Raw genomic sequence first — 113,544 nt, forward strand, 5'->3', positions numbered from 1 at the left:
TCGTCGGCCAGCATGGCCACGATGGGGCCCAAATCGTCCGGGGTGGCGGGGCGAATCGCGAGGGTATCCATGATCAAGAGTCTAGAAGCCGGATTCGGTGCCAGCGGGTGGCCGTTTCACGTGAAACAGGCTTTCCCGGGAAACGGCCTGTTTCACGTGAAACGGATCGCGAGAGATGGGTGGGGCGAGTGCTTCAGCCCAGGTCCGGCGCATGGAGCGCCCGTACACCCTCGATATTGCCGTCCAGATAGTGCCGTAGCGACAGTGGTACGACCTCGACGGAAGCGAGCCCGACGCGGGTGAACGGGATCCGGACGATGTCGTACTCCCCGCTCGGCTCCTCGACCTCGGGGCCGTGCCGCCGTGAAGGATCCATCGACTCCAGTCGGCACAGAAAGAAGTGCTGCACCTTCACCCCGGCCGCGCCGTCTTCCGTGGTGTGCTCCACGGTGTCGACGAAAGCCGGGACCACGTCCGTGATTTTCGCCCCCAGTTCCTCGTCCACTTCCCGGTGGAGGGCGTCGACGACGGTGGCGTCCTCCGGTTCCACCCCACCGCCGGGTGTGATCCAGTACGGAGGACGGCCCGGCTTCGTCCGCTTGATCAGGATCATATGGTCGCCGTCGAGCAGGATGGCGCGGGCGGTGCGCTTGACCACCAACCGTTCGGTCATGGGGTTGATGTGGCCCAGCGCGGCCCATTCGAAACACCCGCGCCCCAGCGTGCTTTTCCGGGCTGTGGCAGCCTGCGGGCCGTAGGCGTGAGGCGGCCGGTCCGGGCGGCAACGCCCCCGTGGGCGGCAACAGGCGGCAGGCGGTGACACCCATGCCAACAGTTTGTGCTGTCAGGGTGATTGGACAATGACTTACCGTCAACTAGCCTTGTGGAAGCGGTTTCTCGCGCGCGGAACCGAGGACGGCTCGAACCATGAGGGGGGAGGTTCGAGCCGTCCGGCCGTCGCGGCCCGCCCGCAGGTCAGCCGGTGCCGCCCCGCGGCCCCTGGGCCGCCGGCCCTCCGGCTGCCGTGTCCAGGGCCCGCAGCACGTCGGCGAGCAGGTCCTCCGTGTCCTCGACGCCCACCGAGAAGCGGATGAAGCCCTCCGGCACGGCATCCCCGCCCCATCTTCCGCGTCGTTCGGCCGTGGAGCGTACGCCCCCGAAGCTCGTGGCCTCGTCCACCAGCCGCAGAGCGGCCAGGAACCGCTCCGCATGCGCCCGGTCGGGCAAGGTGAAGGAGACGACGCAGCCGAAGCGCCCCGCCCGCATCTGCGCCGCGGCGACCGGGTGCGCCGGATCGTCCGGCAGCCCGGGATGGCGCAGTCCGGTCACCTCGGGACGTTGCCGCAGCGCCTCGGCCAGCGCGAGGGCGGTGACCGCCTGCCGGTCCACCCGCAACTGGAGCGTGGCCAGCGAGCGGTGGGCGAGCCAGGCCTCCATGGGGCCTACGATCGCGCCCGCGGTCTTGCGCCACTTCCGCACGGTCGCGGCCCGCTCGGGATCGCGGCAGCAGACGTAGCCGAGCAGTACGTCGCCGTGCCCGGTCAGCGCCTTCGTGCCGCTGGCCACCGAGAAGTCGGCCCCCAGGTCCAGCGGGCGCTGACCGAGCGGCGTGGCCAGGGTGTTGTCGACGGCGACCAGCGCGCCCGCCGCGTGGGCCGCGCGGACCAGCCGCCGGATGTCGCAGACGTCCAGGCCCGGGTTGGACGGACTCTCGATCCACAGCAGCTTCGCGCCGTCGAGCACCCCGAGCTGCGCGTCACCCGCTGTCGGCGCGGTGCGGACCTCGACGCCGTAGTCCTCCAGTCGTTCCCGCACCAGCGGGAGTGCCTGGTAGCCGTCGCTGGGCAGCACCACGGCGTCCCCGGTCCGCACCTGGGACAGCAGCACGGCCGAGACGGCGCCCATCCCGGAGGGGAAGGCGACGGTCTCGGCCGCGGTGCCGGGGGATTCCAATGCGCCGATGGCCTCTTCGAGCCGGGTCCAGGTCGGATTCTCGTCGCGGCCGTAGGTATAGGGGCCGACCGGTTCGCCCGGCAGGTGGTAGTGGGCGGCGAACACCGGCCCGGGCAGCGAAGGCTCGTACGCCATCGGCTCGGGCAGCCCAGCCCGGACGGCGCGGGTTCCGTCTCCGGTCATCTCGATCATCCGTCCCTCATCCGTCCCTCGTCCGTCCCTTGTCTGTCAGCCGTCTCCGGTCCCGCTCAGCGGCCGTCGGGCAGGATCACGTTCACCGCCCAGGAGACGACGGAGATGATCAGGCCGCCGAGCACGGCGGTCCAGAAGCCCTCGACGTGGAAGGGGAGATCGACCAGGTCCGCGAGCCAGGAGGTCAGCATCAGCATCAGCGCGTTCACGACCAGGGTGAACAGCCCGAGGGTGAGGACGAAGAGGGGCAGCGACAACAGTTGCACCACCGGCTTCACCACGATGTTGACCACACCGAAGATCAGCGCGACCAGGAACAGCGCCAGCGCTTTGCCGCCCGTGCTCTCCCCGGTGAGCGTGATGTCCTTGAGCAGCCAGATGGCCACGGCCAGAGCCGCCGCGTTGGCGAGTGTCTTGACTACAAAGTTCGTCATGGTGTGATCGTCCCAGACGGAACGGGCAGAGCCGAGAGGTGGAGCGAGGGGTGGGCATGAAGGTCTTCCGGCTGGACGAACTGGACGCGGAGCGTGCCGCGAACGAGGGCGCGTACCTGCAGTTCCTGCGCGAGCGGAATATGTCGGCGGGGCTGTACGCGCTCGACGCGGGATCGGCCGATCCGCAGGAACCGCACCGGCAGGACGAGATCTACTTCGTCATCACCGGCCGGGGCTCGATCACGGTCGGCACCGAGACCACCACGGTGGCCCGCGGCAGTGTCGTGTACGTACCGGCCGGAGTGCCGCACAAGTTCCACCACATCAGCGAGGACCTCCGCGTCATGGTGGTCTTCTCTCCCCCGGAGAGCTGACCGCCGCGTCCGTGCCCCGTAGGGGGCGGGTCAGGGAAGGACGGGGGCAGCGGCCCCTCCGCCGCGCCTCCGCCGCGTCTAGCATCGGAAGCAGCCGGAGATCCCGGCTCCGCGATCGGGAAGCAGGGGAACGACAGTGGCGGTCAAGGAGATCTTCGAAGGTCTGCCGTGGTGGGTGAAGTGGGTCGCCGTTCCGGTCCTGGCGCTCATCGTGTTCGGCGGACTGATCGTGAATGTGGTCGGCTTCGTCATCGGACTGCTGTTCAAGGTTCTGGTGTTCGTCGCCCTGGTGGCCGGACTGGTCTACGTCGTCAGGAAGTTCGGTACCGCGTCACGGGACGGAGCCTCACGCGGCGACTGGTGAGCACGCGCGGGCGGCGCCGTGTCCGCCGGCCGCGCAGGCGTTCCGTGTCCCCACCCGGATCGAGCCCCGGCCCTCGTCGGCCGGGGCTCGACGCCGCCGTGGCCCTCTCGTCGTCTTTCTCGGCCTTTACGCCATGCCGGTCAGCAACTCCTTGCGCCGAAACGGCTACGCTGCGCACTGGGCGGACTTCTCTGTGGCCCCGCCCGCACCTGAACCACCCGAACCACCACTCCTAGCGGTCCCGCCCGAGCGTTGAGCACCATGGCGTCAGGAGGACCGAGGAGGCTCCAGGACAGGCCACCCGAGCGACACGGGGCAGTGGACCATGCGCGACACGATTCAGGCAGAGCTGATGATGAGCTTCCTCGTCTCCGAGGAGCTCTCCTTCCGCATTCCGGTGGAGCTGGAGTACGAACCGGCCGATCCCTTCGCCGTCCGCTTCACCTTCCATCTGCCCGGCGACGCACCGGTGACCTGGGCCTTCGCCCGCGATCTGCTGCTGGACGGGCTGAGCGCGCCCACCGGTGACGGCGATGTGCACATCGCCCCCGTCACCCCGGGTGTGCTCTCCGATGTCTTCATCCGGCTTCAGGTCGGCGAGGACCGGGCCACCTTCCGGGCGGGGGCGGCCCCGCTGGTGGCCTTCCTCGACCGCACCGACCGCATCGTCCCCATGGGACAGGAGCAGTCGGCCGGGGACTTCGACGACCGCCTGGCGGAGACCCTCGACCGCATCCTCTCCCAGGCCCGCAACGCGGGCTGAACGGCCCGGCCGGTCACGGCTTGCGGCGGCGCCCGCGCCCCCGTCCGCCGTCCGCGCGTCGCGGCTGCCCCGTCTCCGTACCGGATCCCGGTGCGGAGACGGCCGCCGCGGACCGGTCCGCCGAGACCACGAGCGCCGCGAGGCCGGTCGTCACGGGCACCGAGGCGATCAGCCCGATGCTGCCCACCAGCGTCCGGACGATCTCCTCGGCGACGACCTCGCTCAGCGCGACCGTGCTGACGCTGCTCCGCGCGATGGAGAACAGCAGGAGCAGGGGGAGGGCGGCGCCCGCGTAGGCCAGCACCAGCGTGTTGACCACCGACGCGATGTGATCGCGCCCGATCCGGATGCCGGCACGGTACAGCCGCCGCGCCGACATCGTCGGATCCGCCTGCTTCAGCTCCCACACCGCCGAGGTCTGGGTGACCGTCACATCGTCGAGCACACCCAGGGAACCGATGATGACGCCGGCCAGCAGAAGCCCGCTCATCTCGATGTCCGGGTAAAGACCGTGGATGAGTCCGGTCTCATCGGAGGTGTTGCCGGTGAGCCTCGCCCAGTCGATGAAGACGGAGCCCAGCACGCCGATCAGCAGCAGGGAGATCAGCGTGCCCAGGACCGCCACGGAGGTACGGGCCGTCAGCCCGTGGCAGAGGTAGAGCGCGGCCAGCATGATGGCGCTGCTGCCGATCACCGCGACCAGCAGGGGATTCTCCCCCTGCAGGATCGCCGGGAGGATGAACAGCGTCAGCACCCCGAAGCTCACGACCAGCGAGACCAGCGCGAACAGACCGCGCAGCCTGCCCACCGCCACCACGGCCAGCGCGAACAGCGCGGCGAGCAGCGAGATCGGGACCTCGCGGTCCACATCCGTCACCGAGTACTGCAACTCCCGGGGCGCGTCCGGCGCGTACGCCACGATCACGCCCTGGCCCTCGCTCAGCCGACGGGTGGAGTCCGGCTGGACGATCTCCGTGAACTCGCGTCCCTTGTCGTCGCCGGTGGTGACGCGCACGGTCGCCTTCTCGCAGATGTCGCCGCGCGCTTCCCCCGGTGTGCCGGGCGTCTCCGGCTGCTCCCCGCCGGGCGGCTGGCCGCCGCCGGCGTTCACGTCGGAGCACTTCACCTTCTGGACCGCGACGACCTCGCCCTGCTCCATCTGACGGTCCATGCCGACCCCGCTCGGCTCGTGCCCCGGCGCGCCGCCGGGCCAGAGCGCCAGCAGGCCCACGACGACGGCGGCGGCGAACGGAATCAGCACGGCGGTGATGATCTTGCGAAGTCGTCCGGAGACGGGGGCCGCGGGGCCGTGGGCGTGGGTGTGCGCGTGGCTTTCGGGAGTCGAGGTCACCGCCAGATCATCGCAAGAAGAGGGGCCCTCTGGTCATCAACACCGGAGCGGCGTTAGCGTGGGCATCGCCTTTGCACACGCGGGAGCTCGGAGCACCGGGCTGAGAGGGCGCTGACCTCCGTACACGGAGTGGCCGGGACCGGCCGTACCGTCGCGGAAGCCGCTGCGCCGACCGCCGAACCTGTTACCGGGTAATGCCGGCGTAGGGAGTAGGTCTCATGACCGTTCAGGATGCGCACACGTCTGCCCAGGAGCCGGGCGGGGACGGGAAGCGGCCCATCGGATGGCACAAGGACCATCTGACCGGCCCACGCCCGGACCTGCGGGTTCCGGTACGGCGGGTGCACCTCACCAACGGCCGCGACGTCACGCTGTACGACACGTCCGGCCCGTACACCGACCCCACCGTCGACACCGATGTCCGGCGCGGCCTGCCGCCGCTCCGGGAGGACTGGATCACCGGGCGCGGCGACACCGAGGAGTACGACGGGCGGCCGGCGCGCCCCGAGGACGACGGCCACAAGGACGCCGCGCCCGGCGGCGGCCTGCGCAATCTCGACGCGGTCTTCCCCGGCCGGCCGCGCCGCCCCCGCCGCAGCCGCGACGGCTCCCCCGTCACCCAGCTCTCCTACGCGCGACGCGGTGAGATCACCGCCGAGATGGAGTACGTCGCGCTCCGGGAGAACGTCTCCCCGGAGACCGTCCGCGAGGAGATCGCCGCGGGGCGTGCGGTGCTGCCGGCCAACGTCAACCATCCAGAGATCGAACCGATGATCATCGGCAAGCGGTTCCTGGTGAAGGTCAACGCCAACATCGGCAACTCGGCCGTCACCTCCTCCATCGAGGAGGAGGTCGAGAAGATGACCTGGGCCACCCGCTGGGGCGCGGACACGGTCATGGACCTGTCCACCGGCCGCAACATCCACACCACCCGCGAGTGGGTGCTGCGCAACTCCCCCGTCCCCATCGGCACCGTGCCGCTCTACCAGGCCCTGGAGAAGGTCGGCGGCCGCGCCGAGGAGCTGACCTGGGAGATCTACAAGGACACCGTCATCGAACAGGCCGAGCAGGGCGTGGACTACATGACGGTCCACGCCGGGGTCCTGCTCCGCTACGTCCCCCTGACGGCCCGGCGGAAGACCGGCATCGTCTCGCGCGGCGGCTCCATCATGGCCGCCTGGTGCCTGGCTCACCACAAGGAGAGCTTCCTCTACGAGAACTTCGAGGAGCTCTGCGAGATCCTGGCCGCCTACGACGTCACGTTCTCGCTCGGCGACGGGCTGCGCCCCGGCTCCGTCGCGGACGCCAACGACGAGGCGCAGTTCGCCGAACTGCGCACCCTGGGCGAGCTGAACACGGTCGCCAAGGCCCATGGGGTGCAGACGATGATCGAGGGCCCGGGCCATGTCCCGATGCACAAGATCAAGGAGAACATCGACCTCCAGCAGGAGATCTGCGAGGAGGCGCCGTTCTACACGCTGGGCCCGCTGACCACCGATGTGGCGCCCGGCTACGACCACATCACCTCGGGCATCGGCGCGGCCATGATCGCCTGGTGGGGAACGGCGATGCTCTGCTACGTCACACCCAAGGAACATCTGGGGCTGCCCGACCGTGACGATGTGAAGACCGGCGTCATCACGTACAAGATCGCGGCGCACGCGGCGGATCTGGCGAAGGGCCACCCGGGAGCCCAGGAGTGGGACGACGCGCTGTCCGACGCGCGCTTCGAGTTCCGCTGGGAGGACCAGTTCAACCTGGCGCTCGACCCGGACACGGCACGTGCCTTCCACGACGAGACCCTCCCGGCCGAACCGGCGAAGACGGCCCACTTCTGCTCGATGTGCGGTCCGAAGTTCTGCTCGATGAAGATCTCCCAGGACATCCGCCGGCGGCACGGCGGGGAGATGGACGAGATCGAGGCCGGTATGGCGGAGAAATCAAGGGAGTTCGCGGCCGCGGGCAACCGGGTCTACCTGCCGGTCGCCGACTGACCGGGCCGGGCGGGCCGGGGCGGGCTGTCCCGGCCCGGCCCGCCCCGCAACCCGGAGCGCACTCGCGCCCGGCGGCGGGCGGGCGGCAGGACGAGGCGGGGGACGGGCGGCGAAGCAGCGGCGGCTACTCCGGCTGGTGTTCCGGGCCGCCGTAGTCCGGGCTGGAGAAGCCGGGGCTGTCGAAGCGCGGCCGGGTGCTTCCGCCCCCCGGGCTGCCGTCCGTGGCCGGACTGCTGAACCCGGGCCTGCTGTAGCCCAGTTGGGGGGTGCGACTCTCCGCGACGCCCGCCGCGTCCGGAACACCGCCGTACGGGCTTCCCGTGGCCTGTCCGGCCGTCTGCGGCTCCGCCAGGGTTTCTTGCAGGAACGGCACGATGCCGCGGTCGAGCAGGGCCTGCCGCCAGGCCTCCCGGGCCCGGGCCAGCTCGCTCGTCGGGTCCTCCTCGGCCGAGGCCCGCAGGGAGCCGGCGCCGTCGCGCAGTGCGGTGAGGAGCAGACCGAGCATCGCGATGACGATGCCCGCGGCGGTCAGCGCCAGGAAAATCCAGCCGGCGTTGATGATCGGTTCCGCGAGCGGCTCGTCGGGGCTGAACAGATGGAGCAGGTAGCCGATCAGCAGGAAGATCGCCGCCGCGGCACCGGCCAGCACCGGTGCCAGGACCGCGAAGACCGCGAGGAGTCCGGCGCCGGAACTCTCGGCGGCCTCGCCGACGGCGGTGGCGAAGCCCACCCCGCTCCCGCCGCCGTCCTTCCCGTCGGCCGGCGCCTCGTCCGTACCGTCCTGCTGCCGCGGGACGCGCCGCGACTCGTCGCGCAGCTTGACGTAACTCCGGTACTCGGCTGCGGCGCGGGCCGCGATCGCCGGGGCCGCGTCCAGGGCTCTGGTGCGCAGCTGTTCGGCGTTGAGCCGCCGGCCGACGGCGTCCAGCTCCGGGCGCCGGTTCGCATGGCGCAGAACCTGGTCGAGGACCCTCGCGAAGTCGGGGCGGTCCTCGGGAAGCAGATGCGGTGCGCTGTTCATGTGCATCCCCCGATGCTCCGTAGGCCCTGGCTCGCCGATTCTCACCGGGCGCGCGGGCGGAAACGGAGGAGAGCCTGCTGCGGATAAGCCGATGGTAGAGCGCCCATGGTGCGCGATGACAGGGTGTTGCCGGAAATTGACACCACCGTGGACCTGACTACCTGCCCAGCCCGCGAAGCCCGTAATCCTCAGCCCGGCAGCGGCAGTTGGGCCACCAGCATCTTTCCGGCCATGGTGACGCCGCCGTCCATGGCGATGGCGAGCCCGTCGGCGTAGACGTGCGGTCCGTCGACGGCGGGCGCGCCGCTGTCCTCGCCGTCCTCGCTGCCCACCTGACCGGTGAGATACGGAATCGGGCTGTGGCCGTGGACGACGCGCTGTCCGCCGTAGGCCCCGAGCAGCTCGCGGACGGCCTCGGCGCCCCCCTGGTCGCGGAACGCGAAGCGCTTGGTGAGCTTGCGGAACAGATCCCAGCACTCCTCGGCGTCCGCGCGCTGCAGGGTTTCGGTCACCGCGTCGTTGACGGCCTCGATCGAATCGCCGTAGTCGAGGTAGGCCGTGGTGTCCGAGTGGACGAGCAGATGGCCGTCCTCCTCGGCCATCGCGTCGAGCCGGGACATCCACTGCAGATGGTGATCCTGCAGGCGGTCCATGTCGTTGCGCTGCCCGCCGTTGAGCAGCCAGGCGGCGTGGAACGAGGCGGTTCCCGCACCGGAGGACACCGGGGTGTCGCCGAAGCGCTTGGCACCGATGAGCAGCAGTTCGTGATTGCCCATCAGGGCCTTGCAGTAGCCGCCGGACGCGGCGGCCTCGGCGGAGAGCCGCATGACGAGGTCGATGACCCCGATGCCGTCGGGGCCGCGGTCGGTGAAGTCGCCGAGGAACCACAGGCGGGTGTTGCCCGCGGCCCAGCGGTCCTGGGCGTCGATCAGCCCCTGGGCGAGCAGGGCCGCACGCAGTTCGTCGAGGTAGCCGTGTACGTCGCCGACGACGTACAGCGGGCCGGGGCCGTCCGCGGGCGCGGCGCCGGGCCCGGGCTCGGGCACCGGGGTGAGGGAGACCGTCGGCACGTCCGGGGCCGGGGCGCGGCCGACCACCGGCAGATTTCGTTCGGTGGGGGTGTAGCCCTCGTCGGTCGCGTACGGCGGTACCGCAGCGTTCACGGGCACCACCGGCATGACCATCATGCCCCGCACCGCGGGTCCCTGACCGGCCCCCTGGATCATCGACCCCTCCACCATCGCGCCGCCGTGCACCGGTCGGACCTGCCTCCCCGCTGCGGGCGGAGGCACTCGCCCCACCTCAGGGTGGGGAGGCCCCTCGTGGTCAAGGGGTCCGCGGTGTCGTGCGCCCATCATAGGAATGCCGCTCGTGGGTTGTGACGCACCAGGGAGCCGGCAATCGCCGTGATGGCGGGAACGCCGGGATTTTGCACCGAATTGCCCGGGTGGTCGTGACAGTGGCGGCGGCAAGGGCAATGGCGGTGGCCGCGGTGGTCGTTCTCCCCGGTGTGCCGGACCAGGTCCTCCGTCAGCCGGGTTCGGCGGGCGGACGGGGCGGGCTGACGGTCGTACGCGAGGTCCGCGGCTGGGAGGAGGTGCGCACGATCAGCTCCGTCGGTATCACCTGCTCCACCCGCCGCCCGTCGTCCAGGCCCTCGATGGCGTCGATCAGCAACTGGACGACCGCGGTGCCGATCCGGCGCGGTTTGAGGGAAAGGGTGGTGACGGGCGGCTCGGTGCTGGCGTATACGGCGGACTCGCTGCAGCAGACCAGCAGCAGGTCGTCCGGGACCCGCAGGCCGTAGCGGCGGGCGGCGGCGAGAAGATCCGTGCCGTTGGGGTCGAAGAGGCCGTAGACGGCGTCCGGCCGGTCGGGGCGGGCGAGCAGCCGGTCGGCGGCCACCGCTCCGGCGCGCGGGTCGTGGGCCGGGTACTTCTCGTAGACCGGGTCCTGCCCGGCCCGTTCGCACCAGGAGAGATAGGCGCTGGTGGAGAGCCGGGTGTAGGTGTCCGTGGTGGTGCCGGTGAGCAGGCCGATCCGGCGGGCTCCGGCCTCGGCGAGATGGTCGAGCAGGCCGAGGACGGCGGCCTCGTGGTCGTTGTCGACCCAGGCGGTGACGGGTACGGAGCCGGCGGGCCGGCCATCGGATACGACAGGGATGCGCTGCCGGGCGAGCTCGGTGACGACCGGGTCGTGGTCGGAGGGGTCGATGACGACCGTGCCGTCGAGGGCGACGTTGGACCAGACGTCGTGCCGGGAGGTCGCGGGAAGAATGACGAGCGCGTAGCCGCGGGCCAGCGCGGCGGAGGTGGCGGCGCGGGCCATCTCGGCGAAGTAGGCGAACTCGGTGAAGGTGAAGGGTTCGTCCCCATAGGTCGTGACGGTCAGGCCGATCAGTCCTGACTTGCCGGTACGGAGGGTGCGGGCGGCGGCGGACGGACGGTACCCGAGCCGCTCGGCCACTTCCCGGACATGGCGTCGGGTGGCGTCGGGGAGCCGGCCCTTGCCGTTGAGGGCGTCGGAGACAGTCGTGATCGAGACACCGGCGGCGGCGGCCACGTCCCTGATGCCCGCCCGCCCCAGCCGACGGCCGGTCGACCGGCTCACCTGGTGCTTCTCTGCTGCTGTCATGGCCAGCCGATATTAGGGCGACTGGCCTCCGGTCAAGGGGGTCGGCGATGAACCGTCAACAGGCACGTTTCTGCAAGGCTGAGACGGTGAACTGCCTTGGAATCGGGTCCAGATGGCAGATCCATACGGCTTCTTCGCGGCCGGTAGGTGTTGTTGCCCAGTGAACTGTGTTTGTTTCGAAGAGGTCTCAAGTCACCTGGACGAGTGAAGCGCGCCAGGGCGCGAGCCACCGGCGTGCGGCCTGGGGAAGCGTGCGCCTCCCGGTTTGCCCGGGCCATTGCCCGGCGCCGTAATCCTCATAAGGTAAGCAGCATTGATGGCAGTGGCACGGTCGAGGAGGACGTCGATGCACACGGATCCACGGGGGGACTCCCCCGAGACCCCGGTGATGCCCAGGCTGCGCGGTGTGCTGGAGAGCATTCCGACCTACAAGCCGGGCAAGCCGGCCACGGCGGGGGACGGGCCGGTCACGTACAAGCTGTCCTCCAACGAGAACCCGTATCCCCCGCTGCCGGGGGTCATGGAGAGCGTCCTCGGCGCGGCGGGGAGTTTCAACCGTTACCCCGACATGGCCTGCAGCGGGCTGATGGCCGAGCTGGCCGAGCGCTTCGACGTGCCGGCCACGCATCTCGCGACCGGCACCGGCTCGGTGGGGGTCGCGCAGCAGCTGATCCAGGCCACGGCGGGTCCGGGGGACGAGGTGATGTACGCCTGGCGGTCCTTCGAGGCGTACCCGATCATCACGCAGGTCTCGGGCGCGGCCTCCGTGCAGGTGCCGCTGACCGGTGGCGAGGCACACGATCTGGACGCCATGGCGGACGCCGTGACCGACCGGACCCGGCTCGTCTTCGTGTGCAATCCGAACAATCCGACCGGCACGGTGGTCCGCCGGGCGGAGCTGGAGCGCTTCCTGGACCGGGTTCCGTCGGACGTCCTCGTCGTGCTGGACGAGGCATACCGGGAGTTCATCCGGGACGAGGACGTGCCGGACGGGATCGAGGTCTACCGGGACCGGCCGAACGTCTGCGTGCTGCGCACCTTCTCCAAGGCCTACGGGCTGGCGGGGCTGCGGGTCGGCTTCGCCGTGGCGCACGAGCCGGTCGCGGCGGCGCTGCGGAAGACCGCGGTGCCGTTCGGGGTGAGCCAGCTGGCGCAGGACGCGGCGGTGGCCTCGCTGCGCAGTGAGGACGCGCTGCTGGAGCGGGTGGAGGCGCTGGTGGGGGAGCGGGCGCGGGTGTCCGCCGCTCTGCGGGCGCAGGGGTGGACGGTTCCCGAGTCGCAGGCGAACTTCGTCTGGCTGCGGCTGGGAGAGCGGACGGCGGAGTTCGCGGCGGCGTGCGAGCGGGCCGGTGTGGTCGTCAGGCCGTTCCCCGGTGAGGGGGCCCGGATCACCATCGGGGAGACCGAGGCGAACGATCTTCTGCTGGCGGCGGCGGAGGCCTTCCGCAAGGAGCTTTAGCGACATCGCCCGGCCTGGTCAAGAGGCCTTCCGGGCATGAAATTCGCAGGTCGGGGGGTGTGCCCTAGGGCACACCCCCTGGTTGTGTGGTGGCGGAAACGGTGCGCCATACTGGTGTTTGTGAATGTGAACGCGTTCACAAGCACTCCTGTTTGCCCCCGTACGGGCGGAAGGCAGCAGGACATCTGTCGCATCGAATACGCGATGTGAAGGAGAGGGACCGTGGATATAGCCTTGGCGCCCGAGACGCTGGCGCGATGGCAGTTCGGCATCACTACCGTCTACCACTTTCTCTTCGTTCCGCTGACGATCTCCCTCGCCTCCCTGGTGGCGGGGCTCGAGACCGCCTGGGTACGGACGGGCAAGGAGAAGTACCTCCGGGCGACCAAGTTCTGGGGCAGGCTTTTCCTGATCAATATCGCCATGGGCGTCGTCACCGGCATCGTGCAGGAGTTCCAGTTCGGGATGAACTGGTCCGACTACTCCCGCTTCGTCGGTGACATCTTCGGGGCTCCGCTGGCCTTCGAGGCGCTGATCGCCTTCTTCTTCGAGTCGACCTTCATCGGCCTGTGGATCTTCGGCTGGGACAAGCTGCCCAAGAAGATCCACGCCGCCTGCATGTGGATGGTCGCGATCGGCACCGTTCTCTCCGCGTACTTCATCCTGGCCGCCAACTCCTGGATGCAGCACCCGGTCGGCTACCGGATCAATGAGGAGTCCGGGCGCGCCGAGCTCACCGATTTCCTGGCCGTGCTCACCCAGGAGACGACGATCGTGGTCGTCTTCCACACCCTCACCGCGGCCTTCCTGGCCGGCGGCGCCTTCATGGTGGGCATCGCCGCCGTCCACCTGCGCCGCGGCAAGCACCTCCCGGAGATGCGGACCTCGCTCCGGCTCGGTCTGGTCACCCTGGTGGTCGGCGGCCTGCTGACCGCCGTCAGCGGCGACCAGCTCAGCAAGGTGATGTACGAGCAGCAGCCGATGAAGATGGCCTCGGCCGAGGCGCTGTGGGACAGCGAGGCACCGGCGCCCTTCTCCGTCTTCGCCTACGGCGATGTCGACGAGGGCCACAACAAGGTGGCCATCGAGATCCCCGGACTGCTCTCCTTCCTCGCCCACGGCGACCTGGAGACCGAGGTCCCGGGCATCAACGATGTGAACGAGGACCTGCGCGAGAAGTACGGGCCCGGCGACTACCGGCCCAACATCCCGGTCGCCTACTGGGGCTTCCGCTGGATGATCGGTTTCGGCATGGTCTCCTTCGCCATCGGGGTCGTGGGCCTCTACCTCACCCGCAACAAGCTGTGGCTGGCTCCCCGGCTCCGCACCACCGAGGAGGAGCCGCCGCGCCTGGCTCTGACCCGGAACCGGGAACTCGGCGCCGCGCTCACCGCCTGGTACTGGAAGCTGGCCGTGCTCACCATCGGCTTCCCGCTGCTCGCCAGCTCCTGGGGATGGATCTTCACCGAGATGGCCCGGCAGCCGTGGGTGGTCTACGGCGTGCTGCGCACCGAGGACGCCGTCTCCCCCGGGGTGACCCAGGGCGAGGTGCTGCTGTCCATGAGCGTCTTCACCCTGCTCTACGCGATTCTCGCGGTGATCGAGGTCAAGCTTCTCGTGAAGTACGTCAAGGCCGGGCCGCCGGAGCTCACGGAGGCCGACCTCAACCCGCCCACCAAGATCGGTGGCCCCGGCCCCGGCGGCAACGACGCCGACGCCGACCGGCCCATGGCCTTCTCGTACTGAGAGTGAGGAGCTGGACATGGAACTGTACGACGTCTGGTTCATCCTGATCGCCGTCCTCTGGACCGGCTACTTCTTCCTGGAGGGCTTCGACTTCGGCGTCGGCGTGCTCACCAAGGTGCTGGCCCGCGACCGCAAGGAGCGCCGGGTACTGATCAACACGATCGGACCGGTCTGGGACGGCAACGAGGTGTGGCTGCTCACCGCGGGCGGGGCGACCTTCGCCGCCTTCCCCGAGTGGTACGCCACCCTCTTCTCCGGCTTCTACCTGCCTCTGCTGCTCATCCTGCTCGCCCTGATCGTGCGCGGTGTCGCCTTCGAGTACCGGCACAAGCGGGACGAGGACCGCTGGCAGACGAACTGGGAGCACGCGATCTTCTGGACCTCGCTGCTGCCGGCGTTCCTCTGGGGCGTGGCCTTCGGCAACATCGTCCGGGGGGTCGCCATCGACCAGGAGAAGGAGTACGTCGGAGGCTTCTTCGATCTGCTCAACCCGTACGCCCTGCTGGGCGGGCTGGTGACGCTCACCCTCTTCACCTTCCACGGTGCCGTCTTCGTCGCTCTCAAGACGGTGGGCGACATCCGGGTCCGGGCCAGGAAGCTGGCGACCGTGGTGGGTCTGGTGACGGCGGTGCTCGCGGTGCTGTGGCTGGGCTGGACGCAGCTCGACAAGGGCGATGCCGTGAGCCTTGTGGCGATGCTGACCGCTGCCGGTGCGCTGCTCGCAGCCATCGTCATGAACCAGCGGGGGCGGGAGGGCTGGGCCTTCCTGCTCTCCGGGGTCACCATCGTGGCCGCCGTGGCGATGCTCTTCCTGACGCTCTTCCCGAACGTCATGCCGTCCACGCTGAACGAGGAGTGGAGCCTGACGGTCAGCAACGCTTCCTCCACCCCGTACACACTGAAGATCATGACCTGGTGCGCCGCCATCGCGACCCCGTTGGTGCTGCTCTACCAGAGCTGGACCTACTGGGTCTTCCGCAAGCGCATCGGTACCCAGCACCTCGCCGACGCGCACTGAGAAGACGCGCGCCGCGATGACGCGCGCTGAGAAACCGAGGGACTGTTTCACGTGAAACCCGTCGACCCCCGCCTGCTCCGTTACGCCCGGGCCACCAGGACCTTCCTGCTGGCCGCCGTGGCCCTCGGGCTGGCGGGGGCCGGCCTCGTGGTGGCCCAGGCGGTGCTGCTCGCCGAACTGATCGTGGGTGCCTTCCAGCGGGGGATGGACGCCGACGGGCTGACCACGCCGCTGTTGCTGCTCGCGACCGTGTCCGCCGGACGGGCCCTGGTCTCCTGGCTGACCGAACTGGCCGCGCACCGGGCCGGCGCCTCCGTCAAGTCCGAGCTGCGGACCCGCCTGCTGGACCATGCCACACGGCTCGGCCCCGGCTGGCTGAGCTCGCAGCGCACCGGTGAGCTGACCGCGCTGGCCACCCGGGGAATCGACGCCCTGGACGGCTACTTCGCCCGCTACCTGCCGCAACTCGGGCTGGCTGTCGTGGTGCCGGCCGCCGTCCTGGCCCGGATCGTCACCGCGGACTGGGTGTCCGCGGCGATCATCGTGGTGACCTTGCCCCTGATCCCCCTCTTCATGGTGCTCATCGGCTGGGCCACCCAGGCGCGGATGGACCGGCAGTGGAAGCTGCTCGCCCGGCTGTCGGGGCACTTCCTCGACGTGGTCGCCGGCCTGCCGACCCTGAAGGTCTTCGGCCGTGCCAAGGCGCAGGCCGAGTCGATCCGTGCCATCACCGCCGACTACCGGCGGGCCACTCTGCGGACCCTGCGGATCGCCTTTCTCTCCTCCTTCGCCCTGGAACTCCTCTCCACCCTGTCGGTGGCGCTGGTCGCCGTCGGCATCGGCATGCGGCTCGTCCACGGGGACCTGGACCTGTACACCGGCTTGGTGGTGCTGATCCTCGCTCCCGAGGCCTATCTGCCGATCCGGCAGGTGGGGGCGCAGTACCACGCGGCGGCTGAAGGTCTCGCCGCCGCCGACCAGGTGTTCGCCGTCCTGGAAACGCCGCCGGGCTCCGCCGGCGGCACGGCTCCCGCACCCGACGCGCGGGTCTCCGGCCTGCGGGTGGACGGTCTGGTCGTCCGGCACCCCGGGCGCGCGGATCCCTCGCTGCCGCGCACCACCCTGACCCTCCGGCCCGGTGAGACGGTCGCGCTGACCGGCCCGAGCGGGTCGGGAAAGACCACCCTGCTCCACGCGGTCCTGGGCTTCGCCGAGGTGGCGGAGGGGCGGCTGCTACTCGGGGACGCGGACCTCTCCACCGTGGACCTCGACGGCTGGCGGCGGCAGATCGCCTGGCTTCCCCAGCACCCGTTCCTCTTCGCTGGAACGGTCGCCGAGAACGTACGGCTGGCCCGGCCCGGCGCGGACGACGCGGCCGTACGGGACGCGCTGCGCGACGCGGGCGCCCTGGACTTCGTCGCCGCCCTGCCGGAAGGGCTCGGCACCACTCTCGGGGAGGGCGGTGCCGGGCTCTCGGCCGGCCAGCGGCAGCGGATCGCGATCGCCCGCGCCTTTCTCGCCGACCGCCCCGTGCTGCTGCTGGACGAGCCGACGGCGAACCTGGACGGCGAGAGCGAGTCGGCCGTCGTGGCCGCGGTCGCCCGGCTGGCGGCGGGCCGCACCGTGCTGATGGCGGTGCACCGGCCGGCGCTGCTGGCGGTCGCCGACCGGGTGGTCGAGCTGCCCCGGCCGGCCGGGGCAGCGGTACCCGCCGCGGCCCCGGTGCCGGCTCCGGTGCCGTTGCCGCCGCCCGGAGCGTCGCCTCCGGCCGCGCCGGCGGAGGGGGGCGGGGCGCCGGCGCCCGCTTCGGTGCCGTCTCCGCGGACGGCGGCCGGGCCGGTGGACTCCGCGGATCCCCTGCGCTGGGTGCGGAGCCGGGCGCGGGCCCGGCGGGGCCGGTTCCTGCTGGCGCTGGTGCTCGGGAGCCTCGCGCTCGGCAGCGCGGTGGGACTCATGGGCGTATCCGGCTGGCTGATCTCTCGCGCCTCCGAACAGCCGCCCATCCTCCACCTGATGGTGGCGGTCACGGCCACCCGGGCCTTCGGCATCGGCCGTGCCGTCTTCCGCTACGCCGAGCGGCTCGTCGCCCACGACGCCGTCTTCCGGATGCTCGCCGATCTCCGCGTCGCCGTCTACCGGCGGCTCGAACGGCTGGCACCGGCCGGCCTCCGCGCCACCCGCCGCGGGGACCTCCTCTCCCGGCTCGTCGCCGACGTCGATTCCCTCCAGGACTACTTCCTGCGCCGGCTGCTGCCCGTTGGAGTGGCTCTGCTCGTCTCCGCGGGCTCCGTCGGCTTCACCGCGTGGCTGCTGCCGGAAGCGGGAGCCGTGCTGGCCCTGGGGCTGCTCGCCGCCGGGGCCGGGGTGCCGCTGCTCTCGGGGGCCGTGTCACGCCGGGCCGAACGCCGGCTGGCCCCGGCCCGCGGCGTGCTGGCCACCCGCGTTGTGGACCTGCTGTCCGGAACCGCCGAGCTGACGGTGGCCGGCGCGCTCCGGTCCCGTATGGAGGAGGCCCGGCGCGCGGACGCCGAGCTGACCGCACTCGCCGGCCGTTCGGCCGCCGCCGCTGGTGCCGGCGCCGGGCTCTCCGCGCTGGTGTGCGGGCTCACCGTGGCCGGCACGGCCTGGGCCGGGGTGCAGGCGGTGCACGAGGGAAGGCTCGCGGGGGTGGCGCTGGCGGTGGTCGTGCTGCTGCCGCTCGCGGCCTTCGAGGCGGTCAGCGACCTGCCGCTCGCCGTGCTCCACCAGCAGCGGGCCCGGCGCGCCGCCGGACGCGTCCGGGAGGTGCTGGACGCTCCCGAGGCGGTGCGCGAGCCGGCTGAGCCCGCCGTACCGCCCGCCACGCCGTTCCCTCTGGTGGTGCGGGATTTGACGGCCCGCTACGCCGGGCAGCGGCTGCCCGCCCTCGACGGGCTGGACCTCGACCTCGTACCGGGGCGCCGGATCGCCGTGGTGGGCCCGTCCGGTTCGGGCAAGACGACACTCGCCCAGGTGCTGCTGCGCTTCCTGGACCCCGAGTCCGGCCGCTACACCCTGGCCGGTGCCGACGCCACCGCGCTCGACGGCGACGCCGTACGGCGGCTGGTCGGGCTCTGCGCGCAGGACGCGCACATCTTCGACAGCTCGCTGCGGGAGAATCTGCGGCTCGCCCGCCCGTCCGCCGGGGAGCCCGAGCTGCGCGCCGCCCTGGCGCGCGCCCGGCTGCTCGACTGGGTGGACGGTCTGCCCGAGGGTCTGGACACCCTCGTCGGCGAGCACGGCGCCCGGATGTCCGGCGGTCAGCGCCGCCGGCTGGCTCTCGCCCGGGCCCTGCTCGCGGACTTTCCCGTACTGGTGCTCGACGAGCCCGCCGAGCACCTCGACCTGGCCACGGCGGACGCCCTCACGGCCGATCTGCTCGCGGCGACCGAGGGCCGGACGACCGTACTGATCACACACCGGCTGACGGGTCTGGAGGCCGTCGACGAGGTGGTCGTGCTGGACCGGGGGCGTGCGGTCCAGCGCGGGACGTACGAGGAGCTGGCGGCCGCCGAGGGGCCCTTCCGGCGGATGTGGGAGCGGGAGCGGGCGGCGGACACGGCCGGTGCCCGGCGGTCCCGGGAACTGCCGGAACCGGAGGCCGCTCCGGCCTCACGCTGAGAACGCCGTACGGAGCGGTCCGCGGCGGGCGCGGTGCAGGAGGACAGGGGCGCCGGCGACAGGCCGGCGTCCGGGGCGGTGCGGAGGACCGGATACGGGAGGACGACCGGGGCAGAGGCAGGTGGCTCGCGGGCAGGCGGCCGGCGAAGGGTGTGGGCGCCGCCGGGGCGGTGCTACGCCTGTTCCTCCAGGATGCGTTCGATGACGACCGCGACGCCGTCCTCGGTGTTGGCGGCCGTACGGGCCGAGGTGGCGGCCAGCACCGACGGATGGGCGTTGGCCATCGCGTAGGAGCGGCCCGCCCAGTTCAGCATCTCCAGGTCATTGGGCATGTCGCCGAAGGCCACCACCTCGCCCGGGGAGATCCCCCGCTCCGCGCAGCACTGCGCCAGCGTGGAGGCCTTGCTGACTCCCAGACCGCTGATCTCCAGCAGCGCGGTCGGACTGGACCGGGTGAACGAGGCGTGCGCGCCCGCCGTCTCCCGGGCCAGGGCGAGATAGTCGTCCGGAGGCATGCCCGGGTGGTGGGCCAGCAGTTTGAGCACGGGCGTTTCCGCGTGCCAGGCGTCCTCGGAGAGGAGCCGCTCGGCGGCGTCCACCGTGGACCCGGGGTCGGAGTGGAACGGCGGGTAGTCCGGCTCGTAGTGGAGCCCGGTGGTCAGTTCGACGGCGAACGAGGTGCCGGGCGCCGCGACGCGCAGCGCGCCGACCACGTCCATCGCGGCGAGGCGCCGCAGGGGACGGACCTCCACGACGAGACCGCCTTGGTGGAGGTCGACGACGGCCGCGCCGTTGGCGCAGATCGCCAGGCCGTGGCCGTGCACATGGTCACTGACGACATCCATCCAGCGCGCGGGCCGGCCGGTCACGAAGAAGACCTCGATGCCGGCCTTCTCGGCGGCCGCCAGGGCGGCGATCGTCCGGTCGGAGACCGTCTTGTCGTTCTGGAGCAGGGTGCCGTCGAGGTCGGTGGCGATCAGCCGTACGGGCCCGGTCGCGGAGGCCGGGTCACCGGCTCCGGCGGGGGCCGGGTGGTGCGGTTCGGGCCGCTCGGTAGCTGAGGTCACCCCTCCATCTTCGCGCATATGCGCGCACAGGCGTGCGACGGTACGCACAAGGGAGCGTCACAGGGGGCACAGAGCGCGCCGCCGTGCGACTCCTGTGGTCACTTGCGCACCCGATGTGCGGGGCCGTACGGCCGGGACCCGGTCGGGTTCCCCGCCTTCTCGGGCACACCCTTCTCGTGCACACCAGCAGTCACACCGCAGCCGCAGGCACCGCGCTCCCCGCCCGGCGATGGCGAACCTTTCCGCGCACGCTCCGGGCCCGGCACTCCCCGGAACGGCCACAGACCCCCGTCCCACCGGACTTCCGCGGGGTGCGGCGTGGTGCCGTCCGCGTCAGCCCAGCTGCGCGGGCGCCTCGGTGACGATCTTCTCGAAGACGGTGAGGTCGGCGGCGAAATCGGAGCCGGGGATCGGCCAGTGCACCACGATCTCGGTGAAGCCCAGCTCCTGGTGGCGCCCCGCGAAGTCCACGAAGGCGTCCAGGGACTCCAGCGGACGGGCCCGGTCCGGGGTGAAGCCGGTCAGCAGGACCTTGTCGAGCTCCGTCACGTCGCGGCCGAGCTCCGCGCACGCAGCGGCGAGTTTCCCGAGCTGGCCACGCAGGGCCTCGTCCGACTGCTCGGGCGTGCCGGTCTCGTAGAGCTTCGGGTCGCCCGTCGTCACCCACGCCTGTCCGTGCCGGGCGGCCAGCCGCATTCCTCGCGGGCCGGTCGCCGCGACGGCGAAGGGGAGCCGGGGCCGCTGGACGCAGCCGGGGAGGTTCCTCGCCTCCTCGGCTGCGTAGAACTCGCCCCGTTGCGAGACCGCGCCCTCGGTGAGCAGCCGGTCCAGCAGCGGCACGAACTCGCCGAAACGGTCCGCCCGCTCGCGCGGAGTCCACGGCCGCTGTCCCAGCGCCGTGGCGTCGAAGCCGCTGCCGCCCGCCCCGATGCCGAGGGTGATCCTCCCGCCCGAGATGTCGTCGAGCGAGATCAGCTCCTTGGCCAGCGTCACGGGGTGCCGGAAGTTCGGTGAGGTCACGAGGGTGCCCAGGCGGAGCCGGCCGGTCGCCGCGGCCGCGGCCGTGAGCGTGGGCACGGCGCCGAACCAGGGGCCGTCGCGGAAGGACCGCCAGGACAGGTGGTCGTAGGTGTACGCGGCGTGGAAGCCCAGCTCCTCGGCGCGCTGCCACTTCGCACGGCCGCCCTCGTTCCAGCGGTCGACGGGAAGGATCACGGTGCTCAGGCGGGGGCTCATGAGCCGAGCCTACGTCCGCTCCGGCCGCCCCCGGCCGCGCGGGTCCCGGCCGGGCTCGCCGGCCTTCCGGTGTCCCGCAGGGCAGCGGGCGCGACCCGCAGGGCCCCGAGCGCGAGGCCGGTCGGTGCCCGCCGGGGGCGGCGCCGCGGGGGCCGGTCCGGGTGGCGGCGCCTGCGGGCCCCGGCCCGCGAGGCTCCGCCGAGCCGTCCGCCTCCGCCGAGCCGTCTGCCTCAGCGGACCGACCGGCTCAGCCAGGGGGACAAGAGCGGCCCGGAGAGCACGAGTTCCCTGTAGTCGGGGCCTCCCGGCAGCGGGACGACGAGCCAGTAACCCGGCGGGAGGAAGCGTCCCTTCACGTAAGCCGCTCCCCCGTACACGGAGCGGAGGAAGCCGGGCACCACGTCGCGCGGGAGGTCGTGGAACTCGACACCGTCGACGGCGATCCTGGCGTCGCCCTCCGAGTACAGCTCGACCTCCACCCCGGGTGAGCCGGACAGCTCGACGAGGGCCTCGTGCGGCAGCGAGCCGTCCTCGTCAGTCACGGCGAACGCCCCGGCAGCGGTCCGCCGGGCCGAGCGGTCGGCCCCGATGTCGTCGGTGACCCGTACCGCCAGCTCAAACTCCCGCGCGATCTCCCGGATGGCGGTGACGGCGGCCTCGGTACTCGGCAGCTGAGAGGGCGGCTCCACGCTCCGAGTGTGTCAGCCGGCCGGCGGGTCCGTGGCCGGAGCGCCGGAGGAGGCACTGGTTTCCGAGGCGAACGCGGCGATCCAGTCCGCGATCCGTTCCGGCTGGGTCCGGATCACCCAGTGCCCCGCGTCCACGCGCCGGCGCACGAGCCGGGGCGCCCACCGGTCGAGGTCGTCGTAGAGGTGTTCGGAGAGAAAGACGTCTCCGGTGGGGACGACGAGCTGCACGGGCACGCGGGCGCGCGCGTCACCGCGCGGACGGCGGGTCCGGGAGCGGAAGTTGTCGCGGTAGAGCCACGCACCGTGGGCGGCGTCGCGGGCCAGGGACGGAGTCGGGTACCCGTCGGCGGGCAGCTTCTCCAGCCGGCGCAGGATGCCGGGCCACCGGCGGGCGAGCGGCCCGCGCCAGGCGAGCTCGGGGAGGACCGGCGTGTGCAGCGCGTTGACGTACCAGGAGCGCAGGCGCTGGCCGAGCAGTTCGCGGACGCCGCGCGCGCCGAGCGCCCCGCCGCGGCGCCGTGCGGCCCAGTGGCCGAAGTGGTCCAGCGAGGGGCCGGAGACCGAGGTGAAGGAGGCGATCCGGTCCGCGGCGGCCGTGGTGACGAACTCCCAGCCCTGCACCGAGCCCCAGTCGTGGCCGACGAGATGGACGGGCCGGCCGGGGCTCACCGCGTCCGCGACGGCGAGGAAGTCGGCGGTCAGCCTCTCCAGGGTGAAACCGCCGCGCAGCGGCCGGGGCGCGGAGGAACGCCCGCAGCCGCGCAGGTCGTAGCGGACGACGTGGAACCGGTCGGCCAGCCGCAGCGCGACCTCGGTCCAGACCTCCTTGCTGTCCGGATAGCCGTGCACCAGGATCACCACCGGCTGCCCGGGATCGCCCAGCCCGGACACGCACAGCCGTACGCCGTCCCCGCCCCGCACCCAGTGTTCGCGCATGTCACCGGTCATCCGGCACCGCCTTCCGGCCTCGCGGAGCCGTGCGTTTCCCGGATTCCCGGCTTCTCCGCACTCCGCGACGTTACCAATGGTAACAACTTAGGTGTACAGCCCTTACGGGTCCCTACACCTGGAGACGGACACGGAGACAGCCGTCAGGGCTGACGCCCGGTGTGGCCCGCACCACTACCGTCGTTGCCGTGACTGTGATCGTGACCGAAAGCCTCAGCAAGCGGTTCCCCAAGGTGACCGCGCTCGACCGGCTCTCCATGACCATCGGCCCGGGCGTGACCGGTCTGGTGGGTGCCAACGGGGCCGGTAAGTCGACTCTGATCAAGATCCTGCTCGGACTGTCCCCGGCGACCGAGGGGCGGGCTGCCGTCCTCGGGCACGACGTGGCCCGCGAGGGCAGTGCCATCCGGGAACGGGTCGGCTACATGCCCGAGCACGACTGCCTGCCGCCCGACGTGTCCGCGACCGAGTTCGTCGTGCACATGGCCCGGATATCGGGGCTGCCGCCCGCCGCGGCGCGCGAGCGCACCGCCGACACCCTGCGCCACGTCGGCCTCTACGAGGAGCGGTACCGGCCCATCGGCGGCTACTCGACCGGCATGAAGCAACGGGTCAAACTCGCCCAGGCGCTGGTCCACGACCCGAGGCTGGTCCTGCTGGACGAGCCGACGAACGGCCTCGACCCGGTCGGCCGCGACGAGATGCTGGCCCTGATCCGGCGGGTCCACACCGACTTCGGCATCTCCGTGCTGGTGACCTCCCACCTCCTCGGCGAGCTCGAACGCACCTGCGACCACGTCGTCGTCATCGACGGCGGCGCCCTGCTGCGCTCCAGCTCCACCAGCGACTTCACCCAGAAGACCGCGGTCATCGCGGTCGAGGTCACGGACACCGAACGGCACCCCGACGGCACGGCCGCGCTGACGGAGGCGCTCGCCCGCGCGGGCGTCCGCCACGCCGCGGGGGGACACGCGCCGGGCGCGGGCCGGGTGCTGCTCCTGGACGCGGAGGGCGACGCGACGTACGACACGGTCCGCGACACCGTCGCCGGACTGGGGCTCGGCCTGGTGCGCATGGAACAGCGCCGCCACCACATCGCGGAGGTCTTCCGTCCCGGGGAGCCGCCGGCGCCCACGGGGCCGGACCCCTCCGCCCAGCCGCACACCCGCAGCACGGACGGACGGAACGGAGGTGGCCGCGATGCCGCCTGAGAGCATGACGCCGACGGCGGCGGCCCCGTCCGCCGACCCGACCCGCATCCACAACATCGGCTACCGCCGCTACGACGGCCCGCGCCTCGGGCGCTCCTACGCCCGGCTCTCCCTCTTCTCCCAGAGCCTGCGCGGCGCGTACGGGCTCGGCCGGTCGGCGAAGTCCAAGGTCCTGCCGATGCTGCTGTTCGCGGTGATGTGCCTGCCGGCGGGCATCATCGTCGCGGTCGCCGTGGCGACCGACATGAAGGAACTGCCGCTCGAATACACGCGGTACGCGATCTACCTCCAGGCCGTCATCGGCCTCTATCTGGCCGCCCAGGCGCCGCAGTCCGTCTCCCGCGACCTGCGGTTCCGCACCGTGCCGCTCTACTTCTCCCGCCCGATCGAACGGGTGGACTATGTGCTCGCGAAGTACGCGGCGATGGCCTCGGCCCTCTTCCTGCTCACCGCGGCGCCGCTCGTCATCCTCTACGCGGGCGCGCTGCTGGCCGAGCTGGACTTCGCCGATCAGACCAAGGGCTTCGGCCAGGGACTGGCCTCGGTGGCCGTGCTGTCCGTGCTCTTCGCGGGCATCGGACTGGTGGTCGCGGCGCTGACCCCCCGCCGGGGCTTCGGCGTCGCCGCCGTCATCGCCGTGATGACCATCTCCTACGGCGCGGTCAGCACCGTCCAGGCGATCGCCTGGGACCAGGGCAGCGAGAACGCCATCGGCTGGCTCGGCCTGTTCTCGCCGGTCACCCTCGTCGACGGCGCGCAGTCGCTGTTCCTCGGCGCGGACTCCGCCTTCCCCGGCGGCGAGGGGCCGTCCGGCGCGCTCGCCGGAATCGTCTACCCGGCGGTGGTCCTCGGGCTGATCGCCGGTTCGTACGCGCTGCTGATGCGCCGTTACCGGAAGGCCGGGCTGTGACCACCCTCAAGATCGACCATGTGTCCCGCTGGTTCGGCAACGTGGTCGCCGTCAACGACATCACGATGGCCATCGGCCCCGGTGTGACCGGCCTGCTCGGGCCCAACGGCGCGGGGAAGTCCACCCTCATCAACATGATGGCCGGCTTCCTGGCCCCGTCGACCGGCGCCGTCACCCTCGACGGGGCGGCGGTCTGGCGCAACGAGGGGGTGTACCGGCGGATCGGCATCGTGCCCGAACGGGAGTCCATGTACGACTTCCTGACGGGCCGCGAGTTCGTGCTCGCCAATGCCGAACTGCACGGGCTGAAGGACCCTCGCGGGGCGGCCCGGCAGGCGCTCGCCACCGTCGAGATGGAGTACGCGGAGAACCGGAAGATCGCCACGTACAGCAAGGGCATGCGGCAGCGCGTGAAGATGGCCTCCGCGCTGGTCCACGAGCCGTCCGTCCTGCTGCTCGACGAGCCCTTCAACGGCATGGACCCGCGCCAGCGGATGCAGCTCATGGAGCTGCTCCGGCGGATGGGGGACGAGGGCCGCACCGTGCTGTTCTCCTCGCACATCCTGGAGGAGGTCGAGCAACTCGCCCAGCACATCGAGGTGATCGTCGCCGGCCGGCACGCGGCCTCGGGCGACTTCCGGAAGATCCGCCGCCTGATGACGGACCGCCCGCACCGCTACCTCATCCGGTCCAGCGACGACCGCTCCCTCGCCGCCGCGCTGATCGCGGACCCGTCCACGGCCGGGATCGAGATCGACCGGGCGGACGGGGCCCTGCACGTCCAGGCCGTCGACTTCCCCCGCTTCACCGAACTGCTGCCGCGGGTCGCCCGCGAGCACGGCATCCGGCTCCTCACGGTCTCGCCCTCCGACGAGTCCCTGGAGAGCGTCTTCTCCTACCTCGTAACGGCCTGAGCGGCCCAGCGGCTTGAAGGAGCCCGAACCGATGTACAACTCCACGGTCGCCCGGCTCACCTACCGGGGCCTGCTCGGCCGCCGCCGGGCGCTGATCCTCTTCCTCCTCCCCGCACTGCTGCTGCTCATCGCGGTGGCGGTGCGCCAACTGACCGGAGTCGACGACCAGATCGCCGCCGACGTGCTGGGCGGCTTCGCCCTCGCCACGATGGTCCCGCTGATCGGTGTCGTCGCCGGTACGGGGGCGATCGGTCCCGAGATCGACGACGGCTCGATCGTCTACCTGCTCGCCAAACCGGTGAAGCGGCCCACGATCATCTTCACCAAACTGCTGGTGGCGATCGGGGTGACGGTCGTCTTCTCGGCGGTGCCCACGCTGATCGCCGGCTTCGTCCTCAACGGCAACAGCCAGAACATCGCCGTCGCGTACGCGCTGGCCGCAGCGGTCGCCTCCGTCGCCTACAGCGCGCTCTTCCTGCTGCTCGGCACGGTCACCCGGCACGCCGTCGTCGCCGGACTCGTCTACGCGCTGGTGTGGGAATCGCTGTTCGGAAGCCTGATCGAGGGGGCCCGGACCCTCAGCGTGCAGCAGTGGGCGCTGGCCCTCGCGCAGAAGACCGCCGACGGCGGGCTGGTGACCTCCGACGTGGGTCCGGTCACGGCGGTGGTGCTCCTGGTCGTCGTCACGGGCACCGCCACCTGGTACGCGGGGCAGAAACTGCGCGTCCTGAAGCTGGCCGGGGAGGAGTGAGCCGAGGGATCCGGACGCGGACTCCGGACGTCGGCGACGGACGGGACTCGGGGACGCGGACAACGGGCACGGGAACGAGAGCCGGCGGGACCAGCACCGCGGGACGGCTGGGAACGGGACAGGCCGGGGCGCGCACCCGAGGGGTGTGCGCCCCGGCCCCGGCCGTGCCCGGACGGGGACGACCGGTCAGCGCCGACCGCCCCGCGGGCGCGGGCAGCCCGCCGTCTCCTGCTGGAGCTGCCGCAGCCGGATGTCCATGCCGGCCATGCGCTCGCTCATCGCGCAGACGACTTCGTTGGTGTTGTCCAGCCGCCGGTCCATGACGGCGATGCGGCGGTCCATCATGTCGAGCCGCTCGTCGATCCGGTCCAGCCGGTCGGAGGTCCGGCGCAGTACCGGACCGAGATCGCGCAGCGCAGCCCCGACATCGGCGAGGCAGGACTCGACGACGGTCACCCTGGCTTCGAGCGAGCGGTCCTGGGACGGATTCGTCCGGGTGCGCGGAGTGCCGTGGTTCTCCTCGACGTCGAGGAGGTACCGGCGGACCTCACGCGCGACAGGGCTGTCGCGCAGCAGCATCGCCACGTTGAGAACAGCACGGCGGGTGAAGATCCCCAGGTTCGACCTGGGCTGTGGATAACCTCCTCCTGGATGGCGTGACAGGATGTCCTGCTTAAATCGGCGCAGGTCAGCGCCTCGGAGCGTGGCCATGCCGTTGGATGACAGCTCGGTGCGGTGGCGCGCCACGAGTTGCCGGATCACGTCTTCGCCGACCTCGAAGTACCCGGCGACCATGCGCGTCGTGACGTGCAGGCCGTCCGGCAGCATCGACAGGACCTTGACCTTGCCGAGAACGTTCGTGCGCGCGGCGAGGCTGTCGCGGAGCGCGCGCGATTCGAGCAGTACGGATTCGGGTGGCATGAGAGTGCCTCCCCCTTCGTTCCGGAACGGATGAGGAACCTGCCCGTATCCAGGGGCCAGGAGCGAAGGCTGCTCACGTAACCACGTACTCGATGACCGGTTCTGCCGCCCGGCAATCCGCCACTTCACGCACTCTCGACGTCTCGAACTCCAGTTGCCTCCACGCACGGTGGCCAACGAGCCGCCGGTGCGGCGGTCACGCGCGGCCGGAGATCCGGCCGGAGGCGGAGACCGCGGAACCCGGAGTTCAGCCGAAGAGGCGTTCCACGACGACGGCGATGCCGTCCTCGTCATTGGAGGCGGTGATCTCGTCGGCTACGGACTTCAGTTCGGCGTGCGCGTTGGCCATGGCGACGCCGTAGCCGGCCCAGCCGAACATCGGGATGTCGTTGGGCATGTCGCCGAACGCGATGGTGTCCGCCGCCCGCAGCCCGAGCCGGCGGGCGGCCAGGGAGAGCCCCGTGGCCTTGCTGAGTCCCAGCGGCAGCAGCTCCACGATGCCGGCCCCGGACATCACCACGCCCACCAAGTGCCCGGCGACGGTGCGCGCGACCCGGGCGAGTGAGTCGTCGTCCAGCTCCGGGTGCTGGATGTAGAGCTTGTTGAGCGGCGCGGACCAGACCTCGTCCATGTCCTGGAAGGTGAGGTACGGCAGCGGCCCCTCGGCCCGGTAGCCCGGGCCGACCAGCACCTCCCCGTCCAGTCCGTCCCGGCTCGCGGCCAGGGCCAGCGGCCCGGTCTCCGCCTCGATCTTGGCGACCGCCAGCCCGGCGAGCTGCCGGTCGAGGGTGACGGAGGTCAGCAGCCGGTGCTCTCCCGCGTGGTAGACCTGCGCGCCCTGCCCGCACACCGCGAGCCCCCGGTAACCCAGGTCGTCGAGGACGTGCCGCGCCCAGGGCACCGCCCGGCCGGTGACGACGATGTGCGCGGCACCCGCGGCGGTGGCCGCGGCCAGCGCGTCCCGGGAGCGCGGCGAGATGGTGTCGTCGCCGCGCAGCAGGGTGCCGTCGAGATCGGTGGCGATCAGCCGGTACGGGAGGTGCCCGCCCGGGGTGTCCGGGCGGGCGGTGGCGGGGGCGCTCACGCGGTCACGGGCTCCAGGATCTCGCGGCCGCCCAGATAGGGGCGGAGCATCTCCGGGACGCGGACCGAGCCGTCCGGCCGCTGATGGTTCTCCAGCAGCGCGACGATCGTGCGGGGAACGGCGCAGAGCGTGCCGTTGAGCGTGGCCAGCGGGCGGACGTGCTTGCCGTCGCGCATCCGCACCGACAGCCGGCGCGCCTGGAACTCGGTGCAGTTGGAGGCGGAGGTGAGCTCGCGGTACTTGCCCTGCGCCGGAATCCAGGCCTCGCAGTCGAACTTGCGGGAGGCGGAGGCGCCCAGGTCACCGGTGGCCACGTCGATCACCCGGAAGGGCAGTTCCAGGCCGGTGAGCCACTGCTTCTCCCACTCCAGCAGCCGCCGGTGCTCGGCCTCGGAGTCCTCCGGGGCGACGTAGGAGAACATCTCCACCTTGTCGAACTGGTGGACGCGGAAGATGCCGCGGGTGTCCTTGCCGTAGGTGCCCGCCTCGCGGCGGAAGCAGGGCGAGAAGCCCGCATAGCGCAGCGGCAGCCGCTCCGCGTCGAGGATCTCGTCCATGTGGTAGGCGGCGAGCGGGACCTCGGAGGTGCCGACCAGGTAGAAGTCGTCCTTCTCCAGGTGGTAGACGTTCTCCGCGGCCTGGCCCAGGAAGCCGGTGCCCTCCATGGCACGCGGCTTGACCAGCGCCGGGGTCAGCATGGGGATGAAGCCGGCCTCGGTCGCCTGCGCGATGGCGGCGTTGACGAGCGCCAGCTCCAGCAGGGCGCCGACGCCCGTCAGGTAGTAGAAGCGGGAGCCGGAGACCTTGGCGCCGCGCTCGACGTCGATCGCACCGAGCAGTTGGCCGAGCTCCAGGTGGTCCTTCGGCGCGAAGCCCTCGGCCTCGAAATCGCGCGCCGTCCCGATGGTCTCCAGGACGGTGAAGTCGTCCTCGCCGCCGACGGGCACGTCGGGGTGGACGAGGTTGCCCAGGCCGCTCAGCAGGCGCTGGGTCTCCTCGGCGGCCTGGTTCTGCTCGGCGTCGGCGGCCTTGACGGCGGCGGAGAGCTCGCCGGCCTTCTTCAGCAGCTCCGCCTTCTCCTCACCGGAGGCCTTGGGGATCAGCTTGCCGAGCGCCTTCTGCTCGGAGCGGAGTTCGTCGTAGCGGACGCCGGACGACCTGCGCCGCTCATCGGCGGAGAGCAGGGCGTCGACGAGGCCGACGTCCTCTCCACGGGCGCGCTGGGACGCGCGGACACGGTCGGGGTCCTCACGGAGCAGGCGAAGGTCAATCACGGCTCCAGGCTACCGGTGCGGACCCCCGGTACTCGACTCCGATATCCCTTGGAGCGTTTTGTCCCTTTTCTTCCGAAAGGCGGAAATTCTCGAGCGGGGCTGGAATGGCGCCGGTGGTTGCCCGCGCTACGCGGTCCCGGGTGATTCGGCGGTGAACGCGGCCGGTCGGGGGCGGGGCCGGGGAGTCGGAGGCGGGCATTTCGCCCGGTGGGTTTTCCACAGGTGGGGGCGGGGGCGGGGACTTTATCCACAGGGTGTGCGCGAGAACTGTGGAAGTCGGAATTGATCATTCCGGCACCTTCCGTGCAGGCCGATGGATTCCCCTCTCAAACCTATTCCACACACTCTTTCGGGCGGTAATGCCTCACTCCAAAGAGTTCCCGCAAAGAATTGTGCTGACGAAAAGGGATCGAGGGTGCTGTGGGGTGATGTGGAGCCGATGGGGCTTTTTGTCGACTATGTCTGACCGTCGTGTCGACTTGTCCCCAGGCGGCGAGCCCGGCCTGTGGATAACTCGGCGAGCTGTGCACAGCCTGTTCACGGTGCCGACGTTCCCGACGCCCCGACGCCCCGGCGCCCTGACGACCCGGCCGCCTTCGCGCCGGGCTCAGTTCCGCCCGTCCAGGCAGCGCGCCAACCAGTCGGAGGCGGCGGAGAACGCCTCGTCCGTGGTGCCGTGCCGCAGCGGCGGCAACTCCTCCGGCCTCACACCGGCGCGCGGATAGGAGCCCAGGAAGCGCACCTTGGGGCAGATCCGCTTCAGACCCATCAGGGCCTCGCCCACCCGGCGGTCCGTGATGTGCCCCTCACAGTCCACCGAGAAGCAGTACCGGCCGATCCCCTCACCCGTCGGCCGCGACTCGATGCGCATCATGTTGACCCCGCGGGCCGCGAACTCCTGGAGCAGCTCCAGCAGCGCGCCCGGATGGTCGTCGCCCAGCCAGATCACCACGGACGTCTTGTCGGCCCCGGTCCGCGCCGCGGGCCGGGCGGGCCGGCCGGCGAGTACGAAGCGGGTCACCGCGTTCTGTGCGTCGTGGATATCGGTGACCAGCGGCTCCAGCCCGTACGTCGCGGCGGCGAACTCTCCCGCGAAGGCCGCGTCGTACCGGCCTTCCTGCACCAGCCGGGCCCCGTCGGCGTTGGAGGCGGCGGACTCCCACTGGGCGTCCGGGAGGTGCGCGGCCAGCCACTTGCGGACCTGCGGCTGCGCCACCGGGTGCCCGGTCACCGTCTTCACGCCGGTTAGCTCGGTCCCGGGCCGGACGAGCAGGGCGAAGGAGATCGGCAGCAGCACCTCGCGGTAGATCATCAGAGGCTTGCCGGTGGCCAGTTCGTCGAGCGTCGCGGTCACCCCGCCCTCGACCGAGTTCTCGATCGGCACCAGCGCGGCACCCGCCTCGCCGGACCGCACCGCGTCCAGCGCGGCCGGGACGGAGACCATGGGAACCAGTTCGCGCGTGGCCGCCTCCGGCAGGGTCCTGAGCGCGGCCTCCGTGAAGGTGCCCTCGGGGCCCAGGTACGTATAGCGGCTGACGGACATCGCTGCGGGGCTCCTTCTCACGGGGAGCCTCCCACCATACCGGCGGCAGGGGAGCCCGGCCCGCCGCCGGCGGCCGCTCCCGGCGAGGGCCCGTCCGGTGACCGCCGCTCCGGTGCGGGCTCATATGGACTCATGCGAACTCATCCCTCCAGCAACTCCCGGCCCACGTAGCCGCCCGGCTCGCAGCCGCCCGGCACCGCGAAGAGACCGCTCGCCTCGTGCCGGATGAACGGCGACAGCGCGTCCCCCCGGTCGAGCTTGCGCTGCACGGGGACGAAGCCCCGCAGCGGATCGGCCTGCCAGCAGATGAACAGCAGACCCGCGTCCGGGGCCCCCTTCTCGTCGTAACCGTCGTGGAAGGAGAAGGGGCGTCGCAGCATCGCCGCTCCGCCGTTCGTCTCCGGCATCGAGATCCGGGCGTGGGCGTTGGCGGGGACGACGGGCCTGCCGTCGGGACCGGTCTTCTCCAGGTCCAGCGGGGTGGTCTCGGTGCCGCCCGTGAGCGGGGCGCCGCTGTCCTTGCGGCGTCCGATCACCCGCTCCTGCTCCTCCCGGGACAGCTCCTCCCAGTCGTCCAGCAGCATCCGGATGCGCCGGACCACGGCGTACGAGCCGTGCGCCATCCATTCGGGGTCCTTCGCCCCGCCGCCCTCGGGCACGAAGACCCGCTGCTGGAAGTCCGCCTCCTCCGGGCGCGGATTCCTGGTCCCGTCGACCTGGCCCATCAGATTGCGGGTGGTCATGGGCCGGGCGGTCGCCCCGGCGGAGCGGTTGAAGCCGTTCATCTGCCAGCGCACCCGGGCCGTCTCCGCGGCGTCCTTCTGCAGGGTGCGCAGGGCGTTGAAGGCGACCAGTGCGTCGTCGGCGCCGATCTGCACCCACAGGTCGCCGTTGCTGCGCCGGGGGTCCAGAGCGTCGGAGGAGAACGCGGGCAGCGGGTCGAGCGCGGCGGGGCGGCGGTCCTCCAGCCCCGTGCGGCCGAAGAAGCTGTACCCGAAGCCGAACGTGATGGTGAGGGAGGACGGGCCGGCGTCCAGGGCGATACCGGTGTCGTCCGTCACCGCGCGGCCTGCGGTCAGCCGCTCGGCCGTCCGGGACCAGCGGCGCAGCAGCGCTGCGGCCCCCTTCCGGCCGGCGTCCGGCAAGAGGTCGAAGGCGGCCAGATGACCGCGTGCCTGCGGAGCGGTGGTGATGCCCGCCTGATGTTTCCCGTGAAACATCAGGCCGGTGGAGCCGACGGAGCTGAGCGGTGGGGTGTCGTCACCGGCGAGCGCGGTGCCCGCCACACCACCGGTCGCGCCGGCGACGAGTCCGGCGGCACCGGCCACGCCCGCGGTTCCGAGCAGTCGGCGCCTGGAGAGGGGAGGAGTGGTCATCAGTCGATCTTCACGTTCCGGGTCTCGGTGATCTGGTCGGTGTCGGAGGTGCGCACGGTGAGCGATGCCTTCCAGGTGCCTGCCAGGGGGAGCTGGAAGCCGGCGGCCGACCAATGGCCGGTGGCGAGCTCGGCCAGCCTGACCGGGAGCGGCCCCACGTCCTGGGCGGGGAGGGTGAAGGCGAGCTTCACCTCGGCTGCGTCCAGTGGCTCGCCGTCCGGGTCGTCAAGCCGGACGTGAAGGCTGTTACCGCAGGTGCTGGAGGGGTCGAAGAGGGTGATTCCGGCCGTACCGGCCCCCTTCTCGCCCCCGGTGTCGAAGGGGATGTCGAACATGACGGGCTGCCCGAAGGAGGCGGGGCCGGCGGCGGCCGCTCGGGCCGTCCGCTCCTCCGTACGGGCCGGTTCGGTGCCTGTCAGGGCGGTGGTGACGGCCAGGACGAGTGCGGCCACGCCCGCTTCGGCCAGCACCGAGCGGCGGAGCCGGGTCCGTTCCGGGTCGGCGTCGCGGGCACGGCGCTCGCGGGCCGCCGTCAGGGCGGCGCGCTGCCGGGCGAGCTGGACGGCCCGCTCGGGGCCCACCGGGGCGGTGACGGAGGAGGCACCGCAGGGGTCCGGGGCCGACCCGCCCTCCGCGGAGGGCTCCGGTACGGGCTGCTTGTCCCGCACCGTCTCCTCCGTCGGCCGCTCCGGCAGTACGGGCCGCTCCCGCAGCGTCGTCTCCGGCCCCCGCGCGGGAACAGCGGGTACGGCTTCGGGGACCGGGCCCGTCCCCGGCGCGGCGGAGGTCTCCTCCGAGCGCTCCCCGGCGGGAACCGGTGACCCGTCCGGCAGCAGGCCGGCGCGCTGCCGCGACCACCGGGCGAAGACCAGCATCAGGGCCACCAGCCCGGCCTTGGCCAGCAGCAGTCGCCCGAACGAAGTGGTGGTGAGGGCGTCCCAGGAGCCGACCTGCCGCCAGGACTGGTACAGCCCGGTCGCGGCCAGCAGCAGCACGCTGCCGAGGGCCGTCCGGGAGAACCGCCGCACCACCGGCCGTTCCGCCGCCGGCCCGTGGTGGAGCGTCACCAGGAGTGCGGCCAGGCCGCCCAGCCAGAGCGCCACGGCCAGCAGATGCAGGACGTCCATCGGCACGGCCAGCCACGGCTGGAGACCGGTGGACGCGTGTTCGGCGGCGGCCCAGGTGACCGCCAGAGCGGCGGCGACGACGGCCCCGCCGGCCGCCGCGAGCCAGAAGCGCGAATTCCGGTGCTCCCGGTGCTCCGGAGCCGTATCCCCACCGGCTTCCTCCCGGTGCCCGGCGGACCACCGGTCCGGGGAGAACAGGACTGTCACGCACAGCGCGGCCACCGCGAGCAGCAGCAGCCGGGAGACCAGCGCGGTTCCGGAGGGGGTCGCCACAACGTCCCGCAACGCACCCGGATCGAACATCTTGGTGAGTCCGCCGCCCTCCGTGTACGGCCCGCGGAGCAGGAGCAGCGCGAAGGTGGCTGCGGAAAGCAGGGCCCAGCCCCGCACCACCAGCCGCCGCAAGGCCGGCACGGAGGCCGCGGACGGCCGGCAGCCCAGGACGAACGCGCCGCCGCCCACGAGCAGCACGAAGCCCGCGTAGGCGGCGTAGCGCGCGATGGCGTGGAGGAGGCCGGTGAGTCCGCCGCCCGGCTGGTCGTCCGGCAGCGCCGCGCTGGTCGCCGACGGGGCGCCCACGGAGAAGGTGAAAGCGCCCGAGACGGGATGGCCGTCGGCCGAGACGGCCCGCCAGGCGACGGTGTAGGTGCCGTCCGGCAGCCCCGGCCGCAGGGCGACACCGTGCCGGACGGTGCCGTCGGTGCCGAGGTCACGCGGTGCACCGGTGTCGGCCCGTGAGCCGTTTGGTCCGAGGACCCGGATCGCGTCGCGGGAGAGAGTGACGCTCCCGGAGAAGGTGAGCACCACCTCCTCGGGCGCCCGCTCGGCCACCGCGCCCTGCCGCGGAACGCTCCCGGTCAGCGCGGCGTGCGCCGAGGCCGGGGCGGCACCGGCGAGCAGTACGCCGAGCACGCCCAGTACGGCCGCGGCGCCGAGCAGCAGCACGGCGGCGGTACGGGCGGCGGCCGGGCGGTCCCGGCAGGGTGCGGAGGCCATGCCCGTCAGTGCTTCTTCATCGACGGGTTGTGGGTGGCGGCCTTCACCGGGAGGGTCACCTCAAGAGGGCCCGACTCGGCGAAGTGAAGGGTCACGGAGACTTCCTCGCCCACGGCCGGCTTGTGCTTGAGCTCCTTGAACATGATGTGGTTCGCCCCGCGCTTCAGGACGAGCTCGCCGTTCGCCGGCACCTCGAAGGACTTGACCTGCTGCATCTTGCCGTCCTTGGTGCGGTGCAGCTCCACGTCGTCGGAGATGTCGCTGGTGGCGTGGGTGAGCCGGTCGGCGGTGTCACCGGTGTTGGTCACCGTGAGGAACCCGCCGGCCATGTCGGGCATGACGGGCTCGGGGACGTAACCGCCGCTCGTCGCCAGTTCCGGCCCGGTGGCACAGCCGGTGAGGGAGAGCGTGGCACCGAGCACGAGTGCGGCGCTGAGGGCGGTGGCGGTGGTGGCGCGGCGGTTCACGGGGTCTCTCCCTCGAGGAGCTTGGGCAGGTCGTTGGTGTAGTCGTCGACGGTGGTGTCCTCGCCGTAGAGGACGTGGGCCTTGTCGTCCTCCGGGGAGAAGGCGAGCACTTGGGCGCCATGGGTGGAGACGATGTCGCCGTTCTCGTCCTCGGTCGGCGGGGCGATGCCGATGCCGACACTGCGCGCGGCGGCCTGGATGGCGTCGAAGTCGCCCGTGAGACCGATGAAGTCGGGGTCCTGGCCGCGCAGCCACGCGCCGAGCCGCTTCGGGGTGTCCCGTTCCGGGTCGGAGGTGACGAAGACGACGCGCAGGTCCTTCCGCTGGTCCTCGGACAGTGCCTTGGCGGCCACGGCGATGTTGCTCATCGTCAGCGGGCAGACGTCGGGGCAGTGGGTGTAGCCGAAGTAGAGGAGTGTTGGGTGTCCCTTGGTCTCTTCGACCAAGTCGTACTCCTGACCGGACGTGTCCGTGAGGACCAGCTCCGGCTTCTCGAACGGATTGTCGAGAACGGTCGCGGCCTGGGCGGGCTCCGCGGAGACCTCCGCGGCGGTCCCGGCACTGCCGTCGCCGCCACCGCCGCACGCGGTGAGGGCGAGCGCGGCTGCGACGGCGAGCACGCTGCCGCGCCACAGGGGTGTCCGCCTCGCACCGCGTGGGCGGGTGAGGCGTCGGGGGGTTCTCATAAGGGCTTCCTGGTGTAGGTCGTGTTGCGTGGTACGCCGCCGCGGGCCGGCCGGCGGACCCGGACCGGTACGGCCGCAGGGAGGAAGCGGCGGCCGACGAGGACGCCGGAGGTCACGGCGGCGGCCCGGTGAGGACACAGCGACGCGGCGGACGCGGAGGGGCGGGGCGGCACCGGGGCGCGCTGTGCCCGTCTCCGCCCACCGGACGCGTCGGGGCGTGAAGGAGGCGCGCGAGGAGAGACCCGCCGACGACGGGGACGGCGAGTGGCTCACACGCGCGTGCGGCGGCGCGCGCGGATGCCCGGCACCTGCCGGTGGAACCGCCGCGTCAGGCCGCCAGGCGGAAGTCCGGCGGACCTCTCCGGCTGACGGAGTGCTCGAGGTACAGCGGGCGCGGCCGCCCCGGTCCGTACGGGCGTGCGCGGCGCGCGCGCAGGCGCGGGCCGCCGGCCCCGGGGAGCCCCGCGAGCAGCGCCCGGGCCAGCCCGACGGCGGTGCGCAGCGACCGTACGAGCGCCCTTTCGGCCAGCCCCTGTACGGACAGCCGTACGAGACGGAACAGCGCGGCCTCCCCCCGCCGCAGCAGCAGCCCGAGCAGGACCGCCGCCAGCAGGTGGGCCAGCAGCATCTGCGGCGACGGCAGCAGCGACGCCGGGAGGACCCCGTGCGGGCCGGCCCCGCCACCGGCCGAGGCGGTCGCGGCGGCGGCCGCGTGCGCGCCCGGGTCGATGCCCGCGGCGGTCACCACGCGGTGCGCCTCGGCGGCCGACAGCGGACGCCCGCCCTCACCGCACAGGAGCCGCGCGGCGAGCGCCGTCACGGTGTCGGACGAACCGCCGCCCGGCGGAGCGGCCGCCGGTCCGGCGAGATGCTGGGCGTATCCGAAGAGGGTGTGCAGAAGCACCTGCCCGGCTGCCAGTGCCGCGGCGATGCCGGGCAGGGAACGCTCCCGGCCCGCGAGCCCCGCGGCGACCGCGAGGACGGCGAGGAAGCCCCCGCCCAGTGCCCACAGCGGGATCACGGCGCGGGCGGCGAGCACATGGCCGGTCGCGGACAGCACGACGCAGACCGCGGCGAACACCGCGGCCCTCGTCAGGCGCAGGCCCGTGCCGGCGCGTGCTGGGAAACCAGACATGGCGGACTCATCATCGCACCGCGCCCCCGTGCCCCCTCCGCCAGGGTGGGTGGTGCGGAGGCATCCGCGGGCCGGGCCGGCACGCCCCATGCGCCCCCCGGGGAACGCACCGCCGAACGAGCGGAGTCCCGTCCGGCGCAGGCTTACCACCGAGGCGCCCGGGCAATACGTAGCGGTATGTCGAGCCGCAGCCAGGAGGCCGCAGCATGAGCATCTGGTGGTCACTCCACTTGCGGCGCGAGGCGGCGAGTGTGCCGCTGGCCCGCCGGCTTCTCCTCGGCACCATGGAGACCGCCGGGGTCCACCCGGAGACGTCCTTCGAACTGTCCGTCGCGCTCTCCGAGGCCTGCGCCAACGCGGTGGAGCACGGTGGCGACGGCGCCGGCCCGGGAGGCGGACGGTACCGCGTCACCGCGTACCTGGACGGGGAGAAGTGCCGCATCGAGGTCGCCGACTCGGGCCCCGGTTTCCCCGCCGCCCGCGACGAACCCGGCGGGCCCTCCGGCCGCCGCCGCGCCCGCCGCGCGTGGCCGGAGAGCAAAGGCTCCCCCTGGAACGCCGGGCCCACGGACCGCGCCGGCCACGCCGGCTCCGAGTACCACGCCGGTCACGGCGGCCACGCCGGCCAGGCGGGTCACGCCGGCCGGGCCGACCGCACGGAGCACGCCGAGCACGGCCGCGGACTGCTGCTGATCGAGTCCCTCGCCGACCACGTCCACGTCCGGAACCGTCCGGGCCGGGGCGCGGTCGTCTGCTTCAGCAAGATGCTCAAGTGGCGGGACGGGGCCCGTCTCACCGGAGGCCCCCTGGCCGGCCCCGTCCTCAGCCCGTGAGCCTCGGCCCGGAGCCTCAGCCCGGCACCCTCCGAGCAGCAGGCGCTCAGCCCTTCAGCCGCGCCATCCAGGACTCCACGTCGGCGGAGGAGCGCGGCAGGGCGGCCGAAAGGTTCCGGTTGCCGTCCTCGGTGACCAGGATGTCGTCCTCGATGCGGACACCGATGCCGCGGTATTCCGCGGGCACGGTGAGGTCGTCCGCCTGGAAGTACAGGCCCGGCTCGACGGTCAGGCACATCCCCGGCTCCAGCGTGCCGTCCACATAGGTCTCGGTCCGCGCCAGCGCGCAGTCGTGTACGTCCATGCCGAGCATGTGGCCGGTGCCGTGCAGGGTCCAGCGGCGCTGCAGCCCGAGCTCCAAGACCCGCTCGACGGGGCCCTCGACGAGCCCCCACTCGACCAGCCTCTCGGCGAGCACCCGCTGTGCCGCGTCGTGGAAGTCGCGGTACTTGGCCCCGGGGCGCACGGCGGCGATGCCGGCCTCCTGGGCCTCGTACACGGCGTCGTAGATCTTCCGCTGGAGGTCGGTGAAGCGGCCGTTCACCGGGAGCGTGCGGGTGACGTCCGCCGTGTAGAGGGTGTGCGTCTCCACGCCCGCGTCCAGCAGCAGCAGTTCGCCGGAGCGGACGGGGCCGTCGTTGCGCACCCAGTGCAGGGTGGTGGCGTGCGGGCCGGCGGCGCAGATCGAGCCGTAGCCGACGTCGTTGCCCTCGACCCGCGCGCGCAGGAAGAAGGTGCCCTCGATGTAGCGCTCGGAGGTGGCCTCGGCGCGGTCGAGGACCTTCACGACGTCCTCGAAGCCGCGCACGGTCGAGTCCACGGCCTTCTGCAGTTCGCCGATCTCGAACGCGTCCTTCACCAGCCGGAGTTCGCTGAGGAAGACCCGGAGCTCCTCGTCGCGTCCGGCGTCGAGCCGGTCGGCGAGGGCGGCTTCCAGGCCCATGTCGTGACCGCGGACGAGGCGTACGGGCCCGGCCTGCTCCGCCAGTTCGCCGGCGGCCTTCCGGACGTCGCGGCAGGGCAGCCCGAGCCGCCGCTCGTTCTCCGTCAGGCTGTACCGGCGGCCGACCCAGAGCTCGCCCTGGCCGTCCAGCCAGAACTCGCCGTTCTCGCGGTCGGAACGGGGCAGCAGATACAGCACGGCCTCGTGACCACCGTCCGCGGCGGGCTCCATGACCAGTACGCCGTCCTCCGACTGGTCGCCGGTCAGATGGGCGTACTCGGTGCCGGCCCGGAAGGGGTATTCGGTGTCATTGGAGCGGGTCCTGAGATTGCCCGCGGGAATGACGAGCCGCTCACCGGGGAAGCGGCGGGACAGCGCGGCGCGGCGGCGGGCCGTCTCGGCCGCCTGCGGCAGCGGCTCCAGGTCGCGCAGCTCCGTGTCGGCCCAGCCGGCGCGCATATGGGCGGCGAGTTCGTCGGAGACGGCCGGGTAGAGGCCGTTCTTCCGCTGCTTGACCGGCTGGTGGTCGCCCGCCGGGGCGGTTTCGCTCTGCTGGGCCGGTACGGGCTGCTCGGTCACGGTTTCCTCCTTGAACGGGACCTTCTCCCATCGTATGGGCGGCGGGAAGGGCACAGGAGGGACCGGAGTGAAGGCTCCGGACCGGCCGGTGGCCCGCGCCGGACCTGGTGAGCCGCGTCGAGCGGCCGGGCATTATGGCCAGAGCCCGGGGTGATCAGATGGATTCCGGCCACTTTCCGTGAACATGACGCACGCACGGTCGTCACCCGGGCGCCGGCGACCCTGTCCCGGCCATCCGTTCTGTGGAGACACGTCCGCCGGGCGGCATATGCCGGAAGCGGATGCGGGGGTGTCCCGGCGGTGCCCCGACTCGGTCGCCGATCAGGAGAAACCGGTGCGTACGCCCATCCGCCTCGCCAAGCTCGCGTATCCGGGGAAACCCCCGTCAGCCCCTCAAATGTGCATGGATCCGTGTACCCGGGCCGTCCTCGGGTATCCGGGTTTGACGAGGCTCGGGAGGCTGCTACGTTTGGCCGGAAAACGACGTGCTCCGGTCGATGCGCGGTCGACTGAGGCTCGTCGGCAACGCGTCATGTCCACCGCGCCGGGTACGTACTCGGCAGGGGGCGGGGGCAGTTGGGATGTGCTGGAACCCGGCGGAGGCCGGGCGCGTCCTAGCCTGCGAACGCCGCGCTCCCACTCGTGAGCGGACAGGTGGGGGGCACCTCGCCACTGGGGGGTACGGGGGCGGCATGCGCCGAACGGGCGCCACCCCATGCCACGCTCCACGCCGGCCGGCGATGTGACGCTGATCCACGCACAGTCAGGTGTGTCCCGCACGACGGGACGGGTCCCGGGCGCGCGGTACCCGCAGTGCCATGCAGTTCGGTGTGCAGTTCCGCTCCAGGTGGTTGCCAGACAGTTGCTCCACTGCTCCACGCAGTCAGACGCAGTTCCATGCGACGGAAACAGCCCTCGGCGTTAACGGAAAGGAACGAGCGCTCATGCGCGAGATCCCCGGAATGCGACGCAGGCTCCTGCTCAAGCGCAGGCGCGGCGGGAGGTCGGTCATGCTCGACGCGGCACTGACCTGCGCCACCGAGTGGCGGTGGCCGGTACTGCCCGGCGTGGGAACCCAGCCGGGAAGGGACGGCACGGTGCACTGCGCCTGCCCGCACCCGGACTGCGCCGCTCCCGGCGCACATCCCTTCGACCCGGGGCTGCTCGCGGCGACCACCGACACCCGCATGGTGCGCTGGTGGTGGACCAACCGCCCCTCCGCGCCGGTGATCCTGGCGACTGGCGGCCGTGCGCCGTGCGCCGTCAGCCTGCCGGCGGTCGCGGGGGCCGAGGCGGTCGCCGAACTGGGGCGGATGGGGGTCCGGCTCGGGCCGGTCGTCGCCACCCCGTCCCGCTGGGCGCTGCTCGTGGCGCCGTACTCGCTGCCGCAACTGGGCGAACTGCTCTACAGCCAGGACTGGGTGCCCAGTTCGCTGCGCTTCCACGGCGAGGGCGGATATCTGGCCCTGCCGCCCTCCGACACGGGCGCCGGGCAGGTCCGCTGGGAGCGGGCCCCGCTGCGGGGAGCCGCCGGCGGGCCGTGGCTGCCGCGGGTGGAGACCGTGGTGGAGGCGCTGGTGGAGGCGAGCGCGGGGACTCCTGGCGGCGGCAGCCGTCTGCCCTACTGAGCCCGCGGGCCCGCAGGTTCCGGCGGTCGCGCCGATTCTTCGGCGCCGGTGAACGAACACCCGGTGCACGGCGGCCGTCGTCGCGCCGGTCCGGCGAACGGCCCGTCGTGTGTGCGGCGGGCCATTCCGCGGCGGGCCGTGTGCCGGTGCGTCGTGTGGTCGTGGGGGCGCGCGGACTTCGCCGCCGTTCCCGGAAGCCGGACAGAGGGACCGGGACACCGGCGAGCCGGAGCGGGGCGCCGACGGGAGACCGTCCACGGCCGCGGACATGGGAACGCCCGGTCGCTGGCGACGGGGGATGCACCAGCGACCGGGCTCCTAGAACCGTAACAAGAGATCGGCCGTTCGCAAATTCGATCGCGAAGATCCGACAGGGAATTTACTGTTCGGTAGAAGTTGATGTGACAGGAATCACTTCTGCCGCACGAGTTCCCATCTCCCGTCAGCTCAAAGTGACTTGACGGTTCGTGAGTCCGCCGCGCGCCCGGCGCTCCTCCGGTGTCAGCGGAGCCTCGGAGCCGAGGACCTCGCCGAGCCGTTCGGCGAAGGCCGCCGCCGGCTTCTCGGTGTCGTCGGCGCTCATGCCGCGCGGCAGGTCCCACACCGGCACCAGCAGGCCGTGCGCCCGGAAGGAACCGACGAGCCGGGTGCCCTCGCCGAGCGACGAGGTGCCCGCGGCGTGCAGCCGTGCGAGCGCGTCGAGCAACTCCTCCTCGGAGTGCGGCATCACCCAGCGCAGATGGTTCTTCTCCGGGGTCTCGCACCAGTACGCGGCCTCGACACCGGACAGCCGGACGGTCGGGATGGCCGCCTCGTTCGCCCGCTCCAGGGAGGCGGCCACCTCCGGAGTGGTGTTCGAGGCGTCCTCCAGCCAGAACTCGAACCCGTCGTGGATCACCGGTGTGAACGGTGCTCCGGTGTCCAGCAGATCCTGCAGACGCGGTCCGCCGGCCGTCACGCGCTCGGCGGCCACCGGGCTGCCGGGCGTGGCCGTCAGGGCCCGGCCGAGTACATCCGCCAGATCACGGCTGATGTCGCCGGAAGCGGTGTCGTTCTGGAGGCCCAGGAGGACCGTGCCGGTGTCCCGGCGCAGCGCGGGCCAGGCCATCGGCAGGACGGTGGCCAGGGTCACGGAGGGCACGCCGTCGGGCAGCGGCTCCTTGAGGCGCAGCTCGGCCGTCGCGGCCGGGACCAGTTCACGCAGGGCCACCCAGTCGCACTCGCCCGGCAGCCCTTCGAAGGGCCGCTGGACGAGCTCGGTGACGGCCTGGGCGGCGGCCCGGCCGTGGCAGGCCTTGTAGCGGCGGCCCGAGCCGCAGGGGCAGGGCTCGCGGGCGCCGACGACAGGGATGTCGGCGTCCGCGACGGCCGCCGGGCGGACGCCCGAGCCCCGCGCGGAGGACGACTTGCCGGCCTTGGTCTGGGGTCGCTTCTTCGCCATGGCGTGGGTTTCTCCCGGATACGGCGGTGGGTCTGTGGCCGCTGAGCCTAGCCCCTCACCGGGGCTCCGCCCGCCGAACGCGAGGGGCCCGGCGGTGTGGGCGGCGCCCCGGGACGCCGTGCGGGGAGCGACGTGGCGGAAGGGGCTCGTCCTCCGGGTGGGCCGTCCGCGGAGGAGTCGTCCGGACCGGATACGGAACGGTCGCTGCCCCGGCCTCGACGGACCGGGCGGGACGCACGGCCGTACGGAGACGGGCCTCCGGCCGCACGGGCCGTCCGTCCCCCAGGCCCTCAGGCCCTCAGGCCCTCAGGCCAGATCGTCCAGCAGATCCGCGACCCCGAGCCCGGGCAGTACGCCCAGGCCCAGCCGGTCACCGAGGCCGTTCTCGCGGTTCCGCGTCACCGGGGCGAAGCGGGCCCAGACCGTGACGTCGCCGCTCATCTCGTCCCGGACTCCCCAGTCCTGGGCGAGGGATCTGATGATGTTGAGCCCGCGGCCGCCGCGGGCCGTTACGGACGGAGTGGCCGGAAGTGGTCGGGTCGGACCGCCCCCGTCTGTCACCTCGACGGTCAAACGCCCGAATTCGTCCACACGCCAGGCGGCGCGCACCGCCTCGCCCTCGTCGCCGCCCGCAAGCCCGGTCCGCAGCGGCCTGCCATGGCGGCAGGCGTTGCTGAGAAGCTCCGAGAGGACGAGGACCGCGTCGTCGACGACTCCCTCGGGAACGCCGCTCATGCCCAGTCCTTCGCGCATCCGGCGCCGCGCCATGCCCACGCCCGAAGGCCCATGGGGCACGGCCATGCTCGATGAAGTCGGCACTTCCTGTGCCACCACCAACGCCACCCCCGAGACCTCCTTCGCCCCACGCCAGAGGATGGATGCCCTCCCCCGGTGGGCCGGAAACCGGCCATAAGCGATCCGGTGGCGCACTCCGCGCGATCGGCGATGTACTGAACGCGCCGGTGCGCTCCCCACCGGGGGATTCAGCCGTTCCGGAGGCCGTCCGTGCGCCCGAGCTGTGACAGAACTCTCCCGGGCCGGTTGGTGATGATGGCGTCCACGCCGAGGCTCACGCACCGCTCGACGTCGGCGGGATCGTCGACGGTCCAGACGTGCACCTCGTTGCCCGCCCGGTGCGCGCGGGCGACGTATTCGGGCTGGTTCCGCAGGATCCGCATGCTGGGCCCGGCGATCCGGGCGCCGGCGGGCAGCCGCCCGTCGCGCAGACGCGGCGAGATGAACTGCATCAGATACACGGTGGGTATGCGGGGCGCCGCCACCCGGACGCGGTGCAGGGAGCGCGCCGAGAAGCTCATCACCCGAACGGCTGAGGGTTCGCCCGGAGGCGGATCCGTGAGACCGAACCGGCGGAGCAGTTCCAGCAGCTTCTCCTCGACCTGGCCGGCCCAGCGGGTCGGGTGCTTCGTCTCGATGGCGAGTTCGATCCGGCGATCGGTGTCGCGGATGAGTTCGAGCAGGCGTTCGAGAGTGAGGACGGACGTGCGTTCCCAGTCCGGAGCCTCGTCCCGGTCCTTCCAGGAACCGAAGTCGAGCGCGGCGAGCTCGGCGAGCTCCAGGGCCGACACGGCCCCCCGGCCGTTGGAGGTGCGGTCCACCCGCCGGTCGTGGACGCAGACGAGGTGCCCGTCGGCGGTCAGCCGCACATCGCACTCCAGGGCGTCGGCGCCGTCCTCGATGGCTCTGCGGTACGCGGCCAGCGTGTGCTCCGGGGCGTCCTCGGACGAGCCCCGGTGGGCGACGACAGCGGTGGTGGAGGGCTCCGGGGAGAGGCCGGGAGCCGGGCGCGCATCGGTCACCGCGTTATGGTGCCACCCCTGCGGGCACACAGGGTGAACGGCCGTCGTCCGAAGACCCCGGCATCATGGAAGCCATGCGGTATGTCCGGAAAGGAAGGGCGGGCGGGTGAGCCACAGCGCTTACAGCGCCCTGACACGCCGTGGGGAAAGCTGGAGGCGGACATGCAGCACTGTGGGCCGTGACTCAAGACTTTTCGCGCACCCAAGGAGAAAGCCGTGAGCACCGAGAACGAGGGCGCCGCCGTGCCGCCGGGGACGGAGCGGCCGGCGCCCGGAGCGCCGCCCAGCCCGCCCTCCGCGCCGCCGCCCGCACCGGAGAACCCCTCCGCCGGTAACGCCGCGCAGTCCGACTATCCGCTTCCGCGGCCCGAGCCCGGCGCGGCGGCGCCCGGCCGTCCGCCGGAGCAACCGGCCGCACCGGCGCACCCGCCGGCCCCGGCCGGCACACACGGCGACGAGGGAGCGCGGGCCGCAGCGGGGCAGGAGTACGGCGCTCCGGCCGACGGTGCCGGCATGGCCGGACAGGGGGCGGGCCAGGAGCACGGTGCGGGACACGCCGCCTGGCCTCCGCCGCCGCCACCGCCCGGGGGCGCCGGCTGGGGCGTCCCGGGGCACGTTCCCCCGCCGCCCGGTGCCGCGCCGGGCAAGAAGAGCCGGGGCGGCGTGGTGGCGGCCGTGCTCGCCGCCGCGCTGGTCGCGGGCGGCGTCGGCGGTGGCCTCGGCTTCTGGGCCGCCGAGCAGAACGACGGAAGCTCGACGACGATCTCGGCCACGGGCGACCCGGAGGTGCTCGACCGCTCCCCGAACTCCGTCGCCGGGATAGCCCAGCGGGCGCTGCCCAGTGTCGTCACCCTGAACGCCCAGGGCGGTGGCCAGGAGGCCGAGGGCGGCACCGGCACCGGTTTCGTCTACGACAAGGAAGGCCACATCCTCACCAACAACCATGTGGTGGCCTCCGCGGCGGGTGGCGGCAAACTCACCGCGACGTTCTCGAACGGCAAGGAGTACCAGGCCGAGATCGTCGGCCGCGCCGAGGGCTATGACGTAGCCGTGATCAAACTCCGGAACGCCTCGGGCGCGGACCTCAAGCCGCTGCCGCTCGGTGACTCGGACAAGAAGGTCGCGGTCGGCGACGCCACGATCGCCATCGGTGCCCCCTTCGGTCTCTCGGGAACCGTGACCACCGGCATCATCAGCGCCAAGAACCGCCCGGTGGCCTCCAGCGACGGCGGCAGCAGCAACGCCTCGTACATGAGCGCCCTGCAGACCGACGCGTCGATCAACCCGGGCAACTCCGGCGGACCCCTGCTCAACGCCCAGGGCGCCGTGATCGGCATCAACTCGGCGATCCAGTCGGCGGGCGGCGGCTTCGGCGAATCGCAGGCCGGCAGCATCGGCCTGGGCTTCGCCATCCCGATCAACCAGGCCAAGCGCGTCGCCGAGAATCTCATCGAGACCGGGGAGCCCATCTACCCGGTGATCGGCGTCCACGTCGACATGCGGCAGCAGGGTGACGGCGCCCGGATCCCCGAAACCGGCCAGGGCGGCGGCGACCCGATCACCGAGGGCGGACCGGCCGACAAGGCGGGCCTGAAGCCCGGTGACGTCATCACCAAGCTGGACGACACGGTCATCGACAGCGGCCCGACCCTGATCAGCGAAATCTGGACCCACAAGCCGGGCGACACGGTCAAACTCACTTACGAGCGCGACGGCAAGGAGACCACGGTCGACGTCACCCTGGGCCAGCGCAAGGGCGACTGACCACGCCGGAACCCAACCGGGCCCGGCCGTCCCCGGGCCCTGCCCCGCCCAGACCTTGCCGCTCCTCCCCGGGCCCGAGCCGAGCGCCGGGCCCGGGGGATGGCCGTCGGCCGGACGGCCGTCGTGGAAGCAAGGGCGCGGGTGCTCGAAGGCTTCCAGCGGCGCTACCCGGCGGGCCGCTGACGGCGCTCGCCGCTCCCACTCGACCCGTCCGCCCGCCCGCCGGGGGATTGAGACCGCCGGCTCCGTGACGGCGGCGCCTGACGGGGAACGTGGATGCACGTGACTGATGAGAACTACGACCCCGAGACGCCCGACGAGCGGCACCGGCGCCCCGACGGAGTGAGCGACACAACCGTCGAGGCGCTGGGAGCGCTGTCGAAGGCCCTGGAGACGACCGAGCGGGCCCGCGGCATGCTGTATGCCTTCCACCAGCTGACGGGCGGCGCGGACCTGGAGCTGGACGAGGCGGTGCGCCTGCTCCGCGAGGCCGGCCACGCCGAGCAGGCCGACCTCGTGAAGCGCGAGATCCTGGGCCGCAATGTGATCCCGGATCACTGGACCTTCCAGATCATCGAGGCCTACAACGAGACGTACTACCGGCCGTTCCAGCAGATCGAGGAACGCCTGCGCAACGAGCTGGCCGACGGCCGGGAGCACCTCTACGAGGCGGAAATGAAGGAAGCCCGCCGAACCAAGCACCACCCGGACCACACGGCCCGCTGAGACCCTCGTGCATGAACCGAGGGAACCGGCAGCCCGCCGGCTGCCGACCACCGCCGTCAGCGGTGCCGTGCAGGATGTGGTCATGGAACCTTCGATGACCATTCAGACGCTCTGGGGCCGTATGCAGGCCCGGGACTGGTCAGGCGTCGGCGAACTGCTGGCGGACGATGTGATCGTGGAATGGCCGGTCAGCGGTGAACGCATCCGCGGCCGGGAGAACTACCTACGCATAAACGCGGAGTATCCGGAGGGTTGGTCGATCAAGGTCCTGCGCATCCTGCAGTCCGGGAACGAAGTCGTCTCCGAGGTCGAGGTTCCTCACGACACGATGGGCATCCACCGGGTGGCGTCTTTTTGGACTGTCCACAGTGGTCTGGTCACCAGCGGCCGGGAGTACTGGACGGAGCTACGAGCGGACCCCTCTCCGGCATGGCGTGCTCCGTACGTTGAGCGCATCTAGGATCTTGGCGTGCAGGGGGTCTGAAGGACGAGAGCCACCCCGAGCGCGATCTGCTGCTGCCTCCTTCCAGTGCCTCGCAGCCGAACGATCACGCCGCCCAGCAAGGGGGCGCCTGCGCATGGTGCCGACCCGCGCTGGAGGAGCAATCTCCGAGGCCACGGACCATGGAGGGACCAAGCGCCCCCGGGGCCGGCCCCGCCAGGTAGGCTGTAGGCGCTTCCGCCGCAGGTGGGCGGGGGCGAGGGAGGGTTGCCCGAGCGGCCTAAGGGAACGGTCTTGAAAACCGTCGTGGTGGCGACACCACCGTGGGTTCAAATCCCACACCCTCCGCGCAGGTCATCAAACGTGCTGGTCAGAAGGGGCGCCCTCCACCGAAGGGCGCCCCTTCTGCGCTCAGCCTGTCTCACCCCGGCTCGCTTGTATCTCGCCGTTGACCAGTGCGTCTGGGCCATCTGTGGGCCAGGCGGCGGCCGTCACTCGTCTCGGCTCAGCTCCTCGGTGATGAGCCGGTTGGAGTGTTCTTGGGCGCCCCGCAGGATCTTGGCGTAGAAGCGGAAGAGGACCGCGATACTGTGGCCCGCTCGCCGGGCGACTTCCACGGGGTCCACACCGGATTTGATCCACAGGGACACCCCGGCGTGCCGCAGAGAGTAGGGGACGTTCGCCAGCGGCGTTGTGGCTTCCTGCTCGGTCAGGACGGCAGCACGGGCCTTGTCCCACAGTTCGCAGTACTCCGTGGAGCGAACTCGGCCGCCCCGCGCCGCCCGGAACAGACGGCCGTCCGGTGCGGTCCCGTAGCGCTTGAGATGATCTCGCAGCATCTCCACCAGGACGGGCGGGATCGGTACCGGCCGTGTCGCGCCGCGCGCTCGCCGTTTGAGTCCTCGTGTCTCGTAGGACTCTCCCGAGTCCGTCCAGCCGGCGCCGACTTCCGGGCGGCTCTCCGCGAGCAGCAGCTCGCCCCATGCGTCGGGTGTGCTCTCGGGCGGAAGGTGGCAGTCGGCCTGTTTGAGTGAGGCGATTTCCCCCGGTCGCATCGCCGCGTAGTACAGGCACCCGAAGAACGCGACTAGGTGCTCACCACGGGCACCGGATGCCCGAACGGCTTCCATGAACTTACGGGCCAGGGCGGGGCCTGGGACGTACCGAAAGTCGATTTCGTCGTCAGTCTCGGGTGGTGTCCAGTCCACGCGGAGCAGGGGGTTGCTCGGGAGCAGGCCGCGCTCCTCGACTGCGTAGCGCAGCGCGTTGCTCAGGACCATGCGCTTTCGGCGCGCGGTGTTCTCCGCGGCCTTGCGGCCGTCCAGCCGTCGCCCGAGTGCTTCCAGGGCCGGGCGAAGCAACGACGGGTCCTGCAGCGCGCCGACCTTGACCGAGTGAGCGGTGATCCAGTCCAGCGCCTGCCGGATGTCGGCCGGCGGTTCTTCGGCGAGGTGCCGAGAGACGTGCTTTCCGCCGGGGCCTGGCACGGCGCGGAATGCCCATTGGTAAAGGGCGGCGCGGAGTGTCTTGTCTTCCGGGGCACCGCGCGTCGTGGTGACCAGCGTCGGGGTGACTACGGAGAGGGCTTCCGCGATGCCGGCCCGGTGTTTCGCTGCCGCTCGGGGCCACTTCATCAGGGCGTAGTCGGTGGCGTGCTCGAACCACGTCGGGGAGTTGAGCGCCGCGAGTTCCCGAGCGGGAAGGCCGCTCGCCTCATCGAACTGCTCGCGCTCCCGGAGGGCGGCCAGGAGCTCCGAGCGGCGGCCGTCGGCCTGCGGCTTGAGCTTGAAGCTTCGGGAGTGCGCGCGGGAGCCGACGCGCCAGCGGAGTTCGTAGGGCTTCGGCCTGCCTGTGCGCTTGCGGATGGACCAGACGTCAACGTCGTACGTGAGCATGGGTCTCCCATGGAAAGGGGCCCGCCGGTGGGCGGGCCCCTTGTCGGGTGGTGCGGGGTGATTCAGGCGGCGGACTGCTCGCAGGACTGGAGCCAGGCGTCCAGGTCGGTACGGCGGACGCGGAGCTGGCCGTTGGGCAGCTTGATGAGGCGCGGGGCCTTACCGCGGGCGCGCAGGCGGTAGAAGGCGGCGCGGCTCATGCCGATCTCAGCGAGGACTTCCGGGAGTTTGAGCATCGTCGAGCGGGCCATGGGGAGTGCCTCCTGGGCGTGGTTGCCGGAGTGGCGTTCCTTCTGGGGAATCCGCAACATCCGCCACGCCGCAACATGGCTGGTCAGCGGCTCGGATGTGTGGCGGATAGGGATTCTGTGGCGGATCGGTGCCGCCACACGCGGGGTGTGGCGGCACCGGTCGGGTGGGCGGTTCAGCCCGCGACGGGGAAGAGCCGCGTTGCGGCTTCTGTGGGGCTGTGGCGGATGCCGTTGGGGTCATCCGCCACAGATGCACCCCTGTTGACCTGCGGTGTGGCGGCTGTGGCGGATGTTGCGGACTCTGGAGGGGACGGGGAGCAGTACCGCGTCCAGGCGTCCGTGAGGTCTTCCGCGTAGTAGCCCTTCGGGGTGCCCGAGGGGGTGCGGATGCCGCGCGGCTTGATGGGCTTGTTGGCGGGGGTGACGTACTGCCCGAGCAGCTTGGAGAGAGTCCGCGCGTTGAGCGGCTTGTCGTCCACGTCGGCCCATGGGCTTTCGTCCAGGGCGAGCAGCATCTCCAGGATGACCGCGGTCGGCATCCGGTCGGCCCCGCAGAACACCTTGTCGCGCAGGTCGGTCAGCAGCCGCACGCCCAGGGAGGCTTCGTCGTTGTCGTGGGCGGCGTTGACCAGTTCCAGGCAGGCGGCGCGGGCCCGCTGGGGCCAGTGGCCGCCCGCGGCTTCGGCGACGGCAAGCAGCGGTTCCCACACATCGGCCGGCCGGTCGGTGACCCCTTCCGGGAGTTCCGGCCAGGCGTCGGTGATCTGCTCGCGCACGGTGTCGGCCCAGTCGGCGAGCCGGTCCCGCAGGGCGTGGCCCTCCGGCTCGTTGAGCCGGAGCCGGTAGGACTCCACGTGCTCGTTCGGGGCCCGCTTGCGCATCCGGATGATGACGGAGCGGGTCAGGATCGTGTCGGGCAGGGAGCCGAGCCCGGCCATCGCGACGGCGCAGAACGAGGAGAAGCGCTGCACGCTCTGGTTGGCCCCGTCTCCGACGCACCGCAGCATGGTCCCGATCCGGCGGTACCCGGAGTTGAGGAAGCCGCGCACGGGCTCGTTGTCCCCCGCCTTGGGTCCGAAGATGGTGTCGATCTCGTCAAACAGGAGAGTCGGCCGCCCTTCGGCCGACTCGACCAGCCGGAACAGGGCGTTGGACGAGGCGTTGACCGTGGCTTCCGCGCGCGGGGTCAGCGTCTCCACGATCTCCAGCGCGCGGGACTTCCCGGACCCGGGTTCGGGAGAGAGGAAGGCCAGCCGCGGGGTGGAGTCGAAGCAGTCAAGCAGGTGCGCGTGAGCGTCCCAGAGCGTCACGGCGACGTAGGCGGCTTCGGTGGGGAAGACGTTGAAGCGGCGGTGGAACGCTTCCACTTCGTCCAGCAGGGCCGCGCCCTGCTCGGGCGCGGTGGGCCGGTGTCCGGTGGTGGTCATGCGGCGTTCCTCCCTTCGTTCTTGCGGAGCGGGCAGGTGGTTCGGTGGGCGGTGTGGGCGTCGATGAGCGCCAGGACGTGCCGACGCCCGACCGCGCTGCGGTTGCGGCCGCACGCGCACACCGACATGGCGGTCGGGACGGTGCCGCGGCCGGGGGCAGTGATGTGGAGCCAGGCGATGGGGTGCCGTCCGTCGCTCGGGCGCGGGTCAGGGCGAAGAGCTGATCGGGCGCCCTGACGGGCGGCGCCCTTTGCGGCGCGGTCGGCCACCGCGGGGACCGGCTGCTCGGCGGCGGTCGGCCGGTCGGGGGCGGCGGTGTGGCTCTTAAGCGGGGGAGTGGCGGGCCCGGTCATGCCGCCCTGCCCTGCGGGTTGTGAGCGATGGACCAGTTCAGAGCGCTCACGATGACCGGGACGCACTCGCGCTCACGCAGGCCGGCCGACTCCCCCGCCTGCTTAAGAGCCTCCTCCACCACCGACTGGGGAAGGTCCCCCGCGGCGACGAACCGCCCCAGGGCGCGGGCCGCCCGGGTCAGCGTCCAGTTCCGGGACCCCTCCGGGGCACCCGCGACGGCGGCGGCTTCGTTGCGCAGGGCCGCCGCCGCGTAGGCGGGCACGTTCCCCACGGCCGCCGAGGACAGGCGGGCCGGGCTCGGCGGTTGGGGCTGCGGGCTGAGCAGGTCACGGAGCCAGCCCGGCAGCGGGCAGGCCGGGGAGTCGTCGGTGACCTCGTAGACCCCTGCCGGTGTGGTGCTGCCCGCGGCGACGACGTAGCCGCCCCATGCCCGGGTATCGATGAGCTTCCCCAGCCTGCCCGCGCTGTTGCCGAGCCGGGTGCCGGGCGGCGCGGTGAAGTACAGGTGCGTGCCACCGCTCGCGGTCCGCACCGTGCGGGTGGCGGGGACGGCCTGCCCGGCGCGCTCGCAGAGCGCCGTGAAGGTCGTCGCGCCGCAAGGCGCGTCCTTCCTGTCCTTCCCGTCCTTCGGCACGTCGAGGTCGATGACGACCACCCCGGCGGGGCCGGTGGCGATGCCGACGTTGAACGGGCCCGCGGACCATGCGGCGCGGATGCGGCCGGGGTCGGTGGTGGCCCGTTGCTCCCACTTGCGGTGCCCGTCGGCGCACTGGCCGGTACGGGGGCAGCGGCTCTCCCCGTGCAGGGCGGGCCGCTTGCCACCAGGGCGGAGAGGGAAGACGGGCCAGCCGCGGGCGGCGGCTTCCAGGGCTGCGGAGAGCAGCGGTCCGGAGCGGTCATGGGTCATGCTTGAGGTCTCCTGTTCTGTCGAGAGGCGGGCAGGGAGACCCGGGGCGGTGGGCTGTCCTTGGCCGGGAGTGCCACCGCCCCGGGGCGTCATTTGGTCTTGGGCCGGAAGAGCTTGAGTGCCAGGCCCAGCCCGATGGGTCCGCCGCCGATGAGCGCGGCGGTCTGGACGGCGAACTCGAAGAGCGCCAGGGCGGCGGCGATGCAGCCCATGACGCCGATGGCGGCGGCCAGGCCGATCCCGAGCGGGACCAGGTAGGTGCCTGCGGGCCGCCGGGCCGGGGTGGTCTGGAGGATGACGACGGGTCGGCCACCGGTCTGCTGGTAGAGGTCGGCCGGTATGTGGGTGGTGTAGTGCCCGGTGATGCCGGGCGGTTCGCGGCGGCGCATGATGCCTCCTTCGTTGGGTCCTGCGGGTGTGAGCGGGTGCCGACGGCAGCCCGCGGGCCGGTCACGGTCTGTGCCCGTACCGGGTAGTGGGTAGTGGGTACCGGGTAGTGGGGAATCCACTGGAAACCCCAGTAGGGACCGGTTTTTCGGTCTGCTGGGGTGTGGTCAGTGGGTAGTGGGGTGGACCCCACTACCCACTAGGTGGTGACGCACTGTGTTCGGTTCAGGTGTGGTCGGGGTGGACGTAGACCGAGTGCGGGCCGTTGTTGCGGTAGATGAGCTGCCCGCGGTCGGCGGCGGCCCGCAGGGCGGCCCGGACGGTCTTGCGGTCGCGCTGTACGAGGTCGGCGACAGCGGAGGGCTTCATGCCCGCGGGCCCGGCGGACGCGATGGCGTCGAGGGCTTGGGGCAGCCAGTCCGGCCCGTCTCCGGGCCCGCCGGGGTGGTCGTCCTCGTCGGCCGGCGGCTCGTCGCGCAGGCAGGACAGGTTGAGACTGTCGGCCCGCGGCCGCGGCGGCTTCGGCTCGGTGGTGCGGTCGGGTTCGGGGGTGGTGCCGAACTGTTCGTCGATCTCGCGCATCAGCCGCTCGGAGAGCATGTCCGCCTCCGTTCGGCGGGCGGGCTCCGCGGCCGGGGCGGCGGGCTCCTGCTGCTCGTAGGAGAGCCCGAGCGTGGGCCGCTCGGTCGTGGGCTCCGTCGTCGTCTCCTGCGCCGGAGTGTCCTCGTCGGCCGGGCCCTGCCGGAGCCAGGCGGTGCGGTTGGCGTCCCAGCGCCGGGCGTACGCCGTTCCGGCCGCTTGTGCGGAGATCTCATCGAGCACGGGGCGGCGGTCGTTGGTGGCGAGCACCACGTCCCGGACCATGCTGGGGGAGGTCTTCCAGCCCTTGAACGCGGTCGGGGCGAAGCCGTCGGCGGTGGCCGCGCCGATGACTCCGGCGCCCTGCTGGTTGAGCTGGGAGGTGTCCACCTTGGCGTGCGGGAAGAGCTTGCCGAGGTTGTTGCCGCTGGACTCCCCGGAAGTGAGGGCGACGCCGACGGGGGAGAACTTGCGGGTGGCGGTGTCGCCGATGGCGGAGACGTTCCCGTCAACGGCGGTCAGCACCAGCCGGATGCCCATGGCGCGGGTGGTGCGCATGACGGTGCGCACCAGCTTCTGTACTTCCTTCAGGGTGCGGTTTCCGCGGGTGTAGCCGGAGAGGAGTTCGGCACCCTCGTCCACCACGATCTCGATTTGGGGGATGCGGGCGGAGACCGGGAGCAGGGTGGTGTCCTGCTGGTCCATCAGGTCTTGGTAGTGCAGCTGCCGGGCGTCGTTGATGGCGAGTGCGGCGGTGAGCATCAGCAGGGCTTCGGCCGGGGTGGAGGCCAGCCAGTCGATGCCGGGCCGGGTGCCGGCCGGGGGCCGGGCGGTGCCGGGCTTGGGGTCCCGGTGGCCTTCGGCCTCCAGCCACGGGCGGACCCACGGGATGCCGACGGCGCCTTTCTTGAGGTCGATGACCCAGGTGACGACATCGGTGCAGCGGGCGAAGCCTGCCAGCACCGCGTCCAGGAAGGTGGACTTCCCCGATCCGGGCGGGCCGAGGATGAGCGCGCAGGCTTCGCGCAGGTAGACGGTCACCGGGTCGGCGACGGGCAGCAGGCCCCAGGGGATGCCGGTGAGGATGGACAGCGGGCCGTAGTCGGCCGGGTAGGGGTAGGTGGAGCCCATGACGTTCTCGGTGGCCACGTCGAGGACGACGCGGCCCTGAAGGTCTCCTTCCTCGACGTGGACGGTGCAGCCCAGCGGAAGCCGGGCGTCGGCGGCCAGGGCGCGGGCGCGGGTGGCGATGCGGTCCCAGGTGGCGCCGCCGCCGGGCAGTTCGGCGGCCAGCGAGTAGCCGGAGCCGGTGGCCCAGAACTCCACGGCGAACACGGTGACGTCCACCGCGCACACGCGCTTGATCCGCTCTTCCCACTCCCGGGCCAGGCCGCGCCGCTTGCTGTCGAGCGCGGCGGTGGCTGCCTTGGCTTCGGCCGAGAGGCGTTCCTCTTCGGCGGCTTCCTCGTGGGCTGCGGCGTTGGAGGCGGCGGCGCCGATGCCGACACCGAGAGCGGCCAGACTTCCGGCGGCGGTCCAGCTCAGTGGGCCGGTGGCCACCGCCCAGGTGGTCCAGCCACCGGCCAGCAGCCAGGAAGCGGCCCGGGTGACCAGGGTGCGGCCGGTCAGACGGCGGTAGAGGCTGTGCCCGACGCCGTGGCCGAGGGCGCCGGCCGCGCCGATGGCCAGCGGCCAGCCGGACGGCATGGAGGCGGCGGCACCGAGCAGGGCGGTGGCTCCGGCGCCGGTGGCCGCGGACAGGGCTCCGGTGACTGGGCCGTGGCCTGCGGCCCAGTCCAGCGGCGGCAGGACGGTGGGTTTCTTCGCTGTGCGGCGCGTGCTGGACAGGTTCAACGAGTGTTCGGACACGGGCCCTCCCCAGGGGGCAGCAGGAAGGGCGGGCCGCCCTGCTCGGCGGCCCGCCCTTCGGTGGTGCGGTGGTCAGTTGTTGGTGGTGTCCCACTTGTCTTCCGCGTTGTTGCGCGGGTCCTCGTGCCGCGCGATGTCCTGGTCGTGGACGTTGCGGAAGACGGTGACGACCTCGGCGGCGGCGTCCACGGCCTGCATCAGCAGGGCGTAGACCTCGTTCAGCGCGGCCCCGACTTCCTTCTCCAGCGGGAATTCGTCGTCGGAGCGCTCGGCGAGGATGCGGAAGGTGTTGGCGAAGGACTGGACGGCATAGGGCATCCCCTCGCAGGTCGCCAGGACGTGCATCATGCCGTCGGGGTCGTAGGACTGGGCGGCGGCTTCCATCTCGGCGGCGGCTTCGTGGAAGAGGAAGCCGGGCCCGCCGGGGGTGGTGTCGGACATGCCATCTCCTGTCGTGGCGGTGCGGGCGTTGTGGTGGCGCGGTGCGCGGGGAACCGTCGCGGCGACCGGCCGGGCGTCGTGCTCGTTGTCCTGTTCGGCCTGCTCGGCTTCGGCGTCGAATGCCTGCCGGATGGCCGCATCCCGGGCCAGTCGGGCGGCGTGCGCGGTGTTGGACAGGCGCCAGAACAGGCGGCGGCCCGGATACATCAGCCAGGACCAGCCCAGCTTGCGCCCGAGCCAGGTCGACGGGATGCCGAGGACGCCGACCGGGGCGGCCACCGCGGCCGCGGCCAGGCGGCGGCCCCAGTAGCGCAGGGCCGACCACACCAACAGGCGGCGCATCCGCCACCGGCACGCGGCCACCCGGCGCCCCCGGCGCACCTGTGCCAGCCGGGCGTTCGCCCGGCGGTCGCGGTGGCGACGGCTGTTGAGCCGGGCCACGTCAGCCATCCGCCGGGCCCGGTCCGCGGCGCGGCCGAGGATGCCGCTCCGGCCGGCCGTGCCCTTCCGGGCGGACCGGCGGGCCCGCTGGCGTGCCTTCTCGGCGCGGCGGCCGTCGGCCAGGCGCCGCCGGTCGGCAGCATCTTGCCGACGGCGGGCCGCCCGGGTCGGCGCCGACTCCTGCCGGGCCTTGCGCAGCGCCTTCACGGCCCCGGCACGGTCCCTGACCGCCCCGGGGGCCCGCCGGAGCGACGACCCCAGACCACCGGCCCGCGACTTCGCAGCGGCTGGGGGAACTGGGCGCGTGGAGCGAGCTTTCCCGGCACCGCTCGGCTTCCCGAGCCCGGCAGCACGGTGCCGCAGGGCTCCACCGGAGCCGGGCGTCCCCGGACGGGGCACGCGCCCGGCCGCCGACCGACTAGCCGCCGACCGACCGGCGCCCGACCGACCGGCGCCCGAGCGTCCGGCGCCCGAGCGGGTGCGGCCGGTGCCGCTGCTCCGGCCGCTTGTCGGCCGGGCGCCGGTCTTGGCCAGGGACACCCGCCCCCGTGCGGCGGCCGGACCACTGGAGCGGCCGGAGAGCGAACCGGCCGCCCTCCGGCGCTTCTTGGCCTTGGCTGCTCGGGCGGCCACGGTGCCGGTGGCCGCGGCGGCACCGGCCATCGCCAGCGAAGCCGCTACCGGGCCGCCGACCAGGGCCGCCGCGGAGAGCGCACCGATGGTGGTGTTGCCGGTGATGACGGCCAGCGGAACGGCCGGCAGTCCGCCCGGGGTGTGGACCGGGCCCCGGGCGGCCGTCGTGCTCGTGCCGACCGGGGCGGGGATCGTGGCGGGCGGTGGGTCGTCGGGCGGCGCCTTGGGGGGTGCCGCGGGGATGGTGGTTTCCGTCATGCTGGACTCCTCCAACTCTGCGGAGAAACGGAGACCGGCGCGGCCCGCAAGCTGCCAGGCCATCGGGCCGCGCCGGGCGTACACAGGGCGGCTTAGAGGTCAGCCGCCGTCGTTGTGGTCGGCGGTGTAGAAGAGCACCGGCCCTCGGGCGCCGATGTGGTCCACGGCGCGGGCCAGGACGTGCTGGTAGACCTCGGCACGGGTGGCGTTCTCCACCCACACCGTGCCGCTGATCGTGGCCAGCTTGGCGGTCGAGGTCTGCATGGTCATCACGTAGTGCCACTCGACCGCGTTCGGCGGGATATCGTTCACGCTCATCACTCCAATTCCAGGCTCACGCGGCGGATGGGACGGGGTAAGCGCAGGTCAAGCACATGCCGAGGGACGTCGGGATGCAGTAACCGGCATCGCGGCCGCACTCCGGGCAGGTGCGGCGGGCGCGCATGGCCAGCGCCAGCGCCGCCCACTTGCGGGAGGTCATCTGCCGCACCGGCACGGCCCGGTCGATGCGGTACAGGTAGGCGACGGCCACCCCGGACCGGCTGCGCCGGGAGCGCCGCATGAGCTGAGCGGCCACCGGCTGCCCGCCGGGCCGCAAGCCGCGGGCCCGTAACTGCCGGCGCGTAGCCAGCCCGTCCGGCGCCAGGCGCCAGGGATAGGTCGGGATGCCGTACCGGGCGCCGCTCGGGTCGTAGCAGGGACCGAACGCCGCAGACATCAGCCGGTCTCCTCACCGGCCGCGCCGACCGCCACCAGGTGCGGGTGGTGAGCCTCCCGCAACTCCTGGTACCGCGCGGAGACCCAGCCCACCGACCAGCCCGTCAGCTCAGCGGCCGACCGCACCGGCAACCCGGCGTCGAACGCCGCCCGCACCCGAGCCCGGGCCTGTTCTTCCTTGAGCTTCTCTGTGGCCGGTCCGGCGGCCAGCAGGGCGGCCCGTTCACGCTCGGCCCGCTCCGCACGCTCCTGCCGTTCACGGCGTTCACGCGCCTCACGCTCGCGGCGTTCACGCTCGCGCTGCTCGGCCTCTTCACGTTCACGGCGCTCACGCTCCCGCCGTTCCTGTTCACGCTCCCGCGCCAGGCGTTCACGCTCGGCCTGCTCGCGACGCTCGCGGGCCTCTTCCCACTCGCGTTGCTCGCGCCGCGCACGCTCCTCCCGCTCGGCCTGTTCACGGGCCAACTGCGCCTCGTGCTCACGCTGTTCACGCACTAGCCGCGCCTCGTGCTCCCGGCGCTCGCGCTCGCGCCGCTCGGCCGCCTCCACACGCTCAGCCGCGGCCCGCTCCCGTGCTTCCCGCTCCGCCCGCTCCTCGGCGTGCAGAGCGGCCACCGCGGCGGTGATGGCCCGCCGGTAGGCCAGGCCCGTTTCGGCGGTGACGATGAGCAGCAGCGGCGCCACCGCGTGCACCGCCACGCCCACCAGGTCCTTCCGGAGCGCGGAGTCGGCCACGTTCAGCGCCAGCGTCATAGCGCCGGTCATCCACCGCAGCACCACCGGCCACGACCCGCCGTGCCCACCGAGCCGGGCCAGCACCGAGTCCAGCCGGACCACGATCACCACCGCGGCATCCACCACCAGCGGCAGGATCGGCGCCGTCCAGTCCCACTCATCGGGGGTGTGCGCGGCCATGAGCGGCGTGACGGTCAGAACGGAGTAGAGCATCGCTCCGGCCACGATGAGCCAGGTCCCCACCGACAACGCGCGCTCCGCTGAACGCACCTGAACGCTGTTCAACCGGCCAACCAGGGACGCCTCCGGGACGCTGCTCACTGCACCGTCCCTTCCCGCCGCCGGGCCGCCCGCCCGTAGCCGACCAGCACCACATCGGCACCCGCCAGGCCGGTGTTCACGGTCAGGACCCGCGTCCCACAGCGGTGTTCGTGGTAGGTCACCCGCTCCGGCTCGATGCCCAGAGCACCGCGCCAGGCTTCGAACCCGGCCAGGTCGTCGTGAAAGGACAGCTCCAGCCGGTCCGGGTAGACGGTGGACACCGACACACACGGCGCCGGCAGTCCCGCGTAGTCCACGGCCAGCAGCCGCAACGCCACCAGAGCAGGCCCCAGGTCCTGCAACGTCTGCGTGCTCACGCGGCCACCGCCGTCCGGAACGCGGTCCGCACCACGGAGGCCGGCCGCACCGCGTTCGGCACCGCCAGCAGCTCCGGCGCGTGCGCCTCGATCACCTCGACGGCCGCCCGCGTCGCCCGGTCGGCCAGGCCCGGGTCGTCGGCGAGGATGTCCCGCGCCGCGTCCAGACGGGCCGCGCGCTCCTCGTCGCTCTCGCCGTCCTCCCCGAGCCAGAGCTCCACGGGAGTGCCCAGCGCCAGCTCGATGTAGTCGGTATCGGTAACGGCCTCACACCGGCCGATGAAGTTCTTCATGGATCTCTCCGGTTCCTTCCGTACGGACAGGGAGAACCGGAGCGGCGGGCTGTCCTTGGCCGGGAGTGCCGCCGCCCCGGGAAGATGCCGAGCCGCCCACGACAGGGCGGCCCGCAGACGTACATGACGGCCCGCAGAAGCGGACCAGCAGGGCTTCCCGCGCCCTGCGAAGCGGTGCGCCATCGTCACTGCTCTGGCGCCAGCAGGACGGCTTCACCCGGCCGCCACGGGGACAGGGACTCTCACCCCGTCGTCAGTTCACTGTTGAGTTCTCAAGTAACGAGCGCTTCCTTCGGACCCGTTTCACGGAGCCCTCCGGGCGCCCGGCCGCGCGCCGTCCAGCCGTCGGAGGCAGCCCAAAGAAGGCCCCTACCGGCGCTGTCCTAGGACTGCGACCGCTTGAGCAAGACAATGGCGCACAGTCCCAGGACTGTCAACAGTCCTGGGACTGTGTTTGACTTGCCTTGATGGAAGGAGTCCTTCATGGCGCCCAAATGGCGAGAGCTGGCGGACCGGCTGGCCGAGCGGATCCGGAGCGGCGAGTACGCGCCCGGTCAGCAATTGCCGCACATCAGAGACCTCGTGGACGCGGGCGAGGGCTCCAAGTCCACTGTCCACGCGGCCTATAAGGCCCTTGAAGCGGAAGGACTGGTCACTTCATCCCGTGGGCACGGCACGGTCGTGCGGCAGCAGGCGCCGCTGAAGCGGCTCGGCATCATGCGCTACGACAAGGCCAAGTGGCGCGACGGCGACGAGGTGGCGTTCATCGCCGACCGTGTGGCCTCCGGCCGGGCCTACCGACGGAACGAGCAGACACAGACGGTCAGCCTTGTCGAAGCCCCGCCGGCCGTCGCGGCCGCGCACGGGCTACCGGAAGGCGCGCCGGTCTACGCCCGGGCCCGACTGGTCAAGGAGGGCGAGCAGCCCACGCACACACTGACCAGCTACTACCGACCGGAGCACGTCGAAGGCACCCGGATCGTAGATCCCGCTCCCGGGCCTGCCGGCCGCGGTGGGGGCTTCCGAGTGCTCTATGACGCGGGCTACGAGATCGACCATATGAAGGAAGAGCTGTTCGCGCGCGCGCCTACGGCGGACGAGGTGAAGCAGCTCCAGTTGCCGCCAGGTGAACCGGTCGTTGAGCTTCACCGGACGACGTACACGGAGGATGGAACTGTGGTTGAGCACGCCATCGGTGTGCACGCTGCTTCACGGTTCGCCTGGGAATACGAATTTAAGGTTCCGGACTCGGCACAGGGCGAAGAGGAGTAGCAGTGATTTCTGAACAGTCGTGGGCGGACGCCCAAGTCCTATGGGAATACCATCAGATGCATCACGAGTGGCGGCCGTGCTCGGCCGCCATCGGACTCGGCAGCCACGACCTGAGCGTGGCCACCGTGGCGGCCGATGCGTATTTGGCTGGCTTGGTTCCCCTCATCGTTTTCACGGGCGCAAACAGTCCCACGACACGAGACAGAATGCCTAGAGGGGAGGCGCTGCACTATAAGGAGCACGCCATCGAAAAGGGAGTGCCTGAGTCTGTAATCCTGGTGGAACCTCGGGCTGCGAACACGGGCCAGAATATTGAATTTTCTCGGGCAGTCCTGGCTGATGCTGGGATCGTAGTGCAGTCGATTCTACTTGTGAGCAAGCCTTATGAGGAGCGTCGAGCAAGTGCTACAGCTCGAAAATTGTGGCCTGGTATCGATGTGGTATGTGCGTCAGCCCCCATGTCGCTTGAGTCGTACGTTGAATATATCGGGAATTCGAGCCTGGTAATCGACATGCTTGTTGGTGCGCTGCAACGCCTTATGGTTTACCCGAAACTGGGATTCATGGCGGAGGAAGTTGTGCCCCCTGAAGTCGTAGCATCGTTTGAGCGGTTGTGCGCTGCGGGGTTCGTGAACAGGCTTGTGTGATTCAGTCGGAGAGCCCGCCGATGCTTGTGCAGCCTTAAAGGTCTGCCCAGACGTTGAGGGTCATTTTGGTCGGAATTTCTCCGTGCCGACAACAGGAATTACCCCTTCGCCGTCCAGCGTCTTAAGCGTGCCAAGGAGCTTTCCTTGGGCCCAGCTATTCCATGACTTGGCGATGAGATTGTAAGAAGTGCGGCGCCCGGCGCTTGTGCCGAGAAGTACACGATCTCGGAAAAACCTATTCCGGAGCACGAGTCGAGGATCTTTTTGGTCCATGTTTGCGCCCGAAATCAGCCCGTTGGCCCAATCTTCAATTTTGTCTGCGTGTTCTGTCCTTGATGCCTGAGCTAGCACCACTAGGTGCGTGGGTTGATTGATGCCTGCCGCTCTGTACGCGGCGGCGGCGATCGGGGCCATCGTTGTGAGCTCAGGCCAGGCGGCCACAGCCCTCAAGATGTCGGCTGTCGAAGCCTTTGTGTCGTAGAACCCATCAAATAGCGTTACGGGATCCCACATTCGGTACATTTGGCCGATGATCCTAGCTGCCGCTGCAACGATGACGCGGTGTGGGATTTTCAGCAGCTGTGCGGCCTGCCTGCGGTGTCCTGAATCGAGGACATCGAAAGTCTCTGAATTGCATCCGGGGATTACGAGCATTTCAACGGAGACGCCGGAAATCTTGATTGCCATGAGGCGGTGTTGGCCGTCAAGCAATTTACCTTCCTTGTCGAAGGCGATTCCTTGATGTGTGGTTCTCCACTCCCCTCTTGCCATCGCCTTGGCGTATCGCTCATACACGGTATCGGAAAGAATTCGATTGGTTTCCGGGTTGCAGTGCTCCAGCCAGAGGTCCGCCATCTCTGGGGTGATCACCATGTACTGCGGACTGGAAGGTAGGAGTGGCATGTTGATCATGTCTCGGTGTGGCTCTTCTCGGAAGGCGTGAGTGGCGACCAAATTTTCGCATGTGCTGGTGCAGCGAGGAGACGACTCGTTGTGGATGGCCGCTTCTTTTCGACTGTGATCACATATGATGGAAGACTGACTATTCGCATGACCGTTGGTGATCTGTTCTTGGCATCTGCTTATTGTCCCGGCTCACGTGAACCCATATGTCAAACGGGGGGGCACGGTTGCAGCCGGTTGGTAACTGGCTCAGTGGCCTTCAATGGCTCCAGTGGCTAACGAGCAGAAGGTCACAGGGCGAGGTGCGGCCGCGGTACCCGTTGATGGGCCATGTCTGGGCCGAAGCCGCGGCGTGGCGGGCCGTTCGCTTCATCGGCGCAGGCCAGGACACGTGTCCGCAGGGGTTACGCAACCCTCTTGAAAACCGTCGTGGTGGCGACACCACCGTGGGTTCAAATCCCACACCCTCCGCCCACGGGACGGCCCTTGACCTGATGAAGTCCGGTCACGGGCCGTTTCCCTGTGCGCTGTCCACCGGCATTCCTGACGCCCCGTCGCTGTCGTACAACTGCGGCCTGCCGACGCAAAGTTCGGTCGATGCAGGGTGCGCGTCGCGGGCGGGCTCGCGGGCTCGGGGGCCGGCGGCTCCTGTCCGGCACCGGCCTCGCCGGCTTGTGAGCGTGGCTCCGTCCCCGTACCCGCCGAATACCGGCACGATGACGGACATGCTCGGGCGGCGCGGAACGGCATCTCACGGAGCCCCGCCGCCCCCAGCTGTCGCGGCGGTCCCTGCCACACCCCGCCCGGGGCGGCAAGTTCGCGCGCAGGTGGGCCGGCAGGTGCTGAGGTCCGTCTTCCCTGGTGAGAGCGGTGGCGTGGTGCTCCGCGGTGGCCGGTCCGGGCTTGGTGCAGACGGATGATCTCCATGGTCCCCGTCGCGTGTCACCCGCCGCCGCGCTCCTGGAACCTTTTCACTTCCCCGTATGGAACGACGAAAGAAGATCATCCAATACCTCGTGGCCATGCTGACCGCCCTGGCCTCGTTCATCGGGGGCCTGCTCTCCGCACCCTCCGCCGCCGCGCCGTCCGGGGCGGGCTCCGCCGGCGCCGGCGCGGTCCCGGCCGGCGGCTCCGGCGGTTCCGGTGCCGCCGGTACCTCCGGCGGCGGGAGCGGGGCCGGATCCGGTGATCCGCGCGAGCAGGGCGCGGAGATCTTCCGGGGCTACGGGTTCGACACCTGCCGCACCCCGTCCCTCGGTGCCATGAACGCCTGGCGCAAGTCCCACTACCGGGCCGTGGGCGTCTACTTCGGCGGCAGAGGACGCGCCTGCAAGCACCAGCCGAACCTCAACCGCCGCTGGACCCTTGCCGTCCACCGCGCGGGCTGGCGGCTGCTGCCCCTCTACGTCGGATCCCAGTCCCCCTGCGTGCGCAGCGAGAACAAGAGACACGCCCCCATCGGCGACCAGCCCTGGAGCGAGGGCACGTCGGAGGGCCGTGACGCCGTGCGCCGGGCCTCGGCGCTCGGCATGGCCGAACGCAGTCCCCTCTACCTCGACATGGAGGCGTACGACCACGACGACCCCCGGTGCGCCCGCACCACCTTGCGTTTCGTCCGGGCCTGGAGCCGCGAGGTCCGGCGGCACGGATACCTCCCCGGCTTCTACAGCAGCGCGGCAACCGGCGTGGCGCACATGGAGCGAGCGCGCCGGGACGGTGTGCGGGATCTGCCCGAGGTGATGTGGTTCGCCCGCTGGGGCGCCGAACCGGCGGTCCGGGACGAGCCGGTGCTGGACAGCGGTGCCTGGCAGCCGCACCGCAGGATCCACCAGTACGCGGGAGACGTCACCGAGAGCCACGGCGGGGTGCCGATGCAGATCGACCGCAACGCGGTCGACGCCCCCGTCGCCGTCATCGGCTGAGCCGGCCCGCGGTCCTCCGCCCTGCGCCACCCTGATACCCGCGGTCCTCCGCCCGCGCCACCCTGATACCGGTGGGCGCCGCCTCTCCCCCTCCAGGGGGTAGGGCTGGGTGCACCCCTACAACCTGAGGCGGACGCCGCTTCGGCACCTGCGGGCGATCCGTCGTGGGACGCCCGCTCATAGCGTTGAGCCATGACCACGCCAGTCCGCACCAGTGCGACCGCGACCCACTTCACGTCCTATGTACGGGCCCGCGGGCCGGTGCTGCTGCGTACCGCCCGTTCGCTGACACCGGACCCGTGCGACGCCGAGGACCTGCTGCAGACCGCGCTGACCAAGACATACCTCGCCTGGGAGCGGATACAGGACCACCGGGCGCTGGACGGTTACGTCCGGCGCGCCCTGATCAACACCCGCACCTCGCAGTGGCGCAAGCGCAGGGTCGACGAGTTCGCCTGCGCCGAGCTCCCGGAGCGTGAGGCCGCCCCGGCGCCGGACCCGGCCGAGCAGCAGGTGCTGCGCGACGCGATGTGGCGTGCGGTGCTGCGGCTGCCCGACCGCCAGCGGGCCATGGTCGTCCTCAGGTACTACGAGGATCTGAGCGAGGCGCGGACCGCCGAGGTGCTCGGGGTCTCCGTCGGCACGGTCAAGAGCGCGGTCTCGCGGGCGCTGGCCAAGCTGCGGGAGGACCCGGAGCTGCTGCCCGTGCGCGACTGACCTGCGCGCGTACCGGACAGTATGCGGAACCGCGGTTACCGGGCGGATTGCAGAAGCGTTACCTCAGGGGTAGTGACATACCGCTTGGTATGGCCGCAGAATCAGCGGCACATTACCGCTGTGTAACCGCTGCCCCGGGAGGCCGACGGTGCTGAGCACAATGCAGGACGTACCCCTGACCGTGAGCCGCATTCTGCGGCACGGCTCGACGATCCACGCCACCTCGCAGGTCATCACCTGGACCGGGGAGGGCGCACCGCAGCGCCGGTCCTTCGCCGAGGTGGGGGAGCGCGCCGGGCGGCTGGCGCACGCGCTCCGCGACGAACTCGGCGTCCACGGTGACCAGCGCGTCGCCACGCTGATGTGGAACAACGCCGCCCACCTGGAGGCGTATCTCGCGATTCCCTCCATGGGCGCGGTGCTCCACACCCTGAACCTCCGGCTGCCGGCCGACCAGCTCACCTTCATCGTGAACCACGCCGAGGACCGCGTCGTCCTCGTGGACGGCTCGCTGCTGCCGCTCCTCGCCCCGCTGCTCCCCGCGCTCGGCACCGTCGAGCACGTCGTCGTCTCCGGGCCGGGCGACCGCTCCGTCCTGGACGGCTGCCGCCCCCGCGTGCACGATTACGAGGAGCTCATCGCCGGCCGCCCGTCCGACTACGCCTGGCCGGAGATCGACGAGCGCGAGGCCGCCGCCCTCTGCTACACCTCCGGCACCACCGGCGACCCCAAGGGCGTCGCCTACAGCCACCGCTCGGTATATCTCCACTCGATGCAGGCCAACAGCGGCGAGTCCTTCGGCGCCACCGGGGCCGACACCGTGCTGCCCGTGGTGCCGATGTTCCACGTCAACGCCTGGGGCCTGCCGCACGCCGCCTTCATGGCCGGCACCTCGCTGCTGATGCCCGACCGTTTCCTGCAGCCCGCGCCGCTCGCCGAGATGATCGAGGCCGAGCGGCCGACGATCGCCGCCGCCGTCCCCACCATCTGGCAGGGCCTGCTGGCCGAGCTGGACGCCAAGCCGCGCGACGTCTCCTCGCTGCGCAGCGTCGTCATCGGCGGCTCCGCCTGCCCGCCGTCCCTGATGCGGGACTTCGAGGAGCGGCACGGCATCACCGTCGTGCACGCGTGGGGCATGACGGAGACCTCGCCGCTCGGCAGCATCGCGCACCCCCCGGCCGGGGCGGACGAGGAGGCCGCCTGGGCCTACCGCGTCACGCAGGGCCGTTTCCCCGCCTCCGTCGAGGCGCGGCTGGCCGGGCCCGGCGGTGACTTCCTGCCGTGGGACGGGCAGAGCGCGGGCGAACTGGAGGTGCGCGGACCGTGGATCGCGGGCGCGTACTACGGCGGCGCGGACGGCGAACCCTCCCGCCCGGAGGACAAGTTCAGCCCCGACGGCTGGCTGCGCACCGGTGACGTCGGCACCATCAGCCCGGACGGCTACCTCACCCTCACCGACCGCGCCAAGGACGTCATCAAGTCCGGTGGCGAGTGGATCTCCTCGGTCGAGCTGGAGAACGCGCTGATGGGCCATCCGGAGGTCGCGGAGGCGGCGGTCGTCGCCGTTCCGGACGAGAAGTGGGGCGAGCGCCCGCTGGCCACCGTCGTGCTCAAGGAGGGGGCTACCGCGGACCTGGAAGCGCTCAAGGCCTTCCTCGGTGAGCGGATCGCCCGCTGGCAGCTGCCGGAGCGGTGGTCGGTGATCGAGTCGGTGCCGAAGACGAGCGTCGGCAAGTTCGACAAGAAGGTGCTGCGCCGGCAGTACGCGGACGGGCAGCTGGACGTCACGCAGGTATGACGACGGGGCTCCGGCCCCGGTCCCCCCGGCCTCCGGCTTGCGGTCCTCGGCCTCCGGCCCCGGCGCGGGCCGGTTCCGGACCGCCCGCCGACCGGCCGCTGTCGCTCTGCCCACAGGCGGGTGGCGGCGGCCGGTTGCCGGTTGCCGGTTTCCGGTCTTCGGCCCTCGGCGCGGGCCGGCTCCACATCCGGCCCGCGACCGGCCGCTGTCGCTCCGCCCACGGGCGGGTGGCTGGCGGCCGATAGCCGGTTTGGATCTTCGGCTCCGGGCGCCGGCCGGCTCCGCATTCGGACTGGCCGCCGTCGCTTTGCCGGCTGGCGGGTGGCGGCGGAACGGTCGCGTTGACGGCCGTCGGCAGGAGGCCCCGTTGCGGCTCCACGCCTGTACCTGGGGCCGGCCTGTTCCGCTTGGAGTGCCGCGTCGGGTGCCTGTGTCCGTGTCCGTGTCCGTGTCCGGAGCTTCCGGGGAACGGCTCGGTCTCCGGCCTCGCCGGGCTGTCGAGCCGTCCCCCGGTGAAGCCCGGACGGGAACCGGTCCGGCGACGGAAGCCGGCTCGGACACCGTCCGGCTGCCCGGAAGCGCTGTCCCGGCGCCGGCCGCCGAGAGAGCCCGGTCGTTCGTGAGGGGCGGGAACCCGGCCGGTGCCGGTCAGTTGGCGCCGGTCTTCGCCGGCAGGTCGACGATACGGTCCTGCACCTCGGGGCTCGTCGAGCGTTCGGCCGGGAACAGCACCGTCTTGCCCGCGTTCGGCGGCCGGACGCCGCCCGGCTGCCCGGAAGCGCCGTCACGGCGCCGGCCATCGGGACGGGTCCGGTCGTTTATGAGGGGCGGGGACCCGGCCGGTGCCGGTCAGTTGGCGCCGATCTTCGCCAGCAGGTCGACGATACGGTCCTGCACCTCGGGGCTCGTCGAGCGCTCGGCCAGGAACAGCACCGTCTCGCCCGTGTTCAGCAGGTGCAGATCCGCCGGGTCGATGCCGGCCGAGGTGTAGACGACCAGCGGAGTGCGGCTCAACAGCCCGTTCGCGCGCAGCCAGTCCACGATTCCGGCCCGGCGGCGGCGTACCTGCGTCAGGTCCATCACCACCAGGTTCGGCCGCATCTGCGCCGCCGGCGTGACCGCGTCGGCGTCCGAGACGGCGCGCGCCACCTGCATCCCGCGCCGTTCCAGGGTCGCCGCCAGGGCGCCCGCGATCGCGTCGCGCTCCTCGATCAGCAGGACGCGCGGCGGGTGCTGCTCGCTGTCGCGCGGGGCGAGGGCCTTCAGCAGCACCGCCGGGTCGGCGCCGTACGCGGCCTCGCGCGTGGCCTGGCCGAGACCGGCCGTCACGAGGACGGGCACCTCGGCGGCGACCGCGGCGGCCCGCAGCGACTGCAGCGCGGTGCGGGTGATCGGCCCGGTGAGCGGGTCGACGAAGAGCGCCGCGGGATAGGCGGCGATCTGCGCGTCCACCTCCTCGCGGGAGTTGACGATCACCGGACGGTAGCCGCGGTCGCTCAGCGCCTGTTGGGTGCCCGCGTCGGGAACCGGCCAGACGAGCAGCCGGCGCGGATTGTCCAGCGGCTCCGGCGGCAGTTCGTCGTCGAGCGGCGGACCTGCCTGCGCATCGGTGACGTCGACCGCGCCGTTCGGGCCGTCCAGCGGCTCCGGGCCCTCCGCGCCTTCCTGGGGTGCGCCTATCGCGTAGGCGCGGCCGTCGCCCTGCGAGTCCAGCAGCCGGGGCGGCTGCTGCGGGTTCGGCTGGGGCGCGGCCTGCTGCCCGGGACGCCTGCGTGCGGGCGCGGGCGGGGGCGCGGCGGCGGCCGCCGGGGCGGGCTCCGTCTCCGGCGGGGCCGCCAGCTTGCGGCGCCGGCCGGCCGGCTGGGGGGCGGTCTGCGGCTGTTGCTGTGTCCGTGGCTGCTGGGTCTGCTGCGGGGGCGAAGCCTGTGGCTGCTGCTGCTGCTGCTGTTGCTGCTGCGTCCGGCTGCGGTCGGCGATCTGCTGGACGAACGGCACACCCTGGCCGAGGGTGCGCACGCTGATCGAGCGCCCCTGAGTGGTGTCCGCTTCCTGGGCGGCGGGAAGCGGCGGCCGGGTCTGCTGCTGTGCGGCCTGCCGGCTCTGCCCGAGAGGCACGGCCTGCCGGGGCGCCTGCGGTGCGGGTGCCGGCTGTGCCCGGCGCGGTGCCGGCTGAGGCGCCTGCTCCGGCGCCGGCTGGGCGCGGCGGCCGGTGGCGGCGGTGCCGCCGGGGGACGGGGCCCCGCCGTCCGCGGCGGGCTGCTGCGGATACGGGCCCGTACCGGTCTCCTGCGGCCCGCCCGCGGGACCGGCGACAGCGGCCCCCCGGCCGTCCGTACCCCACCCAGCGGGCTGCGCCGGCGGCTGCGCGGCCGGTGCCGGCGACACGGCGGCAGGCGCGGGACCGGTGGTGGGCGCCGGGGCGGGGGACGCGGCCGGCCGGCCGTCCCAGCCCTCGGTGCCCCACCCCTGCTGCGGCTGCCCCTCCGGCCCGGCCTCGGCCTCGGGCGCGGGGCGGGCACGGCGGCGGCCGGAGGGGAGCGGATGCGGCTGCGGAGGGGTGTGGTCCCCGTCCGGGTCGGAGGGGAACGGGCCGTGCGCCTCCTGTTCGTACGCCTCCTGTTCGTACGGCTGTGCGGGCTGTGGGCGCGGCGGCTGGGGCTGCCGCGCCTGCTGCCCGGACCCGCCGGCGGTCGGCGTGTCCTGGGCGTACGGCCGCACAGCGGCGCTCTCCGGGGCGTACGGCCGCGGGCCGCCCGCGTCACCACCAGGGGCCGGGACGGGCGGGGCGTCCCCCGGCCCGGGCGGCACCGGAACGGCGACGGCCGGGGCTCCGGAGGGCGGGGGCGGCAGCCGGTCGGCCTCGGCGGGCGGCAGCGCGAACGCCTGCCGCCCGGCGGCGGGTTCGGCGGGGCCCGGCTGTGCCTGGGGCGCCGGCTGTGCCTGCCCGGGCGCCTGCTGCCGCGGTTGCGGCCGGGTCTGCGGCTGTGGCTGTTCCGGGATCGGGCGGTCGCCCGGGGCGAGGGCACGGCGGGCCCGCCGGCCCGCGGGGGCACCGGCCACCTGCTGGGGGAGGGCACCGCTCTGCGGTCCGCCGGCGCCCGTACCGCCGCCGGGCTGCGGCTGAGCCGCGGGGGCCTGCGCGTCCTGCGGCCGCGCCGGGCGCGGCAGCGCGGCCGGACCGGGCGCGGGCTGCGCACCCCAGCCCTCGCCCGCGTTCGGCACGGGCTCCACGGCTCCCGGCTCACCGGCCGGACCGGGAATCCGGCGGGCGCGCCGGCCCGCCGGGGGCTGCTGCGGGGCGTTCTCCGCGGACGGGGCCCGGTGCGCTGCGGACGCGTACGCGTCCTCGCCGGTGGCGTCCTCCTGGGGCGCCGGCCATGTCGTGGGCGTCGTCGCCACCGCGGCCTGGTGGGGCGCGGGAGCCGGGTGTTCGGCGCCGGGCCGCGGGTACGGCTGTGCGGCCCCGGTCGCGGGCGCGGCCCCGGCCCCGGTCGCGGCCCCGGCCGCGGGCAGGGCGGGCCGGGCCTGCTGCGGGCCGGGGGAGCCCGCACCCTCCGGGGCGTCGGCGGGGGGACCGCCGTGGCGTGCCCGGCGGCCCGGTGGAGCGGCGGTCTCCGCCTGCGGCGGGACGGGAACGCTCTCCGCTCCGGGCCGTTCCTCGGCGGGGCTGGGGCGGCCGCGGCGCCGGCCGGTGGGCCGGGGAGCGGCGACGGTCGCGGGGTCCCCCGCGTCACCGGTCGCCGGGGGCGCCGTGGAGTGCGCGGGTGCCACGGGGAGCGCCGGGGGCACGGGCGTCGCGGGGGGCACGGGTGCGGCCGGTTCGCCGGGGTTCTGGAGACCGCCCCCGGCCGGGCGCAGTTCGGCGGCGGCCGTTCCGCCCTGCCGCCCGGCGTCGCTCGCGGCCGGAGGCAGCGCGGGCATGGCGCGCCGCCCGGCGGAGGTCTGCGACGGGGGGTGCGGGGAGGCCGGCGCGGGCCTCCGCGGGCCGGGACCGATCTCCCGGCGCGGGCCCCGCCCGGGGCGGGCCGGTACCGGAACGCCCGGCGCGGCGCCGGAGCCGTCGCCCGGACCGCTCTCCGCGGGCCCGCCGGCCGGGGCACCGGCGGGCGCCGCCGCGGACGCGTCCGGGCCGTCGGAGGCCGTGCCGCCGTCCGTCTCGTGGGCCGGGGCGCTCGCACCGGCGTTCGGCATGCCGGGGGCTCCGGGCGCCTCGGGTGTGCCGCGCGCCGGGGCGGTCGGCACCGGCATCACGGTGGCCGCCGTCTCCCCTTCCCGGTCGCGGTCGGCGTCGCCCTGCGGCCGGGCGGCGGCACCGGCGTCCGCGGTGAGCGGCACTTCGAGCACGTACGCGCTGCCGTCCACCCCCGGCACCTCGTGGGTCTGCAGCACGCCGCCGTGCCGCCGGACGATGCCGCGCACGATCGGCCCGTGCACGGGGTCGCCCGCCGTGTACGGCCCGCGGACCTCGATCCGTACGACCTCCCCGCGCTGGGCGGCGGCGACGACGATCGTGGAGTCGCCGGAGCCGCCTCCGGCCATCGTGTTGCCGGTGGAGTCGACCCCGGCCACATCGGCGATCAGGTGCGCCAGGGCCGTGGCCAGCCGCTCGCCGTCGACCTCCGCCTCGATCGCGGGGGCGTGCACCGCGAACTGCGCGCGCCCCGGTCCGATCAGCTCGATCGCGCCCTCGACGCCGGCCGCGACGACCGCGTCCATCGGGACGGGCTCGCGCCGCAGCTTCTCCTTGCCGGCGTCGAGCCGCTGATAGGCGAGGACGTTGTCGACGAGGGTGGTCATCCGGGAGTACCCGGCGGCCAGGTGGTGGAGGATCTGGTTGGCCTCGGGCCAGAGCTGTCCGCCCGGGTCGGCGGCGAGCCCGCCGAGCTCACCGCTGAGCTGGTCCAGCGGTCCGCGCAGCGACTGGTCCAGCACGGCCAGCAGCTGGGCGTGCCGGGCCGCCAGGGCGTCGTACTGCCGCCGGTCGGTGAAGGCCAGGACGGCGCCCACCAGTTGGTCGCCGTCCCGCACCGGGGCGGTGGTGAGGTCGACGGGCACCGGCCGCCCGTCCTTCGCCCACAGCACCTGGCCGCGCATCCGGTGCTTCAGCCCGGACTTGAGCGTGCCGGCCAGCGGGGTCTCCTCGAACGGCAGCGGGGAGCCGTCGGCGCGCGAGTGCTGGATCAGCGGATGCAGTTCCTTGCCGCCCAGATCGCTCGCGCGGTAGCCGAGGATCTGCGCGGCGGCGGGGTTGACCAGGACGACCCGGCCCTCGCCGTCCACGCCGATGACGCCCTCGGCCGCCGCGCGCAGGATCATCTCGGTCTGGCGCTGCTGGCGGGCGAGTTCGGCCTCGGTGTCGAGGGTGCCGGTCAGATCGCGGACGACGAGCATCAGCAGTTCGTCACCGGTGTAGTGGTGGTGGTCCGCGTAGGCCGCCTCGAACGCGGACTCGTACGGCGTGCGGCCGTCCTCCAGGTTCGCGCTGGTCACCTCGACCGGGAACTCGCTGCCGTCGGTGCGCCGCGCCACCATGCGGGTCGGCTTGGTGCGGCCCTCGTCGCCCTTGTCGGGACGGCGCATCGAGCCGGGGATGCGCTTGGAGTCGAACGACGGCAGCAGGTCGAGCAGACCGCGGCCGACCAGCGCGGTTCCGGGCGACTCGAAGGTCTCCAGGGCGATGGTGTTGGCGTTGACGACGGTGCCGTTGCAGTTGACCAGCAGCAGGGCGTCGGGCAGGGCGTCGAGTATGGCGGCGAGGCGAGCAGCGCCTCGGGATGGCCTGCTGCTCACGACGGCGCTTCCTTCCTGTTACCGCGTATTGCCGACAGTCCCGGGCATCCTGGCGCGCGTTCCGAGGTCTGTCACTGAAGGGAGTCTACGGGCAGCCGCCCGGCGGACGGCGGTGGATGAGGGGAGGGGAGAAGTTGACCTTGTGCGGGTCGGCGCAGGTCCGGGCGAAACGGGCATATGGCGTGTGGCCGTGCCCGCGGGTTCCGGGTGAGCCGCCATGCGGCCGCCGAGCGAGCCGGCGGCGGCCCGGGCGGGTGAGGAGGGAGACGTTCGTGCGGAGCCGCCCGGCCCCTTCCGGTGCCTCCGCTTCCGGCCGCCCGGTTCCGTGGCGCCCGCCGGCCCCGGCCCTCGGGTCCCGGACACGCCGGTCCGGTCGCCGGCCCGGTCAGTGGCCCACGTCGGGAAGGACGGGGCGGAGGCGGTTCCAGCGGGCGATCTCGCAGCCGTTGACGCGGTTGAAGCGGGCGTTCACCGGACGTCCGGCCCAGGAGCCGGTGATCCGGGCGGTGGCCGGGCCGCCGTAGATCATGGTGCAGTCGGTACGGGGCGGGACCGGGGCGAAGGGGTTCCTGCCGTACCGGGTGAGCTCGTCCAGCCGCTTGCAGGCGGCCCGCGCCCGGGGGTGGGTGCCGCCCGGCGGATGGCAGTCGAGCGAGTACCGGCCCTCCGGGACGCGTCCGCTGCCGCCGTCGCGGACGACGATGACCAGCCGGTCCTCCCCCGCCGGGGGCACCCGGTGGCCGTCCGCCGGCGCGGCCGGGGGAGACGGCGGGGACGACGGGGACGGCTGCGCGACGGCGCCGGCCGCGGGGGCGGCGGTGAGGAGCGCGAGCGCGCAGAGCGCGCCGGTGGTGAGACGGCGGAGCGGCATGGGTGTCTCCTGGGGTGCGGTGGACCGGGCGACGGGGAGGGACGACGCTTCTCGCGCCGTCCCGGCGGGAGGGGTCCGGCCGGACCCACGGGCCCCGTCTCTCCTAACGCTGTGGGCGCCATTGCGTTGCGCAACCCGGCCGCGTCCGTACGTACGAGCGCTCCCACCTCGGTGCGGCCTGCCCGGTGCGGGGCCCGGCATCGGGGGGTGGGGGCGGCGGGCGACGTGCCGGATGCCGCGAGCGCAGGGGCACGCCGCGCGCCGGGGCACGCCGGACACCGGCGTGCGGCCGGGATGACAAGGTCCGGCCGGGGTGACGGGACCCGGCCGGGTGGTGGGGCGGGGAGCGCGCGCCCGCCCGCCTTCACCGCGCCTTCCGCGCGCTCCGCTGATCCCGGTGCGGACCGTAAGGGCTTTGCCCTGGGACCCGCGCGCCGAGTACGGTGGGGTCCGATTGGTGACAGCCCATGAGGCTGTGCCATCATCTGCACACGCCACTCGCGGTCACGCGGGCGGCTGTGGAGGCTTCGCCTAGTCTGGTCTATGGCGCCGCACTGCTAATGCGGTTTGGGGTAACCCCCCATCCCGGGTTCAAATCCCGGAGCCTCCGCTCGATCCTCAGGATCATTGAAGCCCCGGCCGTCGGCCGGGGCTTCCGCCGTTCGCGAGGTCCCGGAGAGGTCCCCGAACGGTGATTTCCGCAGGTGGGGGCGGGTCCGGACAATGGATTTCGCCTCACGCGGCGGGTCATGTAATGTTGTTCCCGCAACGCCGACCGGCCGGAAACGCCGGAAAAGCAAGCGCTCGTAGCTTAACGGATAGAGCATCTGACTACGGATCAGAAGGTTGCAGGTTCGAATCCTGCCGAGCGCGCACAGCTCAGAGGCCCCCGGATCATCCGGGGGCCTCTTGCGTTGCCGTGCAGCCGTGCAGCCGTGCAGCCGTGCAGCCGTGCAGCCGTGCAGCCGTGCAGCCGTGCAGCCGCGCGGTGCCCCACGCGCCGGCCCGGCCCTGCCCGCCCGAGTGCGGCCGGCGCGCGGATCGTGTGGCCGCTCTCGTCGCGCGCCGGGGGGACGGGCGGCAGGGCGGCGTACGCCGGCGTCGCATACTGGCGGCTCCGTGAACGCCGAGCCGGGGAGCATGCCGTATGAGCGAGAGCGAGGGGACCGGGGCGCCCGGGTACGCCGTGCGGGGCGCGGGCCCGGCCGGGAGCGGGGCCCCGGCCGGCGTATCCCGGCGGCCCGGGAAGAGCCCGGTGGAGGGCTCGGTGCAGGGGCCGGTGGGAGAAGGGACGGAGGTGCGGGAGGTGGCCCGGTTCCGGCGGGAGCTGGGGCTGTCCGGGCTGATCGACGTCCACACGCACTTCATGCCGGAGCGCGTGCTGCTCAAGGTCTGGGCCTACTTCGACGCCGCCGGGCCGCTGACCGGCCGCCCCTGGCCGATCACCTACCGTCGGCCGGAGGAGGAACGCACCGCCCTGCTGCGGGCCTTCGGCGTGCGCGCCTTCACCTCGCTGCTGTACCCGCACAAGCCGGGGATGGCCGCCTGGCTCAACTCCTGGTCCGCCGATTTCGCCCGCCGCACCCCGGACTGCCTGCACTCGGCGACCTTCTTCCCCGAGCCCGGGGCCGGGGAGTACGTGCGGGCGGCGGTCGAGGGCGGTGCCCGCGTCTTCAAGTCACACCTTCAGGTGGGGGCGTACGACCCGAACGACCCGCTGCTCGAACCGGTGTGGGGGCTGCTGGCGGAGGCCGCCGTCCCCGTGGTGATCCACTGCGGCTCCGGGCCCGCCCCGGGGAGGTTCACCGGTCCGGATCCGGTCCGCCGGCTGCTCGCCCGTCACCCCCGGCTGCGGCTGATCGTCGCCCACATGGGCATGCCGGAGTACGCGGAGTTCCTGGAGCTCGCCGAGCGTCATCCGGGGGTGCGGCTGGACACCACCATGGCGTTCACGGACTTCTCGGAGGAGCTCTCCCCCTTCCCCCGGGCGGAGCTCCCCCGGCTGGCCGCGCTCGGCGACCGCGTGCTGCTGGGTACCGACTTCCCCAACATCCCCTACCCGTACGCGCACGCGCTCCGGGCGCTGGCCCGGCTGGACCTCGGGGACGACTGGCTCCGGGCCGTCTGCCACGACAACGCGGCCCGCGACTTCGGGATCCGGCCCGCGGAACGCACGGCGCCCGGAGCGGACGGCCCGTGAACCGAGGGGGCGTCCGCTCCGGGCGGGGGTCGTGCGGGGTGGCGCGGCTGGTGCCTCAGCCGCGCTGTCCGTCCTGCAGGGCGGCCGCGGCCGACCGGTGGCTTCCGGTGGCGGCGAGCCGCGCGGGGGCTCCGGCCTCCGCGGTGGTTTCCGTATCCGAGGGAGTCACCTGCTCCGCGTCCGGGGTCTCCCGGCCGGCCGTCGCCTTCTCGTCCGGGGCCCGCCGGGCGGCCGCCTCCTGGAGGCCGCCGGCCGTCTTCAGCGGTACTTCCTTGATCAGCAGCGTCAGCACCAGCGCGACCAGGGCGATCGGGGCCGCGTAGAGGTAGATGTCCGCGACGCCGTGTCCGTAGGCGCCCTCGACGACCGTGCGCACCGGCGCGGGGAGCGTGTCCATGTCCGGGATGCCGCCGCCCGTGCCGGACCGCGGGACACCGATCCCGGCCAGGCCCTCGCGGACGTAGCCGGTGACGCGGTGGCCGAGGACCGCGCCGAGCGCCGAGACGCCGATGGCGCCGCCGAGGGAGCGGAAGAAGGCCACCACGGAGCTCGCCGCCCCGAGGTCGCCCGGCTCCACCTGGTTCTGCGTGGCCAGCACCAGGTTCTGCATCATCATGCCGACCCCGAGCCCCACCACGGCCATGAAGACGGCGAGCTGCCAGTAGGCGGTGTCGTAGCGCATGGTGCCGAGCAGGCCGAGGCCCGCGGTGAGCAGGACGGCGCCCGTCACCAGCCAGCGCTTCCAGTGGCCGGTCCGGGTGATGAGGACGCCGGAGACGGTCGAGGAGAGGAACAGCCCCGCGATCATCGGGATCGTCAGCACGCCCGACATGGTCGGCGACTCGCCCCGGGCGAGCTGGAAGTACTGGCTGAGGAAGACGGTGGCGCCGAACATCGCCACACCGACGAAGAGGCTGGCGAGCGAGGTGAGCGTGATGGTCCGGTTGCGGAAGAGGCGCAGCGGGATGATCGGTTCGCTCGCCCGCGACTCGACGAGGACGAAGGCCAGCCCGAGCACGAGGGAGCCGCCCACCATGACCGCGGTCTGCCAGGAAGCCCAGGCGTACTGGTCGCCGGCCAGGGTCACCCAGGTCAGCAGCAGCGACACGGCCGCCGCGACGAGGGACGCGCCCGCCCAGTCGACCTTCACCTCCCGCTTGACCACCGGGAGCCGGAGGGTCTTCTGCAGGACGATCAGCGCGGCGACGGCGAACGGCACACCGACGTAGAAGCACCAGCGCCAGCCGAGCCACGAGGTGTCGGTGATGACCCCGCCCAGCAGCGGGCCGCCGACGGTGGCGACGGCGAACGTCGCCCCGAGATAGCCGCTGTACCGGCCGCGCTCGCGGGGCGAGATCATCGCGGCGATCACGATCTGCGTGAGCGCGGTCATGCCGCCCATGCCCAGACCCTGGACGGCCCGGAAGGCGATCAGGGTGCCGGTGTTCTGGGCGAGCCCCGCGCCGGCCGAGGCCAGCACGAAGACGATCAGGGACAGCTGGATCAGGGTCTTCTTGCTCGCCAGGTCGGCGAGCTTGCCCCACAGCGGGGTGCTCGCGGTCATGGTGAGCAGGGACGCGGTGACCACCCAGGTGTACGCGCTCTGCCCGCCCCCGAGGTCGGAGATGATCTCCGGCAGGGCGTTGGAGACGATGGTCGACGAGAGCACCGCGACGAACATGCCGAGCAGCAGTCCGGACAGCGCCTCCATGATCTGCCGGTGGGTCATGGGCGGGGTGTCGCCGGCGGACGAGCCGGGGACGGCGTCCCTCCGCGCGCCGGCGGACGGGGTGGTGGCCATACGGTTCCTTTTCCTCACGGAGATCACGGGAGCACTGGGCGGAAGGGGAGCGGGGCGGAAGGGGAGCACGGAGCTCACGGGGATGTGGACGCGGGGGCGGAGGCGTGACCGGCTGCTGGGGCCGGGCCGGCGACCGCGGTCCGCGGGTGCCGGTCACGGCTCCGGCAGGTGTCGAAACCGGCCCGCAGCCGGGCCAGCAGTTCGCTGAGGCGCTCGACGTCCTCGTCGGGCCAGTCCGCCAGGGCCTCGGCGAGGGTCGCCGCGCTGCGGGCGGACACCCCGCGCAGCAGTTCGCGGCCGCGGGGGCTCAGGCTGAGCAGCCGGGACCGCTTGTCGAGCGGGTCGGGCGCGCGGTCGATCCAGCCGCGGTCGACGGCATGGGCGACGTGCCGGCTGGTCACGGACATGTCGATGCCGAGCAGCTCGGCCAGCCGGCTCATGCGCATCTCGCCGTGGTGGTGGAGCAGCGCCAGCACGGTCGTCGAGGCGGGCTGGCAGTCCGGCGGGAGCGCGCGGGAGAGGCCGCGCCTCACCGCCTCGATGCCGCCGAGACGGCGGGCCAGCTCCTCGAAATGGCTCAGCTCCGCCACACAGCCCTCCTTGGTAGTTGCTCAGGGCAACGGTAAGTTCTGTTGGTTGCTGAAGGCAAGTTCCTGTGGGGCCGGTACGGGTAAAGGAACGGGAAAGACGGCGCGGCGGCCGGCGGCTCGTGGATGCGTCCTGGACCGGGCGGGGTGCCGAACCGGTCCCAGGCGGAGCCCCGGCCCCGGTGTGCGGACGGCCCGCGGGCCCCGGGGGTTGGGGGGCGGGCGGAGGTTCGCTAGGGTCCGCCCATGACGAACAACCCTCACGGCCCCGCGCCCCAGCAGGACCCCGCGGGCAGCACCCAGATGTTCCGTGCCTTCGTCGACGAGGGCGCTCCGCAGCGGCAGCCCGCCCCCGCCGCTTCCGGGCCGCGCGTCGGTCTGATCGTCGGTGTTCTCGCCGCGATCGTGATCATCGCCGGGGTGGCCTGGCTCGCCCTGGCCTGAGCCGCCGCCCGGCACCGGGTTCCGGCCCGGCCGCGGCCGTCGTGCCGCGCCTCCCCCTTCGTCACGTCCCTCGTCGCGCGGACGGGCCCCACAGCACCGGAGAGTGCTGTGGCGGCCGTCCGCGCGTACGCGTCACCGGCCGCGGGGGCCCGCGGCGGTCACTCCTCCGAGACGAGGCCCTCGCGGAGCTGGGCGAGGGTGCGGGTGAGGAGCCGGGAGACGTGCATCTGGGAGATGCCGACCTCCTCGCCGATCTGGGACTGCGTCATATTGGCGAAGAAGCGGAGCATGATGATCTGCCGCTCCCGGGGCGGGAGTTTGGCCAGCAGCGGCTTGAGCGACTCCCGGTACTCGACGCCCTCCAGCGCCGTGTCCTCGTAGCCCAGACGGTCCGCGAGGGAGCCCTCGGTGCCGTCCTCCTCGGCGGTGGGCGAGTCCAGGGAGCTGGCAGTGTAGGCGTTACCCACCGCGAGGCCGTCGACGACGTCCTCCTCCGAGACGCCGAGGCAGGCCGCGAGCTCGGGGACGGTCGGGGAGCGGTCGAGCTGCTGGGAGAGCTCGTCACTCGCCTTGGTGAGCGCGAGCCGCAGCTCCTGGAGCCGGCGCGGGACCCGCACGGACCAGCTGGTGTCCCGGAAGAAGCGCTTGATCTCCCCCACGACGGTCGGCATCGCGAAGGTGGGGAACTCCACGCCCCGTTCGCAGTCGAACCGGTCGATCGCCTTGATCAGGCCGATGGTGCCGACCTGGACGATGTCCTCCATCGGTTCGTTGCGGCTACGGAAGCGGGCGGCGGCGTAGCGCACCAGGGGGAGGTTCAGCTCGATCAGGGTGTCCCGGACGTAGGCACGCTCGGGGCTGTCCTGGTCGAGAAGGGCGAGCCGCAGGAACAGGGAGCGGGAGAGGGTGCGGGTGTCGATGGCGGCGCCGTCGTCAAACACTTGCGGTGCGTCAGTGGTGAGCACCTTCGAGCTGCCCAGTTCTACGGACATGCCACCCCCTTGGGTTGCGGACGAGTCGCAGCGGCATCCTCCCGGAAGAGGAGAGCCGGCCTCCACCTGAATACCGGAAGCGGCGCCGCGGCAAACACAGTTCCAGCAGAATGTCACATGTCGGCAACGCGCTGTAGTGCCAAGTCGATTTATCTGCGCCGGAATGACCACTCGTCCCGGTTACGCCTCGATTCTATTGGCGGACCTCAGGCGCGCGAAGCTCCTCGACAGCAGCCGTGACACGTGCATCTGACTGACCCCCAGCTCCGCGCTGATCTGCGACTGCGTCAGATTGTTGTAGTAGCGGAGCATCAGGATGCGCTGCTCGCGCTCGGGCAACTGGACCAGGAGATGCCGCACCAGATCGCGGTGCTCGACACCGGCGAGCGCCGGGTCCTCGTAGCCCAGCCGGTCGACCAGGCCGGGCAGCCCGTCGCCCTCCTGGGCCGCCTCCAGCGAGGTCGCGTGGTACGAGCGGCCGGCCTCGATGCAGGCGAGCACGTCCTCCTCGGGGATGCGCAGGCGCTCGGCGATCTCGGCGGTGGTGGGGGACCGTCCGTGCTGCACCGTCAGATCCTCGGTGGCGCCGTTCACCTGGACCCACAACTCGTGCAGCCGGCGAGGCACGTGGACGGTGCGGACGTTGTCGCGGAAGTAGCGCTTGATCTCGCCGATGACGGTGGGCATGGCGAAGGTGGGGAACTGGACGCCGCGTTCGGGGTCGAACCGGTCGATGGCGTTGATCAGGCCGATGGTGCCGACCTGGACCACGTCCTCCATCGGCTCGTTGCGGCTGCGGAAGCGGGCGGCGGCGTAGCGCACCAGCGGCAGGTTCGCCTCGATCAGGGCGGTGCGCACCCGGGCGTGCTCGGCGGTGCCGGGGGTCAGTCCGGAGAGCTTCTGGAAGAGGACCTGGGTGAGGGCGCGGGTGTCGGCGCCCCGGCTTTCGCGGGATCGGCCGATGCCGCTCCGGAAGGGTGTCGCGGGCGCAGCGGGCGCGGTGCGAGCCGAAGCGGTCATGCCACCCCTTCACAGAAGTCATCATCCGGCAAAAGCGGTCATAGCATCACAAGACATGCGCGTCGTGTGCAAGCACCGGATACCGCCGTGTCCGTGGCAAGTTGGGCCGTCGGCGCGGCCGGTGACGCCGGCCCGGCAGTCGTTGCGGATCAGCCGCTCCGGGCGTCCCGCGCCCGCTCGCGGGTGTGCCCCGGGGGTGTTCGGGTCGGGGCCGGGTACGGCGGCGGCCCCTCACCCGGGGTGGGTGAGGGGCCGCCCGCGGCCGGTCGCGGCCTCAGAACTCGTAGTCGGCGATCACCCAGGTGGCGAACTCGCGCCACATCGCCGCGGCGGCCTGGTGCGCCGGGTGCTCCAGGTAGCGCCGCAGGGCGTCCGTGTCGGCCACGGCGGAGTTGATGGCGAAGTCGTGGGCGATGGGCCGGTCGGTGATGTTCCAGGCGCACTCCCAGAACTCCAGCTCCGGGATGACGTCGCCGAGCCGGCGGAACGCCTCGGCGCCGGCGACGGCCCGCGGGTCGTCGCGCCGCACGCCGTCGTTCAGCTTGATCAGGACCAGATGGCGGATCACGGGACGCTCCTCGCAGGGCTCACGGGCTCACGGCTCGCCGGACCGGCGGGGACCGGCGGCTCCGGCCGGTCGCCGGAGGCCCGTGACCGGGACGCCGGACGGCTCAGTTGACCAGCCGGGACATGAAATCGCCGACGCCCTTGGCGGCGGTGGATATGCCGTCGAAGCCTATCTGGACGAGCTCTCCGGCCCGGTCGGGGGAGGTGATGATCGTGTACAGCACGAAGACGATGAGCAGATACATCGCGATCTTCTTCGCCTGTGCCATGTCGGAACGCCTCCCTGCTCCGGTGCCGAGCGTGCTGCCCCCTGAGCAGTCGCGTGAGTCTAGCGCCCGAACACGGGTGCGGGGCCAGAGCGTAGGGCGATCTTTCCGCTCCGGGCAACGGGCCGGTGGCCTGGGGATACCCGATGCCGCGGAGGATGCGGAAAGGGAACGCGTGAAGGGCCCCGCCGGATCGGCGGGGCCCTTCACGGAGAGCGGTAGCGGAGGGATTTGAACCCTCGGTGACTTGCGCCACACTCGCTTTCGAGGCGAGCTCCTTCGGCCGCTCGGACACGCTACCGGGAGAGAGCTTAGCGGAGGCGGCCCCGGGATCGAAATCCGGTTCCCCGCGGCCCCGGCGGCGCGGCCCCGCGGCGCGGGACCGTCAGGCGTCCCCGCCGCGGAAGAAGCGGGTCAGCAGGGCGGCGCAGTCCTCGGCGAGCACCCCGTGGATCACCTCCGGGCGGTGGTTGAGCCGGCGGTCCCGTACGACGTCCCAGAGCGAGCCGGCCGCGCCCGCCTTGGCGTCGGGGGCGCCGTACACGATCCGGTCGACGCGGGAGAGGACGGCGGCGCCCGCGCACATGGTGCAGGGCTCCAGGGTCACCACGAGAGCGCAGCCGGACAGCCGCCACTCGCCGAGGGCGCGGGCCGCCTCGCGGAGCGCGAGGACCTCGGCGTGCGCCGTCGGGTCGCCGGTGGCCTCCCGCTCGTTGCGGCCGCGGCCGAGCACGGAACCGTCCGGGCCGAGGACGACGGCGCCCACCGGGACGTCACCCGTCTCCGGTGCCCGGACGGCCTCGGCCAGGGCCAGGTGCATGGGGGGCCGCCAGCGGTCGCGTACCGGATCGGGTGAGGGCTCGGCAGGGCCGTCGGTGCCGGGCCGGCCGGTCCGTACGCCCGGTCCGGCCGGGGGAGGGATGTCGTCCATGGGGACAGTGTCGGGCAGGGGCGGTGCGGCCCGCGGCTCAGCGGACCGCTTCCAGGACGTCCACGCAGCCGAGGGCGTCGGCGATCGAGCTGAGCGCGTCCGTGTCCAGGGACAGCAGTTCCCGTTCGGCCATCCCGAGGTCGTCGAGCACCAGCGAGTCCCCGATCGGGCCGGGCGGCACGCCGTCGTCGGCGGTCTCCTCCTCGTCCTCCGGCTCGCCGTCCTCCGTGCCGTCGAGGTCGACCAAGCCGTCGAGGTCGTCCGGGTTCCTGCCGAGCAGTTCGTCGGTGAGCAGGATCTCGCCGTACGAGCTGCGGGCGGCGGCCGCCCCGTCGGAGATGAAGATGCGCGGATCCTCCTCGCCGTCGACCCGCAGGAGGCCGAACCAGGCGTCCTCCTGTTCGATGAAGGCGATCACCGTGTCGTCGTCGGTCGATGCCCCTCGGGCCAGATCCATCAGATCGGCCAGGGACTCCACGTCGTCGAGCTCTGTGTCGCTCGCTTCCCACCCGTCTTCGGTGCGCGCGAGCAGTGCGGCGAAGTACACCGTGACTCTCCCACTGGTCATAGGCGTGTGCCGGGGACGTACCGGGCGGCGCGGTTGGTTCCGCTGTCCCGTCCACTCGGAATCGTGGCAGAAACAGCGCCATTGTGAGAGGTCTTCGACTGTGCGTCGTGTACCAGTCCTGTGATCGGTCTCTTATCAGGCCTGATCGGGACGGTTCGAAGCTGCTCCGAATTGGGGGGCGGGGTACGGCTGTCGGGGGTGTGTCCCGGGAGCTTCGCCCCCGCTCACCAGCGGAAGGTGCGCATCCTCATCTGCTGGCGCATCCGGGCGGCGCGGGCGCGCCGCGGCTGCACCCGGTCGCGGAGCTCCCGGGCCTCGTGGAGTTCGCGCAGGAACTGGGCACGGCGCCGGCGCCGCTCCGCGGCGGCCTCCGCCGCGGTCGCCGGCGCCGCCTCGTCGGTTCCCCGGTCGCGGTGCGCCATGCAGACACCCTTCCCATCCGCTCGCCGCACTGCCCGAACGGCAGTGCCAGGTCCCGGGCGCCGTGGCCCGGGGGGTATTCCTCCCACTTTCCCCGAGCGCGCGCGTTGATGCGACCGGACGCCGGGAAGGCGGACCGGGGCGTGCGCCTCCGGTCCCGCGCGGCGCACGCCCCGGCGCACGCCCGCCCGGGGAGCGGTTAGTGTCGGTGCCATGCGGATCCACGTCGTCGACCACCCGCTGGTGGCGCACAAACTCACCACACTGCGCGACAAGCGCACCGACTCCCCCACCTTCCGGCGGCTCGCCGACGAACTGGTGACCCTGCTCGCCTACGAGGCCACGCGCGATGTGCGCACCGAACAGGTCGGCATCGAGACCCCGGTGACCGCGACCACCGGGGTGCGGCTCTCCCACCCGCGCCCCCTGGTCGTGCCGATCCTGCGGGCCGGCCTGGGGATGCTGGAGGGCATGGTGCGGCTGCTGCCCACCGCCGAGGTGGGCTTCCTCGGCATGCTCCGCAACGAGGAGACGCTGCAGGCGTCGACGTACGCGACCCGGATGCCGGACGACCTCTCCGGGCGGCAGGTCTACGTCCTGGACCCGATGCTGGCGACCGGCGGCACGCTGGTCGCGGCGATCAATGAGCTGATCACCCGGGGCGCGGACGACGTCACCGCCCTCTGCCTGCTCGCGGCGCCCGAGGGCGTCGACCTGATGGAGCGGGAGCTGAACGGCGCTCCGGTCACGGTCGTGACGGCCGCGGTGGACGAGCGGCTGAACGAGCACGGCTACATCGTGCCCGGCCTCGGTGACGCGGGGGACCGCATGTACGGCACCGCGGGCTGACCTCCGTCACCCCACGCGACCCGGACCCCCGCGGCCCGGACCCGCGCGGCCCCGTACCCACGCGGCGGAGCCCGCCACCCGATGGGGTGGCGGGCTCCGCCGCTTTCGGCGGCCGGTTCAGCACTCCGGGCGGGCGGAGGGCTTCGGCGAGGGGCTGACGAGGGCGGTGACCGTCTCGACGGCCCGCTCCTCGGGGACCAGCTTGGTGAAGGCCTTGCCGATGATGAAGTCGATCTCGGCCGGCTTCTCGCGGCTCTTGTCCTGCTTCGTCCTCGCACCGGTGAGCTGGGCGCCGAGCACCTCGAACGCGCCCTTCTCCGCCGCGGGCGCGCCCAGCAGCAGCGCGGCGTCCTTGACCTTCTTGTCGTACGCGGCCGGGGCGTTGTCCACCTTGCCGATCGTGAAGCCGCGCTTCTTCAGCGCCGTGGCCGTCTTCTTGGCCAGCCCGCCGCGGGTGGTGGCGTTGTAGACGTTGACCGTGATCTGGCCGGGCTTCGGCAGCACCCTCGGCTTCGGAGCGGGGGACGCGCTCGCCTGCCGGCCCACCCCGCAGTTCTTGGCGCCGGCGGCCGCGCGGGCCTCGACCCCGCCGCCCGAGAAGATGCCGACGACCTGGAACGTGCCCCACCCGATGAGGGCGACGGCCGCGGTGGCGCCGATCGCCGCGAGAACGACGCGTCGGTGCCGCGGCCTGCGCATCCGCGGGTAACGGTTGCCCGTGATGCGGTACTTCCCGCCCATGCCGGGAGGAGTGAGCATGCTCATGGGCGCAGCGTAGTGCGGGCTGTCATTTCTGCCTACTAAAGGATCAATGTGTGGCGGGCCCCTCAACCCGAAAGGGGCAGTCCCCGCGGTCCTGCCGCGACCTCGCGCGATCCCCCGGGGCGGGCCGGCGGCCGGCCTGGTCAGCCGAGTTCGAGCACGCGGGCGTGGAGCACCTGGCGCTGCTGGAGCGCGGCGCGGACGGCGCGGTGCAGCCCGTCCTCCAGGTAGAGGTCGCCCTGCCACTTCACGACGTGCGCGAAGAGATCGCCGTAGAAGGTCGAGTCCTCGGCGAGGAGCGTCTCCAGGTCGAGCTGTCCCTTGGTCGTCACCAGCTGGTCGAGGCGGACCGGGCGGGGAGCCACGTCCGCCCACTGGCGGGTGCTGTCCCGGCCGTGGTCCGGGTACGGCCGCCCGTTTCCGATGCGCTTGAAGATCACACGGAAAGCCTACCGGGCCGGGCACTCCGGGCGCAGCCTCGCGGCGGGAGCCGGTTCGCGGCGATCCGTGTCCGGAGCGCCCGCGCGTGCGCCGCGGACGCCGGGCGGAGGGCCCGGCGTCCGCGGTCACGCGCGGCGGGGAGGCAGGCGGCCGGGGTGCCCGGCTCCGCCGGTGTTACTCGGTGGGGCGGTCGTGCGTGTGGCCGTCGTGCAGACCGCCGCCGCTGCCCGCGTCACCGTCGGTGGGCACCGACTCCACCGGCTCGGTGAGGGAGCGCAGGTCGTGGGCGTAGGTGCCGACGGCGTTGGCGATCACGTCGATGTTGGCGTCGAAGGCCTCCATGCTGACGTTCGACAGGTCGTCGCACGCCTCGTGGTAGCAGGGGTCGTACGCGACGCCCGCCTGCCCGCCGAACAGCTCGGCCTGCTGCTCCGTCTTGACGCCCTCGGCGCCGGTGAAGGTGCCGCCCGAGGGGATGCCGGCCTCGATGAAGGGGCCGTAGTCCGAGCGCCCGGTGAAGTCCGTGCCCGCGTGCGGCGTGCCGCTGCGGTCGAGGAAGTCCGTGATCTGGCGCTCGATCTGGGCGGATCCCTCGGGGCCCGGTCCGGCGCCCACGGCGTCGGAGTCGTCGCCGTCGTAGACGAAGAGGCCGTAGTTGGGCGAGGCGATCATGTCGAAGTTGAGGTACAGCTCGATCTGCTCGCGCTGCGCCTCGCTGAGATCGGCGACGTAGTTCTCGGCGCCCTGCAGACCCAGTTCCTCGGCCGACCACCAGGCGAAGCGCACCTTGTTGGCGGGCTTGTCGTGGGCCTTCGCCAGTTGCAGCGCCACTTCCAGCAGACCGGCCGAGCCGGATCCGTTGTCGTTGATGCCGGGGCCCTTGGCGACGGAGTCGAGGTGGGCGCCGAGCATCACGGTGCGGTCGGCCCGTCCGCCGCGGGTCTCCGCGATGACGTTGCGGGTGGTGCGCTCCTCCTGGAGGGCCCGGATCTCGTACGTCACCGTGACCTCGCCCTGCGTGGCCTCGGCGGCGAGGGCCTCACCGGCCTCCTGGGTGATGCCGCCGGTGGGGATGCGGCCGGCGTCCGCGGCGCCGAGGGTCCCGGCGAGGGCGCCGTCGGTGTTGTTGTAGATGATCGCCCCGACGGCTCCGGCGTCGGCGGCCGTGGCCTGCTTCTGAGCGAAGGTGCAGCCGCCGCGCTTGATGAGCGCGACCTTCCCGGTGAAGGTCTGGCCGGCGTAGTCGGCGGCGTCGCAGCCGCTGGTGCCGTCCTCGTCCACCGGTGCGGCGGCGACGGGGGCGGTGATGCCGCCCTCGGGGGTGCTGGTGGTGTAGGTCATGGCCGAGACCTCGATGTCCCGGGCGTCGGGCGTGACCACGGAGAGCTTCTCGGCGAGCGTCTCGGTGTAGACGAACGTGAAGTCGTCGTAGGAGACCTGGTAGCCGGCCTTCTTGAGCAGTTTGTAGACGTAGGCGGCGGACGCGTCGTAGCCGAGGGTGCCTGCGGCGCGGTGGCCGCCGGTGGAGTCGGCGATCGCCTGGAATCTCTCCAGGTGGCGGTGGGCGTTCTCGGCGGAGGAGTGCTTGACCAGCTTCTTTGCGAGGTGGGCGGCGCGGTGGGCCGGGTCCTGCTGGGCGGTGGCCGGGCCGGCCGAGGCCAGCAGCAGCGGAGTGGCGAGCGCGGCGGCGGCGATGGCCGCTATCGCCCGGCGCGGGTGGCGAGCTTCCACGGAAGATCCTTCCGGCAGAGGGCTGGGCCGATGGGGGGCGGTCGGCGGCGGACTGTCCGGCATCCGGTGGTTCGAATCCGTGATGCGAACAGTCCGTGTGGAAGGGAAAGTTAAGGGATGCGGGTGGCCGCTGGGAACGGCCGCGACGCTTTCACCTCGAATTTTCACGTTCGGCCCCCGGCCCCGCCGCGCGGGTGCGGCCGGACGGGTACGCGGGGCGGAGGGCCGGAAGGGCGCCCGGACGGGGCCGTTCCCTTCGCCACCGCGCCCCCTTCGCGCGGGCGTGCCACGCTGGAAGCGGAAGCCCCGGAAGCTTTCGGACGAGAGCGGTGAGGACGATGCGGGCACAGCTCGGCGACCAGATCGTGGTGGAGAGCGGAACGACGGGCGGCGCCCGGCGGGACGGTGAGATCGTCGGGCTGCACCACGCCGACGGCTCACCCCCGTACGACGTGCGCTGGTCGGACACCGGCCGGGTGAGCGTGGTCTTCCCCGGACCCGACGCGCACATCCGCCATCTGCACCACGAGGGCGGACCGGACCGCCGGTCCTGACGCCCGCCCGAGCCCGCCCCGCCCCGGCGGCGGCCCCGCCCGGTGCTGCCCTCAGTGGCGCGGCGTGCCCAGGACGCGGGTCTCGATCCGCCGGCGCACCTCATCGGTGAGCCGGGTCAGCGCCCCGGAGATCTGCGCCTCCGGGGCCCGTGGGTCCCTGATCCGGCGGGCGGCGTCCGGCAGTTGGGCCAGATCGGCCTCGAAGCGGCGCCGGGCGGCGTCGAGGGCGGCCGCCGGGGTGAGCGCCGGGCCGGTGCGCCGGCCGCCGGTCATCACCGTCTCCAGCAGCGGTTCGGCGCCCGGCGGCACCGGCTCGTCCCGGAGCGCGACGGTGTCCCGCAGGCCGGGGCGGCGGAAGACCTGTTTGGCCGCCGGCCGGGTGACCTTCCGGCGCGACAGCTTCATGACCGGCCGCCCCTCGTGGGCGACGAGCTTGTAGGCGGAGTCCAGATACGGGGCGTCGGCTGAGACGCCGGCCTTGGTACCGACCGCGTAGGTGTCGATCGGGGCGCCCGACTCCACCAGCCGTTCGATCTCGTACTCGTCCAGGCCGCCGCTCGCCGTGATCCGCACCTCGGGCAGCCCGGCCGCGTCGAGGATGTGCCGGGAGCGGACGGCCAGTTCGCCCAGGTCCCCGCTGTCGAGGCGGATCGCGCAGCCGGGGCCGTAGCCGAGGTCGCGCAGCACGCGCGCGGCGGTGCGGACGCCGGCCTCGGTGTCGTAGGTGTCCACCAGCAGCGTCACCGGGCCGGGGTGGGCGCGGGCGAAGGCGTGGAAGGCGGTCTCCTCGTCCTCGTACGCCTCGATGTAGGAGTGCGCCATGGTGCCGACGGCCCGCAGGCCGTAGGCGTGGGCGGCGGCGACGTCGCTGGTGCCCGCGAAGCCGGTGAGGGCGCTCAGCCGGGCCATGGCGTGGCCGGCCTCGGTGCCGTGGGTCCGGCGCAGCGCGAAGTCCACGACCGGGCGGCCGCGGGCGGCGAGAACGCAGCGGGCCGTCTTGGAGGCGACCGCCGTCTGGTGGCTGAGCTGGTTGAGCAGGATGGTCTCCGCGAGCTGGGCCTGCGGCAGCGGCGCGGTGACCTCCAGCAGCGGTTCGCCGGCCAGCACGATCCGGCCCTCGGGGACGGCGCGGACCTCGCCGCGGAACTCCAGGCCGTTCATCGCCTCCAGCTCCCCGGCGGGCCGGTTCATCGCCGCCGCGAAGGCGGCCGCCTCGGCGGGGCCGACGCGGAGCCGGGAAAGGTGGTCGAGCGCCGCTTCGAGGCCCGCGGCGACGAGGAAGCCGCGGCCGGGCGGGAGCTTGCGGACGAACAGGCTGAAGACGGCCTCGCCGGTCATCCCCTCCCGCAGATAGGCGAGGCACATGGTCGCCTCGTAGAGGTCGGTGGTGAGGACGTCCCGCGACGGCGCTTCTCCGGTCATGACGGCAGTATCCGGCCCGGCCGGGCACGCGGCATGTACGGAGAACGCGGCATGCGCCTCCGATGTGCCGGTTGGTGTGGAATCCACCATGCTGGGGGTACCTGGCAGGCGTCAGGAGAGGACCGGTCATGGCAGCGCACACCCTCCGCAAGAGCCCGCATCCGCCCGGCAGCGCGAAGGGCCGGGACCACGGCCGGCCGCGGGAGGAGCGGCAGCAGTCCGGCTGGGACGCGGCGCGCGAGCGGCTCGCGGGCTTGCCCGGCGGCCGTCTCAACATCGCGTACGAGGCGGTGGACCGCCATGTGGCGGCGGGGCGGGGGGACCGGGCGGCGCTGCGCCGTGTCCACCGCGACGGTCGCACCAGCACCGTCAGCTACGCGCAACTGGCGCGGAGCAGCGCCCGGTTCGCGCAGGTGCTGGCCGGGCTGGGGGTGGGGCGCGGCGACCGGGTCTGCACCCTGCTGGGGCCCTGCCCGGAGCTGTTCACGGCCGTGCTCGGCACGCTGAAGCACGGCAGTGTGGCGGCGCCGCTGTTCTCCTCGTTCGGCCCCGGGCCGGTGCGGCAGCGGCTGCGGCGGGGCGACGCGCGGGTGCTGGTGACGACGGAGGCGCTGTACCACCGCAAGGTCGCGGACGCGCGGGAACACCTGCCCGAGCTGGAGTACGTCCTCCTGCTCGGCCACGAGGGCGCGGCCGTCCCCGGGCAGGGCCCGGAGCCCGGCGTGCTCTCCTTCGACCGGGCCCTGGCGGCCACCGGCGCGGCCGGGGAGCGGTACACCACCGTCGCGACCGGACCCGGCGACATGGCGCTGCTCCACTTCACCAGCGGCACCTCCGGGCCGCCCAAGGGCGCGGTCCACGTCCACGAGGCCGTCGTGGCCCACCACGCCACCGCCGCCTCGGCCCTCGGCCTGCGCCCGGACGACGTCTACTGGTGCACCGCCGACCCGGGCTGGGTGACCGGCATGTCGTACGGCCTGATCGCCCCGCTCACCCACGGGGCGACGGTGATCGTCGACGAGGGCGAGTACGGCGCGGAGCGCTGGCTGCGCATCCTCGCCGAGCAGGAGGTCACCGTCTGGTACACCTCCCCCACCGCGCTCCGGATGCTGATGCGCGCCGTCCCGCGGCGCGGGCCGCACCGGCTGCCCGGCGGCGCGGAGCCGCCCCGGCTGCCCCGGCTGCGTTTCGTCGCCGGCGTCGGGGAGCCGCTGAACCCGGAGGTGGTGCGCTGGGGGCGGGAGGTGCTGGGGCTGCCGGTCCACGACACCTGGTGGCAGACCGAGACCGGCTGCATCCTGATCGCCAACCCGGCGGCCGGGGAGATCCGGCCGGGCTCCATGGGCCGTCCGCTGCCCGGCGTCGAGGCCGCGGTGCTGGAGCGGGGCGGGGACGGGCGGGCGCTGGTGACCGGCGGCCGGGTGCGGGTGCTGACCGAGCCGGGTGCCGAGGGGGAGCTGGCGCTGCGGCCCGGCTGGCCGTCCATGTTCCGCGGCTATCTGCACGACCGGGAGCGCTACGAGCGGTGCTTCGCCGGCGGCTGGTATCTGACCGGGGACGTGGCGCGGGTGGACGAGGACGGCTGGTACTGGTTCGTGGGCCGCGCCGACGACGTGATCGTGTCGTCCGGGCACCTGATCGGGCCGTTCGAGGTGGAGAGCGCCCTGATGGAGCATCCGGCCGTCGCGGAGGCCGGGGTCGTCGGGACGCCGCATCCGGTGGCGGGCGAGATCGTGAAGGCGTTCGTCAGCCTGCGGCCCGGCGAGCGGGAGACCCCCGAACTCCGCCGGGAACTGCTCGCGTTCGGCCGGGAGCGGCTCGGGCCGGCGGTGGCGCCCCGGGACATCGTCTTCGACCGCGAGCTGCCGAAGACGCGCAGCGGCAAGGTGATGCGGCGGCTGCTGCGGGCCCGCGGGACCGGGTCGACGGAAGGCGGTCCGCCCGGGCTGAGGGGCGCGGCGTGAGCGCGGCGCGGACGGGCCGGCGGGCGACCGGGGGCCCGGGTGCGGACGGGCGTGCGAACGCGCGGACGGCCCGGCGCGTGCGGGCCGCCGGGGCCCGGCGGGTACGGGCCGCTGGGGGCAGGCTTCGCACCGGCGTTCCCGCGCCGTTCCCGCCGTCGGCCGCCCCGAACCGACCGCCGCAGAGACCGGAGGCACCGTGAACCGGACCGAGGCCCTCGCGGCCGTCAAGGAAGCGATCCTCAGCGTCGCCCCGAACGCCGACGTGGACGGGCTGCCGGGTGACGCGCCCTTCCGCGAGGTGCTGGAACTGGACTCGCTGGACTTCCTGGGCGTGGTGACGAAGCTGGCCGAGCGCACCGGCTACCACATCGACGACGCGGACTACCCGGCCCTGGACACCCTCGAGGGCGCCGCCGACTTCGTGGCGGAGCGGGCGCCCTGACGGGCCGTGTGCGCGGTGGCGCCCTGACGGGCCGTGTGCGCGGTGGCGTACCGGTGGCCCGCCGGGGCCGGCTCCGTGCACCGCAGGGCACCGCCGGGCCGGCGCCTCCCCGGCGGCACCGGCACGGTTCACTCCTCCGGGGCCTCCACCAGCAGCGGGGAACCGGTGGTCGCGCCGCCGTCCACGACGAACTCGCAGCCGGTGGAGAACGTCGCGTCCGCGACGACGAACAGCGCCATCCGCGCGACCTCCTCCGGCTCCCCGAAGCGCTGGATCGGCTGGGTGGCGACCAGGGACGGGTCCAGTCCGGCGGTCATCGGCGTGGCGATCGGGCCGGGGTGGACGGAGCAGACGCGCACCCCGTCCGGGGCCATCTCCAGCGCCGCCGACTTCGTCAGACCGCGCAGACCCCACTTGCTCGCCGTGTAGGCGCCGAGGTTGGCGTAGCCCATCAGCCCCGCCGTGGACGAGACGTTGACGACGGCGCCCCCGCCCGCCCGGCGCAGCGACGGCAGAGCCGTGTGCATGCCCAGCCAGGCGCCGTAGAGATTGATGTCGAGGACGCGCCGGAAGGCCTCGGGGCTCTGCTCCCCGACGGTGGCGAAGTCGACGACGCCCGCGTTGTTGACCAGCACGGACACCGGTCCGTACGCCTCCTCGGCCGCCGCGACGGCGGCGGACCAGTCCTCCGCGGCGGTGACGTCCAGCGGCTGGAAGCGGGCGGCGGGGCCCAGTTCGGCGGCCAGCGCCTCGCCCTCATCGCGCAGCACGTCGCCGATGACGACGGAGGCGCCCTCCGCGGTGAACAGGCGGGCCATGGCCGCGCCGATGCCCCGCGCCCCGCCCGTGATGATGGCCGTACGACCGTTCAAGCGGCCCATGTCAGCTCCCTGTTCGTCGGTGCGTTGATCTTCATCCTGCTGCCCGCCCGCCGGCTCCGCCAGGGAGGAACGGCCCCGGCTGGCGGGGACAACGGTCCCGTTCGCGGCGCGTACGGCGGAGGGAGCAGGGGCGTTCGGCCGGGCGAAGAGATATCCGTTATGGTCTGTTTTGCTCGCCCGTTCGGGGTTACCCGGGCCGCATGGCCAGTCAGGATGCCGGGCCCGCCATGGTGCGGTGGTTCGAGGACCTCTCCTCCGGCGATGTCGCGGTGGTCGGCGGCAAGAACGCCTCCCTGGGCGAGATGATCTCCACCCTCTCCGCCCGGGGCGTCCGGGTTCCCCCGGGCTTCGCCACCACCGCCGCCGCCTACGAGGAGTTCCTGGACACCGGCGGGCTGCGGGACCGCGTCCGGGAACGGCTCGACGCGCTGCGCGCGGGGACCGTGCCACCGGCGGAGGCCGGCCGGGCGATCCGGGAGCTGATCCTCGGCGCGGAGCTCCCGCCCCGCCTGACCGCCGCCGTGCGGGAGGCCTACCGGGCGCTCGCCGCCCGGCTGGGGCGGGACGACCCGGACGTCGCGGTGCGCAGCAGCGCCACCGCCGAGGACCTGCCCGAGGCCAGTTTCGCCGGGCAGCAGGAGACCTTCCTCAACATCACCGGCGAGGAGGCGCTGCTCGACGCCTGCCGGCGCTGCTACGCCTCGCTCTTCACCGACCGGGCGATCAGCTACCGCGAGCACCACGGATTCGGCCATCTGCACGTGGCGCTGTCCGTGGGCGTCCAGGAGATGGTCCGCTCCGATCTGGCGGGCGCCGGGGTCGCGTTCACCCTCGACACGGACAGCGGTTTCCCCCGCGTCGTGCTGGTCAACGCGGCGTACGGGCTGGGCGAGTCCGTCGTCTCCGGCACCGTGGACCCGGACGAGTACCTGGTCTTCAAGCCGCTGCTCGGCCGGCCGGGGCTGAAGCCGGTGATCTCCCGGACGGCCGGCCGCAAGCAGACGAAGATCGTCTACGGGCCCGGGGGACCGGGGCGGGCGCCGACCGAGACCGTGGAGACCTCGGAGGAGGAGCGGACGTCCTGCGTCCTCGGCGACGAGGAGATCCTTGCGCTCGCCGAGTGGGCCGTCGTCGTCGAGGAGCACTACGGCCGCCCGATGGACCTGGAGTGGGCCAAGGACGGGCGGACCGGTGAACTCTCCGTCGTCCAGGCCCGCCCGGAGACCGTGCAGACCCGCAAGGAGGCCGCGACCCTCCGCTCGTACCGGCTGACCGGCCACGACGGTCCGCTGGTGACCGGCCTGGCCGTCGGCGACGCCATCGCCACCGGCAAGGTCTGCCGGCTGCGGACCGCGCGGGAGATCGCCGACTTCGAGGACGGGGCCGTCCTGGTCACCGGCGCCACCGACCCCGACTGGGAACCGATCATGAAGCGGGCGGCGGCCATCGTCACCGACCGCGGCGGCCGCACCTCGCACGCCGCCATCGTCAGCCGGGAGCTGGGCCTCGCCGCCGTCGTGGGCACCGGGAACGCCACCACCGAGCTGAGCAGCGGCCACGAGATCACCGTCTCCTGCGCCGAGGGCGAGGAGGGCCACGTCTACCCCGGCATCCTCGACTACGAGGAACGCGAGATCGACCTCGCGGACATCGCGCCCACCCGCACGCGGGTCATGCTGAACATCGCCAATCCCTCGGCGGCCTTCCGCTGGTGGCGGCTGCCGGCGGACGGTGTGGGGCTGGCCCGGATGGAGTTCGTCGTCAACAACCACATCAAGGTTCACCCGATGGCGCTCGTCCACTACGACACCCTGGAGGACGCGGAGGCCCGCGCCCGCATCGACGCCCTCACCCGCGGCTACGACGACAAGACGGCCTTCTTCGTCGACCGGCTGGCCCACGGCGTCGCCCGGATCGCCGCCGCCTGGTGGCCCAAGCCGGTCATCGTCCGCATGAGCGACTTCAAGACCAACGAGTACGCCCGGCTCATCGGCGGCGAGCCGTTCGAACCGGGGGAGGAGAACCCCATGCTGGGCTGGCGCGGTGCCAGCCGCTACTACAGCGAGGGCTACCGGGAGGGCTTCGCCCTGGAGTGCCGCGCCATCCGCCGGGTGCGCGACGAGATGGGGCTGACGAACACGGTCGTCATGATCCCGTTCTGCCGCACCCTCACGGAGGCCGACCGGGTGCTGGAGACGATGGCCGCCCACGGCCTGGAGCGCGGCCGGGAGGGGCTGGAGATCTACGTGATGGCGGAGATCCCCTCGAACATCGTCCTCGCGGCGGAGTTCGCCGACCGCTTCGACGGCTTCTCCATCGGCAGCAACGACCTCACCCAGCTGACCCTGGGGATCGACCGCGACTCGGAGCTGCTGGCCTCGGCGTTCAACGAGCGCGACCCGGCCGTCACCCGCGGCATTGAATACCTGATCGAGACGGCGCACGACAAGGGACGCAAGACCGGACTGTGCGGCCAGCGTCCCAGCGACGACCCGGACTTCGCCCGCTTCCTGGTGGGCGCCGGCATCGACTCCATCTCCGTCACGCCGGACAGCTTCCTGCTCGTCAAGGAGAACGTGGCGCGGGCGGAACGGGACGCGGCCGGCGGCGCGGGCGGTACGGGCGGTGCGGGCCGGGAGCGGGGTCCCGGCGCGGGCGGGCACGGCGCCTGAACGCGCGGCGGGACGGCGGAGCGGACGCGGCGGCGGAGCGGGCGCGGGGTCCGAACGCCGACGGGCGGTGCCGGGTATCGCCGCCACCGTTCACGACCCTCCCCGGTGGACCGCGCTCGCCGGGTGGTGCGAGGTTCCGCGGTCCGGGACGCCGTCCGAGGGTGCCGCCGCGGCCGGTGGCGGGCTAGCGTGACGGCATGTCTCATCAGGCGGGAACGGCGGGAACAGCGCCGGTGCACGCGAAGCCGCCCCGGCACGTGCTGGTGGCCACCGACCTCTCCGGTCACGCGGAGCAGGCCGTCGTACGGGCCGCGGCGCTCGCCGCGCAGCACGGCGCCGCGCTGACCGCCGTCCACGTGACCGACCCGGATCTGGACCCCGCTCTCCTGTCGCACGCCGGTGACCGGCTGCGGGAGCAGCTCGACCGGTGCGCGGCAGGGGTGGGGACGCAGGTCGTGGTGCGCTCCGGAAATGTCGCGGCCGGACTCCTGGACGAGGCCGGGGAGCGGGACGCGGACCTGCTCGTCGTCGCGGCGCACGGCGGGCACCGGAGGGACGGGGGGACGCTCGGCGGCACCCCGCAGAACCTCGTACGGGCGAGCGACATCCCCGTCCTCGTCGTACGGACCCCGCCCGAGGTGCCCTACGGCCGGGTGCTGCTCGCCGTCGACGCGTCCGGGTCCTCCTTCGCCGCGGCCGGTACCGGCATCGCGCTGACCCCGGACGCGGAGCACCTGCTGGCGCACGCCACCACCGTCCCCGGCGAGCATCTGCTGCTGATGCGGGGGATGGGCGAACCCGAACTGGAACAGCTGCGCGGCGCGGCCACCGAGCGGACGCGGGCGGAGATCGAGCGGGCGGCGGCCGGACTCGTACCGCCGCCCGAGCGGATCCTGGTCACCCCGGGCCGCGCGGAGGACGCCGTCCCCGAGCTGGCCGACCGCTACGGCGCGGGACTGGTCGTGGTCGGCGCCGGTACCCGGCACCACCGGCTGGGCCGTGCCCTGCTCGGCAGTGTCGCCCGGCATGTCACGCAGGAGGCGGTCTGCGACGTCCTCGTCGTCCCGGAGGCGGCCGAAGGGCCGTGAGTCGGCCGCCGGCGGGCCGGGAGACGGACGGTCACACAGGCCGCAGGACGGGCCGTCGCCGTCCGCGTGCCGAGCCGCCGCACGGTCCGTGTGCCGAGCCGCCGCACGGTCCGCGTGCCGAGCCGCCGCACGGTCCGCGTGCCGAGCCGTCACGCGGTCCGCGGCGGCGGCTCAGACGACCCCGGCCGGCAGCCCGAGCAGCCCCCGCATCGATTCCGCGGCCCGGACGGCCGCGTCACCGCAGCAGTTGTTGAACAGCACGTGCAGCCGTTCCGCCCGCCCCGCCATCGCCTGCAACCGGGGCAGCCACGCGACCAGTTCGGGCTCCGTATAGCCGTGCCGGAACCGGTCCTCCTTGCTGCCGGTTCCCCAGGCGGGGCTGCGTCCGTGGAAGCGGACCACGCCGAGCCGCCGCGACGTCACCGGGGTGACCGGCGGGACCGAGGCGGGCAGGCCCTGCGCCATGTCGACCGCCACGGCCGCGAAGCCCAGTCGCGTCAGCAGGGCGGCCGTGGCGTCGCGGGCGTCCTCGCGCCACCAGTCCGGGTGCCGGAACTCGACCGCGACCGGCCAGCCCGCGGTGCGCTCGGCGCAGGCGCCGAGGACCCCTTCGGCCCGCGCGCCGGGCGCGAACCACGGCGGGAACTGGAACAGGACGGTGCCGAGCCGTCCGGCCTCGCGCAGGGGTTCGAGCGCCGAGGTGAAGCGCTGCCACACCTCGTCGAGCAGCGCCGGATCGGTGCCTCCGGTGCCGCGCCCCCGCTGCCGTGGCAGCGCGGGACGCAGATCGGCGGGCAGAGCCGCCTGCGGCGTCGGATGCCCGGTGAGCAGGGAGAACGCCTTGACGTCGAACACGAAGCCGGGCGGGGTGCGTTCGGCCCAGAGCACGCTGTTGCGGCGGCTCGGCAGGGCGTAGTACGAGGCGTCGACCTCGACGACCGGGAAGCGCTCGGCGTAGTGCCGCAGCCGCCCCTCCGCGTCCCGGCGGCCGGGCGGATACCAGCCGGAGGCGATCAGCGCACGGTCCGTCCAGGAACACGTCCCCACCAGAATCCCGTCCATGACGCCCGGTTACCCGGCCGGGGGCGCGACACGGCACGCCGACCGCCGTCCGGGGGCCGCTGGTTGGGGCGGGCGAACGCCCGGGGTTCGGGACGGAAGCCCGGGGGTGCCGAAGCGGCCGCCGGAGCGCGGGCCGCGCCGGGGCGGAACGGGAGACGGTGCCGGAGCTCCCGGGAAGGGCTCCCGGGCAGCTCGGTGCCGGCGAACACGTGGACGAACGTCACCGGTGCTCGGGGGTGCGCCGGGCCGGTCCCCCGGTCGCACCGTCCGGGCCGTTCCCCGGCACCGGTGCCGTGCTCGCGGTCCGGCGGACGTGGCGGAGACGGAGGATGAGCGCCCCCGCCGACAACACGGCGAACACCGCCGCAACCACCGGCACGCCGGCCTCCGCCAGCATCCCCGCGAGCAGCCTCTGCACGGTCCCCGCGCCGTCGACCACGGGGTCGGCGACCGGACCGCCGTCCAGCGCCCGGATCTCGTACCAGCCGTAGTACGCCACATAGGCGCCGGCCAGGAGCAGCAGCCCGCCGCCCAGCCGGGACGCGGCACCGCCGAGCCGGCGCAGCCCGCCCACCCGTGCGGTCCGGGTCAGGGCCACCGACAGTGCGGCGGCACCGGTGATCAGGCCCATCCCCGCCGCATAGGCGGCGAAGAGCACCACGCCCCGCAGCACCGAACCGCCGCGGAAGGCAGAGACCACGATGGCGAGGAACGGCGCGATGGTGCAGCCCAGGGAGGCGATGGCGTAGGCGCCGCCGAACAGCGCCATGGACGGCAGGGACCGGGAGACGGCGGGCGCGCGGCGCAGCTTGGGCAGCAGCGCGGGCAGTTGGCGTCCGGCCAGCAGCCAGATCCCGACGAGACCCAGCAGCAGCCCGAACACGACGGTGAACCAGGGCAGATGACGCTGCACCTGTCCGGCGACGGGGGCGACGACCAGCCCGAACACGGCGAAGACGGCCGTGAAGCCGGCCGTCATGGCGGCGGTCGCGGTCAGCGCGCGGCCGACCAGCGTCGTCCGCGAGGGGGTGTCCTCCCCGCCGCCGCCCAGGACGAGCAGGGAGAGATAGGCGGGCAGCAGTGCGAAACCGCACGGGTTCACCGCGGCGAGCATGCCCGCCGTCAAGGCCAGGGTGAGCGTCGTGAGGGCGAGGTCCGGCACGGCGGATCAGCCGACCAGCTCGCCGACCTTGCCCGCCAGTCCCTCACCGGCGGGCAGGTTCCCGGTGAAGACCCTCTTCCCCGTCTTGTCGAGCACCACGTACGTGCTCTGCTCGGTGATGCCGAACTTGCGCCACAGCGCGCCCGGTTCGTCGTTCAGCTGCGGGAAGCCGCCGACCTTCGCCGAGCCGACGAATTCCTTCATGGCCGCCGGCTTGTCCAGACCCGCGACCCCGACCACGTGGGCCTTTTCCTCGAACTCCTGCGCCACCTTCGCGGTCTCCGGGCCCTGCGCCTTGCACTTGGGGCACCACGGGGCCCAGAACCACAGAACGGTGGGCTTGCCGGCGAGCTCCGCTCCGTCGAACTTCTGCCCGTCCAGGGTCTCCCCGGTGAAGCGGAAGGCGTCCGGCACCTTCGCCACCCCTTCCGCGTCCCCGCCCTGCTCCCCGCCGTCCGCGCCCGTGTCGTCTCCGGACCCGGCCTCCGGGGCGGAACCGCCGGTGGTCCCCGCCTTCCCCGGGTCGCCGGACGCACCGGAACCCGTGCCGGACCCGCATCCGGCGACGGCGAACAGGACGACGGCCGCGAGGGCGGCCGGAAGGAACGGGCGACGGGCACGGGCACGGGCACGGGCACGGACACGAACTCGCACGGCAGCTCCAGGGTTTCGGCGTCAGCGGTGAATCTAGGCGCAGGCGGCCCGGCGAGGGCCTGATCGGTGCTTACGGTTCCGTGACGCCGCGGCCGTCGATGCCGACCGCGCCGGGCGCTCGCCCCCGCCCGCAGCCGACCGGTGTCCCGGCTTCCGTGAAGGGCCGCCCGGGCGGCCGAACACGACGCTGTTCCACAGCTCTTGGAGGTCCCGGTCGCCGGACTTTGCCATCTCTTTACAACGCGCTCCACCGCCGCCTCGTCTCTCCGCACGATCCGTCCCTCGGCCCGCCGCGTACCGGGAGGGCCGCCGAGTAGCGGGCGGACCGACGAAAGAGAGCGATCCCATGCGCCGAACCGTCCTCAGTTCCCTGGCACTCGCGTGCACCGCCGTGCTCGCCGGCACCGGACCCGCGTTCGCCGGCGGGGCGGCCGAGGCCCTCACGGCCCGCCCGGCCGCGAACACCGCCCCGGCCGACGCCACTCCGGCCCCCACGGCCGAACCCTCCGAGGCGTCGCCGGCCCCGGCCTCCCCGGTCCCCACCGTCGCGCCCTCCGACGGCACGGCCGAGGCCGAGCCGACTCCCGCGCCCGAGCCTCCGGCCGAGGGCCAGGTCACCCTCGTACCGTCGGGCGCGCCCGACACCGGCGTGACGGCGGACGCCGCGCCGTCCGGCGGGACCACCGCGGGCGGACTGATCGGCGGCGGTGCCGCCGCGGTGCTCGTCGCGGGTGGTGCGGCGGCCTTCGTCGTACGCCGCCGGCGGGCGACCGGGGCGTGAACCGGCTCTCCGGGCGCGGGGCTCCGCCGTCCGGGCGGACGGCGGCCCTGCCGGGGAGGACGACGGCCCTGCCCGGGCGGACGGCGCTCCGGCCCGGGCGGACCACCCCGCTGTCCAGGCGCGCCTTCGCCGCCGCGGCGGTGTCCTCGCTGCTCGCGGGCTGCGGCGGTCAAGGGCTCCACCGGGCCGCGACCGAGCCGGCCGGCGGCACGCCACCGCCACCGTCGGCGGCCTCGCCGTCCTCCCCCGCCACCGCGGACCCGGGGCGGGCCCCCGGCGGTCCGGGGGCGGCACCCGTCACGCTGCGCATCCCGGCCATCGGGGTCGACACCCCGGTCATCCGGCTGGGGCTGGCGGCGGATGGCACGGTGCGGGTGCCCCCGGCCACGGCGAACGACCGGGCGGGCTGGTACCGGCACTCGCCGCCCCCCGGGCGGGCCGGCCCGTCGGTCATCCTCGGCCACGTCACGGTCGGCGCCCACGCGGACGGGGTCTTCCGGCATCTCGCGCGGCTGCGCGGGGGCGACCGGATCGAGGTGGACCGGGAGGACGGCACGACGGCGGCCTTCGCCGTCGGCTCCGTACGGACGGTCGCCCAGGCGGAGTTCCCGACCGAGGAGGTCTACGGGGACGTGCCCCGCCCGGAACTGCGGCTGATCACGTGCGGCGGCCCCCGGACCGCCGAGGGGTACCGCGACAGCGTGATCGTCTTCGCCGCGCTCACCGAGCAGGACGCCCCGAAGCCCTGACACCGGAACGGATGCCGGGCCGGCCGGCGGAACGCACACCGGCGGCCCGGCATCCTCCCTCCGGGCACCCCCACGACCCTGGAGAACGTTGAAACGGCCCCGTGCACGGTCCCGTGACGAGGCGGCGTCCGAGCTGTTCGCCGCCCTCTACCCGCGCCTCGCCGGCTGGTGCCGCCGTCTCGTCGACGACGACGAGACGGCCCACGAGATCGCCTCCGAGGCGTTCACCCGGCTCTGGTCCCGCTGGACGTCCGTGGAGGAGCCCCGCGGCTTCCTCTACGTCACCGCGGCCAACCTCGTCCGGGACCACTGGCGCAAGCTGGAGCGCGAGCGCAGGGCCGTGCGCCGGGCCACCACCGAGGCCGCCGTCCGCCCGCACACCGAACCGGCCGACCCGTCGGTGCGGCTGCTCGTCCAGTCGCTGCCGCAGCGACTGCGGGTCCCGATCCTGCTGCACTACTACGCTGACATGCCGATCCGGGAGGTGTCCGCGCTGACCGGGCGCAAGGAAGGAACCGTCAAGGCCGACCTCCACGCGGCCCGCGAACTGCTCCGTGCCCATCTGAGGAGAAGCCTTGACCACACGCTTTGACGGCGACGGCCAGGACTCCGACCCCTTCGAGCCCTTCGACCCCTTCGAGCCCTTCGACCCCTGCGGACCCTCCCGACCCGACGATCCCCTCGCGGTGATCCTCCGCCCCGCCCCCGACCCCCTCGGCCCGCCCCCCGGCCGCTACGAGGCGATCCGCCGCGCCGCGTCCCGCCGCCGGCTGCTCCGCACCGCGGCCGGGGCCGCCCTGTCCTGCGCCGTCGCCGCCCTCGTCGCCCTGCCGCTGTACCTGGCGTCACCCGGCGCGCCCGCGTCCCCGACGGCCCCCCAGGCGCCGCCCCCGCACGGCCCCGCGACGCCCTCCACCCCGCCGCCGCGGCCCACCCCGTCCGCCGCGCCGGAGTCCCCCGGCCTGCCTCCCTCCGGCAGCCCCCGCCCCCAGGAGTCCCGCCCGCCGGCCGACCCGGGCACCGCCACGCGTGAACCGTCGAAGGCACCGGCGACACCGACCCCCTCACCGACCGAGCCGCCCGCGGACCGGCCCGGGACGGCCACCCCAGCGCCCGGCGGCGGCACACCGCCGTAGACGCTCCGCGGCGGCACCCCACGGGCGCCGCCTCTCCACGCCGCTCCCCTCACGCCTGTCCGTAGAGCAGCGCCAGGTCGATGAGCCCGATGTCCGGCGAGGCCGCGGCGGCGGCGCGCGCCTTGTCGTTGAAGCCGGATCCGCTGAAACACAGCAAGCGGGTCCTCGTGGTGTCGTACCGGCCGGCCCGGGCGATGAGCTCGCGGATACGCGCGAGGCGTTCGATGTGGGCGAGTCCCATGGTGTCGTTCCACTTCGCTTCGCCGATGGCCAGGAGCGGTGGCTTGGCATGCCCGTCGGCGATACCGACAACGGCCACGTCCACCTCGTTGCCGGTGCGGGCTGCGGGGTCGTGGACGATTCCGTGACCGACACGGGCGGGCAGGCCGCCGAGCAGATCGGGGCTGGCGTGATGCAGGGCCCAGTCGCGGCAGACCTGTTCGAAGTGGGGGCCGAGGACGTTGCTGACGAAGCGGCGGCGGCTGGCCTGCCAGACCCGGGCGGCGCTGCCGGGGCGCTCCAACTGGTCCCAGACCGGGCGCATGATGGCGTGGTAGAAGCCGATCAGGGGTTCGGCGATGCGGTACGTGGGGCGGTTGTCGCGGAAGGCGTCGGCGTCCCGGTGCAGCAGACCGGAGTCCTCCAGGACGTTGATGGGGTGGGCGATGTCGGTGGCCTTGCGCTCCAGATAGCCGGCCATGCCGCCGCGCGTGGCGTTACCGTCGGCCACGGCCGCCAGGACGGACAGGTACAGGGCGGTGTCACGGAGGTCCGGTTCCTCCGCCAGCAGGTACCGGGCTTCCCGGAAGAGGGGCGTCTCGGGGTTCAGGACCGTGCGCACGACCCAGTCGTCGAAGTCATCCGGGCCGGCCGGGCTGTCGCCGCGGGCGAATTCGCGCCGGTAGGCGGGGGTGCCACCGACGATCGCGTTGACCTGCAGGGCGAGACGGGGGTCTCCGATGTTCCAGAACTCGGCGGCGAGACGGTGGTCGAGCGGGCGCACGACGAGTTCCAGCCCCGCCCGTCCGCGCAGCGGCGCGTTCCCCGACAGCAGCCGGCCCATGAACGACAGGGCGGACCCGCACAACAGCAGCCGGGTCCGTGAACCGGTGCGCTGGTCGCGCAGGGGGCGCAAGGCCTCCTGGATGATCGAGGGCAGCTCCGGGTTGGCCTTGACGAGGTACGGAAACTCGTCGATCACGACGGGGACGGGCTGCTCGGCGCCGAGGGCGAGCAACTCGTCGACCACCTCCGACCAGTTGGCGAAGTGAAACGGACTGGCAGGGCGGACGTGAGCGGTCAGTGCGCTGCTGATCCGCCGCAGGGATTCGGCGTCGGCGGCCTCGGTCGCACCGAAATAGAACCCTCCGGTGGCACGGCAGGCGGCGTCCAGCAGGAATGTCTTGCCCTGGCGGCGACGTCCCGAGACCACGCCGAGAGTCGCGCCCGGCTGCGGATCCGTGATGAACCGGCTCAGTGCCGACCACTCGTGGTCGCGGTCGAACATCTCGGCGGGTTTGTCCACGCTCGGCCCCAGGAGATAGAAGTACAGTTCACTAAACCGTACCTCTATCTTGCCCTGTCCCCAAGTCACAGGCGGTTGGACCGACGTGGACCCGACGTCGGATTCCCGCCAGCATCGGCGATGTCCGCTGTGCAGCCTTGAGCCCATGACGTCAGGGACTCATCAACCGATCGCCATCGCGCCGCGCATCCTCGACGGGCTCCGTACACGCGACGATGCCGGCGCGGCCCTCTGCCCCTGCGCGCTCGACACGGAGGGGGCGCCTTTGCGCTGCTGTTTGCGCCGCAGCCGTGCCGGCGAGCGGATCTCTCTGGTGTCCTACGCTCCGCTCCGCCGGTGGGCGGCGGAGGCCGGCGTCGACCCGGGGGCCTATGACGAGGTGGGTCCGGTCTTCATCCACACCGACCGGTGCCCGGGCCCGGGCCCGGACGCGGCGCTCGGCCATCCCTTCGCCGAGACCGGGGCACTGCGCGTCTTCCGCCGGTACAGCGGCGAAGGGCGGATCACGGGAGGCACGCTCGTGCGGTTGCCGGACGATCCCGGCCACGCACAAGCCGCTGTGGACCGGGCCCTGCACACGGCCTTCGACGACTCCGAGGTCGCACTCGTGCATGTCCGGGCGGTGGAGTACGGCTGTTTCCTCTACGAGGTGCGCAGGCCCTGACCACGGACCGGGAGGCCTCCGCCTGGCATGGCTTGTGCCGTTCGCAGGCACTCGACGACGAAGGCCCCGACCGGTGAACCGGTCGAGGCCTTCGTCGTCTGCCCTGATGGGCGGTGCGGAGGATACGAGATTCGAACTCGTGAGGGGTTGCCCCCAACACGCTTTCCAAGCGTGCGCCCTAGGCCACTAGGCGAATCCTCCGCCGCAAACAATACAAGACGCGAGGCAGTGCTAGCGAACCCGTACCCGGGGCCCTCGGCGGAGGACGGCCGGGGCCGTCGGCGGGCAGGCCGGCGGGCAGCCGGCGGGTTCGAATCGGCGTCCGGGATCCGCTAGGGTGGGGACCAGCCCCTCACGTGGCGCTATCTCACCGAACTCCCCCAGGGCCGGAAGGCAGCAAGGGTAAGTGGGCTCTGGCGGGTGCGTGGGGGGCGTTGACGTTCCCGGGAGGACCGGCTCCCCCGAAGGCTCCGGGTGCCCCTCTCCCTCTCTTCAGCGGTTTCCTTGCGGGGCGCGGGCCGGTGCCGCGCCCGGTGCGGGCGGGCCCGTGCGGGGCGCCGGGAGGCCGCGTGCGCTGTGCCCGGGGTCATTCGCGGGGTGGGTCCGGTTGTCGGCGGCGGCCGATATCGTCGTATGCGTGTCGTCCCTCGCGCTCTACCGCCGCTACCGTCCCGAGACCTTCGCGGAGGTCATCGGGCAGTCGCATGTCACCGACCCGCTGCAGCAGGCGCTGCGGAACAACCGGGTCAATCACGCGTATCTGTTCAGCGGGCCGCGCGGCTGCGGCAAGACGACCAGCGCCCGGATCCTCGCCCGCTGTCTGAACTGCGAGCAGGGGCCGACGCCCCAGCCCTGCGGTGAGTGCCAGTCCTGCCGGGACCTCGCCCGCAACGGCCCCGGTTCGATCGACGTCATCGAGATCGACGCCGCCTCGCACGGAGGCGTGGACGACGCCCGTGACCTGCGAGAGAAAGCCTTCTTCGGCCCCGCCTCCAGTCGTTACAAGATCTACATCATCGACGAGGCGCACATGGTCACCCCGGCGGGCTTCAACGCCCTGCTGAAGGTGGTCGAGGAGCCGCCGGAGCATCTCAAGTTCATCTTCGCGACGACGGAGCCCGAGAAGGTCATCGGCACGATCCGGTCGCGGACGCACCACTATCCGTTCCGGCTGGTGCCCCCCGGCACCCTGCGGGACTATCTCGCCGAGGTCTGCGAGCGCGAGGCCATCCCCGTCGAGGACGGCGTGCTGCCGCTGGTCGTACGGGCCGGTGCCGGCTCCGTGCGGGATTCGATGTCCGTGATGGACCAGCTCCTCGCGGGCGCCGCCGAGGACGGCGTGACCTACGCCATGGCCACCGCCCTGCTCGGCTACACCGACAGCTCGCTCCTCGACGCCATCGTGGACGCCTTCGCTGCCGGTGACGGCAGCGCCGCCTTCGAGGTCACCGACCGCGTCATCGAGGGCGGCAACGACCCGCGCCGCTTCGTCGCCGACCTGCTGGAGCGGCTGCGCGACCTGGTGATCCTGGCCGCCGTGCCGGACGCCGCCGACAAAGGGCTGATCGACGCCCCCGCCGATGTCGTGGAGCGGATGCGGACGCAGGCCGAGCGCTTCGGCGCGGCCGAGCTGAGCCGAGGCGCGGACCTGGTGAACACCGGGCTCATCGAGATGCGCGGGGCCACCTCCCCGCGGCTCCAGCTGGAACTGATCTGCGCACGCGTGCTGCTGCCCGCCGCCTTCGACGACGAGCGCTCCTTCCAGGCCCGGCTGGACCGGCTGGAGCGGGGCGCCCTCGCGGGCGGCCTGGCCATGGGCGCGGGCGGGGTGGGCATGGCCGGGGCTCCGGGGCCCGGTCCGGACGCCTACGCGGCCCCGGCCGGCGGTCCGTCCGGTCCGGCGGGGCCCGCCGCGGCCCGGGCCGCCCTGCCGAACCGGGCCGGGCAGCAGCCGCCGGCTCCGGGGCAGGAGCCCGCGGTCCAGGCGGCGCCCGGACCACCTGGTGAGGCTGTTCCCGGTCCGGCCCCGGTTTCCCCCGCCGCGTCCGCTCCCGGTACGGGGCCGGGAGCCGGCGCCGCTGAGCAGCAGCGGCCGGCCGGGGCTTGGCCCGGCCAGAGCGGCGGGGCCGCGGGCGGCCAGGGCGGTGGAGCCGCGGGCAGCCAGGCAGGCGGCGGGGCCGCGGCCGGTGGTCAGCGGCCCGGTGCCTGGCCCGGCGCGGGCTCCGGTGGCCCGGGTGCCGCTCCGGGCGGTGCGCGGGGTGCGGCTTCCGGTGCGGAGGGCGCGGGTGCCCGTCCCGGTGGCTGGCCCACGGCCGCCGCGCCCGGCCAGGGCCCGCGAGGCGGTGCCGGCGGGTTCGGAGGAGCCGGAGTCCCCGGGCCGCAGCAGTCCGCACCGGCTCCGGGCGCCGCCGCGTCCGCTCCCGCGCCGGGGGCGGCGCAGGGCGCCGCCCAGGTGCGGCAGATGTGGCCGGACATCCTGGAGGCGGTCAAGAACCGCCGCCGGTTCACCTGGATCCTGCTGAGCCAGAACGCCCATGTCCTGGGCTTCGACGGCACGACCCTGCAGATCGGCTTCTCGAACGCCGGTGCCCGGGACAGCTTTGTCAGCGGCGGCAGCGAGGACGTGCTGCGGCAGGCGCTGGCCGAGTCGCTCCATGTGCAGTGGAAGATCGAATCCGTGGTCGACACCACGGGAGGCGGCGGTGGCGGTTCGGCCCCGCCCGCCTCCGGTCCGGGGCCGGGCTTCGGGGGCGGCAGCGGCTTCGGCGGGAACGGCGGTGGCGGTGGCGGCTTCGGGGGCGGAGCCCCGTCCCCGCCTCGGCAGTCCGCCCCTGCCCAGCACTCCGCCGCGTCGCCGTCCGGCGCGGACCCGGCGTCGTCGGCGGGGGCCCCGGCCCAGCCCCGGTCCCGTCCGGAGGCGACCGCTCCGGTCCCCTCCCAGCCCGCGCGCGAGACGCGGCCCGCCCCGGTGGCGCCGGAGGACGACATGCCGGCCGCCGACGACCCCGACCTCGACGACTCGGCCCTCTCCGGGCACGAGTTGATCGTCCGCGAGCTGGGGGCGACGGTCGTGGAGGAGATCGCGCACGAGTAGCGGGCCCGGGCCCCGCCGGTGTGGTGCGTGCCACGGCGCCCGGCCGCGCCGCCGATCCCGGCCGGTGTGCCGATCACCCAGTACGGGATCGGTCCTGCCGCGCGGGCGGTGTTGAAGGCGCCTGGCCGGGCCCGTGGTCTACGGACGGTTGACGGTCGGGGTACGCAGCGGAGCGGTGGCGGGTGCGGGGGTGTGCGGACCGGTGTCCCGTACCGGTTTCTCCTTCCTGCGGTGTAGGGCGCGGCGCCCCTGGAGCACGTAGGCTCGTCAAGCGAAGACCGAACCGTTGTCGATGCCAGGAGCGAACGCGCGTGTTTCCCGGTGGTGGCCAGCCCGATATGCAGCAGTTGCTGCAGCAGGCCCAGAAGATGCAGCAGGACCTCGCCGAGGCGCAGCAGGAGCTGGCCGAGTCGTCGGTTGAGGGCTCCGCGGGCGGTGGGCTCGTCAAGGTCACGGTGTCCGGATCCGGTGAACTCCAGGGTCTGGCCATCGACCCCAAGGCGGTGGACCCTGAGGACACGGAGACCCTCGCCGACCTGATCCTGGCGGCGGTGCGCGATGCCAACGCCGCCGCGAGCGCCCTCCAGCAGGAGAAGCTGGGCCCGCTGACCCAGGGGCTCGGCGGAATGCCGGGCCTTCCCTTCTGACGGGTCCGCCGGGAGCGGACCGGGCCCGGTGGCGGTTCGCCACCGGTGCCCGCCCGCTCAACCGCAGCCGCCCGGGCGCCGGTTGAGCACAGCAGAGCAGAACGGCACCACAGCACAACAGCACCACGGCAGGACAGCAGGACAGCAACGCGGCCGGCCCCGCCGGTCACCGCCGGCGCTCCGGACACCGGTCCGTGAGCGCGTGGCGGTGGGAAGAGAAGAAGGAGAAGGCGGCCCGTGTACGAAGGCGTGGTCCAGGACCTCATCGACGAGTTGGGCAGGCTGCCCGGCGTCGGTCCCAAGAGCGCGCAGCGGATCGCCTTCCACATCCTCCAGGCGGAGCCGACGGACGTCCGCCGGCTCGCCCAGGCGCTGACCGAGGTGAAGGCCAGGGTCCGCTTCTGCGAGGTGTGCGGCAACGTGGCGCAGGAGGAACGGTGCCGGGTCTGCCAGGATCCGCGCCGCGATCCGACCGTCATCTGCGTGGTCGAGGAGCCCAAGGATGTCGTCGCCATCGAGCGCACCCGGGAGTTCCGCGGCCGCTACCACGTCCTCGGCGGGGCGATCAGTCCGATCGAGGGTGTAGGTCCCGACGATTTGCGTATACGGGAACTGTTGGCCAGGCTCGCCGACGGCACCGTCACCGAGCTCATTCTGGCCACGGATCCGAACCTTGAGGGAGAGGCCACGGCCACCTACCTCGCGCGCATGATCAAGCCCATGGGCATGAAGGTCACACGACTGGCCAGCGGCCTCCCGGTCGGGGGGGACCTGGAGTACGCCGACGAGGTCACCCTCGGGCGTGCCTTCGAAGGGAGACGACTGCTCGATGTCTGACGCCACGCTGCACAACACCCAGATGAACCCGGACGACTTCTCCGTACAGATCGCGGACCAGATCGAGAGCTTCCTGGTCGCGGTCACGGAAGTGGCGAAGGGCGACGAACCCGGCAGCGCGATCCCGTTCCTGCTGCTGGAGGTCTCCCAGCTGCTGCTGGCCGGCGGGCGGCTCGGCGCGCACGAGGACTTCGTCCCCGTCGAGCGGTACGAGCCGGACACCGGCCCGGAGCCCGACATGGACGAGCTGCGCGAGCGGTTCGCGGCGCTGCTGGAACCGGCGGACGTCTACTCCGAGGTCTTCGACCCGTACGTGCCGCGCAGCGAGCCGGTGCCGCACCGGATCTCCGACGACCTCGCCGACATCATCAGCGATCTGCGGCACGGCATGGCCCACTACAAGGCCGGCCGGGTCGCCGAGGCGCTGTGGTGGTGGCAGTTCTCCTACTTCAACACCTGGGGCCCGACGGCCTCGGCCGCGCTCCGTGCTCTTCAGTCCCTGCTCAGCCACATCCGGACCGGCAGTCCGCTGGAGGAGCTGGACGGCCTCGACCTCGACGCGGAGGCCAAGGCGGACGACGGTTCGCTGGAGGAGGAGGCGGGCCGGGTGATGGCCGCCGAGATCGGCATCCCGCTGGGCGTCACGATCGAGTCGGGCCGCTCCTGAGTCCACGCGTCAGGCCGCCGCTCCCGTGACCGTCGCGACCGGCTGAACCGGCACCGGGACCGTACGAGGCCCCGGGCGCGAAGCCCATACGCGCGAGCACTGCGGCCGTAACGGACCCGGGCCCCGGCCGCCCGGGCGCGGGACGTGCGGACCGTGCGGACCCGGAGACGGCGCCCGTACGGATTCGGCGCGAAGCCGGTGTGCAGGGGAACGGACGTCGCACGGTTGCCGGTGTGATCCCCGAGACGGCCCCCGTTGGCTGTCCGGGGCTTCTCCGGGAACGCCCCGATGCCCGCCGCGGGCCCGACGGCAAAGGTTGCCCGTATGGCATCCACACCAGCATCCCCACCGAGCGCCTCCACACCGAGCCGGCCCGGCCCGATCGCCTCCTCCGGAGCCTCAGCCGGGTCCGTCCGGCCCCGTTCCGCCCGCCCGGCCCGAGCGTCCTGGCACCGCCGGCTGCTCCCGGGCGCCGCCGCCCTCACCGCCGCGGCCCTGCTGGCCGGCGCAGCGCTGCCGGTGAGCGCGGCGGCCGACCCCCGTCCGTTACCCGCTCACGCCGCCCCGGGCACGCCCGGCGCGCCCGTGCCCGCCCTGAATCCCGCCGCGCTCCGTGCCGCGATCGACGACCTGGAGCACCCTCCGGTGACCGCCGCGCAGGTGCGGATCAGCGGCACGGCCGGCTCCTGGTACGGCACCTCCGGCGTGGCCGACCTCCGCTCCGGCCGCAAGGTGCGGCCACACGACCGTTTCAAGGTCGGCAGCGTCACCAAGGTCTTCGTGGCCACGGTGGTGCTCCAGCTCGTCGCCGAGGGCCGCGTGGACCTGGACACCCCGATCCAGCACTACCTGCCGGACGCGCTGCCCGCCTCGTACGACCCGGTCACCGTCGAGCAGCTTCTCAACCACACCAGCGGGCTGCCCGACGAGGTCGGATGGCCCGACATGAGCACCCCGGAGGCGGTCTTCGAGCACCGCTTCGACCGCTGGACGCGGGAGGAGCGGCTCGCCACCCTGCCCCCCGGCCCGATGAAGTCCGACCCCGGCGAACAGCAGGAGTACCGGGGCGTCAACTACGTCCTGGCCGCTCTCCTCGTCGAGAAGGTGACCGGCCGCCACTTCGGCGAGGCGATCGGCGCCCGCCTGCTCCGCCCGCTCGGCCTGCGCCACACCTCCGTACCCGTCGACGACCCGGGGATCCGCGGCCCGCACGTGCGCGGCTATCTGGAGATGTCCGACGGCACCCTGCGGGATATCACCGCGTACGACCCCTCGGCCTCCTTCGGCCAGGGCGAGATGATCTCCACGACCGGCGACCTCACCCGGTTCATCACCGCCCTCTTCTCCGGACGGCTGCTCCCGCCCCGGCTGCTGGACCGGATGTTCACCCTCCCCGAGGGCGTGACGATGACGGACGGGAGCCCCGCCCGCTACAGCACCGGCCTCCAGACGGCGACGGTCAACGGGGTCACCTTCTGGGGCAAGACCGGTGAGCGCTACGGCTACGCGGGCGGCATGTTCGCCACGCGCGACCAGCAGCGCCGTCTCGTCTGGTCCTTCAACCCCACCCACCGCGACGCCACCCAGACCGAGATGACCCTCCGCATCGCGGACGCGGCCACCCGCGCACCGGGCCACACCGGCTGACGGCTGACGGCCGGCGGACGGCCCTGGAGCAGGCACGCCCGCTGCCCCGGGGCCGCACGGACCCCGGTGGCGCATCCCGTCCGGAACGGGGCAGGTCCGTGCCGCGCCTTCCGTGCCCGGGTGATGCGGTCCGGCGGCAGAGCAGCATGATGGGTGTCGTGTCGCGGAAAACGGAACGGAGCGCGGAGTGCGGGGGCATGACGTGCCGGTCATGACGGCGGTGGGCCCGCCGGACGGAAACACCAGTACGGGCCGCCCGGCCACCCCGGCGGTGCCCCGGTGACCGGCATCGTGGGGAAGCGCCTCGGCCGGACCGGTTACCGCCCCGGGGCGGCGGCTCCGCTGCGCCATCCGGGGCGCATCCTCGTCGGCGGGTTCGCGGCGGCGGTGGCGGTCGGCACGGTGCTGCTGTCACTGCCGGTGGCCACGGAGACCGGCGAGCGCACGCCGCTGGTCGACGCGGCGTTCACCGCCACCTCCGCGGTGTGCGTGACGGGTCTGGTCACCGTGGACACGGCCGTCCACTGGTCCGCCTTCGGGGAGATCACCATTCTGGTGCTCATCCAGGCCGGGGGCCTGGGCATCATGACGCTGGCCACGCTCGTCGCGGTGCTGGTGTCGCGCCGGCTGCGGCTGCGCACGCGGCTCCTGGCGCAGCTGGAGACCAAGACGCTGAGCATGCGGGGGATGCGCCGCGTCGTGCGCAACATCGTGCTGTTCAGCCTGGCCGTCGAGGCGTCGGTGGCGGCGGTGCTCGCGGTGGTGTTCCTGACCGTCCACGACCGTCCCCTGGGCGCCTCCCTCTACGACGCTGTCTTCCACGCGGTGTCCGCCTTCAACAACGCCGGCTTCTCCCTCAACTCCGACAGTCTCATGGGGTACGTGGACGATCCCTGGGTGTGCCTGCCGATCGCGGCGGCCGTCATCGTCGGCGGTCTCGGGTTTCCCGTCGTCTTCGAGCTGGTGAGGGGCTGGCGGCGGCCGCGGGCGTGGTCGGTGCTGACCCGGATCACCGTCGTGCTCACGGCGGTCCTTCTCGTCCTGGGTACGGTCGTGATCACGTCCGCCGAGTACGCCAACCCCCGGACGCTGGGTCCGCTGGACGCCCCCGGGAAGTGGCTGGCGGGCTTCTTCGCCTCGGTGAACGCCCGCACGGCCGGGTTCAACAGCATCGACACCTCGGCTCAGGTGCCGGAGAGCCTGCTGGCGACCGATGTCCTGATGTTCATCGGCGGCGGCAGCGCGGGCACGGCCGGCGGGATCAAGGTGACCACCTTCGGGCTGCTCGCGTTCGTCCTGTGGGCGGAGATGCGGGGCGAGCCGGGTGTGCAGGTGGGGCGGCGCAGGGTGCCCGAGAGCAACCAGCGGCAGGCGCTCGCCATCGTGCTGCTGGGTGTCGGCGGTGTGGCACTGGCGACCTTCAACCTGCTGGTCATCACCCCTTACAGCCTGGACCGAGTACTGTTCGAGGCGATCTCGGCCTTCGCCACGGTGGGCCTGTCCACCGGGATCACCGGTGAACTGCCCCCGGCCGGGAAGGTGCTCCTGACCGTTCTGATGTTCGTGGGCAGGCTCGGCCCCCTGACCGTGGCGGGCGCTCTCGCCCTGCGCGACCGCGCCCGCCGCTACGAGCTTCCCGAGGAGAGGACCATCGTTGGCTGACAGCAGCAGCGAACCCGTTGTCGTGATCGGCCTGGGCCGCTTCGGAAGCTCCCTGGCGCTGGAGCTCACCAGCCGCGGCACCGAGGTCCTGGCCATCGACAGCCGGTCCAAAGTGGTGCAGAGCCTGGCGGGGCAGCTCACCCACACCGTCACCGCGGACTGCACGGACATCGAGGCGCTGCGTCAGCTCGGAGTGCCGGACTTCTCGCGCGCCGTGGTCGCCATCGGCTCGGACATCGAGTCCAGCATCCTCGTCACCTCGCTCCTGACCGAGCTGGAGATCGAGCACATCTGGGCCAAGGCGATCAGCATCCAGCACGGCCGGATCCTGGACCGGATCGGCGCCCACCACGTCGTCTTCCCCGAGCACGACATGGGCGAGCGGGTCGCCCATCTGGTCTCCGGCCGGATGCTCGACTACATCGAACTCGACCCCGCCCACGCGCTCGTCAAGGTCAGCCCACCGGGGGAACTCGTCGGCGTTCCGCTGCGCGAGGCCCGGGTGCGGAGCCGGTACGACGTCACCGTGGTCGCCGTTCGGCCCTCGGACGGCGAGTTCACGTACACCACCCCCGACACCGTCCTGGCCTACGGGGACGTCATCCTCATCCTCGGCCGTATCGACAAGGTCGAACGCTTCGCCGACCTCCCCTGAGGTGCCGTACCGGGTGGCCCGCCCCGTACGGGGCCGTGAGCACCCCGTTACATACCGTCTCAGTACGTGAGCTGCGTCTCGTTCCCGTGTGGGGTGCGGGAAACCGGGCAGGGGTGGTCGCTGGAGCGGGTGGGGACGCCCGCCCGGTGATCATGATCTGAGACAGCGTCTCAGTAGGTGAAACCCGGGCGTCCGTTTTCACCCGCTCGATAAACTGAGCCGACCGCTGGGTTCCGCTTCGCCGCGGGGTCCCCGGAAGACAAGAGTTGCGAGGAGCGCACCGTGGGCCTTGTCGTACAGAAGTACGGCGGCTCCTCCGTCGCCGATGCCGAGGGCATCAAGCGCGTCGCCAAGAGGGTCGTGGAAGCCAAGAAGAACGGCCACCAAGTGGTCGTCGTGGTGTCCGCGATGGGCGATACGACGGACGAGCTGATCGAACTCGCGGAAGAGGTGTCCCCGATGCCCTCGGGGCGCGAGTTCGACATGCTGCTGACCGCCGGAGAGCGGATCTCCATGGCCCTGCTGGCGATGGCGATCAAAAACCTGGGCCACGAGGCGCAGTCCTTCACGGGCAGCCAGGCCGGTGTCATCACCGACTCCGTCCACAACAAGGCCCGGATCATCGATGTCACGCCGGGCCGGATCCGCAGCTCGGTGGACGAGGGCAACGTCGCCATCGTGGCGGGCTTCCAGGGTGTCTCCGCGGACAAGAAGGACATCACCACCCTCGGCCGCGGCGGTTCCGACACCACCGCCGTCGCCCTCGCCGCGGCGCTCGACGCCGAGGTGTGCGAGATCTACACCG

100 protein-coding genes, 5 tRNA genes, 1 other RNA gene and 1 pseudogene (2 of these 107 running past the window's edge) are annotated in these 113,544 nt (G+C 72.7%); 47 read left to right on the top strand and 60 right to left on the bottom strand.

Annotated features, from left to right (window positions below; genetic code table 11):
• The 4 genes from IF83_RS0109835 to IF83_RS0109850 all read right to left on the bottom strand — a co-directional run.
• Positions 1–71: the beginning of a GNAT family N-acetyltransferase gene (locus IF83_RS0109835; RefSeq protein ID WP_030543706.1), read on the bottom strand. It extends 385 nt beyond the left edge of the window; 71 of the gene's 456 nt are visible here — the first part of the coding sequence; its start codon is at positions 69–71; its stop codon lies off the left edge, out of view.
• A 122-nt stretch (positions 72–193) separates the two neighbouring features.
• Entirely contained in the window at positions 194–673 is a 480-nt protein-coding gene (locus tag IF83_RS0109840; RefSeq protein WP_030543707.1) for an NUDIX domain-containing protein, read from the bottom strand.
• A gap of 302 nt (positions 674–975) precedes the next feature.
• On the bottom strand, positions 976–2,136 hold the full coding sequence (locus tag IF83_RS0109845; RefSeq protein ID WP_030543708.1) for a cystathionine gamma-lyase: 1,161 nt from the start codon (positions 2,134–2,136) through the stop codon (positions 976–978).
• Between the two features lie 65 nt (positions 2,137–2,201).
• Positions 2,202–2,579 (bottom strand): phage holin family protein, encoded by a 378-nt coding sequence (locus IF83_RS0109850; protein WP_030543709.1) that lies wholly within the window; start codon positions 2,577–2,579, stop codon positions 2,202–2,204.
• Between the two features lie 56 nt (positions 2,580–2,635).
• Between IF83_RS0109850 and IF83_RS0109855 the strand changes: the two genes are divergently transcribed.
• From IF83_RS0109855 to IF83_RS0109865, 3 genes are all read left to right on the top strand, one after another.
• Entirely contained in the window at positions 2,636–2,953 is a 318-nt protein-coding gene (locus IF83_RS0109855) for a cupin domain-containing protein (protein WP_030543710.1), read from the top strand.
• A 136-nt stretch (positions 2,954–3,089) separates the two neighbouring features.
• The gene (locus tag IF83_RS0109860) at positions 3,090–3,317 is read left to right on the top strand and encodes a DUF5326 family protein (protein WP_030543711.1); all 228 of its coding nucleotides are present in this window, start codon (positions 3,090–3,092) and stop codon (positions 3,315–3,317) included.
• A gap of 325 nt (positions 3,318–3,642) precedes the next feature.
• On the top strand, positions 3,643–4,080 hold the full coding sequence (locus tag IF83_RS0109865) for an SsgA family sporulation/cell division regulator (RefSeq protein WP_030543712.1): 438 nt from the start codon (positions 3,643–3,645) through the stop codon (positions 4,078–4,080).
• Positions 4,081–4,093: 13 nt separating this feature from the next.
• Here the strand turns inward: IF83_RS0109865 and IF83_RS0109870 are convergent, their stop codons facing one another.
• On the bottom strand, positions 4,094–5,431 hold the full coding sequence (locus IF83_RS0109870) for a YibE/F family protein (RefSeq protein WP_030543713.1): 1,338 nt from the start codon (positions 5,429–5,431) through the stop codon (positions 4,094–4,096).
• A gap of 218 nt (positions 5,432–5,649) precedes the next feature.
• Here IF83_RS0109870 and thiC point away from each other — a divergent pair, with 218 nt between their 5' ends.
• Positions 5,650–7,425: a phosphomethylpyrimidine synthase ThiC gene (gene thiC, locus IF83_RS0109875; protein ID WP_030543714.1), complete on the top strand. Its 1,776-nt coding sequence runs from the start codon at positions 5,650–5,652 to the stop codon at positions 7,423–7,425.
• 124 nt (positions 7,426–7,549) lie between these two features.
• Here thiC and IF83_RS0109880 read toward each other — a convergent pair whose 3' ends face one another.
• From IF83_RS0109880 to IF83_RS0109890, 3 genes are all read right to left on the bottom strand, one after another.
• Positions 7,550–8,452 carry a hypothetical protein gene (locus tag IF83_RS0109880; RefSeq protein ID WP_030543715.1) on the bottom strand — a complete coding sequence of 301 codons (903 nt, stop codon included), beginning with the start codon at positions 8,450–8,452 and terminating at the stop codon, positions 7,550–7,552.
• Positions 8,453–8,634: 182 nt separating this feature from the next.
• Entirely contained in the window at positions 8,635–9,672 is a 1,038-nt protein-coding gene (locus IF83_RS0109885) for a metallophosphoesterase (RefSeq protein WP_394297309.1), read from the bottom strand.
• Between the two features lie 304 nt (positions 9,673–9,976).
• Complete coding sequence (locus tag IF83_RS0109890) at positions 9,977–11,080, bottom strand: LacI family DNA-binding transcriptional regulator (RefSeq protein WP_030543717.1); 1,104 nt, start codon at positions 11,078–11,080, stop codon at positions 9,977–9,979.
• Positions 11,081–11,468: 388 nt separating this feature from the next.
• Between IF83_RS0109890 and hisC the strand changes: the two genes are divergently transcribed.
• From hisC to cydD, 4 genes are all read left to right on the top strand, one after another.
• On the top strand, positions 11,469–12,539 hold the full coding sequence (gene hisC, locus IF83_RS0109895; protein ID WP_030543718.1) for a histidinol-phosphate transaminase: 1,071 nt from the start codon (positions 11,469–11,471) through the stop codon (positions 12,537–12,539).
• A gap of 222 nt (positions 12,540–12,761) precedes the next feature.
• Positions 12,762–14,285, top strand: coding sequence for a cytochrome ubiquinol oxidase subunit I (locus IF83_RS0109900; RefSeq protein ID WP_030543719.1), 1,524 nt, complete (start codon positions 12,762–12,764; stop codon positions 14,283–14,285).
• Positions 14,286–14,301: 16 nt separating this feature from the next.
• Positions 14,302–15,303 (top strand): cytochrome d ubiquinol oxidase subunit II, encoded by a 1,002-nt coding sequence (gene cydB / locus IF83_RS0109905; protein WP_030543720.1) that lies wholly within the window; start codon positions 14,302–14,304, stop codon positions 15,301–15,303.
• Between the two features lie 51 nt (positions 15,304–15,354).
• Positions 15,355–18,942 carry a thiol reductant ABC exporter subunit CydD gene (gene cydD / locus IF83_RS0109910; protein WP_037679385.1) on the top strand — a complete coding sequence of 1,196 codons (3,588 nt, stop codon included), beginning with the start codon at positions 15,355–15,357 and terminating at the stop codon, positions 18,940–18,942.
• A 173-nt stretch (positions 18,943–19,115) separates the two neighbouring features.
• Here the strand turns inward: cydD and IF83_RS0109915 are convergent, their stop codons facing one another.
• The 4 genes and pseudogenes from IF83_RS0109915 to IF83_RS0109930 all read right to left on the bottom strand — a co-directional run.
• A complete protein-coding gene (locus tag IF83_RS0109915) occupies positions 19,116–20,027 on the bottom strand; it encodes an HAD hydrolase family protein (RefSeq protein ID WP_030543722.1) in 912 nt (303 codons plus the stop codon).
• Between the two features lie 315 nt (positions 20,028–20,342).
• Positions 20,343–21,245: an LLM class flavin-dependent oxidoreductase gene (locus IF83_RS0109920; protein ID WP_030543723.1), complete on the bottom strand. Its 903-nt coding sequence runs from the start codon at positions 21,243–21,245 to the stop codon at positions 20,343–20,345.
• Between the two features lie 230 nt (positions 21,246–21,475).
• Positions 21,476–21,934: a hypothetical protein gene (locus IF83_RS0109925; protein ID WP_030543724.1), complete on the bottom strand. Its 459-nt coding sequence runs from the start codon at positions 21,932–21,934 to the stop codon at positions 21,476–21,478.
• A 30-nt stretch (positions 21,935–21,964) separates the two neighbouring features.
• A pseudogene (locus tag IF83_RS0109930) lies at positions 21,965–22,882 on the bottom strand (alpha/beta fold hydrolase); the annotation flags it as partial.
• 194 nt (positions 22,883–23,076) lie between these two features.
• On the opposite strand from IF83_RS0109930, the gene IF83_RS0109935 reads away from it, so the two are divergent.
• The 4 genes from IF83_RS0109935 to IF83_RS0109950 are packed head-to-tail and all read left to right on the top strand — an operon-like array spanning position 23,077 to position 26,668.
• Positions 23,077–24,093 (top strand): ABC transporter ATP-binding protein, encoded by a 1,017-nt coding sequence (locus tag IF83_RS0109935; RefSeq protein ID WP_051722655.1) that lies wholly within the window; start codon positions 23,077–23,079, stop codon positions 24,091–24,093.
• Entirely contained in the window at positions 24,083–25,003 is a 921-nt protein-coding gene (locus IF83_RS0109940; RefSeq protein ID WP_051722656.1) for an ABC transporter permease, read from the top strand. The genes IF83_RS0109935 and IF83_RS0109940 overlap by 11 nt, the downstream gene beginning before the upstream one ends.
• The gene (locus IF83_RS0109945; RefSeq protein WP_030543728.1) at positions 25,000–25,917 is read left to right on the top strand and encodes an ABC transporter ATP-binding protein; all 918 of its coding nucleotides are present in this window, start codon (positions 25,000–25,002) and stop codon (positions 25,915–25,917) included. Before IF83_RS0109940 ends, IF83_RS0109945 begins: the two co-directional genes overlap by 4 nt.
• A 31-nt stretch (positions 25,918–25,948) precedes the next feature.
• On the top strand, positions 25,949–26,668 hold the full coding sequence (locus IF83_RS0109950) for an ABC transporter permease subunit (protein ID WP_030543729.1): 720 nt from the start codon (positions 25,949–25,951) through the stop codon (positions 26,666–26,668).
• Positions 26,669–26,854: 186 nt separating this feature from the next.
• Here IF83_RS0109950 and IF83_RS0109955 read toward each other — a convergent pair whose 3' ends face one another.
• The 9 genes from IF83_RS0109955 to IF83_RS0109995 form a co-directional block, all read right to left on the bottom strand.
• The gene (locus tag IF83_RS0109955) at positions 26,855–27,589 is read right to left on the bottom strand and encodes a hypothetical protein (RefSeq protein ID WP_030543730.1); all 735 of its coding nucleotides are present in this window, start codon (positions 27,587–27,589) and stop codon (positions 26,855–26,857) included.
• A 247-nt stretch (positions 27,590–27,836) separates the two neighbouring features.
• Positions 27,837–28,673, bottom strand: coding sequence for an HAD family hydrolase (locus IF83_RS0109960; protein WP_051722625.1), 837 nt, complete (start codon positions 28,671–28,673; stop codon positions 27,837–27,839).
• The gene (gene serS, locus IF83_RS0109965) at positions 28,670–29,947 is read right to left on the bottom strand and encodes a serine--tRNA ligase (protein WP_030543732.1); all 1,278 of its coding nucleotides are present in this window, start codon (positions 29,945–29,947) and stop codon (positions 28,670–28,672) included. Before serS ends, IF83_RS0109960 begins: the two co-directional genes overlap by 4 nt.
• Positions 29,948–30,554: 607 nt before the next feature.
• Positions 30,555–31,490 carry a prephenate dehydratase gene (gene pheA / locus IF83_RS0109970; RefSeq protein WP_030543733.1) on the bottom strand — a complete coding sequence of 312 codons (936 nt, stop codon included), beginning with the start codon at positions 31,488–31,490 and terminating at the stop codon, positions 30,555–30,557.
• Between the two features lie 140 nt (positions 31,491–31,630).
• On the bottom strand, positions 31,631–32,866 hold the full coding sequence (gene efeB / locus IF83_RS0109975) for an iron uptake transporter deferrochelatase/peroxidase subunit (protein ID WP_030543734.1): 1,236 nt from the start codon (positions 32,864–32,866) through the stop codon (positions 31,631–31,633).
• Positions 32,866–34,989 carry a copper resistance CopC/CopD family protein gene (locus tag IF83_RS0109980; RefSeq protein WP_030543735.1) on the bottom strand — a complete coding sequence of 708 codons (2,124 nt, stop codon included), beginning with the start codon at positions 34,987–34,989 and terminating at the stop codon, positions 32,866–32,868. Before IF83_RS0109980 ends, efeB begins: the two co-directional genes overlap by 1 nt.
• Before the next feature lie 5 nt (positions 34,990–34,994).
• Positions 34,995–35,456, bottom strand: a complete 462-nt coding sequence (locus IF83_RS0109985; RefSeq protein ID WP_030543736.1) for a copper chaperone PCu(A)C — start codon at positions 35,454–35,456, stop codon at positions 34,995–34,997.
• Positions 35,453–36,142 carry an SCO family protein gene (locus tag IF83_RS0109990; RefSeq protein WP_078843324.1) on the bottom strand — a complete coding sequence of 230 codons (690 nt, stop codon included), beginning with the start codon at positions 36,140–36,142 and terminating at the stop codon, positions 35,453–35,455. The genes IF83_RS0109985 and IF83_RS0109990 overlap by 4 nt, the downstream gene beginning before the upstream one ends.
• A 328-nt stretch (positions 36,143–36,470) precedes the next feature.
• Entirely contained in the window at positions 36,471–37,277 is an 807-nt protein-coding gene (locus IF83_RS0109995; protein WP_030543738.1) for a hypothetical protein, read from the bottom strand.
• A gap of 206 nt (positions 37,278–37,483) precedes the next feature.
• On the opposite strand from IF83_RS0109995, the gene IF83_RS0110000 reads away from it, so the two are divergent.
• On the top strand, positions 37,484–38,110 hold the full coding sequence (locus IF83_RS0110000) for an ATP-binding protein (protein ID WP_051722626.1): 627 nt from the start codon (positions 37,484–37,486) through the stop codon (positions 38,108–38,110).
• Positions 38,111–38,156: 46 nt separating this feature from the next.
• Here IF83_RS0110000 and IF83_RS0110005 read toward each other — a convergent pair whose 3' ends face one another.
• Positions 38,157–39,632 carry an aminopeptidase P family protein gene (locus IF83_RS0110005; RefSeq protein ID WP_030543740.1) on the bottom strand — a complete coding sequence of 492 codons (1,476 nt, stop codon included), beginning with the start codon at positions 39,630–39,632 and terminating at the stop codon, positions 38,157–38,159.
• A 944-nt stretch (positions 39,633–40,576) separates the two neighbouring features.
• On the opposite strand from IF83_RS0110005, the gene IF83_RS0110010 reads away from it, so the two are divergent.
• On the top strand, positions 40,577–41,260 hold the full coding sequence (locus tag IF83_RS0110010; RefSeq protein WP_030543741.1) for a bifunctional DNA primase/polymerase: 684 nt from the start codon (positions 40,577–40,579) through the stop codon (positions 41,258–41,260).
• A gap of 442 nt (positions 41,261–41,702) precedes the next feature.
• On the opposite strand, the gene IF83_RS0110015 is transcribed toward IF83_RS0110010, so the two are convergent.
• The 3 genes from IF83_RS0110015 to IF83_RS0110025 all read right to left on the bottom strand — a co-directional run bounded on the left by IF83_RS0110015 (position 41,703) and on the right by IF83_RS0110025 (position 44,518).
• Complete coding sequence (locus IF83_RS0110015) at positions 41,703–42,701, bottom strand: DUF5926 family protein (RefSeq protein ID WP_030543742.1); 999 nt, start codon at positions 42,699–42,701, stop codon at positions 41,703–41,705.
• A gap of 306 nt (positions 42,702–43,007) precedes the next feature.
• A complete protein-coding gene (locus tag IF83_RS0110020) occupies positions 43,008–43,631 on the bottom strand; it encodes an ATP-binding protein (RefSeq protein WP_078843325.1) in 624 nt (207 codons plus the stop codon).
• A 53-nt stretch (positions 43,632–43,684) separates the two neighbouring features.
• On the bottom strand, positions 43,685–44,518 hold the full coding sequence (locus IF83_RS0110025; RefSeq protein WP_030543744.1) for a glycerophosphodiester phosphodiesterase: 834 nt from the start codon (positions 44,516–44,518) through the stop codon (positions 43,685–43,687).
• A 216-nt stretch (positions 44,519–44,734) separates the two neighbouring features.
• Between IF83_RS0110025 and IF83_RS0110030 the strand changes: the two genes are divergently transcribed.
• The 4 genes from IF83_RS0110030 to IF83_RS0110045 all read left to right on the top strand — a co-directional run bounded on the left by IF83_RS0110030 (position 44,735) and on the right by IF83_RS0110045 (position 47,798).
• Positions 44,735–46,282: a S1C family serine protease gene (locus IF83_RS0110030; RefSeq protein ID WP_030543745.1), complete on the top strand. Its 1,548-nt coding sequence runs from the start codon at positions 44,735–44,737 to the stop codon at positions 46,280–46,282.
• A gap of 276 nt (positions 46,283–46,558) precedes the next feature.
• Positions 46,559–47,008, top strand: coding sequence for a hypothetical protein (locus tag IF83_RS0110035; RefSeq protein WP_030543746.1), 450 nt, complete (start codon positions 46,559–46,561; stop codon positions 47,006–47,008).
• Between the two features lie 94 nt (positions 47,009–47,102).
• On the top strand, positions 47,103–47,468 hold the full coding sequence (locus tag IF83_RS0110040) for a nuclear transport factor 2 family protein (RefSeq protein ID WP_347877097.1): 366 nt from the start codon (positions 47,103–47,105) through the stop codon (positions 47,466–47,468).
• A 243-nt stretch (positions 47,469–47,711) separates the two neighbouring features.
• Positions 47,712–47,798, top strand: a tRNA-Ser gene (locus IF83_RS0110045).
• A gap of 143 nt (positions 47,799–47,941) precedes the next feature.
• Here IF83_RS0110045 and IF83_RS0110050 read toward each other — a convergent pair.
• From IF83_RS0110050 to IF83_RS0110105, 12 genes are all read right to left on the bottom strand, one after another.
• Positions 47,942–49,345 (bottom strand): tyrosine-type recombinase/integrase, encoded by a 1,404-nt coding sequence (locus tag IF83_RS0110050; protein WP_019707437.1) that lies wholly within the window; start codon positions 49,343–49,345, stop codon positions 47,942–47,944.
• A 62-nt stretch (positions 49,346–49,407) separates the two neighbouring features.
• Entirely contained in the window at positions 49,408–49,596 is a 189-nt protein-coding gene (locus IF83_RS0110055; protein WP_019707438.1) for a helix-turn-helix transcriptional regulator, read from the bottom strand.
• 173 nt (positions 49,597–49,769) lie between these two features.
• The gene (locus tag IF83_RS0110060; protein ID WP_019707439.1) at positions 49,770–51,023 is read right to left on the bottom strand and encodes a DUF3631 domain-containing protein; all 1,254 of its coding nucleotides are present in this window, start codon (positions 51,021–51,023) and stop codon (positions 49,770–49,772) included.
• Between the two features lie 349 nt (positions 51,024–51,372).
• The gene (locus IF83_RS0110065) at positions 51,373–52,284 is read right to left on the bottom strand and encodes a bifunctional DNA primase/polymerase (RefSeq protein WP_030543748.1); all 912 of its coding nucleotides are present in this window, start codon (positions 52,282–52,284) and stop codon (positions 51,373–51,375) included.
• An 89-nt stretch (positions 52,285–52,373) separates the two neighbouring features.
• A complete protein-coding gene (locus tag IF83_RS0110070) occupies positions 52,374–52,673 on the bottom strand; it encodes a hypothetical protein (RefSeq protein ID WP_030543749.1) in 300 nt (99 codons plus the stop codon).
• 223 nt (positions 52,674–52,896) lie between these two features.
• Complete coding sequence (locus IF83_RS0110075) at positions 52,897–55,119, bottom strand: hypothetical protein (protein ID WP_051722627.1); 2,223 nt, start codon at positions 55,117–55,119, stop codon at positions 52,897–52,899.
• Positions 55,120–55,191: 72 nt separating this feature from the next.
• On the bottom strand, positions 55,192–56,892 hold the full coding sequence (locus tag IF83_RS34670) for a hypothetical protein (protein WP_030543751.1): 1,701 nt from the start codon (positions 56,890–56,892) through the stop codon (positions 55,192–55,194).
• Positions 56,893–56,991: 99 nt separating this feature from the next.
• Positions 56,992–57,210 carry a hypothetical protein gene (locus tag IF83_RS0110085; RefSeq protein WP_019707444.1) on the bottom strand — a complete coding sequence of 73 codons (219 nt, stop codon included), beginning with the start codon at positions 57,208–57,210 and terminating at the stop codon, positions 56,992–56,994.
• 16 nt (positions 57,211–57,226) lie between these two features.
• A complete protein-coding gene (locus IF83_RS0110090; protein ID WP_019707445.1) occupies positions 57,227–57,610 on the bottom strand; it encodes an RRQRL motif-containing zinc-binding protein in 384 nt (127 codons plus the stop codon).
• Positions 57,610–58,629, bottom strand: a complete 1,020-nt coding sequence (locus IF83_RS0110095) for a hypothetical protein (protein ID WP_030543752.1) — start codon at positions 58,627–58,629, stop codon at positions 57,610–57,612. Before IF83_RS0110095 ends, IF83_RS0110090 begins: the two co-directional genes overlap by 1 nt.
• Positions 58,630–58,661: 32 nt before the next feature.
• A complete protein-coding gene (locus IF83_RS0110100) occupies positions 58,662–58,982 on the bottom strand; it encodes a hypothetical protein (RefSeq protein ID WP_050930676.1) in 321 nt (106 codons plus the stop codon).
• Complete coding sequence (locus IF83_RS0110105; RefSeq protein ID WP_019707448.1) at positions 58,979–59,275, bottom strand: hypothetical protein; 297 nt, start codon at positions 59,273–59,275, stop codon at positions 58,979–58,981. The genes IF83_RS0110100 and IF83_RS0110105 overlap by 4 nt, the downstream gene beginning before the upstream one ends.
• Positions 59,276–59,758: 483 nt before the next feature.
• Here IF83_RS0110105 and IF83_RS0110110 point away from each other — a divergent pair, with 483 nt between their 5' ends.
• Together IF83_RS0110110 and IF83_RS31910 are read left to right on the top strand one after the other, a co-directional pair.
• A complete protein-coding gene (locus IF83_RS0110110; RefSeq protein ID WP_019707449.1) occupies positions 59,759–60,547 on the top strand; it encodes a GntR family transcriptional regulator in 789 nt (262 codons plus the stop codon).
• A 2-nt stretch (positions 60,548–60,549) separates the two neighbouring features.
• Positions 60,550–61,194, top strand: coding sequence for a YdcF family protein (locus tag IF83_RS31910; RefSeq protein WP_078843326.1), 645 nt, complete (start codon positions 60,550–60,552; stop codon positions 61,192–61,194).
• A 60-nt stretch (positions 61,195–61,254) separates the two neighbouring features.
• Here IF83_RS31910 and IF83_RS31915 read toward each other — a convergent pair whose 3' ends face one another.
• Entirely contained in the window at positions 61,255–62,067 is an 813-nt protein-coding gene (locus tag IF83_RS31915) for a hypothetical protein (RefSeq protein WP_244176962.1), read from the bottom strand.
• A 1,013-nt stretch (positions 62,068–63,080) separates the two neighbouring features.
• Between IF83_RS31915 and IF83_RS0110115 the strand changes: the two genes are divergently transcribed.
• The 3 genes from IF83_RS0110115 to IF83_RS0110125 all read left to right on the top strand — a co-directional run bounded on the left by IF83_RS0110115 (position 63,081) and on the right by IF83_RS0110125 (position 66,534).
• Entirely contained in the window at positions 63,081–64,019 is a 939-nt protein-coding gene (locus tag IF83_RS0110115; protein ID WP_030543754.1) for a DUF1906 domain-containing protein, read from the top strand.
• A gap of 192 nt (positions 64,020–64,211) precedes the next feature.
• Positions 64,212–64,736 (top strand): SigE family RNA polymerase sigma factor, encoded by a 525-nt coding sequence (locus IF83_RS0110120; protein WP_030543755.1) that lies wholly within the window; start codon positions 64,212–64,214, stop codon positions 64,734–64,736.
• A 148-nt stretch (positions 64,737–64,884) separates the two neighbouring features.
• Positions 64,885–66,534 (top strand): long-chain fatty acid--CoA ligase, encoded by a 1,650-nt coding sequence (locus IF83_RS0110125; RefSeq protein WP_030543756.1) that lies wholly within the window; start codon positions 64,885–64,887, stop codon positions 66,532–66,534.
• Positions 66,535–67,383: 849 nt separating this feature from the next.
• Here IF83_RS0110125 and IF83_RS0110135 read toward each other — a convergent pair.
• Together IF83_RS0110135 and IF83_RS0110140 are read right to left on the bottom strand one after the other, a co-directional pair.
• Entirely contained in the window at positions 67,384–72,324 is a 4,941-nt protein-coding gene (locus IF83_RS0110135) for a PAS domain-containing protein (RefSeq protein WP_078843328.1), read from the bottom strand.
• A 385-nt stretch (positions 72,325–72,709) separates the two neighbouring features.
• The gene (locus tag IF83_RS0110140; RefSeq protein WP_037679393.1) at positions 72,710–73,195 is read right to left on the bottom strand and encodes an SSI family serine proteinase inhibitor; all 486 of its coding nucleotides are present in this window, start codon (positions 73,193–73,195) and stop codon (positions 72,710–72,712) included.
• A gap of 520 nt (positions 73,196–73,715) precedes the next feature.
• Here IF83_RS0110140 and IF83_RS0110145 point away from each other — a divergent pair.
• The 3 genes from IF83_RS0110145 (at position 73,716) to IF83_RS0110155 (ending at position 75,395) form a co-directional block, all read left to right on the top strand.
• Positions 73,716–73,805, top strand: a tRNA-Ser gene (locus IF83_RS0110145).
• Between the two features lie 190 nt (positions 73,806–73,995).
• A tRNA-Arg gene (locus IF83_RS0110150) sits at positions 73,996–74,068 on the top strand.
• Between the two features lie 274 nt (positions 74,069–74,342).
• Complete coding sequence (locus tag IF83_RS0110155; protein ID WP_078843329.1) at positions 74,343–75,395, top strand: amidohydrolase family protein; 1,053 nt, start codon at positions 74,343–74,345, stop codon at positions 75,393–75,395.
• Positions 75,396–75,450: 55 nt separating this feature from the next.
• On the opposite strand, the gene IF83_RS0110160 is transcribed toward IF83_RS0110155, so the two are convergent.
• Together IF83_RS0110160 and IF83_RS0110165 are read right to left on the bottom strand one after the other, a co-directional pair.
• A complete protein-coding gene (locus tag IF83_RS0110160) occupies positions 75,451–77,196 on the bottom strand; it encodes an MDR family MFS transporter (RefSeq protein WP_394297310.1) in 1,746 nt (581 codons plus the stop codon).
• Between the two features lie 74 nt (positions 77,197–77,270).
• Positions 77,271–77,786 carry a MarR family winged helix-turn-helix transcriptional regulator gene (locus IF83_RS0110165; RefSeq protein WP_078843330.1) on the bottom strand — a complete coding sequence of 172 codons (516 nt, stop codon included), beginning with the start codon at positions 77,784–77,786 and terminating at the stop codon, positions 77,271–77,273.
• 243 nt (positions 77,787–78,029) lie between these two features.
• On the opposite strand from IF83_RS0110165, the gene IF83_RS0110170 reads away from it, so the two are divergent.
• Positions 78,030–78,227, top strand: coding sequence for a hypothetical protein (locus IF83_RS0110170; RefSeq protein ID WP_030543762.1), 198 nt, complete (start codon positions 78,030–78,032; stop codon positions 78,225–78,227).
• A 158-nt stretch (positions 78,228–78,385) separates the two neighbouring features.
• On the opposite strand, the gene IF83_RS0110175 is transcribed toward IF83_RS0110170, so the two are convergent.
• The 8 genes from IF83_RS0110175 to IF83_RS0110210 all read right to left on the bottom strand — a co-directional run bounded on the left by IF83_RS0110175 (position 78,386) and on the right by IF83_RS0110210 (position 82,993).
• Positions 78,386–79,219 carry an RNA polymerase sigma factor SigF gene (locus IF83_RS0110175; RefSeq protein WP_030543763.1) on the bottom strand — a complete coding sequence of 278 codons (834 nt, stop codon included), beginning with the start codon at positions 79,217–79,219 and terminating at the stop codon, positions 78,386–78,388.
• A gap of 180 nt (positions 79,220–79,399) precedes the next feature.
• Positions 79,400–80,239 carry an RNA polymerase sigma factor SigF gene (locus IF83_RS0110180; protein ID WP_030543764.1) on the bottom strand — a complete coding sequence of 280 codons (840 nt, stop codon included), beginning with the start codon at positions 80,237–80,239 and terminating at the stop codon, positions 79,400–79,402.
• A gap of 274 nt (positions 80,240–80,513) precedes the next feature.
• Positions 80,514–80,807 carry a Dabb family protein gene (locus IF83_RS0110185; protein WP_030543765.1) on the bottom strand — a complete coding sequence of 98 codons (294 nt, stop codon included), beginning with the start codon at positions 80,805–80,807 and terminating at the stop codon, positions 80,514–80,516.
• A 103-nt stretch (positions 80,808–80,910) separates the two neighbouring features.
• Positions 80,911–81,075: a hypothetical protein gene (locus IF83_RS34055; RefSeq protein ID WP_167343579.1), complete on the bottom strand. Its 165-nt coding sequence runs from the start codon at positions 81,073–81,075 to the stop codon at positions 80,911–80,913.
• Positions 81,076–81,288: 213 nt separating this feature from the next.
• A tRNA-Ser gene (locus IF83_RS0110195) sits at positions 81,289–81,373 on the bottom strand.
• Positions 81,374–81,457: 84 nt separating this feature from the next.
• A complete protein-coding gene (gene tadA, locus IF83_RS30090; RefSeq protein WP_037679396.1) occupies positions 81,458–82,003 on the bottom strand; it encodes a tRNA adenosine(34) deaminase TadA in 546 nt (181 codons plus the stop codon).
• A gap of 37 nt (positions 82,004–82,040) precedes the next feature.
• Positions 82,041–82,571: a tRNA adenosine deaminase-associated protein gene (locus IF83_RS0110205; protein ID WP_107046734.1), complete on the bottom strand. Its 531-nt coding sequence runs from the start codon at positions 82,569–82,571 to the stop codon at positions 82,041–82,043.
• A 224-nt stretch (positions 82,572–82,795) separates the two neighbouring features.
• Positions 82,796–82,993, bottom strand: a complete 198-nt coding sequence (locus IF83_RS0110210; RefSeq protein WP_037679399.1) for a hypothetical protein — start codon at positions 82,991–82,993, stop codon at positions 82,796–82,798.
• Positions 82,994–83,204: 211 nt separating this feature from the next.
• Between IF83_RS0110210 and upp the strand changes: the two genes are divergently transcribed.
• Complete coding sequence (gene upp, locus IF83_RS0110215; protein WP_030543769.1) at positions 83,205–83,840, top strand: uracil phosphoribosyltransferase; 636 nt, start codon at positions 83,205–83,207, stop codon at positions 83,838–83,840.
• Positions 83,841–83,957: 117 nt separating this feature from the next.
• On the opposite strand, the gene IF83_RS0110220 is transcribed toward upp, so the two are convergent.
• The 3 genes from IF83_RS0110220 to IF83_RS0110230 all read right to left on the bottom strand — a co-directional run bounded on the left by IF83_RS0110220 (position 83,958) and on the right by IF83_RS0110230 (position 86,747).
• Positions 83,958–84,605: a LytR C-terminal domain-containing protein gene (locus IF83_RS0110220; RefSeq protein ID WP_037679402.1), complete on the bottom strand. Its 648-nt coding sequence runs from the start codon at positions 84,603–84,605 to the stop codon at positions 83,958–83,960.
• Between the two features lie 140 nt (positions 84,606–84,745).
• Positions 84,746–85,042, bottom strand: coding sequence for a type II toxin-antitoxin system VapB family antitoxin (locus tag IF83_RS0110225; RefSeq protein WP_030543771.1), 297 nt, complete (start codon positions 85,040–85,042; stop codon positions 84,746–84,748).
• Positions 85,043–85,217: 175 nt separating this feature from the next.
• A complete protein-coding gene (locus IF83_RS0110230; RefSeq protein ID WP_030543772.1) occupies positions 85,218–86,747 on the bottom strand; it encodes a M28 family metallopeptidase in 1,530 nt (509 codons plus the stop codon).
• Positions 86,748–87,112: 365 nt separating this feature from the next.
• Here IF83_RS0110230 and IF83_RS0110235 point away from each other — a divergent pair, with 365 nt between their 5' ends.
• The gene (locus IF83_RS0110235) at positions 87,113–87,328 is read left to right on the top strand and encodes a DUF1918 domain-containing protein (RefSeq protein WP_030543773.1); all 216 of its coding nucleotides are present in this window, start codon (positions 87,113–87,115) and stop codon (positions 87,326–87,328) included.
• Between the two features lie 51 nt (positions 87,329–87,379).
• On the opposite strand, the gene IF83_RS0110240 is transcribed toward IF83_RS0110235, so the two are convergent.
• Positions 87,380–88,750, bottom strand: coding sequence for a nicotinate phosphoribosyltransferase (locus IF83_RS0110240; protein WP_030543774.1), 1,371 nt, complete (start codon positions 88,748–88,750; stop codon positions 87,380–87,382).
• Positions 88,751–88,878: 128 nt separating this feature from the next.
• Between IF83_RS0110240 and acsA the strand changes: the two genes are divergently transcribed.
• Both acsA and IF83_RS0110250 read left to right on the top strand, forming a co-directional pair.
• Positions 88,879–90,714, top strand: a complete 1,836-nt coding sequence (gene acsA, locus IF83_RS0110245; RefSeq protein WP_030543775.1) for an acetate--CoA ligase — start codon at positions 88,879–88,881, stop codon at positions 90,712–90,714.
• Between the two features lie 196 nt (positions 90,715–90,910).
• Positions 90,911–91,156 (top strand): acyl carrier protein, encoded by a 246-nt coding sequence (locus IF83_RS0110250; RefSeq protein WP_030543776.1) that lies wholly within the window; start codon positions 90,911–90,913, stop codon positions 91,154–91,156.
• Positions 91,157–91,284: 128 nt separating this feature from the next.
• Here IF83_RS0110250 and IF83_RS0110255 read toward each other — a convergent pair whose 3' ends face one another.
• Positions 91,285–92,037, bottom strand: coding sequence for a glucose 1-dehydrogenase (locus IF83_RS0110255; protein ID WP_030543777.1), 753 nt, complete (start codon positions 92,035–92,037; stop codon positions 91,285–91,287).
• Between the two features lie 200 nt (positions 92,038–92,237).
• Between IF83_RS0110255 and ppsA the strand changes: the two genes are divergently transcribed.
• On the top strand, positions 92,238–94,709 hold the full coding sequence (ppsA, locus tag IF83_RS0110260) for a phosphoenolpyruvate synthase (protein WP_030543778.1): 2,472 nt from the start codon (positions 92,238–92,240) through the stop codon (positions 94,707–94,709).
• Between the two features lie 197 nt (positions 94,710–94,906).
• Entirely contained in the window at positions 94,907–95,797 is an 891-nt protein-coding gene (locus IF83_RS0110265) for a universal stress protein (RefSeq protein ID WP_078843331.1), read from the top strand.
• Positions 95,798–95,968: 171 nt separating this feature from the next.
• Here the strand turns inward: IF83_RS0110265 and IF83_RS0110270 are convergent, their stop codons facing one another.
• From IF83_RS0110270 to IF83_RS0110280, 3 genes are all read right to left on the bottom strand, one after another.
• Positions 95,969–96,859 (bottom strand): DUF72 domain-containing protein, encoded by an 891-nt coding sequence (locus IF83_RS0110270; RefSeq protein ID WP_030543780.1) that lies wholly within the window; start codon positions 96,857–96,859, stop codon positions 95,969–95,971.
• Positions 96,860–97,079: 220 nt separating this feature from the next.
• Positions 97,080–98,021 (bottom strand): cytochrome c biogenesis CcdA family protein, encoded by a 942-nt coding sequence (locus tag IF83_RS0110275; protein WP_244176963.1) that lies wholly within the window; start codon positions 98,019–98,021, stop codon positions 97,080–97,082.
• A gap of 6 nt (positions 98,022–98,027) precedes the next feature.
• Positions 98,028–98,675 (bottom strand): redoxin domain-containing protein, encoded by a 648-nt coding sequence (locus IF83_RS0110280; RefSeq protein WP_030543782.1) that lies wholly within the window; start codon positions 98,673–98,675, stop codon positions 98,028–98,030.
• Positions 98,676–99,021: 346 nt separating this feature from the next.
• On the opposite strand from IF83_RS0110280, the gene IF83_RS0110285 reads away from it, so the two are divergent.
• From IF83_RS0110285 to IF83_RS0110300, 4 genes are all read left to right on the top strand, one after another.
• Positions 99,022–99,456 carry a hypothetical protein gene (locus IF83_RS0110285; protein WP_030543783.1) on the top strand — a complete coding sequence of 145 codons (435 nt, stop codon included), beginning with the start codon at positions 99,022–99,024 and terminating at the stop codon, positions 99,454–99,456.
• 68 nt (positions 99,457–99,524) lie between these two features.
• Positions 99,525–100,205 carry a class F sortase gene (locus tag IF83_RS0110290; RefSeq protein WP_051722659.1) on the top strand — a complete coding sequence of 227 codons (681 nt, stop codon included), beginning with the start codon at positions 99,525–99,527 and terminating at the stop codon, positions 100,203–100,205.
• Positions 100,206–100,293: 88 nt separating this feature from the next.
• Positions 100,294–100,797, top strand: coding sequence for an RNA polymerase sigma factor (locus IF83_RS0110295; protein WP_030543785.1), 504 nt, complete (start codon positions 100,294–100,296; stop codon positions 100,795–100,797).
• The gene (locus tag IF83_RS0110300; protein WP_030543786.1) at positions 100,781–101,341 is read left to right on the top strand and encodes a hypothetical protein; all 561 of its coding nucleotides are present in this window, start codon (positions 100,781–100,783) and stop codon (positions 101,339–101,341) included. The genes IF83_RS0110295 and IF83_RS0110300 overlap by 17 nt, the downstream gene beginning before the upstream one ends.
• 49 nt (positions 101,342–101,390) lie before the next feature.
• Here the strand turns inward: IF83_RS0110300 and IF83_RS0110305 are convergent, their stop codons facing one another.
• Positions 101,391–102,866 (bottom strand): AAA family ATPase, encoded by a 1,476-nt coding sequence (locus IF83_RS0110305; RefSeq protein WP_030543787.1) that lies wholly within the window; start codon positions 102,864–102,866, stop codon positions 101,391–101,393.
• 145 nt (positions 102,867–103,011) lie between these two features.
• Here IF83_RS0110305 and IF83_RS0110310 point away from each other — a divergent pair, with 145 nt between their 5' ends.
• Entirely contained in the window at positions 103,012–103,530 is a 519-nt protein-coding gene (locus IF83_RS0110310) for a DUF1203 domain-containing protein (protein ID WP_030543788.1), read from the top strand.
• Between the two features lie 116 nt (positions 103,531–103,646).
• Here the strand turns inward: IF83_RS0110310 and IF83_RS0110315 are convergent.
• A tRNA-Ser gene (locus IF83_RS0110315) sits at positions 103,647–103,731 on the bottom strand.
• A 142-nt stretch (positions 103,732–103,873) separates the two neighbouring features.
• Here IF83_RS0110315 and ffs point away from each other — a divergent pair.
• The 9 genes from ffs to IF83_RS0110355 all read left to right on the top strand — a co-directional run.
• Positions 103,874–103,972: signal recognition particle sRNA small type (ffs, locus tag IF83_RS31925), an RNA gene on the top strand.
• Positions 103,973–104,167: 195 nt separating this feature from the next.
• Positions 104,168–106,624 (top strand): DNA polymerase III subunit gamma and tau, encoded by a 2,457-nt coding sequence (locus IF83_RS0110320; RefSeq protein ID WP_030543789.1) that lies wholly within the window; start codon positions 104,168–104,170, stop codon positions 106,622–106,624.
• Positions 106,625–106,935: 311 nt separating this feature from the next.
• Positions 106,936–107,271, top strand: a complete 336-nt coding sequence (locus IF83_RS0110325) for a YbaB/EbfC family nucleoid-associated protein (RefSeq protein ID WP_037679409.1) — start codon at positions 106,936–106,938, stop codon at positions 107,269–107,271.
• Positions 107,272–107,508: 237 nt separating this feature from the next.
• Positions 107,509–108,108: a recombination mediator RecR gene (gene recR, locus IF83_RS0110330; protein ID WP_030543791.1), complete on the top strand. Its 600-nt coding sequence runs from the start codon at positions 107,509–107,511 to the stop codon at positions 108,106–108,108.
• Positions 108,101–108,775 (top strand): DUF5063 domain-containing protein, encoded by a 675-nt coding sequence (locus IF83_RS0110335; RefSeq protein ID WP_030543792.1) that lies wholly within the window; start codon positions 108,101–108,103, stop codon positions 108,773–108,775. The genes recR and IF83_RS0110335 overlap by 8 nt, the downstream gene beginning before the upstream one ends.
• A 324-nt stretch (positions 108,776–109,099) precedes the next feature.
• Positions 109,100–110,422, top strand: a complete 1,323-nt coding sequence (locus tag IF83_RS0110340) for a serine hydrolase domain-containing protein (RefSeq protein ID WP_030543793.1) — start codon at positions 109,100–109,102, stop codon at positions 110,420–110,422.
• 279 nt (positions 110,423–110,701) lie between these two features.
• Positions 110,702–112,084: a TrkH family potassium uptake protein gene (locus tag IF83_RS0110345; protein WP_347877098.1), complete on the top strand. Its 1,383-nt coding sequence runs from the start codon at positions 110,702–110,704 to the stop codon at positions 112,082–112,084.
• A complete protein-coding gene (locus IF83_RS0110350; protein ID WP_030543795.1) occupies positions 112,077–112,739 on the top strand; it encodes a potassium channel family protein in 663 nt (220 codons plus the stop codon). The genes IF83_RS0110345 and IF83_RS0110350 overlap by 8 nt, the downstream gene beginning before the upstream one ends.
• Positions 112,740–113,021: 282 nt before the next feature.
• Positions 113,022–113,544: the start of an aspartate kinase gene (locus tag IF83_RS0110355; RefSeq protein ID WP_030543796.1), read on the top strand. 749 nt of this gene lie beyond the right edge of the window; 523 of the gene's 1,272 nt are visible here — the first part of the coding sequence; the start codon lies at positions 113,022–113,024; the stop codon falls past the right edge of the window.

The sequence above is a fragment of the Streptomyces albus subsp. albus genome (genome assembly GCF_000719865.1).
Lineage (GTDB): Bacteria > Actinomycetota > Actinomycetes > Streptomycetales > Streptomycetaceae > Streptomyces > Streptomyces albus_E.

Coding starts and splice junctions, on each gene's coding strand:
- IF83_RS0109840 (WP_030543707.1), bottom strand. CDS start 673: ATGACCGAACGGTTGGTGGTCAAGCGCACCGCCCGCGCCATCCTGCTC.
- IF83_RS0109845 (WP_030543708.1), bottom strand. CDS start 2,136: ATGACCGGAGACGGAACCCGCGCCGTCCGGGCTGGGCTGCCCGAGCCG.
- IF83_RS0109850 (WP_030543709.1), bottom strand. CDS start 2,579: ATGACGAACTTTGTAGTCAAGACACTCGCCAACGCGGCGGCTCTGGCC.
- IF83_RS0109855 (WP_030543710.1), top strand. CDS start 2,636: ATGAAGGTCTTCCGGCTGGACGAACTGGACGCGGAGCGTGCCGCGAAC.
- IF83_RS0109865 (WP_030543712.1), top strand. CDS start 3,643: ATGCGCGACACGATTCAGGCAGAGCTGATGATGAGCTTCCTCGTCTCC.
- thiC (WP_030543714.1), top strand. CDS start 5,650: ATGACCGTTCAGGATGCGCACACGTCTGCCCAGGAGCCGGGCGGGGAC.
- IF83_RS0109880 (WP_030543715.1), bottom strand. CDS start 8,452: ATGCACATGAACAGCGCACCGCATCTGCTTCCCGAGGACCGCCCCGAC.
- IF83_RS0109885 (WP_394297309.1), bottom strand. CDS start 9,672: ATGATCCAGGGGGCCGGTCAGGGACCCGCGGTGCGGGGCATGATGGTC.
- IF83_RS0109890 (WP_030543717.1), bottom strand. CDS start 11,080: ATGACAGCAGCAGAGAAGCACCAGGTGAGCCGGTCGACCGGCCGTCGG.
- hisC (WP_030543718.1), top strand. CDS start 11,469: ATGCCCAGGCTGCGCGGTGTGCTGGAGAGCATTCCGACCTACAAGCCG.
- cydB (WP_030543720.1), top strand. CDS start 14,302: ATGGAACTGTACGACGTCTGGTTCATCCTGATCGCCGTCCTCTGGACC.
- IF83_RS0109915 (WP_030543722.1), bottom strand. CDS start 20,027: ATGCGCGAAGATGGAGGGGTGACCTCAGCTACCGAGCGGCCCGAACCG.
- IF83_RS0109920 (WP_030543723.1), bottom strand. CDS start 21,245: ATGAGCCCCCGCCTGAGCACCGTGATCCTTCCCGTCGACCGCTGGAAC.
- IF83_RS0109940 (WP_051722656.1), top strand. CDS start 24,083: ATGCCGCCTGAGAGCATGACGCCGACGGCGGCGGCCCCGTCCGCCGAC.
- IF83_RS0109950 (WP_030543729.1), top strand. CDS start 25,949: ATGTACAACTCCACGGTCGCCCGGCTCACCTACCGGGGCCTGCTCGGC.
- IF83_RS0109955 (WP_030543730.1), bottom strand. CDS start 27,589: ATGCCACCCGAATCCGTACTGCTCGAATCGCGCGCGCTCCGCGACAGC.
- pheA (WP_030543733.1), bottom strand. CDS start 31,490: ATGTCCGTCAGCCGCTATACGTACCTGGGCCCCGAGGGCACCTTCACG.
- efeB (WP_030543734.1), bottom strand. CDS start 32,866: ATGACCACTCCTCCCCTCTCCAGGCGCCGACTGCTCGGAACCGCGGGC.
- IF83_RS0109980 (WP_030543735.1), bottom strand. CDS start 34,989: ATGGCCTCCGCACCCTGCCGGGACCGCCCGGCCGCCGCCCGTACCGCC.
- IF83_RS0109990 (WP_078843324.1), bottom strand. CDS start 36,142: ATGAGAACCCCCCGACGCCTCACCCGCCCACGCGGTGCGAGGCGGACA.
- IF83_RS0109995 (WP_030543738.1), bottom strand. CDS start 37,277: ATGTCTGGTTTCCCAGCACGCGCCGGCACGGGCCTGCGCCTGACGAGG.
- IF83_RS0110000 (WP_051722626.1), top strand. CDS start 37,484: ATGAGCATCTGGTGGTCACTCCACTTGCGGCGCGAGGCGGCGAGTGTG.
- IF83_RS0110010 (WP_030543741.1), top strand. CDS start 40,577: ATGCGCGAGATCCCCGGAATGCGACGCAGGCTCCTGCTCAAGCGCAGG.
- IF83_RS0110015 (WP_030543742.1), bottom strand. CDS start 42,701: ATGGCGAAGAAGCGACCCCAGACCAAGGCCGGCAAGTCGTCCTCCGCG.
- IF83_RS0110035 (WP_030543746.1), top strand. CDS start 46,559: ATGCACGTGACTGATGAGAACTACGACCCCGAGACGCCCGACGAGCGG.
- IF83_RS0110040 (WP_347877097.1), top strand. CDS start 47,103: ATGACCATTCAGACGCTCTGGGGCCGTATGCAGGCCCGGGACTGGTCA.
- IF83_RS0110050 (WP_019707437.1), bottom strand. CDS start 49,345: ATGCTCACGTACGACGTTGACGTCTGGTCCATCCGCAAGCGCACAGGC.
- IF83_RS0110055 (WP_019707438.1), bottom strand. CDS start 49,596: ATGGCCCGCTCGACGATGCTCAAACTCCCGGAAGTCCTCGCTGAGATC.
- IF83_RS0110060 (WP_019707439.1), bottom strand. CDS start 51,023: ATGACCACCACCGGACACCGGCCCACCGCGCCCGAGCAGGGCGCGGCC.
- IF83_RS0110065 (WP_030543748.1), bottom strand. CDS start 52,284: ATGACCCATGACCGCTCCGGACCGCTGCTCTCCGCAGCCCTGGAAGCC.
- IF83_RS0110070 (WP_030543749.1), bottom strand. CDS start 52,673: ATGCGCCGCCGCGAACCGCCCGGCATCACCGGGCACTACACCACCCAC.
- IF83_RS34670 (WP_030543751.1), bottom strand. CDS start 56,892: ATGACGGAAACCACCATCCCCGCGGCACCCCCCAAGGCGCCGCCCGAC.
- IF83_RS0110085 (WP_019707444.1), bottom strand. CDS start 57,210: ATGAGCGTGAACGATATCCCGCCGAACGCGGTCGAGTGGCACTACGTG.
- IF83_RS0110090 (WP_019707445.1), bottom strand. CDS start 57,610: ATGTCTGCGGCGTTCGGTCCCTGCTACGACCCGAGCGGCGCCCGGTAC.
- IF83_RS0110105 (WP_019707448.1), bottom strand. CDS start 59,275: ATGAAGAACTTCATCGGCCGGTGTGAGGCCGTTACCGATACCGACTAC.
- IF83_RS0110110 (WP_019707449.1), top strand. CDS start 59,759: ATGGCGCCCAAATGGCGAGAGCTGGCGGACCGGCTGGCCGAGCGGATC.
- IF83_RS31915 (WP_244176962.1), bottom strand. CDS start 62,067: ATGGTGATCACCCCAGAGATGGCGGACCTCTGGCTGGAGCACTGCAAC.
- IF83_RS0110115 (WP_030543754.1), top strand. CDS start 63,081: ATGGAACGACGAAAGAAGATCATCCAATACCTCGTGGCCATGCTGACC.
- IF83_RS0110120 (WP_030543755.1), top strand. CDS start 64,212: ATGACCACGCCAGTCCGCACCAGTGCGACCGCGACCCACTTCACGTCC.
- IF83_RS0110140 (WP_037679393.1), bottom strand. CDS start 73,195: ATGCCGCTCCGCCGTCTCACCACCGGCGCGCTCTGCGCGCTCGCGCTC.
- IF83_RS0110155 (WP_078843329.1), top strand. CDS start 74,343: ATGAGCGAGAGCGAGGGGACCGGGGCGCCCGGGTACGCCGTGCGGGGC.
- IF83_RS0110160 (WP_394297310.1), bottom strand. CDS start 77,196: ATGGCCACCACCCCGTCCGCCGGCGCGCGGAGGGACGCCGTCCCCGGC.
- IF83_RS0110170 (WP_030543762.1), top strand. CDS start 78,030: ATGACGAACAACCCTCACGGCCCCGCGCCCCAGCAGGACCCCGCGGGC.
- IF83_RS0110175 (WP_030543763.1), bottom strand. CDS start 79,219: ATGTCCGTAGAACTGGGCAGCTCGAAGGTGCTCACCACTGACGCACCG.
- IF83_RS0110180 (WP_030543764.1), bottom strand. CDS start 80,239: ATGACCGCTTCGGCTCGCACCGCGCCCGCTGCGCCCGCGACACCCTTC.
- IF83_RS34055 (WP_167343579.1), bottom strand. CDS start 81,075: ATGGCACAGGCGAAGAAGATCGCGATGTATCTGCTCATCGTCTTCGTG.
- tadA (WP_037679396.1), bottom strand. CDS start 82,003: ATGGACGACATCCCTCCCCCGGCCGGACCGGGCGTACGGACCGGCCGG.
- IF83_RS0110205 (WP_107046734.1), bottom strand. CDS start 82,571: ATGACCAGTGGGAGAGTCACGGTGTACTTCGCCGCACTGCTCGCGCGC.
- IF83_RS0110210 (WP_037679399.1), bottom strand. CDS start 82,993: ATGGCGCACCGCGACCGGGGAACCGACGAGGCGGCGCCGGCGACCGCG.
- upp (WP_030543769.1), top strand. CDS start 83,205: ATGCGGATCCACGTCGTCGACCACCCGCTGGTGGCGCACAAACTCACC.
- IF83_RS0110220 (WP_037679402.1), bottom strand. CDS start 84,605: ATGAGCATGCTCACTCCTCCCGGCATGGGCGGGAAGTACCGCATCACG.
- IF83_RS0110235 (WP_030543773.1), top strand. CDS start 87,113: ATGCGGGCACAGCTCGGCGACCAGATCGTGGTGGAGAGCGGAACGACG.
- IF83_RS0110240 (WP_030543774.1), bottom strand. CDS start 88,750: ATGACCGGAGAAGCGCCGTCGCGGGACGTCCTCACCACCGACCTCTAC.
- acsA (WP_030543775.1), top strand. CDS start 88,879: ATGGCAGCGCACACCCTCCGCAAGAGCCCGCATCCGCCCGGCAGCGCG.
- IF83_RS0110255 (WP_030543777.1), bottom strand. CDS start 92,037: ATGGGCCGCTTGAACGGTCGTACGGCCATCATCACGGGCGGGGCGCGG.
- ppsA (WP_030543778.1), top strand. CDS start 92,238: ATGGCCAGTCAGGATGCCGGGCCCGCCATGGTGCGGTGGTTCGAGGAC.
- IF83_RS0110265 (WP_078843331.1), top strand. CDS start 94,907: ATGTCTCATCAGGCGGGAACGGCGGGAACAGCGCCGGTGCACGCGAAG.
- IF83_RS0110270 (WP_030543780.1), bottom strand. CDS start 96,859: ATGGACGGGATTCTGGTGGGGACGTGTTCCTGGACGGACCGTGCGCTG.
- IF83_RS0110285 (WP_030543783.1), top strand. CDS start 99,022: ATGCGCCGAACCGTCCTCAGTTCCCTGGCACTCGCGTGCACCGCCGTG.
- IF83_RS0110310 (WP_030543788.1), top strand. CDS start 103,012: ATGACGTCAGGGACTCATCAACCGATCGCCATCGCGCCGCGCATCCTC.
- IF83_RS0110335 (WP_030543792.1), top strand. CDS start 108,101: ATGTCTGACGCCACGCTGCACAACACCCAGATGAACCCGGACGACTTC.
- IF83_RS0110340 (WP_030543793.1), top strand. CDS start 109,100: ATGGCATCCACACCAGCATCCCCACCGAGCGCCTCCACACCGAGCCGG.